General features: G+C 73.4%; 113 protein-coding genes (1 of these 113 only partly in view). 61 read left to right on the forward strand and 52 right to left on the reverse strand.

The window, feature by feature from the left end:
* Window positions 1-1213 (reverse strand): ATP-binding protein (locus amrb99_RS16815; RefSeq protein WP_190856918.1); only part of this gene is annotated, 1213 nt, incomplete at its 3' end.
* Window positions 1214-1455: 242 nt separating this feature from the next.
* Here amrb99_RS16815 and amrb99_RS16820 point away from each other — a divergent pair.
* Both amrb99_RS16820 and amrb99_RS16825 read left to right on the forward strand, forming a co-directional pair.
* The gene (locus amrb99_RS16820; RefSeq protein WP_347256715.1) at window positions 1456-2409 is read left to right on the forward strand and encodes a helix-turn-helix domain-containing protein; all 954 of its coding nucleotides are present in this window, start codon (window positions 1456-1458) and stop codon (window positions 2407-2409) included.
* A 114-nt stretch (window positions 2410-2523) separates the two neighbouring features.
* A complete protein-coding gene (locus amrb99_RS16825) occupies window positions 2524-3489 on the forward strand; it encodes a LysR family transcriptional regulator (RefSeq protein WP_190856920.1) in 966 nt (321 codons plus the stop codon).
* 99 nt (window positions 3490-3588) lie between these two features.
* Here the strand turns inward: amrb99_RS16825 and amrb99_RS16830 are convergent, their stop codons facing one another.
* The 4 genes from amrb99_RS16830 to amrb99_RS16845 all read right to left on the reverse strand — a co-directional run bounded on the left by amrb99_RS16830 (window position 3589) and on the right by amrb99_RS16845 (window position 7095).
* On the reverse strand, window positions 3589-4395 hold the full coding sequence (locus amrb99_RS16830) for a hypothetical protein (RefSeq protein ID WP_190856921.1): 807 nt from the start codon (window positions 4393-4395) through the stop codon (window positions 3589-3591).
* A 1-nt stretch (window position 4396) separates the two neighbouring features.
* Complete coding sequence (locus amrb99_RS16835; protein WP_190856922.1) at window positions 4397-4975, reverse strand: papain-like cysteine protease family protein; 579 nt, start codon at window positions 4973-4975, stop codon at window positions 4397-4399.
* A gap of 216 nt (window positions 4976-5191) precedes the next feature.
* Window positions 5192-6442: an ATP-binding protein gene (locus amrb99_RS16840; RefSeq protein ID WP_190856923.1), complete on the reverse strand. Its 1251-nt coding sequence runs from the start codon at window positions 6440-6442 to the stop codon at window positions 5192-5194.
* The gene (locus tag amrb99_RS16845) at window positions 6439-7095 is read right to left on the reverse strand and encodes a response regulator transcription factor (RefSeq protein ID WP_190856924.1); all 657 of its coding nucleotides are present in this window, start codon (window positions 7093-7095) and stop codon (window positions 6439-6441) included. Before amrb99_RS16845 ends, amrb99_RS16840 begins: the two co-directional genes overlap by 4 nt.
* Window positions 7096-7262: 167 nt before the next feature.
* Here amrb99_RS16845 and amrb99_RS16850 point away from each other — a divergent pair, with 167 nt between their 5' ends.
* The 7 genes from amrb99_RS16850 to amrb99_RS16880 all read left to right on the forward strand — a co-directional run bounded on the left by amrb99_RS16850 (window position 7263) and on the right by amrb99_RS16880 (window position 12421).
* Complete coding sequence (locus amrb99_RS16850) at window positions 7263-7775, forward strand: hypothetical protein (RefSeq protein WP_190856925.1); 513 nt, start codon at window positions 7263-7265, stop codon at window positions 7773-7775.
* Window positions 7772-8908 carry a peptidoglycan-binding protein gene (locus tag amrb99_RS16855; RefSeq protein ID WP_190856926.1) on the forward strand — a complete coding sequence of 379 codons (1137 nt, stop codon included), beginning with the start codon at window positions 7772-7774 and terminating at the stop codon, window positions 8906-8908. Before amrb99_RS16850 ends, amrb99_RS16855 begins: the two co-directional genes overlap by 4 nt.
* Window positions 8905-9603: an ABC transporter ATP-binding protein gene (locus amrb99_RS16860; RefSeq protein ID WP_190856927.1), complete on the forward strand. Its 699-nt coding sequence runs from the start codon at window positions 8905-8907 to the stop codon at window positions 9601-9603. The genes amrb99_RS16855 and amrb99_RS16860 overlap by 4 nt, the downstream gene beginning before the upstream one ends.
* Window positions 9600-10850 carry an ABC transporter permease gene (locus amrb99_RS16865; protein WP_190856928.1) on the forward strand — a complete coding sequence of 417 codons (1251 nt, stop codon included), beginning with the start codon at window positions 9600-9602 and terminating at the stop codon, window positions 10848-10850. The genes amrb99_RS16860 and amrb99_RS16865 overlap by 4 nt, the downstream gene beginning before the upstream one ends.
* Before the next feature lie 41 nt (window positions 10851-10891).
* Window positions 10892-11551, forward strand: coding sequence for a TetR/AcrR family transcriptional regulator (locus amrb99_RS16870; RefSeq protein ID WP_190856929.1), 660 nt, complete (start codon window positions 10892-10894; stop codon window positions 11549-11551).
* On the forward strand, window positions 11548-11955 hold the full coding sequence (locus amrb99_RS16875) for a hypothetical protein (RefSeq protein ID WP_190856930.1): 408 nt from the start codon (window positions 11548-11550) through the stop codon (window positions 11953-11955). The genes amrb99_RS16870 and amrb99_RS16875 overlap by 4 nt, the downstream gene beginning before the upstream one ends.
* A 97-nt stretch (window positions 11956-12052) precedes the next feature.
* Window positions 12053-12421 (forward strand): group 1 truncated hemoglobin, encoded by a 369-nt coding sequence (locus tag amrb99_RS16880; protein WP_190856931.1) that lies wholly within the window; start codon window positions 12053-12055, stop codon window positions 12419-12421.
* Between the two features lie 37 nt (window positions 12422-12458).
* Here the strand turns inward: amrb99_RS16880 and amrb99_RS16885 are convergent, their stop codons facing one another.
* Genes amrb99_RS16885 through amrb99_RS16895 form a run of 3 tightly spaced genes read right to left on the reverse strand, consistent with a single transcriptional unit; the run spans window position 12459 to window position 16060 of the window.
* Complete coding sequence (locus tag amrb99_RS16885) at window positions 12459-14261, reverse strand: choline/carnitine O-acyltransferase (RefSeq protein ID WP_190856932.1); 1803 nt, start codon at window positions 14259-14261, stop codon at window positions 12459-12461.
* A gap of 54 nt (window positions 14262-14315) precedes the next feature.
* Window positions 14316-15128: a class I SAM-dependent methyltransferase gene (locus amrb99_RS16890; RefSeq protein WP_190856933.1), complete on the reverse strand. Its 813-nt coding sequence runs from the start codon at window positions 15126-15128 to the stop codon at window positions 14316-14318.
* Window positions 15129-15175: 47 nt separating this feature from the next.
* Window positions 15176-16060 carry an arpA protein gene (locus amrb99_RS16895; RefSeq protein ID WP_190856934.1) on the reverse strand — a complete coding sequence of 295 codons (885 nt, stop codon included), beginning with the start codon at window positions 16058-16060 and terminating at the stop codon, window positions 15176-15178.
* A 264-nt stretch (window positions 16061-16324) separates the two neighbouring features.
* Between amrb99_RS16895 and amrb99_RS50095 the strand changes: the two genes are divergently transcribed.
* From amrb99_RS50095 to amrb99_RS16910, 3 genes are read left to right on the forward strand one after another with little or no spacing between them, the layout of a single operon-like run.
* Window positions 16325-18142: a serine/threonine-protein kinase gene (locus amrb99_RS50095; protein ID WP_206699973.1), complete on the forward strand. Its 1818-nt coding sequence runs from the start codon at window positions 16325-16327 to the stop codon at window positions 18140-18142.
* Window positions 18143-18170: 28 nt separating this feature from the next.
* Window positions 18171-18677, forward strand: a complete 507-nt coding sequence (locus amrb99_RS16905; protein WP_190856935.1) for an MSMEG_6728 family protein — start codon at window positions 18171-18173, stop codon at window positions 18675-18677.
* 50 nt (window positions 18678-18727) lie between these two features.
* Window positions 18728-19987 (forward strand): PP2C family protein-serine/threonine phosphatase, encoded by a 1260-nt coding sequence (locus amrb99_RS16910; RefSeq protein WP_190856936.1) that lies wholly within the window; start codon window positions 18728-18730, stop codon window positions 19985-19987.
* A 32-nt stretch (window positions 19988-20019) separates the two neighbouring features.
* Here amrb99_RS16910 and amrb99_RS16915 read toward each other — a convergent pair whose 3' ends face one another.
* Window positions 20020-21054, reverse strand: a complete 1035-nt coding sequence (locus amrb99_RS16915; RefSeq protein ID WP_190856937.1) for an alpha/beta hydrolase family protein — start codon at window positions 21052-21054, stop codon at window positions 20020-20022.
* 490 nt (window positions 21055-21544) lie between these two features.
* Here amrb99_RS16915 and amrb99_RS16920 point away from each other — a divergent pair, with 490 nt between their 5' ends.
* The gene (locus amrb99_RS16920) at window positions 21545-22393 is read left to right on the forward strand and encodes a BTAD domain-containing putative transcriptional regulator (protein WP_190856938.1); all 849 of its coding nucleotides are present in this window, start codon (window positions 21545-21547) and stop codon (window positions 22391-22393) included.
* 35 nt (window positions 22394-22428) lie between these two features.
* On the opposite strand, the gene amrb99_RS16925 is transcribed toward amrb99_RS16920, so the two are convergent.
* The 8 genes from amrb99_RS16925 to amrb99_RS16960 all read right to left on the reverse strand — a co-directional run bounded on the left by amrb99_RS16925 (window position 22429) and on the right by amrb99_RS16960 (window position 28498).
* Window positions 22429-22887, reverse strand: a complete 459-nt coding sequence (locus amrb99_RS16925; RefSeq protein WP_190856939.1) for a S26 family signal peptidase — start codon at window positions 22885-22887, stop codon at window positions 22429-22431.
* Window positions 22884-23411: a MauE/DoxX family redox-associated membrane protein gene (locus amrb99_RS16930; protein ID WP_190856940.1), complete on the reverse strand. Its 528-nt coding sequence runs from the start codon at window positions 23409-23411 to the stop codon at window positions 22884-22886. Before amrb99_RS16930 ends, amrb99_RS16925 begins: the two co-directional genes overlap by 4 nt.
* Window positions 23396-25276 carry an ABC transporter ATP-binding protein gene (locus tag amrb99_RS16935; RefSeq protein ID WP_190856941.1) on the reverse strand — a complete coding sequence of 627 codons (1881 nt, stop codon included), beginning with the start codon at window positions 25274-25276 and terminating at the stop codon, window positions 23396-23398. The genes amrb99_RS16930 and amrb99_RS16935 overlap by 16 nt, the downstream gene beginning before the upstream one ends.
* Window positions 25273-25818 carry a TlpA disulfide reductase family protein gene (locus amrb99_RS16940; RefSeq protein WP_190856942.1) on the reverse strand — a complete coding sequence of 182 codons (546 nt, stop codon included), beginning with the start codon at window positions 25816-25818 and terminating at the stop codon, window positions 25273-25275. Before amrb99_RS16940 ends, amrb99_RS16935 begins: the two co-directional genes overlap by 4 nt.
* Window positions 25819-25909: 91 nt before the next feature.
* Window positions 25910-26095: a hypothetical protein gene (locus tag amrb99_RS16945; protein WP_190856943.1), complete on the reverse strand. Its 186-nt coding sequence runs from the start codon at window positions 26093-26095 to the stop codon at window positions 25910-25912.
* Between the two features lie 212 nt (window positions 26096-26307).
* Window positions 26308-27633 carry a hypothetical protein gene (locus tag amrb99_RS16950; protein ID WP_190856944.1) on the reverse strand — a complete coding sequence of 442 codons (1326 nt, stop codon included), beginning with the start codon at window positions 27631-27633 and terminating at the stop codon, window positions 26308-26310.
* 170 nt (window positions 27634-27803) lie between these two features.
* Complete coding sequence (locus amrb99_RS16955; protein ID WP_190856945.1) at window positions 27804-28100, reverse strand: hypothetical protein; 297 nt, start codon at window positions 28098-28100, stop codon at window positions 27804-27806.
* A 110-nt stretch (window positions 28101-28210) separates the two neighbouring features.
* Complete coding sequence (locus amrb99_RS16960; RefSeq protein WP_190856946.1) at window positions 28211-28498, reverse strand: hypothetical protein; 288 nt, start codon at window positions 28496-28498, stop codon at window positions 28211-28213.
* Window positions 28499-28756: 258 nt separating this feature from the next.
* Here amrb99_RS16960 and amrb99_RS16965 point away from each other — a divergent pair, with 258 nt between their 5' ends.
* From amrb99_RS16965 to amrb99_RS17000, 8 genes are all read left to right on the forward strand, one after another.
* Window positions 28757-29293: a DUF892 family protein gene (locus tag amrb99_RS16965; RefSeq protein WP_190856947.1), complete on the forward strand. Its 537-nt coding sequence runs from the start codon at window positions 28757-28759 to the stop codon at window positions 29291-29293.
* A gap of 50 nt (window positions 29294-29343) precedes the next feature.
* The gene (locus tag amrb99_RS16970) at window positions 29344-30312 is read left to right on the forward strand and encodes a TIGR03557 family F420-dependent LLM class oxidoreductase (protein WP_190856948.1); all 969 of its coding nucleotides are present in this window, start codon (window positions 29344-29346) and stop codon (window positions 30310-30312) included.
* Between the two features lie 416 nt (window positions 30313-30728).
* Complete coding sequence (locus amrb99_RS16975) at window positions 30729-31211, forward strand: hypothetical protein (RefSeq protein ID WP_190856949.1); 483 nt, start codon at window positions 30729-30731, stop codon at window positions 31209-31211.
* Between the two features lie 293 nt (window positions 31212-31504).
* Complete coding sequence (locus amrb99_RS16980) at window positions 31505-32770, forward strand: alpha/beta hydrolase-fold protein (RefSeq protein ID WP_190856950.1); 1266 nt, start codon at window positions 31505-31507, stop codon at window positions 32768-32770.
* A gap of 64 nt (window positions 32771-32834) precedes the next feature.
* The gene (locus amrb99_RS16985; protein WP_190856951.1) at window positions 32835-33392 is read left to right on the forward strand and encodes a hypothetical protein; all 558 of its coding nucleotides are present in this window, start codon (window positions 32835-32837) and stop codon (window positions 33390-33392) included.
* Window positions 33393-33517: 125 nt separating this feature from the next.
* Window positions 33518-34312 (forward strand): VOC family protein, encoded by a 795-nt coding sequence (locus amrb99_RS16990; protein ID WP_190856952.1) that lies wholly within the window; start codon window positions 33518-33520, stop codon window positions 34310-34312.
* Window positions 34309-35109 carry a VOC family protein gene (locus tag amrb99_RS16995; RefSeq protein ID WP_190856953.1) on the forward strand — a complete coding sequence of 267 codons (801 nt, stop codon included), beginning with the start codon at window positions 34309-34311 and terminating at the stop codon, window positions 35107-35109. The genes amrb99_RS16990 and amrb99_RS16995 overlap by 4 nt, the downstream gene beginning before the upstream one ends.
* A 69-nt stretch (window positions 35110-35178) precedes the next feature.
* Window positions 35179-36258, forward strand: a complete 1080-nt coding sequence (locus amrb99_RS17000) for an FUSC family protein (protein ID WP_190856954.1) — start codon at window positions 35179-35181, stop codon at window positions 36256-36258.
* A 1-nt stretch (window position 36259) separates the two neighbouring features.
* Here the strand turns inward: amrb99_RS17000 and amrb99_RS53175 are convergent, their stop codons facing one another.
* Window positions 36260-37561: a phosphodiester glycosidase family protein gene (locus amrb99_RS53175; protein ID WP_206699974.1), complete on the reverse strand. Its 1302-nt coding sequence runs from the start codon at window positions 37559-37561 to the stop codon at window positions 36260-36262.
* Between the two features lie 192 nt (window positions 37562-37753).
* On the opposite strand from amrb99_RS53175, the gene amrb99_RS17010 reads away from it, so the two are divergent.
* Window positions 37754-38578: a hypothetical protein gene (locus tag amrb99_RS17010; protein ID WP_190856955.1), complete on the forward strand. Its 825-nt coding sequence runs from the start codon at window positions 37754-37756 to the stop codon at window positions 38576-38578.
* A gap of 125 nt (window positions 38579-38703) precedes the next feature.
* On the forward strand, window positions 38704-40734 hold the full coding sequence (gene fusA / locus amrb99_RS17015; protein WP_190856956.1) for an elongation factor G: 2031 nt from the start codon (window positions 38704-38706) through the stop codon (window positions 40732-40734).
* Between the two features lie 42 nt (window positions 40735-40776).
* On the opposite strand, the gene amrb99_RS17020 is transcribed toward fusA, so the two are convergent.
* Window positions 40777-40992 (reverse strand): hypothetical protein, encoded by a 216-nt coding sequence (locus tag amrb99_RS17020; RefSeq protein ID WP_190856957.1) that lies wholly within the window; start codon window positions 40990-40992, stop codon window positions 40777-40779.
* A complete protein-coding gene (locus tag amrb99_RS17025) occupies window positions 40973-41602 on the reverse strand; it encodes a hypothetical protein (RefSeq protein ID WP_190856958.1) in 630 nt (209 codons plus the stop codon). The genes amrb99_RS17020 and amrb99_RS17025 overlap by 20 nt, the downstream gene beginning before the upstream one ends.
* A 191-nt stretch (window positions 41603-41793) precedes the next feature.
* Between amrb99_RS17025 and amrb99_RS17030 the strand changes: the two genes are divergently transcribed.
* Window positions 41794-43563, forward strand: a complete 1770-nt coding sequence (locus amrb99_RS17030) for an FAD-dependent oxidoreductase (protein ID WP_190856959.1) — start codon at window positions 41794-41796, stop codon at window positions 43561-43563.
* Here the strand turns inward: amrb99_RS17030 and amrb99_RS17035 are convergent.
* Complete coding sequence (locus amrb99_RS17035) at window positions 43560-44846, reverse strand: helix-turn-helix domain-containing protein (protein ID WP_347256717.1); 1287 nt, start codon at window positions 44844-44846, stop codon at window positions 43560-43562. The genes amrb99_RS17030 and amrb99_RS17035 overlap by 4 nt on opposite strands.
* A 99-nt stretch (window positions 44847-44945) precedes the next feature.
* On the opposite strand from amrb99_RS17035, the gene amrb99_RS17040 reads away from it, so the two are divergent.
* From amrb99_RS17040 to amrb99_RS17060, 5 genes are all read left to right on the forward strand, one after another.
* Window positions 44946-45797 (forward strand): SGNH/GDSL hydrolase family protein, encoded by an 852-nt coding sequence (locus tag amrb99_RS17040; RefSeq protein WP_241755630.1) that lies wholly within the window; start codon window positions 44946-44948, stop codon window positions 45795-45797.
* Window positions 45798-45939: 142 nt separating this feature from the next.
* Window positions 45940-46743 carry a maleylpyruvate isomerase family mycothiol-dependent enzyme gene (locus tag amrb99_RS17045; RefSeq protein WP_190856961.1) on the forward strand — a complete coding sequence of 268 codons (804 nt, stop codon included), beginning with the start codon at window positions 45940-45942 and terminating at the stop codon, window positions 46741-46743.
* Between the two features lie 116 nt (window positions 46744-46859).
* A complete protein-coding gene (locus amrb99_RS17050) occupies window positions 46860-47951 on the forward strand; it encodes a hypothetical protein (RefSeq protein WP_190856962.1) in 1092 nt (363 codons plus the stop codon).
* A gap of 122 nt (window positions 47952-48073) precedes the next feature.
* The gene (locus amrb99_RS17055; RefSeq protein ID WP_190856963.1) at window positions 48074-49054 is read left to right on the forward strand and encodes a hypothetical protein; all 981 of its coding nucleotides are present in this window, start codon (window positions 48074-48076) and stop codon (window positions 49052-49054) included.
* Entirely contained in the window at window positions 49051-50106 is a 1056-nt protein-coding gene (locus amrb99_RS17060; RefSeq protein ID WP_190856964.1) for a phosphotransferase, read from the forward strand. The genes amrb99_RS17055 and amrb99_RS17060 overlap by 4 nt, the downstream gene beginning before the upstream one ends.
* 47 nt (window positions 50107-50153) lie before the next feature.
* Here amrb99_RS17060 and amrb99_RS17065 read toward each other — a convergent pair whose 3' ends face one another.
* Together amrb99_RS17065 and amrb99_RS17070 are read right to left on the reverse strand one after the other, a co-directional pair.
* Window positions 50154-50648: a nuclear transport factor 2 family protein gene (locus tag amrb99_RS17065; protein WP_190856965.1), complete on the reverse strand. Its 495-nt coding sequence runs from the start codon at window positions 50646-50648 to the stop codon at window positions 50154-50156.
* Between the two features lie 26 nt (window positions 50649-50674).
* A complete protein-coding gene (locus tag amrb99_RS17070) occupies window positions 50675-51550 on the reverse strand; it encodes an LLM class F420-dependent oxidoreductase (RefSeq protein ID WP_190856966.1) in 876 nt (291 codons plus the stop codon).
* Window positions 51551-51727: 177 nt separating this feature from the next.
* Here amrb99_RS17070 and amrb99_RS17075 point away from each other — a divergent pair, with 177 nt between their 5' ends.
* Window positions 51728-52624, forward strand: a complete 897-nt coding sequence (locus amrb99_RS17075) for an IclR family transcriptional regulator (RefSeq protein ID WP_190856967.1) — start codon at window positions 51728-51730, stop codon at window positions 52622-52624.
* Between the two features lie 19 nt (window positions 52625-52643).
* Here amrb99_RS17075 and amrb99_RS17080 read toward each other — a convergent pair whose 3' ends face one another.
* Entirely contained in the window at window positions 52644-53252 is a 609-nt protein-coding gene (locus tag amrb99_RS17080) for a flavin reductase family protein (RefSeq protein ID WP_190856968.1), read from the reverse strand.
* Between the two features lie 236 nt (window positions 53253-53488).
* Between amrb99_RS17080 and amrb99_RS17085 the strand changes: the two genes are divergently transcribed.
* The 4 genes from amrb99_RS17085 to amrb99_RS17100 are packed head-to-tail and all read left to right on the forward strand — an operon-like array spanning window position 53489 to window position 58282.
* Window positions 53489-54358 (forward strand): alpha/beta fold hydrolase, encoded by an 870-nt coding sequence (locus amrb99_RS17085; RefSeq protein ID WP_190856969.1) that lies wholly within the window; start codon window positions 53489-53491, stop codon window positions 54356-54358.
* Window positions 54355-56055 carry an FAD-binding protein gene (locus amrb99_RS17090; RefSeq protein ID WP_190856970.1) on the forward strand — a complete coding sequence of 567 codons (1701 nt, stop codon included), beginning with the start codon at window positions 54355-54357 and terminating at the stop codon, window positions 56053-56055. Before amrb99_RS17085 ends, amrb99_RS17090 begins: the two co-directional genes overlap by 4 nt.
* On the forward strand, window positions 56052-57077 hold the full coding sequence (locus tag amrb99_RS17095; protein ID WP_190856971.1) for a ferredoxin--NADP reductase: 1026 nt from the start codon (window positions 56052-56054) through the stop codon (window positions 57075-57077). Before amrb99_RS17090 ends, amrb99_RS17095 begins: the two co-directional genes overlap by 4 nt.
* 20 nt (window positions 57078-57097) lie before the next feature.
* Window positions 57098-58282: an acyl-CoA dehydrogenase family protein gene (locus tag amrb99_RS17100; RefSeq protein ID WP_190856972.1), complete on the forward strand. Its 1185-nt coding sequence runs from the start codon at window positions 57098-57100 to the stop codon at window positions 58280-58282.
* Window positions 58283-58357: 75 nt separating this feature from the next.
* Here amrb99_RS17100 and amrb99_RS17105 read toward each other — a convergent pair whose 3' ends face one another.
* Window positions 58358-59185 carry an SDR family oxidoreductase gene (locus amrb99_RS17105; RefSeq protein WP_190856973.1) on the reverse strand — a complete coding sequence of 276 codons (828 nt, stop codon included), beginning with the start codon at window positions 59183-59185 and terminating at the stop codon, window positions 58358-58360.
* Between the two features lie 146 nt (window positions 59186-59331).
* Here amrb99_RS17105 and amrb99_RS17110 point away from each other — a divergent pair, with 146 nt between their 5' ends.
* The 6 genes from amrb99_RS17110 to amrb99_RS17135 all read left to right on the forward strand — a co-directional run bounded on the left by amrb99_RS17110 (window position 59332) and on the right by amrb99_RS17135 (window position 65604).
* Complete coding sequence (locus tag amrb99_RS17110; protein ID WP_190856974.1) at window positions 59332-60237, forward strand: VOC family protein; 906 nt, start codon at window positions 59332-59334, stop codon at window positions 60235-60237.
* 4 nt (window positions 60238-60241) lie between these two features.
* The gene (locus amrb99_RS17115; RefSeq protein WP_190856975.1) at window positions 60242-61726 is read left to right on the forward strand and encodes an FAD-binding protein; all 1485 of its coding nucleotides are present in this window, start codon (window positions 60242-60244) and stop codon (window positions 61724-61726) included.
* Window positions 61723-62604, forward strand: coding sequence for an LLM class F420-dependent oxidoreductase (locus tag amrb99_RS17120; protein WP_190856976.1), 882 nt, complete (start codon window positions 61723-61725; stop codon window positions 62602-62604). The genes amrb99_RS17115 and amrb99_RS17120 overlap by 4 nt, the downstream gene beginning before the upstream one ends.
* Window positions 62601-63065 carry a nuclear transport factor 2 family protein gene (locus amrb99_RS17125; RefSeq protein WP_190856977.1) on the forward strand — a complete coding sequence of 155 codons (465 nt, stop codon included), beginning with the start codon at window positions 62601-62603 and terminating at the stop codon, window positions 63063-63065. Before amrb99_RS17120 ends, amrb99_RS17125 begins: the two co-directional genes overlap by 4 nt.
* Window positions 63058-63870, forward strand: coding sequence for an SDR family NAD(P)-dependent oxidoreductase (locus amrb99_RS17130; RefSeq protein ID WP_190856978.1), 813 nt, complete (start codon window positions 63058-63060; stop codon window positions 63868-63870). Before amrb99_RS17125 ends, amrb99_RS17130 begins: the two co-directional genes overlap by 8 nt.
* Window positions 63871-63957: 87 nt before the next feature.
* Entirely contained in the window at window positions 63958-65604 is a 1647-nt protein-coding gene (locus amrb99_RS17135; RefSeq protein WP_190856979.1) for an AMP-binding protein, read from the forward strand.
* On the opposite strand, the gene amrb99_RS17140 is transcribed toward amrb99_RS17135, so the two are convergent.
* The 4 genes from amrb99_RS17140 to amrb99_RS17155 all read right to left on the reverse strand — a co-directional run bounded on the left by amrb99_RS17140 (window position 65570) and on the right by amrb99_RS17155 (window position 68728).
* Window positions 65570-66406, reverse strand: a complete 837-nt coding sequence (locus tag amrb99_RS17140; RefSeq protein ID WP_190856980.1) for an oxidoreductase — start codon at window positions 66404-66406, stop codon at window positions 65570-65572. The two genes, amrb99_RS17135 and amrb99_RS17140, sit on opposite strands and share 35 nt — an antisense overlap.
* Window positions 66403-67278: a helix-turn-helix transcriptional regulator gene (locus amrb99_RS17145; protein WP_190856981.1), complete on the reverse strand. Its 876-nt coding sequence runs from the start codon at window positions 67276-67278 to the stop codon at window positions 66403-66405. The genes amrb99_RS17140 and amrb99_RS17145 overlap by 4 nt, the downstream gene beginning before the upstream one ends.
* Window positions 67279-67343: 65 nt before the next feature.
* Window positions 67344-67787, reverse strand: a complete 444-nt coding sequence (locus amrb99_RS17150; protein ID WP_190856982.1) for a MarR family winged helix-turn-helix transcriptional regulator — start codon at window positions 67785-67787, stop codon at window positions 67344-67346.
* A gap of 23 nt (window positions 67788-67810) precedes the next feature.
* Window positions 67811-68728, reverse strand: a complete 918-nt coding sequence (locus amrb99_RS17155; protein ID WP_190856983.1) for an MBL fold metallo-hydrolase — start codon at window positions 68726-68728, stop codon at window positions 67811-67813.
* Window positions 68729-68832: 104 nt separating this feature from the next.
* On the opposite strand from amrb99_RS17155, the gene amrb99_RS17160 reads away from it, so the two are divergent.
* Window positions 68833-69702: a LysR family transcriptional regulator gene (locus tag amrb99_RS17160; protein WP_190856984.1), complete on the forward strand. Its 870-nt coding sequence runs from the start codon at window positions 68833-68835 to the stop codon at window positions 69700-69702.
* Window positions 69703-69708: 6 nt separating this feature from the next.
* Here the strand turns inward: amrb99_RS17160 and amrb99_RS17165 are convergent, their stop codons facing one another.
* Window positions 69709-70143: a VOC family protein gene (locus amrb99_RS17165; RefSeq protein ID WP_190856985.1), complete on the reverse strand. Its 435-nt coding sequence runs from the start codon at window positions 70141-70143 to the stop codon at window positions 69709-69711.
* A complete protein-coding gene (locus amrb99_RS17170) occupies window positions 70133-71068 on the reverse strand; it encodes an NADP-dependent oxidoreductase (protein WP_190856986.1) in 936 nt (311 codons plus the stop codon). Before amrb99_RS17170 ends, amrb99_RS17165 begins: the two co-directional genes overlap by 11 nt.
* A 137-nt stretch (window positions 71069-71205) precedes the next feature.
* On the opposite strand from amrb99_RS17170, the gene amrb99_RS52455 reads away from it, so the two are divergent.
* The 3 genes from amrb99_RS52455 to amrb99_RS17185 all read left to right on the forward strand — a co-directional run bounded on the left by amrb99_RS52455 (window position 71206) and on the right by amrb99_RS17185 (window position 74418).
* Window positions 71206-72558 carry a hypothetical protein gene (locus amrb99_RS52455; protein WP_190856987.1) on the forward strand — a complete coding sequence of 451 codons (1353 nt, stop codon included), beginning with the start codon at window positions 71206-71208 and terminating at the stop codon, window positions 72556-72558.
* Between the two features lie 133 nt (window positions 72559-72691).
* Window positions 72692-73906: an MFS transporter gene (locus tag amrb99_RS17180; RefSeq protein ID WP_190856988.1), complete on the forward strand. Its 1215-nt coding sequence runs from the start codon at window positions 72692-72694 to the stop codon at window positions 73904-73906.
* A 104-nt stretch (window positions 73907-74010) separates the two neighbouring features.
* Window positions 74011-74418, forward strand: a complete 408-nt coding sequence (locus amrb99_RS17185; RefSeq protein ID WP_190856989.1) for a nitroreductase family deazaflavin-dependent oxidoreductase — start codon at window positions 74011-74013, stop codon at window positions 74416-74418.
* 26 nt (window positions 74419-74444) lie between these two features.
* Here amrb99_RS17185 and amrb99_RS17190 read toward each other — a convergent pair whose 3' ends face one another.
* Window positions 74445-74960 carry a DUF488 domain-containing protein gene (locus tag amrb99_RS17190; protein ID WP_206699975.1) on the reverse strand — a complete coding sequence of 172 codons (516 nt, stop codon included), beginning with the start codon at window positions 74958-74960 and terminating at the stop codon, window positions 74445-74447.
* A gap of 87 nt (window positions 74961-75047) precedes the next feature.
* Window positions 75048-77741, reverse strand: coding sequence for a DUF4132 domain-containing protein (locus amrb99_RS17195; protein WP_190856991.1), 2694 nt, complete (start codon window positions 77739-77741; stop codon window positions 75048-75050).
* A 423-nt stretch (window positions 77742-78164) separates the two neighbouring features.
* Between amrb99_RS17195 and amrb99_RS17200 the strand changes: the two genes are divergently transcribed.
* Window positions 78165-78704: a carbohydrate binding domain-containing protein gene (locus amrb99_RS17200; RefSeq protein WP_241755639.1), complete on the forward strand. Its 540-nt coding sequence runs from the start codon at window positions 78165-78167 to the stop codon at window positions 78702-78704.
* 227 nt (window positions 78705-78931) lie between these two features.
* Here the strand turns inward: amrb99_RS17200 and amrb99_RS17205 are convergent, their stop codons facing one another.
* The 3 genes from amrb99_RS17205 to amrb99_RS17215 are packed head-to-tail and all read right to left on the reverse strand — an operon-like array spanning window position 78932 to window position 80123.
* On the reverse strand, window positions 78932-79117 hold the full coding sequence (locus amrb99_RS17205; RefSeq protein WP_190856993.1) for a DUF397 domain-containing protein: 186 nt from the start codon (window positions 79115-79117) through the stop codon (window positions 78932-78934).
* A gap of 11 nt (window positions 79118-79128) precedes the next feature.
* Complete coding sequence (locus amrb99_RS17210; protein ID WP_190856994.1) at window positions 79129-79338, reverse strand: DUF397 domain-containing protein; 210 nt, start codon at window positions 79336-79338, stop codon at window positions 79129-79131.
* On the reverse strand, window positions 79314-80123 hold the full coding sequence (locus amrb99_RS17215; RefSeq protein ID WP_190856995.1) for a helix-turn-helix transcriptional regulator: 810 nt from the start codon (window positions 80121-80123) through the stop codon (window positions 79314-79316). The genes amrb99_RS17210 and amrb99_RS17215 overlap by 25 nt, the downstream gene beginning before the upstream one ends.
* A gap of 112 nt (window positions 80124-80235) precedes the next feature.
* On the opposite strand from amrb99_RS17215, the gene amrb99_RS17220 reads away from it, so the two are divergent.
* Window positions 80236-80682: an ATP-binding protein gene (locus amrb99_RS17220; RefSeq protein WP_190856996.1), complete on the forward strand. Its 447-nt coding sequence runs from the start codon at window positions 80236-80238 to the stop codon at window positions 80680-80682.
* A gap of 107 nt (window positions 80683-80789) precedes the next feature.
* Complete coding sequence (locus amrb99_RS17225) at window positions 80790-81032, forward strand: hypothetical protein (protein WP_190856997.1); 243 nt, start codon at window positions 80790-80792, stop codon at window positions 81030-81032.
* Between the two features lie 9 nt (window positions 81033-81041).
* Here the strand turns inward: amrb99_RS17225 and amrb99_RS17230 are convergent, their stop codons facing one another.
* From amrb99_RS17230 to amrb99_RS17240, 3 genes are all read right to left on the reverse strand, one after another.
* Complete coding sequence (locus tag amrb99_RS17230) at window positions 81042-81929, reverse strand: hypothetical protein (RefSeq protein WP_190856998.1); 888 nt, start codon at window positions 81927-81929, stop codon at window positions 81042-81044.
* A complete protein-coding gene (locus amrb99_RS17235) occupies window positions 81926-82447 on the reverse strand; it encodes a sigma-70 family RNA polymerase sigma factor (RefSeq protein WP_190856999.1) in 522 nt (173 codons plus the stop codon). Before amrb99_RS17235 ends, amrb99_RS17230 begins: the two co-directional genes overlap by 4 nt.
* 68 nt (window positions 82448-82515) lie before the next feature.
* The gene (locus amrb99_RS17240) at window positions 82516-83355 is read right to left on the reverse strand and encodes an alpha/beta hydrolase (protein WP_190857000.1); all 840 of its coding nucleotides are present in this window, start codon (window positions 83353-83355) and stop codon (window positions 82516-82518) included.
* Between the two features lie 52 nt (window positions 83356-83407).
* Here amrb99_RS17240 and amrb99_RS17245 point away from each other — a divergent pair, with 52 nt between their 5' ends.
* The gene (locus tag amrb99_RS17245; protein WP_190857001.1) at window positions 83408-83842 is read left to right on the forward strand and encodes a MarR family transcriptional regulator; all 435 of its coding nucleotides are present in this window, start codon (window positions 83408-83410) and stop codon (window positions 83840-83842) included.
* A gap of 100 nt (window positions 83843-83942) precedes the next feature.
* Here amrb99_RS17245 and amrb99_RS17250 read toward each other — a convergent pair whose 3' ends face one another.
* The 4 genes from amrb99_RS17250 to amrb99_RS17265 are packed head-to-tail and all read right to left on the reverse strand — an operon-like array spanning window position 83943 to window position 86920.
* Window positions 83943-84731: an SDR family NAD(P)-dependent oxidoreductase gene (locus amrb99_RS17250; protein WP_190857002.1), complete on the reverse strand. Its 789-nt coding sequence runs from the start codon at window positions 84729-84731 to the stop codon at window positions 83943-83945.
* Window positions 84728-85528, reverse strand: a complete 801-nt coding sequence (locus amrb99_RS17255; protein WP_190857003.1) for an SDR family oxidoreductase — start codon at window positions 85526-85528, stop codon at window positions 84728-84730. The genes amrb99_RS17250 and amrb99_RS17255 overlap by 4 nt, the downstream gene beginning before the upstream one ends.
* Window positions 85521-85763, reverse strand: coding sequence for a ferredoxin (locus amrb99_RS17260; protein ID WP_190857004.1), 243 nt, complete (start codon window positions 85761-85763; stop codon window positions 85521-85523). The genes amrb99_RS17255 and amrb99_RS17260 overlap by 8 nt, the downstream gene beginning before the upstream one ends.
* Window positions 85760-86920: a Rieske 2Fe-2S domain-containing protein gene (locus amrb99_RS17265; protein WP_190857005.1), complete on the reverse strand. Its 1161-nt coding sequence runs from the start codon at window positions 86918-86920 to the stop codon at window positions 85760-85762. The genes amrb99_RS17260 and amrb99_RS17265 overlap by 4 nt, the downstream gene beginning before the upstream one ends.
* 154 nt (window positions 86921-87074) lie before the next feature.
* On the opposite strand from amrb99_RS17265, the gene hsaA reads away from it, so the two are divergent.
* Window positions 87075-88241, forward strand: a complete 1167-nt coding sequence (hsaA, locus tag amrb99_RS17270) for a 3-hydroxy-9,10-secoandrosta-1,3,5(10)-triene-9,17-dione monooxygenase oxygenase subunit (RefSeq protein WP_190857006.1) — start codon at window positions 87075-87077, stop codon at window positions 88239-88241.
* Window positions 88242-88340: 99 nt separating this feature from the next.
* On the opposite strand, the gene amrb99_RS17275 is transcribed toward hsaA, so the two are convergent.
* Entirely contained in the window at window positions 88341-89507 is a 1167-nt protein-coding gene (locus tag amrb99_RS17275; protein ID WP_190857007.1) for an alpha/beta fold hydrolase, read from the reverse strand.
* Entirely contained in the window at window positions 89504-91030 is a 1527-nt protein-coding gene (locus amrb99_RS17280) for an FAD-dependent oxidoreductase (protein ID WP_190857008.1), read from the reverse strand. The genes amrb99_RS17275 and amrb99_RS17280 overlap by 4 nt, the downstream gene beginning before the upstream one ends.
* 161 nt (window positions 91031-91191) lie before the next feature.
* Between amrb99_RS17280 and amrb99_RS17285 the strand changes: the two genes are divergently transcribed.
* The 3 genes from amrb99_RS17285 to amrb99_RS17295 all read left to right on the forward strand — a co-directional run bounded on the left by amrb99_RS17285 (window position 91192) and on the right by amrb99_RS17295 (window position 93522).
* A complete protein-coding gene (locus tag amrb99_RS17285) occupies window positions 91192-91866 on the forward strand; it encodes a TetR family transcriptional regulator (RefSeq protein ID WP_190857009.1) in 675 nt (224 codons plus the stop codon).
* A 61-nt stretch (window positions 91867-91927) separates the two neighbouring features.
* A complete protein-coding gene (locus amrb99_RS17290) occupies window positions 91928-92674 on the forward strand; it encodes an SDR family oxidoreductase (protein ID WP_190857010.1) in 747 nt (248 codons plus the stop codon).
* A 71-nt stretch (window positions 92675-92745) separates the two neighbouring features.
* Entirely contained in the window at window positions 92746-93522 is a 777-nt protein-coding gene (locus amrb99_RS17295) for an SDR family oxidoreductase (protein ID WP_190857011.1), read from the forward strand.
* 108 nt (window positions 93523-93630) lie between these two features.
* Here the strand turns inward: amrb99_RS17295 and amrb99_RS17300 are convergent, their stop codons facing one another.
* Entirely contained in the window at window positions 93631-94551 is a 921-nt protein-coding gene (locus amrb99_RS17300) for an SDR family NAD(P)-dependent oxidoreductase (protein WP_190857012.1), read from the reverse strand.
* A gap of 302 nt (window positions 94552-94853) precedes the next feature.
* Between amrb99_RS17300 and amrb99_RS17305 the strand changes: the two genes are divergently transcribed.
* From amrb99_RS17305 to amrb99_RS17315, 3 genes are read left to right on the forward strand one after another with little or no spacing between them, the layout of a single operon-like run.
* A complete protein-coding gene (locus amrb99_RS17305; RefSeq protein WP_190857013.1) occupies window positions 94854-96014 on the forward strand; it encodes a steroid 3-ketoacyl-CoA thiolase in 1161 nt (386 codons plus the stop codon).
* Window positions 96015-96026: 12 nt separating this feature from the next.
* Complete coding sequence (locus tag amrb99_RS17310; RefSeq protein ID WP_190857014.1) at window positions 96027-98219, forward strand: acyl-CoA dehydrogenase; 2193 nt, start codon at window positions 96027-96029, stop codon at window positions 98217-98219.
* Complete coding sequence (locus amrb99_RS17315) at window positions 98219-98830, forward strand: PaaI family thioesterase (RefSeq protein WP_190857015.1); 612 nt, start codon at window positions 98219-98221, stop codon at window positions 98828-98830. The genes amrb99_RS17310 and amrb99_RS17315 overlap by 1 nt, the downstream gene beginning before the upstream one ends.
* Window positions 98831-98886: 56 nt before the next feature.
* On the opposite strand, the gene amrb99_RS17320 is transcribed toward amrb99_RS17315, so the two are convergent.
* From amrb99_RS17320 to amrb99_RS17340, 5 genes are all read right to left on the reverse strand, one after another.
* Window positions 98887-99261 carry a hypothetical protein gene (locus amrb99_RS17320; protein WP_190857016.1) on the reverse strand — a complete coding sequence of 125 codons (375 nt, stop codon included), beginning with the start codon at window positions 99259-99261 and terminating at the stop codon, window positions 98887-98889.
* Window positions 99262-99282: 21 nt separating this feature from the next.
* Window positions 99283-99873: a hypothetical protein gene (locus tag amrb99_RS17325; protein WP_190857017.1), complete on the reverse strand. Its 591-nt coding sequence runs from the start codon at window positions 99871-99873 to the stop codon at window positions 99283-99285.
* Complete coding sequence (locus amrb99_RS17330) at window positions 99870-100469, reverse strand: hypothetical protein (RefSeq protein WP_190857018.1); 600 nt, start codon at window positions 100467-100469, stop codon at window positions 99870-99872. The genes amrb99_RS17325 and amrb99_RS17330 overlap by 4 nt, the downstream gene beginning before the upstream one ends.
* A gap of 139 nt (window positions 100470-100608) precedes the next feature.
* A complete protein-coding gene (locus tag amrb99_RS17335; protein WP_190857019.1) occupies window positions 100609-100866 on the reverse strand; it encodes a hypothetical protein in 258 nt (85 codons plus the stop codon).
* 92 nt (window positions 100867-100958) lie between these two features.
* Complete coding sequence (locus amrb99_RS17340) at window positions 100959-101537, reverse strand: YbaB/EbfC family nucleoid-associated protein (protein ID WP_190857020.1); 579 nt, start codon at window positions 101535-101537, stop codon at window positions 100959-100961.
* A 618-nt stretch (window positions 101538-102155) separates the two neighbouring features.
* Here amrb99_RS17340 and amrb99_RS50100 point away from each other — a divergent pair.
* The gene (locus tag amrb99_RS50100) at window positions 102156-102338 is read left to right on the forward strand and encodes a hypothetical protein (RefSeq protein WP_206699976.1); all 183 of its coding nucleotides are present in this window, start codon (window positions 102156-102158) and stop codon (window positions 102336-102338) included.
* Between the two features lie 413 nt (window positions 102339-102751).
* Here amrb99_RS50100 and amrb99_RS17350 read toward each other — a convergent pair whose 3' ends face one another.
* Window positions 102752-104380 (reverse strand): class I adenylate-forming enzyme family protein, encoded by a 1629-nt coding sequence (locus tag amrb99_RS17350; protein ID WP_190857021.1) that lies wholly within the window; start codon window positions 104378-104380, stop codon window positions 102752-102754.
* 190 nt (window positions 104381-104570) lie between these two features.
* On the opposite strand from amrb99_RS17350, the gene amrb99_RS17355 reads away from it, so the two are divergent.
* The 5 genes from amrb99_RS17355 to amrb99_RS17375 all read left to right on the forward strand — a co-directional run.
* A complete protein-coding gene (locus amrb99_RS17355) occupies window positions 104571-105332 on the forward strand; it encodes an SDR family oxidoreductase (RefSeq protein WP_190857022.1) in 762 nt (253 codons plus the stop codon).
* Window positions 105333-105454: 122 nt separating this feature from the next.
* Window positions 105455-106876 carry an ABC transporter substrate-binding protein gene (locus amrb99_RS17360; RefSeq protein WP_190857023.1) on the forward strand — a complete coding sequence of 474 codons (1422 nt, stop codon included), beginning with the start codon at window positions 105455-105457 and terminating at the stop codon, window positions 106874-106876.
* 33 nt (window positions 106877-106909) lie between these two features.
* Window positions 106910-109162 (forward strand): ABC transporter permease, encoded by a 2253-nt coding sequence (locus tag amrb99_RS17365; RefSeq protein WP_190857024.1) that lies wholly within the window; start codon window positions 106910-106912, stop codon window positions 109160-109162.
* Window positions 109149-109886 carry an ABC transporter ATP-binding protein gene (locus tag amrb99_RS17370; RefSeq protein WP_190857025.1) on the forward strand — a complete coding sequence of 246 codons (738 nt, stop codon included), beginning with the start codon at window positions 109149-109151 and terminating at the stop codon, window positions 109884-109886. The genes amrb99_RS17365 and amrb99_RS17370 overlap by 14 nt, the downstream gene beginning before the upstream one ends.
* Window positions 109887-109936: 50 nt before the next feature.
* Window positions 109937-110157 carry the beginning of an ABC transporter ATP-binding protein gene (locus amrb99_RS17375; protein WP_190857026.1) on the forward strand. The gene runs 499 nt beyond the window's last position, so only the first 221 of its 720 coding nucleotides appear in the window; the start codon lies at window positions 109937-109939; its stop codon lies beyond the right edge, outside the window.

Genomic DNA, 110157 nt, shown 5'->3' on the forward strand with positions numbered 1-110157 from the left:
CGGCGGCGGTCTCTCGCGCCGTGCGCACCGGCGCGGCCCAGGCGGCCGGGGCGGGCGCGTCCGGCTCGTCCGGTTCGGGGGCGCGGTCGGCGACCGCGACGCGGCTGCGCTTGGGCAGCCCGTGCTCGGTGGACGGGACGTCCGGCGCGGCCGCCGCCTGCCCGCCCTCGGCGCCGCCGGACGCGGCGGGCCGCGTCCGAGGGCCGTCGGGCACCTCGGTGAGCAGCGAGCTCGGCACGAACACGACGGCGCGCACGCCGCCGTAGGGGGACCGCGAGTCGACCGACACCGAGAACCCGTACCGGGCGGCGAGCACCCCCGCGACGGCGAACCCGACGCGCGGCGGGTCGCCGAGCCGGTGCACGTCCACCGACGTCTCGCCGGACAGCAGCTCGGCGGCGCGCTGGAGCTCCTCGGCGTCCATCGCGACGCCCGCGTCGTCGATGGTGATGGCGACGCCGTTGTGCGCCGTGCGGAAGTTGACCTCGACGGCGGTGTCCGGGCGGGAGTGGCGGGCGGCGTTGTCGAGCAGCTCGGCGAGCGTCAGCACGACCGGCTCGACCGCCCGGCTGGTGATCGCGACGTTCACCGGTCCCTCCAGGTTGATCCGCAGGTAGTCGCGGATCCGGGAGGTCGCGCCGCGCACCACGTCGGTCATCGAGGACGCCGAGCGCTGCTGGCCCGGCCACGACCCGCACAGCACGGCGGTGGCCTGCGCGCGCCGGCCGAGCTGGGCGTTCATGTGGTCGATGCGGAGCAGGCCGTCGAGCACGTCGGGGTCGTCGTGCCGCTCCTGCATCGAGGAGATGGCGAGCTGCTGCTCGTTGGCGAGGCTCTGCACGGCGCGCATCATCGCGCGGAGGGTCGACTTGGCGGACTGGTCGGCCCGCGCCCTGACCCGGTCGGCGGACCCGGCGAACAGGTCCATCACCGTCTGCAGGGACTGGCCGAAGGCGGGCGCCTTGCGGGTGAGGTCGTGCAGGGGGCCGGCGACGCGCATGCCCGGGTTGTGGAGCGAGTCCATCAGCTCGGGCAGCCGGACATCGGCGAGGTGCCGCAGCTCCTTGTCGCGCAGTTCGACGCCGGCCGCGAGGGCGGCGTTCTGGTCGCGGAGCTCGGCGGTCAGCCGCCGCTGGCGCGCCAGCTGGACGGCGGCGGCGACGCCGGCGGCGGCCACGACGACGAGCGCCGCCGCCAACAGGGTTTGCTCCATCGGATCCTCGTGACGCAGGGGGTCGGGCGGGACGAGCCGGCGTCGGACCGTCTCGTGGCCGGTGGGACGGGTGCCGACGGCGCAGGTCGGGGAGGTGACGCGCCGCGGTTTCGTGACCGTAGGCCGGGGCGCGGCGGGCGCGCTTGTGCCCGCGCGCAGAGAACTTGCCGCGAGGCGCATGCCACGATCACCGGCAGTCCGATACGCGTTACTTTCCGGCGTGTTCGCCTGATTTGGCGGCGGTGATCGTACTACCCTCGCCTGCGGCGGGCCGCCCTGATCAGCGCGTCCCCGACGCCGGCTCGGCGGCGCCCGCCCGGGTGCGGCACGGCGGAAGGGCAGGGGTGGACGACGGCGCCTACCGGCTCGTCCTGTGCTGGTCGGAGCAGATCGACTGCGTCCGCACCGCCGGCCAGGCGCGCCGCGAGCGCGCCGACGGCTACCGCTTCCTGCTGCCGCTCGACGGCGAGCTGACCCTGGTCCAGGACGGCCGGGAGGCGCGGCTGCGCCCCGGCACCGGCGGCCTCGTCACGCTGGCCGAGCCGTTCCGGATCGGCATCGCGTCCGGGCACGGGCCGAGCGCCGTCCGCCCGCAGGACGGGGGCCGCCGCGACGGCTCCGCCAGGGCGTTCGTCATGACGATCCCGGCGCGCGAGATGGACCGCCGGCTGCGCCGCCCGTCGCCGGTCGCCACCGGCCTCGACCTGTCCGCCGGCCTCGGCCGCGTCGTCGCCGACATGGTGCGGGCCGTCGGCGAGGAGCGCCGCGCCCTCAGCGCCGCGCAGTTCGACGCCGCCTGCGACCGGATCACCGAGCTGCTCTGCGTCATCGTCGCCGAGCGGCAGCGGCCCGCCGCGCCCGGCCACCTCGCCGAGGTCGAGGCGGTGGTGCGCCGGTACGTGCGCGAGCACGCCACCGAGCCCGGCCTCACCGGCGCCGCCGTGGCCCAGGACCTCGGCTGGTCGCTGCGCCAGGTGCAGCTCGCCCTCCAGCACGCCGGGACGACGCCGCGCGAGCTGATCCGCGAGGAGCGGCTGCGGCTCGTCCGCGACCGGCTGCGCAACCCGCAGGACCGCGACGTCACCATCACCGACCTCGCGCACGCCGCCGGGTTCTCCTCGGCCAGCGCGCTCAGCACCGCGTTCCGCCGCCGGTTCGGGGTGAGCCCGCGCGAACTCCGCCACGCCGCGCACTGACCCCGTCCCAGGGCGGCCGGATTGGCACGCATTTCCATTCATCCGCGCGCCCCTCGGGGTTACCATTCCGCTGACTTCGTCGGACGGGGCAGACGCGGGTAGGAGCGTGCGCTCGTGGATCTCGGCCCCCACCACCTGAGGATGATCGAGGCCGTCGCGGCGACCGGCAGCATCAGCAAGGCCGCCGCCCGCCTCGGCGTCACCCAGCCCGCCGTCAGCACGATGCTGCGCCGCGTCGAGGGCCACCTCGGCGTGCAGCTGTTCGTCCGCTCCCCGGAGGGGGTCCTGCCGACGCCGGTCGGCGCGGAGGTCGCGACGCGGGCGCGCGCGGCGCTGGCCTGCATCGACGACCTGAACGCCGCGCTGGCGCACCGCCGCGACCCGGCGTCCGTGCCGTCGCTGCGGGTCGGGGTGCAGGCGTGCCCTGCGCTGACCCGGCTGAGCGACCACCTCGGCGAGCTGTCGGCGTCCGCGCGGCTGCACCTGCGCGTCGACCCGGGCGGCGGCCGCATCCCGGCGCTGCTGGCCTCCGGCGCCCTCGACATCGGGCTGTTCCAGGAGCCGGTCGGGCACGGCCGCCCGGTCAGGGAGGGGCTGCGGCGGCTGGTGCTGGTGGAGCGCGAGCCCGCGCTGGTCGGGATGTCGGCGGCGAGCCCGCTGGCCGCCGGACGCACCGTCGCCCTCGCCGAACTGGCCGAGCACGACTGGATCGACGACCCGCTGGACGACGGCCCCTGGCCGGCCTACTTCCGCGCCGCCTGCGCCGCCGCCGGGTTCCAGCCGCGCGTGCGGTTCTGGGCGACCGACTGGCAGATCTCCTCGTCGCTCATCCGGTCGGGGCGGGCGATCGGCATCTACCAGCCGACCGCGGGCCCCCGCGACGGCATGGCGTTCCGGAGGCTCACCGGCGACCCGCTCGCCCAGCGCGTCGTGCTGGTCTGGCGTCCCGAGGCCGAGGACGCCGCCCTGCGGCTGCGCGACGTCTTCGCCGACGTCTACATGGAGCTCGTCCGCGCCCAGCGCGTCTACGGCGAGTGGTGGGACGAGCACCCCGAAGCCCGCCCCTCCCTCCCCGCCTGACGCGGGTTCGCGGGGCGCGTCCCGCGGACCGCGCAGGACCCGCGGGACACGCCCCGAGGCGCGGGTTCCAGGAGGGGGACGGGAACCCGCGGACGGCGGCTACCGGGGGACGCGCCTGCGATGGGCCGCGACGATGCCGGCCGCCGCGGCCAGCGCGCCGCAGGCGCCGAGCGCCGGCAGGAGGAGGGTCGTGCCTCCGCCGCCGCTCCCCGTCCCCACGCCCGTGCGGGGCGTGTAGCCACCGAGCCTCCCGGACCGCTGGTAGGACGATCCCGGGAGCTTGTCGGCGTACCGGGCGCGAACCAGGTTCCGGTACGCCGCCACCGTCACGCCGCGTTTCCCTACAGACGTCGTGGCGGTGCGGTTCAGGCCGGTGACCCGGCCGTCCTTGAGCCGGTACCAGGCGTTGATCTGCGGCTCGGTGAACACCGTGCCGCCGCCGGCCCGCGCCGGGTAGGCGGCCTCGTCGGTGCCGGAGATCACGTTCATGACCTTCCAGCCCGTGCCCTGCTTGACCAGCCACATCGTGGCGTGCTGGCCGGTCGCCGAGTGCGCGCCGACCGCGAGGTAGGCGAACGCGGCGACGGACGCGTCCCGCCGTCCCTGCACGAACGCCGGGTTCAGCGTGTAGACGGGGCGGACCGCGCCGTCCAGCGCCGGCGCCTTCGCCGCCTTCGCGGCCTTGCTGACGGCCTGGTCCGTCAGTTCGCCCCGCTGGTGCTGGTCGAGGTGGACGAAGAAGGTCGCGAGCCGCTCCCTGGCGGCGGGCGAGGCGGCGACCTTGGCGGCGGCCGCCGTGTCGGCGGGGGACGGGCCGTCGGCCAGCGCCGTCCCGCTGCCCGCGACCATCGTGACGCCGAGGCCGGCGGTCACCGCTCCCGCGGCGAGCTTCGCTGAGGTGCGCATCTCAACCACCGATCCCCGACAGGGCCTGGGCCCATTGGAACTGGTAATTGCTGACGTAACTGCTGTAGGCCATTTCGGAGTACCGCGGGCTGGACGGCCACGGGTCGCCGTAGGAGATGGTCCGGCTGTACGGGTCGTAGCCGTAGATGACCTGCGAGTGCCCGCCGCCGGCGCTCCAGTAGATTCCGGTCTGGACGGGCCGCCGCCCGTCGATCTCGCTTTCCACGCCCTGGAACGAGAGGGGCCCGCTGACGTAGCCGGGGCTCAGGCCGAGCGCCTGGAACGCGCGCTGGTCCCATTGCAGCTGCCCGGCCTGGTTCGGGCAGTAACCGCCCCGCGGGTACCCCCGCGCGAGGTTGCAGAAGTCGTTCTGGCTGACGTTGCCGACGCCGAAGTACTTCGCGATCGTCAGCCCGCTGGCGGCCCAGCACCACTGGTCCTGCTGCTGCACCTGCTGGGTGATCGGGAGTTCGCCGGCCGCGGCGACTCCGGTGCCGGCCGCGGCGGTGAGGGCGCCCGCCGCCGCGGCCCCGCACGTGAGCCGCCACCGTGCCCGGGCGGACCGGGTACGCGTTCTCATTCGCTTCCGCCTTTTCTCCCGGCGTGCCGAAGAGCGCCTCGCGCACGGGGAGCCGTGCAATTCCCTCCGGTGCCGGGGGTGGATTCTCCGGACGGAAACTGCCGTGCGCGAGGCCGAAGCAACGCCATGACAGTCTCATCCACCCCAAAAAGCCGGGAAATGCCAACAGGTCATAACTTCCAGATATGACCCGGCGCCGGACGGTGAATTCCGGGGTCAGGGCGGGGTGGCGGGGAGGGTGACGGTCACGGTGAGGCCGCCTTCGGGGCGGGGGCGGGCGGTGACCTCGCCGTCGTGGGCGCGGACGATCGACTGCACGATGGACAGGCCGAGGCCCGCGCCCTTGGCGGTGATGACGCGGTCGGCGTCGAGGCGGCGGAACGGCTCGAACAGGCCCGGCACCTCGTAGGACGGGACGTGCGGGCCCGAGTTGGCGACCTCCAGGACGGCGCGTCCGCCCCGCGTGCCGGACGTGACGCTCACCCAGCCGCCGCCCTTGCCCGTGTTGTGGCGGATGCCGTTCTCGACGAGGTTCTCCACGACGCGTTCGAGGAGCAGCGCGTCGCCGCTGGTCATGGCCTCTTCGGGCGCGGCCGTGACGGTGACGCCGGCCTGCTCGGCCTCCGGCGCGGTCCGCGCCGCGACGTGCGGGACCACGTCCGCGAGGTCCACCGGGGCGCGGCCGGTGATCTCGTTCTCCGAGCGGGCGAGCAGCAGCAGCCCGCCGATCAGGCGTTCGTGCCGCGAGGTGATCTGCAGCAGGTCCTCGCCGAGGCGCAGCACGTCCGGGGACGCCGTCCTGCGGTGCATCGCGACCTCGACGAGCGCGCGGCCGAGCGTCAGCGGGGTGCGCAGCTCGTGCGAGGCGTTCGCCACGAAGCGGCGCTGCCCGTCGAACGACCGGTCGAGCCGCTCCACCATCGTGTCGAAGGTGTCGGCCAGCTCCTTGACCTCGTCGTGCGGCCCGTGCAGGGCGATCCGCTCGTGCAGGACGCGGTCGGCGGCGGGCGCGGCGGCGATCCGCCGCGCCGTCTCGGTCACCCGGTGCAGCGGGGTCAGGACGCGGCCGGCGATCAGCCAGCCGAACCCGGCGGCGACGCCGGCGACGATCAGCAGCGCGATCGACCCCTCGGTGACCAGGGACTTCGTCGCGGCGGCCTGGTACTCGTCGTGCTGCTTGCGCATCATGCGCTCGATGTCCGCGGTGGCCGCGTTGGCGTCGGGGAGGTTCCGGGAGGTCCCGTCCACGTTCACCAGCGTCCGGCCACCGCCGTTGGGCGCCCCGGACTGCTGCGTCGTGACGCGGGCGAGGACCCGCGTCCCGGACCGGTCGAGCTGCTGGGTGAACAGCGCGTACGTGACGCCGAGGAGCACCAGGCCGGCGGCGAGGAACAGGCCGCCGTAGGTCAGCGTGAGGCGGGCGCGCAGCGACACGCGGCGCGGCCGTCCGATCGCGGGGATCTTCACGGGATCCGGTACCCCGCTCCCTTGACGGTCTCGATGACGGGCGGCTCGGCGAGCTTGCGGCGCAGCTTCAGCACGGTCAGCCGGACCGCGCCGGTGAACGGGTCGGCGTGCTCATCCCACGCCTTCTCCAGCAGCTGCTCGGCGGACACGACCGCGCCGTCCGCGCGCAGCAGCTCGGCCAGGACGGCGAACTCCTTGCGCGCCAGCGGGACGTACCGGCCGTCGCGGAACACCTCGCGGCGCGCCGGGTCGAGGGTGATCCCGGCGCGGCACAGCGTCGGCGGCGCGGCGGGCCGGGACCGGCGGCCGAGGGCGAGGACGCGGGCGGCCAGCTCGGCGAACGCGAACGGCTTGGTCAGGTAGTCGTCGGCGCCGAGGCCGAGCCCGGCGACCCGGTCGGTGATCTCGGCGGCGGCGGTCAGCATCAGCACCCGCGCCGCCGCGCCCGCCGTGACCAGCTGCCGGCAGACGTCGTCGCCGTGCACGACGGGCAGGTCCCGGTCCAGCACGACGACGTCGTAGTCGTTGACGCCCGCGCGTTCGAGGGCGGACGCCCCGTCGTGCGCGAGGTCGACGGCGTGCGCCTCGTCCCGCAGCCATTCCGCGATCGCGTCCGCGAGGAGCCGCTCGTCCTCCACCACCAGCACCCGCATGCCGTTCCCTCCGCCAGGTCCAGACCGCCGATGGTGCCGGGCGGTGTGTTTCCTCGCCGTAAGGGCCGTGGCCGGGGCGGGCGGAAACGGTGGGGAAACGTGCGGCCGCGTTGCATCGCTCCTCGTCCGGCCGGAGCACGTCCGGCCGCCGAACGAGGGGACGAGACATGCGACTGCGCACCCAGGGCGCCCTTGCGGCGCTGCCGCTGGTGATGGCGCTCGCGCTGACCGGCTGCGGGTCGAAGGACGGCGGGGACGGCGGGGTGGCGTCGGCGGGCGGCGGCAAGCAGGCCACCGCGTCCAAGAGCGCCGACCCGCAGGGGATGGGGGTGAAGTACGCCCAGTGCATGCGCGAGCACGGCGTTCCGATGGACGACCCGCAGGGCGGGCGCGTGACGCTCAAGCTCGACGGCAGCACGCCGAAGGAGAAGGTCGACAAGGCGCAGGAGGCGTGCCGCCAGTACAACCCGATGGAGAACGGCGCCGCGAAGCCGGATCCGAAAATGCAGGAGCAGGTCGGGAAATTCGCCGAGTGCATGCGCAAGAACGGCGTCGAGGACTTCCCGGACCCGAAGCCGGGCCAGCAGGGGATCATCATGGACAAGAAGCTGTCCGAGGACCCCGATTTCAACAACGCCCAGCAGAAGTGCAAGGACATCATGGCGGGCGGCCCGAAGTGACGGCCCTCGGGGAGCGGGCGCCCGGGGAGCGGGCGCCCGAGGACGACAGGCGCCGCGCGCGGCGGCGCCGTCCCGGCCGGCGGGCCGTCCTCGCGGCGGCGGCCGCGGTGGCCGTCGCGGGCGGTGCGGCCGCCGTCGCGCTGAACACCGGAGGCGGTTCCGGCAAGGACCGGGCGACCGCCCTTCCGCCGAACACGACGCAGGTCACGCGGCAGACGCTGAAGGACGAGCAGACCGAGGACGGCTCGCTCGGCTACGGCCCCACCTACACCGCGACGAGCCGGCTCCAGGGCACGCTGACCAAGGTCCCCGAGAGCGGCGACGTCATCAAGCGGGGCCAGGCCCTGTACGAGGTGGACGGCGATCCGGTCGTCCTCATGTACGGGTCGAAACCGGCGTACCGTCCGCTGCGGATCGGCACCGAGGGGGCGGACGTCGAGCGTTTCGAGAAGAACCTGAAAGCGCTCGGCTATGACGGATTCACCGTCGACAAGGAGTACACCGCCGACACCGCCGACGCCGTCGAGAAATGGCAGGACGACCTCGGCCTCGACGAGACCGGAACGGTCGAGCTGGGCCGGGTGGTGTTCGCGCCGGAACCCGTCCGGATCGACAGTCTCCAGGCGAATGCCGGGGACCCGACCGGCCCCGGCCGGAAGGTGCTCACCTACACCGGCACCGACAAGGCCGTCACCGTCGAGCTGGACACGACCGACCAGCGGATGGCCCGCAAGGGCGCCGCGGTCGAGGTCACGCTCCCCGACGACACGACGGTGAGCGGGCGGATCGACGAGGTCTCCACGGTGATCAAGCCGGGCGACGGGCAGGGCGCCGACCCGTCCACGAAGGTCGAGGTGATGATCTGGCTGCGGTCGTCGAAGGCGCGCAAGGCCGCGGCGAGGTACGCGCTCGCCGCCGTCGACGTCACCTTCACCGCGGGCGCCCGCAAGGAGGTGCTGACGGTCCCGGTCACCGCGCTGGTCGCGCTGTCGGAGGGCGGGTTCGGCGTCGAGGTCGTGAAGGGCTCGACGTCGTCGTACGTCCCGGTGAAGACCGGGCTGTTCGCCGACGGGCGGGTCGAGGTGTCCGGCGCGGGCGTCGCCGAGGGCACCGTCGTGGGGGTGCCGAAATGATCGAGCTGCGCGAGGTGACCAAGGAGTACCCGGGCGGCGTCCGGGCGCTCGGCGGGGTGTCGCTGCACGTCGGCGCCGGGGAGCTGGTCGCGATCGTCGGGCCGTCGGGGTCGGGCAAGTCGACGATGCTGAACGTGCTCGGCACCCTGGACCGGCCGACGTCGGGGACCGTCCGCATCGACGGGCACGACGTCGGGCGGCTACCGGACGCGGCGCTGTCGGCGCTGCGGGCGAGCCGGATCGGGTTCGTGTTCCAGCAGTTCCATCTCGCCGCCGGGACCCGCGCGCTGGACAACGTCGCCGACGGGCTCCTGTACTCGGGGCTGCGGCCGGCCGCGCGGCGGCGGCGGGCGGCGGACGCGCTGGAACGGGTCGGGCTCGCGCACCGGATGCACCACGAGCCGCACGAGCTGTCCGGCGGCGAGCGGCAGCGCGTCGCGATCGCGCGGGCCGTCGCGGGGGAGCCCGCGCTGCTGCTGGCGGACGAGCCGACGGGCGCGCTGGACTCGGCGTCCGGCGACGGGGTGATGGCGCTGCTGCGCGGGCTGCACGCGGCCGGCACCACCGTCGTGATCATCACGCACGACCGGGAGATCGCGGCGGGGCTGCCGCGCCGGGTCCGGATGCGCGACGGCCTGGTGGTCGAGGACTCGGCGCTCCCGGCGCGGGCGGAGCCGGCGGAGGCGGCGCGATGACCGCGGGGACGCTGCGTCCCGAGCGGCCGGGTCCCGGGCGGCCGCGTCCGGCCCGGCCGCGTCCGGCCCGGCTCGGGCCGGGCGACGTGCTGAAGGTCGGCGCGGTGGGCCTGCGGACGCGGCCGATGCGGGCGTTCCTGTCCGCGCTCGGCATCGCGATCGGGATCGCCGCGATGGTCGCGGTCGTCGGGGTGTCGTCCTCGTCGCGCGCCGACCTCGACCGCGCGCTCGCGGCGCTCGGCACCAACCTGCTCACGGTCACGCCCGGGAACACGCTGACCGGCGGGCAGGCCCAGCTCCCGCTGGAGGCCGAGGAGATGGTCGGGCGGATCCGGCCGGTCGAGGAGGTGTCGGCGATCGGGCTGCTGGACGGGGCGAAGGTGTACCGGAACGGGAAGGTCCCGAAGGCGCAGACCAACGGGATCGCCGCCTACGCGGCCCGCACGGACCTGCGCGCCGCGACCGGCGCGCGGCTGCGCAGCGGGGTGTGGCTGACCGCGGCGACGCAGGACTTCCCGGCGGTGGTGCTCGGCTCGTCCGCCGCGGACCGGCTCGGCATCGGGCACGCCGGGACGGACGTCCAGGTGCTGGTCGGCGGCAAGTGGTTCACCGTGGTCGGCATCCTCGAACCGGCGCCGCTCGCGCCGGAGCTGGACGCGGCGGCGCTGGTCGGCTGGCCGGCGGCGCAGGCGCGGCTCGGGTTCGACGGCCACGCGACCACGATCTACACCCGGTCGCGGGACGCGAGCGTCGAGCAGGTCCGGGAGGTGCTCGGCGCGACCGCGAACCCGGAGGCGCCGAACGAGGTGCAGGTGTCGCGGCCGTCGGACGCGCTCGCCGCGAAGAAGGCGGCGGGGGAGGCGTTCACCGGGCTGCTGCTCGGCGTCGGCGCGGTGGCGCTGCTGGTCGGCGGGGTCGGGGTGGCCAACACGATGGTCATCTCGGTGCTGGAGCGCCGGGCGGAGATCGGGCTGCGCCGCTCGCTCGGCGCGACCCGCGGCCAGATCCGCACCCAGTTCCTCGCGGAGTCGCTGCTGCTGTCGGCGCTCGGCGGGCTCGGCGGCGCCGCGATCGGCGCGCTCGTCACCGGCGGCTACGCCGCGTACCAGGGGTGGCCGATCGTGATCCCGGCCTGGGCGGTGCTCGGCGGCGTCGCCGCGACGCTGGTCATCGGCGCGGTCGCGGGCCTCTACCCGGCGATCCGGGCGTCCCGCCTGTCGCCCACGGAGGCGCTGGCGGCGCCCTGAGCAATTGACATAGCGAGCACTATCTGAATATGGTCTGCTATGTGGATAGCGACAGTGATGAAAAACCGAGGCGGCTGACCCGCGCCGAGGCGAAGGCGCGCACCCGGCGGCGCTTGCTGGACGCGGCGGCGCGCACGTTCGCCCGCAAGGGGTACGCGGGGGCGTCGGTCGAGGAGATCGCCGAGGCGGCGGGCTACTCGATCGGCGCCCTGTATTCCAACTTCGGCGGCAAGGAGGAGCTGTTCCTCGAGCTGATGGCCGGCGGCGCCAGGGCGCGGGTCGAGCGGGGAAAGCAGACCGTCGAGGCCGTGCAGACCGGGACCGAGGACCCGGAGACGGCGCTCGGCCGGTTCTTCCTGGAGGCCGCCGACAAGGACGACGACCTGCCCCTCCTGCAGGCCGAGCTGTGGCTCTACGCCATGCGGAACCCGCAGATGAAGGAGGCGCTGGCCGCCGCGCAACGCGAGCCGCAGGCGGCCCTCGCGGAGCTCATGGAGCCGGTGCTCGCGCGCGTCGGCGCCTCCGGCCGGGTTCCCGCCGCCACCGTCGCCACGGTCGCGAGCGCGATGTTCCAGGGCCTGCTGCGGCAGCGCCGCCTCGACCCGGCGAGCGTGCCGGACGACCTGCTCCGCCAGGCGATGCGGTGGCTGTTCGTCGGCATCGCCAACACCCCCGACCCGTCGACCGAGGAGCGGCCGTGACCCGTCAGGACCTCCCCCTGCCCCGCCGCGCCGCCGCCCTGGCCGGCCCCCGATCGACCAAGCGGGTCTACCGGACGGCGGGCCTGATCATGGGCGCCGTCTGGGCCTGGAACGCGGGCCAGCCCTTGTGGGAGCACGCCCTCAAGTTCGGGCTGCTGCTCTTCGTCGGCGTGCCGCTGCTGCACCTCGTCCAGAAGCGCCGCACGGCGGGACGCCCGCAGGAGGGGCCGCGCCTGTCGCTCGCCCGCGCGGCCGCCGCCAAGGGCGTGCTGCTCGCCGCCGCGCTCCTCGCCTCGTACCTGCTGCGGTCGACGCCCCACGGCGACCTCTACGTCGCCGCCGGCCTGTTCGTCGTCATCGCCGGCCTCGGCCCCCTCGTGCACCGCCACCTCATGACGGGCTGACGCCCTCACCGCGCCCGTGACGCCTCGTGCGCGCTTCGTACCGCAGCGCTAACGGGCCCGCAACGGCGGCGAAAAGGCCGGACGCTGTCCTCGACGCATGAGCATCTACGACTCCATCGGAGGAGAGCCCGCGCTGACCGCCGTGGTCGACGACCTGTACGTCCGCATCCTCGCCGACGACGAGCTGAAGGGCTTCTTCGCCGGGACGAACCTCGCCCGGCTGAAGGGCCGCCAGGTCGAGTTCTTCGGGCAGGCGCTCGGCGGGCCGATGGTCTACGGCGGCGCCTCGATGAAGGACGTCCACCTCGGACGCGGCATCGAGCGCGCCCACTTCGACAAGGTGGCGGGCCACCTCGTGGCCGCGCTCGCCGCCGCGGGCGTCCCGGACGCCACCATCGCCGAGATCGTCGCGGTGGTGGCGCCGCTCGCGGACGACATCGCGAGCGGCGCCGTCCCCGCCGGGTGACCGCGCGCCGGGTGACCGCGCCCCCGGGCGGGGCGCGCTACCCGGCGAGCAGGTCCTGCAGCTCGCGGACGGCTTCGCGGAGCCGGTCGGCGAAGTCGTACATGGCGCCCGCGACCGGCTCCGGCGTGCTCAGGTACAGGTTGAACCGGTCGGGCAGCAGCACGTAGGCGACGCCGATGCACTGCTCGCTCGTCGACCCGAACCCGAAGTACCGGATGTTCACCGACGGCGCGGAGCTGGTGCTCAGGTAGTCGTCGCGCATCGTCACCCAGCCGGGCGAGTCGAACAGCGCGAGGTGCTCGGTGACGCCGAGCTCCGCGCCGCGCCGCTTCTGGATCAGCTGCAGCTCCCACAGGTGCTGCTCGGGCGCGCGGCCCGCCTGGCAGTCCTTGGCGCGCCGGACGTGCGCCTCGGCTGCGGCGCGGAACGCGGCGCGGCGGGCGTCGGCGCCCGCGCCCGGGTCGTCCATCGCCGCGACGAACCGCAGCACCTCCGGGGTGACGACCCGCATCGCCTCGGTGCGCCCGTTGCGGTACTGGCGGGTCGCGATCGACTCGTAGGTGGCGCCGGTGAGGCCCTTCGCCCGCTTGTGCGCGAGCTGGTACGCCATCTGGACGAACGCGTCGGGGGAGGTCTTCAGCGCCTTGGCGCGCTCGGAGCCGAAGTCGTCGAACGACACGCAGGTCGTGGCGGTCGCGGCGCCGTAGGCGGCGAACGCGGCGGCCGCGTCCCGGATGTCGGCGCGCAGCGCGTCGTCCAGCGCGAACTCGATCGCCTCGATCGCCGGCAGGCCCTGCGAGCGGGCGCCGGACCGCTGCGCGTGCGCCTCCGCGGACGCGCCGAGCAGCGCGTCCACGAAGCTGAGGATCGTGGTGCCGTCCAGCCCGCAGTGCTCCACGTTGATGCCGGCGGTGCCGTCGGCGAAGACGACCAGGGAGACGGCCTTGTCGAACCAGCGGTTGCCGCTGTCGCCGTGCAGGAGGTTGTCGCACGCCTCCAGGTCGTTCCTCGGCGCGACGTCCTCCAGGCAGACGCAGAACAGCGCGGTCTCGATGTCGTCCAGCGCCCGCGCGTTGGCGGGGCCGGCGGCGAGCAGCGCCTCCCGGCTCGCCGCCCACTCGGCGCGCGCCTTGGTGGTGAGGTGCCCGGCGGACGGCTCCGGCGCGGGCTCCGCCTTCATGATCGTGCCGAGGCCCGCGACCAGCTCGTCCAGCGTGTGCGGGACGCCGTCCGGGCCGATCACGTCCATCCGGACGATGTTGCCCCGGTAGAACACGACGATGTGCCTGGCCTGCGACGGCCCCGGCCACTCGGCGCTGTAGGGGGCGCGGACGGTGTCCTGCTCGGCGCCCGGGATGCGCGTGGTGGAGAACAGGAACTTGTTCTGCTCCATCGACAGCGGCGCGCCGCGCTGCAGGACCGGCGGGACCCGCTCGTCGTCCAGCAGCAGCTTGTAGTCCAGCGCGCCGGCGATCAGCCCGGCCGCGCGCTCCAGCTGCCGCTCCCCGGTGTCCTGGAACAGGAAGAAGAAGTTCGCGTTCAACGCGATCCGGTCGCGCCGCCCGAGGTAGCGGTACGGCCAGAACGTGTCCAGCCAGCTGCGCACGCCGGGCTCGGCGTCGTAGCGCTCCAGGGCGGCGTGCAGGGCGCGGCCCGGGCCGTCCGGCCGGGCGAACGCCTCCACCGCCGCGCGCGTCTCCGCCAGCTCCGCCTCGGTGAGCAGCGGCGCGCACCACTCCAGGAACCGCTCGCAGGTCTCGTCGAGCGCGGGGAGCGGCACCCGGGGCAGCGCGTCCTCGTTGCCGAAGGTGCGGGCCGACGGTTCAGGGGTGGGGTTCACTTCGTCCCTCGTTCTCCATGCCCGGGCGTTCCGCACGCCCGGGGCCGATGGTGGTCATTCCCCGCGCGGGCGCGACACGTACAGGCCCGCGTAGAGCCAGCCGCCGTCCTCCAGCCCGGACGGGTCGACGCCGGCGTCCGCCAGCGTGTCCAGCACGAGCGCCTGCTCCTCCTCCGTCGCGAACCGCCGCTGCCGGAACAGGCCGTCGCGGCGGACCGTCTCGTACCCCGCCGCCGCCAGCGTGTCGGCGACCGGGTCGAACGGGAACATGCGCAGGATGAAATGCGCCATCCACGGCCGGCGCCCGCCCGCCGCCTCGACGACGCGCGCGATCGTCCGCTCGGTGACGTAACCGAGGCAGCCGGTGGAAATGACGAGATCGGCGCCGGCCAGAAGCGCGGCCTGCTCGTCCGTCGGATCGCGGTCCTCGAGATCGGCGTGCACGGCGCCGTCCAGGAAACCGGCGTCGAGCGCATAGGAGAGCGCGTTCTCGGACGCGTCGAGACCGACGAAGCGGACGCGATTCGCAGCTTCACGGGAACGGACCAGCTCACGGTCGCGGGACAGGAGGGCGCCGCGGGTGAGCCGTTCGGCGTCGCGGCCGGCGTAGCGATCGTACAGCTCCGCCATGGTGGCGCCGTATTTCAGCAGCGCCGCGTTGATGCCGTACGAGCAGCCGATGTCCACGACCTTCGGGACCGGCACGCCGCGGGCCTCCCGGTATTCGGCGATGAGCCCGGAGAAGTGCGGCTTCGCCAGTTCGGGGATGTTGTAGTCGAGGCCCCGCAGGGTGCCGAAGTAGGCGCGCGGGTCGGGCTCGGTGTAGATGTGGTCCAGCGAGATCTTTCCGGTCGTGTCGACGCGCACGTCGCGGTCCTTCCTGGAGAAGGCGGATGGGCCGGGCGGTTCTCGCTTCAGTCGAGCAGCGCGTCCACCCGGACGGCGCGTCCCTCCGCCGCCAGGTGCTCGGGCAGCACCCGGCCGAACAGCTGCCGGGTCCGCGCGACGCTGCCGACCACGCCGGGCCGCTCGCTGTAGGCGAGGATCGCGGTGTGCCGCGCGACGTCCCCGCGCACCTCGCTGACCCGGTGCAGGGAGTAGCGCCCCTTGAAGAGCTGCAGGTCACCGGGGCGCAGCACCAGCCGCCGCACCAGGTGCGCGCCCCGGCCGGTGAGGACGTCGCGGACGTCGGCGAAGTTCTCGTCCGCCGCGGACCGGATGTTCGGGCAGTACTCGAAGACGCCGCCGTCCTCGGGAAGCTGCGTCAGCAGGCTCACCGTGAACTCGTTGGTGTCGAAATGCCACGGGTGCTCCATGCCGGGATTCACCACGTTCAGGCAGAGCCCGGACAGCGGGTCGCCCAGCTCGTGGACGCGCGGCAGCCCGAAGCAGGCGGCCACGAACCGCTGGAAAAGCGGGTCGGAATAGAGCCGGTGGACGATCAGGTCGCGCGGGATGAGGTCGCGGGCCACGAACGCGTTCCCGCGCTCGACGGTGATACGGCCGGGGTGGTCGCCGGGCAGCGGCGTGCCGATGTCGATGTTGTAGGCGTTCACCGTTTCGACGTCGTAATGAGCGTCTGGCGCGATGGCGGCGCATTCGGCCCGCAGCCGCTCCTGCAATGCGCCGCGAATGAAGTCCGGAAGCACGCAGCACCCGGAATTTGCCAGCTCCTCCCGGACCCGGGAAACGACGGCGGTCCAGCCCGCGCCGTCCGGTTCGTCCAGCGGATAGAGATCGGTGTCGACCAGTTCCGTTCCTGCCGCCCGGCCGGCGGCCCGAGCCTCCACTGCGCCCATCAAGATCCTTCCGCGTGGCGAACCCCATCCGGGTTTTAGCACATTCCCCGTGCACATTCATGGCCGTGTTTTCCCGGCGGCTTTGTCAGAATTCGATAAGCCCGGTCGGTGACCTGTGTCTTCGAACGGTCCACTGCCCGCGCCGGCACACTGTCCGGTGTGTCCCATATCACCCCCGGGTCGCGATCGGCGCGAACCTTCGCCCGGGTGACGGCGTCATCGACGGTTGGGACACTGGTCCACTACTTTTCCCCAGGAGGGCGCATGGCGGACTGGCGGCTGACGGGCTTCATCGAGGATCGCGAGCTAGGCCGCGGCGCGCAGGGCCGCGTCGTACTGGCCCGGCACGCCGAGACCGGCGCGCCCGTCGCGATCAAGTACCTGACCGGCGCGGACCCGGCGGCCGTCGCGGGGCTGCGCGCCGAGGCGCAGATGCTCGGCCGGCTGACCAGCCCGTACGTGGCGCGGCTCTTCCGCTTCGTGGAGAGCGGCGAGGGCGCCGCGATCGTGATGGAGGCGGTGAACGGCGCGTCGCTGAAGGCGGTGCTGGCCGAGCACGGGCGGCTCGCGCCGGAGGCGGCGCTGACCGTGCTGAAGGGCTCGCTGCTCGGGCTCGCCGCCGCGCACGCCGTCGGCGTCGTCCATCGCGACTACAAGCCCGCGAACGTGGTCGTCCGGCCGGACGGGCTGAGCAAGCTGGTCGACTTCGGCGTGGCCGTGCTGGCCGGGCAGGGTTCGGCCGCCGGGACGCCCGCCTACATGGCGCCCGAGCAGTGGCGCGGCGAGGCCGCCACCCCCGCGACCGACGTGTACGCCGCGACCTGCGTGTTCGTCGAGTGCGTGACCGGGCGGCGGCCGTTCGCGGCCGGCGAGCGCGTCGCGCTGATGAACCAGCACCTGACCGCCGCGGCGGACGTGGCGGACGTCCCCGAGGCGCTGCGCCCGCTCGTGCTGAAGGGGCTGGCGAAGCAGGCCGGGGACCGCCCGCCCGGCGCCGCCGCGTTCGTTGGCCAGCTCGAGTCGGCGGCGGTCGCCGCCTACGGGCCGGACTGGGAGCAGCGGGGCGTCCGGGCCCTCGCGGCGGCCGCCGTCGCGCTGGCGGCCCTGTTCCCGCTGGGCGCTCTCGCGGTCGCCCCGGGCGCCGCCGCCACCGGCGCGGGCGCCGCGGGGACGGCCGGGACGGCAGGGACGGCCGGTACGGCGGGCGCCGCCGGGACGGGCGGCGGCGCGTCCGCCGGAGCGGGATCCGCCGGGGCGGCCGCCGGCAAGGGCTTCCTCGCCACCGCCGCGGGCAAGGGCGCGCTGGCGGCGGCCGGCGCCGCCGTCGTCGCCGCTGCGGCCGGGGGCGCCGTCTACGCGACGAAGGACACGACCAAGAAACCCCCGAAGGACCATCCCGTCCTGACCCTCGCCGCCCAGAACGAGACGATCCCCGGCGCGTCCATCAAGGTGGACGGCGCGCGGTACGCGACCGTCACCGGACTGCACGACGCGGCCCTCCAGCGTCGCATCAACGCCGAGCTCCGCGCCCCGCTCGACGACCTGATCGCGCTGGCGAAGGAGAGCCGCAAGCAGGTCGCGTGCGGGAGCACCCCGACCACGGTGACCGTCCAGACGCGCCTGGGGCTCAACGGGCCGCGCCTGGTGTCCGTCCGGTACTTCCAGATGTCCGACTGGTGCCAGAAGGCCGACGGAGCGCCCGGCGGCGAGGTCGTCACCATCGACCTGCGCACCGGGCGGCGGCTCGCCGCGGCCGATGTCTTCCGCCCCGGCACGCTGACCGCGCCCGGGACGGGAACGCTCTACTCCCGGCTCGTCCAGCGGGACGGGCGCCCGTGGGCCGACTGCTCCGGGGGCAAGCCCTGGAAGCCCGGCGACTTCCAGCCCACCTCGCCCGAGGGCCTGTACCGGGGCGCTCCGCACACCCCGCCGCGCCTGAGCGCCTTCCTCACCCCGTCGGACTTCCAGGTGGCCTGGTTCGACTCCGGCAGCGACGGCTGCGGCAACCTCGACTTCGGCGCCCCCTACGCCAAGGTCCGCGACCTGCTGAAACCCGAGTTCGCCGCGCTCCTGCCGAAGTGACCGGGCGGGCACCGGGTACGGGAGGGAGGTGCAGACGTTCCTGCCGTACCCGGACTTCACCGCCACCGCCCGCGTCCTCGACCCGCGGCGGCTCGGCAAGCAGCGGGTCGAGGCGCTCCAGGTGTTCCGCGCCCTGACCGTCCCCGGATACGGCTGGCAGCGCCACCCCGCGGTGCTCATGTGGACCGGGTACGAGGAGGCCGTCGTCCGCTACGGCCTGGAGATCTGCGCGCGATGGTGCGCGCTCGGCCGCGCCGACACCTGCGCCGCGACGATGACCGCCGAGCTCGCCGCCGGAGGAGGCCCCACGCGGGCGCGCGACCAGGAGGCACTGCACCGCGCCGGCCAGCTGCCGCCCTGGCTCGGCGAGCCCGCGTTCCACCGCAGCCACCGCTCCGCGCTCGTCCGCAAGGACCCGGTCCACTACGGCCCGCTTTTCCCGGACGTTCCCGACGATCTCCCTTACCTCTGGCCGCGCTCGGACCGCCCGCGCCCGGAGCGTCCCGGGGGTCATACCGGCGCTGATGAGGGGTAGGGCCCTGGCTGGAGGCGGGCCCGGGCGGGGCCCCTAGCCGGAGGTGCGCGATGAACGCCGAAGGACGGCCGGACGGCCGCCCGCGCGGCGAGCGGCTGCTGTGCGACCTGGTGGCCGCCAGCCACGTGATCTCGCTGGAGCAGTTGCCCGGCGTGGTCGCCGAGCATGCCGCGCGCGCCGGCCTCCACGACGTGCGGATCTACGTGGTGGACCTCCAGCAGCAGGTGCTGCGGCTGCTCACCGGCCGGGGCGCCGACGCCGGCCGGGACTCCGGTCCCGAAACGGAGGAGATCCGCGTCGAGGGAACCCTCGCCGGCCGCGCGTACCAGAACGTCGCGAGCGTCGCGGGGCAGTCCGAGCACGACGGCGCCCACCACATCTGGGTACCGATCCTGGACGGCTCGGAACGGATCGGCGTGATGCGGGTGACGGTCGACCCCGGGGACGAGCAGGCCGAGGCCGACGCCGAGTACCTCGCCGGCCTGGTCGCGCTGCTGATCGTCAGCAAGGGACCGACCAGCGACTCGCTCGCCCGGCTGGTGCGCACCCGCGACATGACCGTCTCCGCGGAGATGCAGTGGCGGCTGCTCCCGCCCATGACGTTCGCCAACGACGCGATGGTGATCGGCGCGGCGCTGGAGCCCGCCTACAAGCTGGGCGGCGACACCTTCGACTACGGCATCGCGGGCGACACCGTCCACCTCGCCGTCTTCGACGCGATGGGACACGACACCTCGGCCGGCATCACCGCGACCCTCGCCGTCGGGGCGCACCGCAACAGCAGGCTGCAGGGCGCGAGCCTGGTGGAGAGCGGCCGCGCCATCGAGGAGGTGCTGATCGAGCAGGACGCGTCGGGCCGCTTCGTCACCGGGGTCCTCGCGGAGCTCGACACCCGCACCGGGATGCTCTCGTGGATCTCGCACGGCCACCCGCCGCCGGTCGTGATCCGCGGCGGCCGCTGGGTGACGACGCTGGCCTGCGAGCCCGGCCACCCGCTGGGCACCGACCTCGGCGTCGAGCCGGCGGTCTGCCGGGAGCAGCTCGAACCCGGCGACCGGCTGCTGCTCTACACCGACGGCATCGTGGAGGCCCGCGACCCGGACAAGGAGGAGTTCGGGCTCGTCCGGTTCGTCGACTTCATCATCCGCCGCAACGCCGACGGGCTGCCGGTCCCCGAGACGCTGCGCCGGCTCGTCCACAGCATCCTCGTGCACCACGAGGGCCGGCTCGACGACGACGCCACCGTCCTGCTGCTGGAGTGGCGCGGCTCGGGCGGCGGCGTGCGCCGTCCCGCCCCCGACGGGGCCTGACCCGCGCCGGGGACGGGGCGTCCGGTCACGGGTCACGACACGCCGAGGGCGCGCATCAGCATCGGGTAGGCGTCGTGGAGGTCCCGCTGCCAGTACGGCCAGGAGTGCTGGCCGTCGAAGAAGCGGGTGGTGACGGGGATGCCGAGGGCGTCCAGCCGGTCGACGAACGCGTGCGAGACGTCGTTCGCCGCCGCCTCGACGGGGTCGGTGAACGGGAGCCCGCCGAGCGATCCGGCCGTGCCGTTGCCGCTGGCCACGTAGAGGCGCACGCCCGCGAGCCGGCCGGCGAGGTCGGTCGGGTTGTGCGCGTGCCAGATCGCGGCCTGCGCGTCGGGCGCGCCCCAGACGCGCCGCCAGTCGGTGCCGGGGCAGGAGAAGGACGGGCCCCAGCCGATCGAGTCGTCGCCCGGCTCGTAGTCGTAGAGGGTGTCGACGTAGCCGCTGAAGGCGGCGGCCGCCGCGAACATTCCGGGGAAGCGGGCCGGGTACAGCATCGCGCCGAGACCGCCCATGGAATTGCCGGCGATGACGCGGCGCCCGTTCGCCCGGTAGCCGTTCTCCAGGATGGCGCGGAGCTCCTTCATGTGGAAGGTCTCCCATTCGGGCGGCCCGCCGTTTCCGTAGTTCCACCAGTCGGAGTAATTGCCGCAGCTTCCGCCTTCCGGCATGACGACGATGACGGGGGAATCGGCGGTGAGGGCGGCGACGTCGGTACCGCGCGTCCAGGCGGTGTAGTCGTCGACGCCGCCGTGCAGCAGCCAGAGGGTCGGCCAGGTGCGGGCGGCGTTCTTCGACCATCCGGAGGGGACGAGGAGGCGCACCTTCTCCTGCGCGCCCATCGCCGGGGACTGGACGGTGAGGTCGATGGTCCGCGGCGCGACGGTCGTCTCCGCGATCACCTTCGCGCCGGTCACGGCGCCGGTCGCGGAACTCGCCGCGGCGGCGGGACGGGCGGCGGGGACGGCCGCGGCGAGCGCGGCGGCCAGGACGAGGGGAAGCAGCAGGGCGAGGGACCCCGGCCCTGCGACGGGGGTGGAGCGTCGGAGCAATGCGGGCCTTCCGGGCATGCCGGCAGGGTGGGCCGGCCGGAAAAGGGGAGCGCCGTTGTACGGCGAATGCGCGCAGCGCGGCGAAGGGCGGGTCGCGCTCCCGCCTGCTGCCTTCGGGCCGTTAGGCGGCCCGGTACCGATGTGCGTTCCGAGATTGGTGGATTCTGCTACTTACTCCGAGTAGATTCCCGTTTCAGGTACGTTCTACGCGTTGCCGGGGAATCGCAGAGAAGATTGTTTTCCGAACCCGCGTCGTGGCGGACGCCCTTTCGGACGCCCGCCGCCTGCCCGGTGGCCGTCCGGTGACCCGCCAGGGGCGTCCCGGAGTCCCTGCGCGATGGCGGCGGGCGGAGGGCGACGCGCCGCCCGGCGTGCGATGTAACGATTGTGTTTCGGTCGATTGACAGTGAGATAGATCATGAACGTACGCTCATGGGAGCGCTCCCACGATTCTCCGTCGACATGTGGCGCCCGGCTCCCGCGGCGGCCGCGAGGCAAGGAGGGCACGATGGGCCTGCGGTTCGACCTGCTCGGACCCGTGCGGGTACGCCAGGGGGACCGGCTGCTCGCGCTCGGCTCCGCCAAGCAGCGCACGCTGCTGACCGCGTTGTTGCTCGAGCCCAACCGGACCGTCTCGCTCGACTTCCTGACCAGCGCGTTATGGGACGAGGCGCCGCCCAAGAGCGCGGTCTCCAACCTGCGCACCTACGCCAACCAGCTGCGGCGCGCGCTCGCCGACTCCGCGCCGCGGCTGATCGCCCGGCGCCCCGGCTACGCGCTGGCCGTCGAGCCGGGCGAGCTCGACAGCGCCCGGTTCCTCCACCTGCTGCGGCTCGGCCGCGCGGACCTGGCGGCCGGTGCGCCCCGCCGCGCCGCCCTCGGGCTGGAAGCGGCGCTCGCACTGTGGCGGGGCAGCGCGGCCGAGGACCTGCCCCGCACGCTCGCCCTCGCGCCCCGGCTGCAGGCGCTGGAGGACCTGCGCGGGTCGGCCGTCGACGCCTACGCCGCGGCCCGGCTCGCGCTCGGCGAGAACGACGCGGTGGCCGCCGAACTGCACGAGCACCTCGCCGCCAACCCCACCCGCGAACGGCTGTGGGCGCATCTGATGCTCGCGCTCTACCGCTGCGGTGACGCGGCCGGCGCGCTGGCCGCCTACGCCCGGGCGCGGGACGTCCTGGTGAACCAGCTCGGCGTCGATCCCGGTCCCCAGCTCGTCGCCCTCCAGCAGGCGGTGCTCAAGCGCGATCCGAAGCTGGACCGGGTCCCGGAGCCCCGGCTCAAGGTGCCCTCCCGATGGCGCACGCGGGGCGTCCACCGCGGCCTTCGCCCCCTGTACTGGCAGACCCGCCAGGCGTGAGACGGCGTGCCCCAGGGCAGGCTCAGGACCGCGCGTCACCGGAGGCGGCGGACGACCACGCCGAGCAGGGCGTCGGCGGGCAGCAGGCCGAAGTGCCGCGAGTCGATGCTCTGCGCGGGGTTGTCGCCCAGGACGGCGAGCCGCCCGTCCGGGACGGCCGCGCCCGCGCCCGCCGGGAGCGCCGGGCGCACCGGCGCGGGGACCGGCTCGCCCGGCACGGCGGCGGCGCGCTTGACGATCCAGCGTAGGTCGGCGGGAGCCCTCGGGCCGAACTCCTGCCAGTAGGGGCCCTCCACCACCACGAGCCGGTCCGTGGCGACGCGGGGGAGCCGGGTCCGGCGCACCAGGAGGCGGTCGCCGGGCGCGAGGGTGGGCACCATGCTCGTTCCGTACACCTCGACGACCGTGAAACGCCGCCGCAGGAGCAGCGCGAGCGCGCCTGCGGCGGCGACCACGCAGAGCACGGCGGCGGTGGACCAGCCGAGGGTGCTCATGGCCGGAACAGCTCGATAATGTCGTCGGCCGCCACGACCAGCAGCGCGGCGAAGCAGCCCGCCGCGACCGCGAACAGCGCGCCCGTCGCACCCGGAAGGTGGGATCCTCCGGACAGCGTGGCGCCGAGCCCCGCCAGCGCGGCGGTGGCCAGCGACAGGTTGCGCACGACCTGGCGCGGCCCCAGCGGAGTGTCGGCGTCGCCGAAGCAGGCGCAGGGCGCCCGGTCGCCGCGCGCGAGCGCGCGGACGATGGCCGCCGTGAACGCCGCCAGGAGCACCGCCGCCAGCGCGAAACCGGCCGCGGCGGTCACCGGGAGCACGAGCAGCACCACCACCGCGGCCTCGGCGCCGACCACCGCGGCGGCGATCCACCGCGTCGCGGTGGCGGCCACCGGGTGCGGTACGAGCCGTGCCGTCGCCGCCGTGAACCGCGCGTAGGCGCCCCTCCCGCGCAGCTTGCCGGCCGCCGACGCCACGAAGACGAGCGCGAGCAGCACCCGCACGGCGGTCACGACCTCGTCCATGACATCTCCTCCTCCTGCCGGTATCCGCCGGCCTGCAGCTCGAACAGCCGCGCGTACTCGCCGCCCTCGGCCATCAGCTCGGCGTGCGTTCCCCGCTCGACGATCCGCCCGTCGCGCAGGACGACCAGGGTGTCGGCGTCGCGCACCGCGCTCAGCCGGTGCGAGATGAGCAGGCTCGTCAGGCCCGCGCGGTGCTCGCGCAGCCGGACGTGGACGTGGTGCTCGGCCTCGGCGTCCAGGCCGGAGCTGGGCTCGTCGAGGATCAGCAGGTCGCGGCCGTCCCGCAGGAACGCGCGGGCCAGGGCGAGCCGCTGCCACTGCCCGCCGGACAGCGGCACCCCGGGTTCGGCGTCGCCGTCCGCGCCGCCGGTGAAGGCCCGCGTCAGCAGCGTGTCGTAGCCGCCCGGCAGTGCCTCGACGAAGGCGCCGGCCCCGGCCCGCTCGGCCGCCGCCCGGACGAGCGTCCGGTCGCCGCGCCGCTCCAGGTCGCCGAGCCCGATGTTGTCGGCGGCGGTGAGCTCGTACTCCATGTAGTCCTGGAACACCACGCCGATGCGGCGGCGCAGCTCGGCCGGGTCCAGGTCGCGCAGGTCCACGCCGTCCCACCGGATCGCGCCCCGTTCCGGGTCGTAGAACCGGCACAGCAGCTTCACCAGGGTGCTCTTGCCCGCGCCGTTCAGGCCGACGAGGGCCGTCGCGCGCCCGCACTCGATGGTGAAGCTCACGCCGCGCAGCGCCCACGGATGCTCGGGGGAGTACCGGAACCAGACCCCGTCGAACTCGATGCGGCCCGTCAGCGGCCCCGGGACGGCGGGCCGTTCGGCGACCGCCAGGTCCGGGCCGGCGGCGGTCACCGCGCGGTAGTGGCCGAACAGCAGCAGCTGCTGGTGGGCGACGGTGAGCTGGGTGACCAGCTGCGCCCCCGCCGCCTGCGCCCCCGCGAGGGCGGCGACCAGCAGGCTGACGTCGCCGACCGTGATACGGCCGCGCCACGCCTCGGCGAGCGCCCAGGCGAGCCCGGCCCCGGCGACGCCGGTGGACAGCACAGCGAGCCCCGCCTGCGTGGCCAGCTCGCGGCGGTCGACGCGGCGGCGCTCGGCGTCGGCGGCGCGCCGTTCGGCGTTCATCAGCGTCCGGAAATGCCCGCCCACACCGAACAGCCGCAGCTCCTTGGCCGCCTTGACCGTGGTGAGCAGCTCCCGGTAGAAGAACTCGCGCCGTTCGGCGGGGCCGATCGCCAGCATCATCGCCGCCCAGCGGCGCGACAGCCGGAACTCGGCGGCCAGGGCGGGGACGGTCGCCAGCACCACGGCCAGGGCGAGCCACGGGCCGACGGACAGCAGCGAGCCGAGGAACCCCGCGAGCGTGATCGTCCCGCTGACGGCGGTGAGCGCGCTGCCGACGACCTTGCCCGGCGCGCCGCCGCCCGCCTGCTGGGCGAGCCGCAGCCGGTCGAGGAAGGCGGGGTCCTCGAACGGGCCGAGGCCGACGAACCGCTCGGTCGCCCGGAAGACCCGGTCCTGGGCGAGGAACCCGACCCGCCGTTCGAGCTCCTGCCGCAGGTAGCGGGTGACGTGCTGGGTGAGGCCGGCGGCGGCCCCGGCGAGCACCAGGCCGGCGCCGGCGGCGGCGAGCCGGGCCCCGCCGCCCGCCCCGCCGCCCGGCCGCTCCGTCAGGACGTCGACGGCCAGCTTGGTGAACCAGGCGACGCACACCGGAGCGGCGGCCTGCGCCAGCGTCAGAGCGGTGAGCAGGAGCGTCAGCGTCCGGCCCGCCGACCAGGCCAGCGCGGTGGAGCCCGCGAGGCCGCCGAGCAGCTCCCGCACCCGGCCGGTGCGGGAGGCCGTGCCGCGGCGAGGGGTCATGCCGGGACCGGGGAGCGGTCGGACGGCAGGCCGGTCTCGACCACCCGGCCGGTCTCGTCCAGGACGCAGAACGTGGGGAGCCCGCGGACGGCCAGCGCCTTCGCGATCCCGGTGCGGTGCGGTTCGACGACCACGCGCGCGACGCCGCCGAGCCGGTCGCGGTAGGCGGACGGGTCCTCCCCCTCCCCGGCGGCGATGACGGCGAGGACCCGGTCCCGTCCGCCGGGGAAGGCGGCGGCGTCCGCCAGGAAACCGGGCATCCGCTCGGTGCAGGCGTCGCAGCTCGGGGTGAAGAACCCGACGAGGGTGCGGCCGGTCAGCGCGTCCCGGCTGACGGGCTCGCCGGCGGTGTCGACCGCGTCGAACGGCGCGGCGACCTCCCCGGCGGGGAGCATCGGCGGGCGTTCGGCTCCGCCGCCGGCGGACGGCCGGGAGATGAGGTCGGCGTGCTCGCGGAGCTTGCGGATCACGCCGAGGGTGAGCGCCAGGTCGAGCAGGCAGACGGCTCCGACCAGGGCGACGAGCGCGGTGAGGAAGGGCATGGGGGACCACCTTTCGCGAGGCGGCGGCCGGGACCGCTGCGGGAGCGCCTCCCGGCCGCCGCTCAACCGATGACGTGCCTGGCCGTGCGGGTCAGCAGACGTAGACGCAGCTGCAGGAGGTGCCGCTGCCGGACAGGTAGCAGCACCTCTTCACCAGGCACTCGATGCCGCAGGGCCCTTCGTTCCAGCACCAGTAGCCGGTGCTGGCCGCGGCGCGCGTCCGCGGGACCAGCCGGGTGAGCATCCGCTCGCCCAGCGCCTCGATCTTTCCGAGCATGGTCGGCTCCTTCCGTTTCGAGGGACGGAGGCGACGCTACGAGCGGGATCGACAAAGCCGATACAGGCTGGATACAGCCGCCGGGCGCGGCCGCGGGCGCGGGCGCGGCGTCCGGGGTGCCCGGCGGTCGGCGCGGCCCTGATCAACAGAAAAGGCGGAGCGGGCCGCCACATCGGCGGCCCGCTCCGCGCGGTCAGGGGCAGGGGCGGGCGTCAGGCCCCGGGCACCGGCTCGGCGGTCGGCCCGTTCACGTACTTGACGGCCATCCGCACCGCGCCGCGCAGCATCCGGAACAGGATGAGTGCGAGTCCCAGCAGCGGCAGCACCAGCAGTACGATCTGCAGCCCGGAGGCGATCAGCTGCAGCGCGCCGGCGCCGTGCGCCGCCTCGGCGGCCAGGCCCTGGATCTTCCGCCAGTCCATCCGGATCAGCCCGGGGACCTGCGTGGAGATCAGGCCGAGCTGGAACAGCATCACCGGGACGATGACCAGCACCCACATCGTGACGAAGATCTGCGGCCAGCGCTTCAGGTCGTTCAGCCGGGTGTCGGCGCGGCGCAGCAGCAGCGCGCGCCGCAGGATGGGCCCGATGTACTTGAACAGGTCGGGGACCCCGACGAGGTCCGACATGATGTAGTAGCCGTCAAATCGCAGCGTCGGCAGCAGCTGCTGCAGGATCTCGAGGTTGACGTACAGCACGGCGACGAGCAGCGGCTCGAAGCCCGTCTCCACATACAGCAGCGTCAGCGCGACGACGAAGATGCCGTTGAAGTAGACGCCGGCGAGGTCGGCGCGCAGCCGCCCGAGGCGGCCGAGCCGGTACGACTCGGTGATGTCGGTGTAGAACGCCGGCCAGACCAGGTAGATGCCGCAGCCCATCACGCCGGGGCGGACGCCCCCGTACCGGCAGGCGGCGGCGTGCCCGATCTCGTGGAACGCGCACGACGCCACCCCGAGCGCCATGATCAGCAGGATGCTCACCGGGGCGAGGATGGCGTGCTGCAGCGCCGTGCTCATCGACCGGGTGGCGAGCACCCATGTCTCGGCGGAGACGACGGCGATCAGCGTGAGCACGAGCACGACCGGTCGGAACAGCCAGGCGAACAGGCCAGCGACGAACCAGGTGACCGACTCGGGGAACACCGCGATCCGGAACCGGAGCCCGAGGAACGGGTCGGCCTTCACCACGGGCGGCGCGGTGCCGTCGCTGTAGGTGGTGACGCCGAGCGGCGCGAGCTTGCGGTCGGCGAGGTAGATGACCTGCTCGCCGGTGAGCCGGGCGCCCGCCTCGCGCGAGACGGCCTCGGCCACCCGGTCCAGCGCCGTCTCGATGTCCGCGGTGCGGGCGAGGTCGCGGTGCTCGTGCAGCGCCTTCGCGACCAGGAACAGCAGCGGCGGCAGCCGGACGAGCTGCCGGTTCGGCAGGCAGACGAGCTGCGGCGGTTCGCGGTAGCCGGAGTTCTTGAACTCGCCGACCAGCTCCACGCCCTCGGCCAGGACCGGCAGGGTGAGGAGCGCGGCGGGCCGCGCCGTCGCCACGGACGTCGCGCCTCCCGCCGCGGCCGGCCCCGCGTCGGCGGGACGAGCGGTGCCCGGCGGTTCCGCGTCCGCCGGGGGCTCCGTGCCCGGCGGGCGTTCCGTGCCCGCCGGGCGCGCGGGGGCGCTCGCGGCCGCTCGTGGCGGGGAGGCGGCCTTCCGGTGCGCTCCGCTCATGCGTTCTGGTGGCCGACCGCGACCGGGACGCAGGTCGTCGTCGTGTAGCCGGACTCGGCGAGCAGGCCGGTGCCGAGGAGGCCGGGCGTGCCGGTCGAGTGCGTGTACTGGCAGGCGTAGGTGACCTCGGAGTCGGCCGCGCCGGACCCGCCGTCGTTGAGGTTGAGGTTCTTGTTGCCGTTGTCGCCGCCGCCCGCGAGCAGGGTCGACAGCACGGCCCGCTCCGGTAGTACCTCGCCCGACAGCCGGTCGAGTTCCGCGTAGCTGAACGTCTGAGGGTTGGTCTGGCTCATCGGTCGCCTTACAGCTCGTCACAGATTTTCCGGAAAAAGGGGGGAAGGGCCGGCGGGAGAACGCCAGCCCTTCCCCTGCGGGCCGGAGCCCGCTAGTGCGTCGTTTCGGATCAGTGACCCGAGACCACCGTGCTGCTGGCGCAGGTGAACGACGAGTTGGGGTTCTCGGAGCTGAGACCCAGCGCGCCGATGAGCCCGCCCTGCGAGTGGGTGATGTTGCTCTGGCAGTTCGGGACGACCGCGGTCGTGCCGCCGTCGTGGCCGCCGCCGTGGTTGAAGTTGAGGTTCTCGTTGTCGTTGTCGCTGCCGCCACCGACGAGAAGGGTGGACAGCACCGCGCGCTCCGGCAGAACCTCGCCGGCCAGCTTGTCCAGCTCGGTGTAGCTGAAGGACTTCATGTGGTTCCTTTTCTTCCTTGTCACGCCCGGATCTCAAGGTGGAGCCCGGATGTCCCTTTCCCACCACAGGTCGTGGCGAGATAGCTCTACGTATAGCACGCGTGACAGAACGTGTCCAAGTAGGGGTGTCGTCACCGTGAGTGTCGCGCCGTTACGCGACCCTTCCATCACCTGGCCGTATGGCCGTCTCGCCTTGCAGGCATGGAGATCTGGGGCTGGGTAGGGGAACGGGAATCCGTGCTGACCAGGAGGAGAGGCATGACCGAGAGCAGCTTCAGCATCGACGTGGCGAGGATCCGGGAACGCGCCCGGCAGAAGATGGCCGACGGGCCGGTGACGACCGGCTACAAGCGCAGTCCCGACGAGGTCATCGGCGTCCTCAACGACGTGCTCGCCACCGAGATCGTCTGCTGGATGCGCTACTCGCGGCACGCGATCAGCGCCACCGGAATCGACCGCGCGCAGGTCGCCGCCGAGTTCACCGAGCACGCCGACGAGGAGCGCGACCACGCGATGCGCGCCGCGGAGCGGATCAGCCAGCTCGGCGGCGACCCCGACTTCAACCCCGAGACGCTGGCGAAGCGGTCGCACACCACGTACGAGACCTTCGATGACGGCGACCTCAAGGGCATGCTCGAGGAGAACCTGGTCGCCGAGCGGATCGTCATCGAGTCGTACCAGGAGATCATCCGGTGGCTCGGCGACGGGGACGTCACGACCCGCCGCCTCATGGAGGACATCCTCGCCGAGGAGGAGGAGCACGCCGACGACATCATGGACCTCCTCGGCAACTGAATCCGGCGCGTTCCGGCGATTGGGCGCGTTCCCTCGGGTACCGAGCCGTCATGGAATTCGGATACACGCTGCTCTGCGAGCAGACACCGCCCAAACAGCTCGTCACCGACCTCGTCGAGGCGGAGGACGCCGGCTTCGACTACTCCGTCATCTCCGACCACTACTTCCCGTGGCTGGAGGACCAGGGGCATTCGGCCTACGCGTGGTCGGTCCTCGGCGCCCTCGCCCAGGCGACCCACCGCATCCCGCTGATGACGTTCGTGACCTGCCCGATCATGCGGTACCACCCGGCGGTGGTGGCGCAGAAGGCCGCCACGATGGGGGTGCTGTCGGACGGGCGGTTCACCCTCGGCCTGGGCGCGGGCGAGAACCTGAACGAGCACGTCGTCGGGCGCGGCTGGCCGTCGGTGGACGTCCGGCACGAGATGTTCGCCGAGGCCGTCGAGATCATCCGGGCGCTGTTCTCCGGCGACTACGTCAACTACGAGGGGAAGCACTTCCGGGTCGACTCCACGAAGCTGTGGGACGTGCCGGACCGGCCCGTCCGGATCGGCATGGCCGCGTTCGGCCCGCGCGCCGGGCGGCTGGCCGCGCGGCACGCCGACCTGCTCATCTCCGACCAGCCCGTCGGCGACGTGGTGAGCCTCTTCCACCGCGAGGGCGGCGAGGGCAAGCCCGTATACGGGCAGATCCCCGTCGCCTACGGGCAGGACTATGAGGAGTGCAAGCAGCGGGCGCACCGCTACTGGAAGTTCTCGGCCCCGGCCTGGAGGGTGATGGCGGAACTTCCGGGCACGGTCAACTTCGAGGCGGCAGCGAAGACCGTCCGGCCGGACGACGTCGCCGAGTCCGTGCCGTGCGGCGACAACGTGGAGGACTACCTCCAGGCCGTCCAGCAGTGGAAGGACGCGGGGTTCACGCACATCGCGTTCTGCCAGAGCGGGCCCGACCACCAGAAGGACTTCCGCACCTGGGCGGAGGGCGACCTCCTCCCGGCACTGCGGGAACGCTTCGGCTGACCCGCCCGCGCCCGGGGGCCCCGGTGCGCGTCCGCTGGCGCGGCCGGGCCTCACGGCGCGGAATGCGATTTGGCTGCCCGAAGACCATCTCCCTGCCGTCCGAATTGCAGCAGGATTCGGTTCCAGTGCCTTTCTGACTCGGCAGGGTCCTGCGATGACAGGGGCTGTGGCCTGAGAATCCGAATCGGGGTATTGACGGATTCCCGGTCGCTGTCTACGTTCTCACTAGAACGCGTTCTACCAAGGTGTCCGGTCGCCGATGTCGAGTGGCGCGACGGTTTCCGGGCACCGGGTCCCGACGCCGGGACGCTCCTTTCGCCCACCCGACATGGGCGGAACGGACGTCCGGATCGCGGATCTCCCACCCCATTTCCGGGTGCAGGCGCGACGCCCGCCGTCCCGAAACGAGGACCGCCTTGTCCCGCATCAAGAAGATCGCCGCCATCGCCTCGACCTCCGCCGCCGCCACCGCGATCGCCGTCGCCGCGACCGCCGCCCCCGCCCTGGCGTGGACGGCCGGCCCCTTCACCGCGAACCTCTCCGGAACCATGACGATCAATGCGGGCGTCCCCGCGTCCTGCACCGGTTCCACCCTCGGCGGCACCATCACCACGGCGGGCGCGCTCTCCGTCACCTCCGCGACCATCACGGGCTGCGGCGTCACCGTGACGCCGCAGAACCTCCCGTGGAGCGGCAGCCTGAGCGGCGGCACCGCCACCCTCAGCGGCTTCTCGGTGAGCGCCGTCGGCTGCACCTACGGTGGCACCATCCACGGCACCTACAGCGGGAGCACGTTCCCGGTCACCGTGAGCTTCACCAACCAGACCGTCCAGAAGACGAGCGGCCTCCTGTGCCCGTCGTCCGCGACCCTCACCGCCAAGTACGTCTTCTCCCAGTGACCGGCTGAGAGCCGGCGCCTGACAGTGCGTGAGACCCGGGCGGCCCCGTGCCGCCCGGGTCCTCGGCCGTTCCGGTACTGCGGGAGCGGAGGGCGGCTGGGGGAGGAGCAAGCGGCCGGAAACAACGGACGGCTCGGACTCCGACATTCGGACGAGCCGGAATCCGAGAGAATTATTGTAATTTTTGTCAATACTTGCGGATGTGACTGCCGGGACAGTAGTTTCTTCGGGCGAGTGAGCACAAGGCCGGGACTGGCGCGCGGTCCGGATCGGCCTGATCGGCTGGGGAGTCCATGAAGAAGCGTACCGACAGGAAGATCGCCATCGCCGGGACGGCGGCGGCGGCAGTGATCCTCCCGGCCGTCATGGTCGGGCTGGCCCAGGCCGGGGTCGGGGTGCCGAAGGGCAAGCCGGAGGCCGCCGGCAACGCGCAGCCGATCCCCTCGTTCGGGCCGCCCACCCAGCCGACGCAGGTCACCGGCTCGCCCTCGCCGAGCGGCTCCCCCTCCGCGAGCAAGCCGATCAAGGTCCCGAACGTGCCGCTGACGCACGGCGGCAACCCGTTCGGCACCGGCGGCTCGCCCGCCTCGAACGACCCCGACAAGAACAAGGGCTCGCACGGCAAGAAGCCGCACCTGCCCCCGGGCGTCAGCGACGGCAAGTACCGCAAGGCCCCCGACGGCGCGACCATCACCGCGATCAAGAAGGTGAACGCGCAGGAGTTCGACGTCAGCATCGCCTCCCCGGCGCTCGGCGCGGTCGTGCAGACGCGGGTGTTCGTGCCCAAGGGCTGGAAGGCGAGCGACACCAAGACCTACCCGGTCGTGTACGCCTACCACGGCGGCAACAACAAGTACACGTCCTGGAGCCACGACGGCCACATCGAGAACGTCGCGAAGGCCTGGAACGCGATGGTCGTCATGCCCGAGGGCGGCTCGAACGGCTCGTACACCAACTGGTGGAACGGCGGCAAGGGCGGCATCCCCGAGTGGGAGAGCTTCCACATCTCCGAGGTCATCCCGCTGATGGAGAGCAACTTCCACGCCGGGCCGTCGCGCGCCGCGATGGGCCTGTCGTCCGGCGGGCAGGGCTCCATCACCTACGCCGAGCGCCACCGGGGGTACTTCAAGTACGCCGCCGCCTACAGCGGCCCCCTCAACATCACCGCGCCGGGCATGCCCGCGGTGCTGACCGTGATGAACAAGGAGGCGGGGACCTCGATCTGGGGCGACCCCATCTTCAACCGGTCGAACTGGGAGGCGCACGACGCGGCCGTCAACGTGCGCAACCTCAAGGGCATGGGCGTCTACATCTCGTCCGGCAACGGCAAGCCGGGCCCCTACGACGACCCGAACACCCCGCCCGGCGCCGCGGGACGCGTCGGCGAGGACCTCGCCGGGCAGATGACCGTCAACTTCGTGAACGCCGCCAAGCGCGCCGGCGTCCCCATCACCTCCCACCTGTACGGCCCGGGCATGCACAACTGGAAGTACTGGCGCCGCGAGGTCAACCTCAGCTGGCCGGCCATGATGGCCGCGATCGGCGCGAAGAAGGTCTGATCCCCGCGGAGCCGGCCGCCGGCGCCCCGTCGGGACGTCCCTGGCCGCGCGGTAGCGTGGCCGCGTGAAGGGGTTGGCGCGGCGCGAGTTCCAGCTCGTGCTGCTGCGCCGGATGGCGGACTACCAGCCCGGCCTCGTCGAGGACGCGGTGCGCGCGCTGGACTCCTCGCGCACCGAGATGCGCGAGGTCAACGCGCGCTGGCAGCGGATCCTGCGGTCCCGGACGTTCCCGCGCGGGCGCCGCCGCTACGAGGCGGTCCTCGGCCCGCCCGCGGACGCCGGCGAGCGGCGCGTCGGCGACGTCGTGTGCGAGGTGGCGTCGTGGCCGCCGTTCCCGCTGTGGCCCGGCCTGCGGTTCGAGGTCACGATGGCGCCGGACGGGTCGGTGGCGCGGGAGTGGCTCGTCCGGGAGCCGGGGTCGCCGGTGCCGGAGCTGCGGACCGTCGACGACCTCGCCCCGTGGACGTGCGTGGTCGGCGATCTGGCGGCCCGGTGGGACGGGCTGGCGCACCAGGACGGCGACGCGCCGAGCCGCTGGCACGTCGGCTTCGCCGGGCCGGACGGGTCGTCGTACGTGGCGCATTTCGTGTGGGGCCTGCTGCAGGACGTCGTGAGCGTCTAGACGCTCCCGTTTGGGGCAATTTTGGGCGGCTTTTGGGATATTCCGGAATCGCCGCGTCCGTGACGATGGCACATCCGCCCATAACGTGGTGGCATGTGCGCTCTGAAGGCTGGACTATGCCCGAAGTGAACGGACACGCCCCCGGACGACCGTCCTGGGCGGAACTCGCGAGCCCCGACGCGAAGGCGTCCCGCGAGTTCTACTGCAGCCTGTTCGGGTGGTACGTGTACACGCTGACCATCCCGGAGTACGACGACTACGACATCTTCACCCTGGGCGGCGTCCAGGGTCCCGAGGTCGCCGGGATGCAGCGGCTCGCCGACGACGCGCAGCCGCCGTCCTGGTCGGTGTACTTCCGCACCGACGACATCCTCGCCACGGTCGCCGCGGTCAAGGCCGCGGGCGGGCAGGAGCTGGTGCCGCCCATGCGCGTCTCCGACCTCGGCGAGATGGCGCTGTGCGCGGACCCGGAGGGCGCCGACTTCGCGCTCTGGGTGGCGGGCAACCTCAAGGGCGCCGGCGTCGTCGACGAGCCCGGCGCGATGTGCTGGGTGGAGCTGGCCTGCCACGACGTCGACGAGGCCCGCCGCTTCTACGGCGACGTCTTCGGCTGGGAGGCGGTCGAGCGCCGGTACCACGCCCCTTACACGAACCTGAAGCTGGACGGCTGGTCGTTCGGCGGCATCGTCGACATCGACGACCTGCGCAGGAACGGGTACGAGGCCGAGCCGCACTGGATCCCGTACATCTGGGTCGAGGACTGCGACGCGATCGCCGCCAGGGCCGGGGAGCTCGGCGGCCGCGTCCTGCTGCCGCCCACCGACATCACGCCGGGCCGCTACTCGGTCCTCGCCGATCCCGCCGGCGCGCGCCTGGCCGTGATCGCGCCCGGCGCCGGCGGCCTGGCGGAGGCCCGGTGACGCACGCGCCGGCGAGACCCGCTCCCGGCCGGCCGGGCTGGATCGACCTGGCGAGCCCGCACCCGGAGACCGCCAGGGCCTTCTACTCCGAGCTGTTCGGCTGGTACTCCTACACGCTGAGCGTCCCCGGCTACGGCGACTACACCGTCTTCACGCTCGGGGGCGTCCAGGGGCCGGAGGTCGCGGGGATGCAGCCGCTCGCCGACGACACGCAGCCGCCGTCGTGGACCTGCTACTTCGAGGTGGCGGACCTTCAGGCGGCCGTCGACGCGGTGAAGGCCGCGGGCGGGCGGGAGCTGACCCCGCCGCGGGACTACGCCGGGATCGGCTCGATGGCGCTGTGCATGGACCCGGAGGGGGCGGACTTCGGCGTCGCGACGCCCGGCAACCTCATCGAGTTCGGCGTCGTCGACCGGCCGCTCACCATGTGCTGGGCGGAGCTCGCGTCCCGCGACACCGGCAGGGCGCGGCGCTTCTACGGCGCGGTGTTCGGCTGGGAGGCGGTGGACCGCGAGTACCACGGCTCCGTCTACACGAACTGGAAGCTGGACGGCCGGTCCGTCGCCGGCATGGTCGCCATGGACCACGGGTGGCCGCCGCACTACCCGGCGCACTGGATCCCGTACTTCTGGGTGGACGACTGCGACGCGGCCGCCGCCCGCGCCGCCGAGCTCGGCGCGACGATCCGCGTGCCGCCCGCCGACGTCCAGCCGGGCCGCTATGCGGCGATGACCGACCCCACGGGCGCCCGCCTCGCCGTCATCACCCCAAGGACCGCCACCGGCCCCGGCTCCTGACCGCCGCGCGCCGCGCCGGTGGTTCGGGGGGCGATCGGTGGGAATCGGAGTGCGGTGCGGATCAGCGGGTTGGGGGGATATGTCCTGCCTTGGGCGGGGTGGCGGTACTGGCGGGAGCGGCTGAAGCTCATCGCGAAGGCGGTCCTCGCGGGGGTGGTCGCGTGGGCGGCGGCGCGGTACGCCGTCGGGCACTCCGAGCCGTACTTCGCGCCGCTCGCCGCGCTGCTCGGCGTGTACCCGTCGGTCGTGCGGTCCGTCCGGGAGAGCCTCGCGTACGGCGCCGGGTTCGTCATCGGCGCCGCGCTCGCGATCCCGGTCGGCCTCTGGATCGGCCCGAACATCGCCGGCATCGCCGTCGTGCCGTTCCTCGCCATGATGGCGTCGGGGTGGCGGCGGCTCGGCGGGCAGGCGTCGCAGGTCCCGTTCACCGCGCTGTTCGCGCTGCTGCTCGGCGGCCACGACGCCGTCGGGTACACGCTGCCGCGGCTCGGGGACGTCGCGCTCGGCCTCGCGGTGGGGCTGGCCGTGAACGCGCTGGTGTTCCCGCCGCTCCACCTGCGCCGCGCCGAGTACGCGGTGGAGCGGACGCGCGACGTCCTCGCCGAGGCGATGGACGCGCTCGCCGCCGCCGTCACCGACCCGGACGAGCGGCCGCGCTGGGACGAGGCGGACGAGCGGCTGCGGACCGTCCAGGAGCAGGCGCGGCACGCCTACGAGCAGGGCCGCGACAGCATGCGCGCGAACCCGCGGGCGAGGCTGCGCGGCTACCGGATGCGGTGGCGGGACGAGCCGGAGCGCTGGCCCGCGACCCGGCTGATGAACACGCTCGAGCAGGCGGCGACGTACGTGCGGTCGATCGCCGCCACCCACGCGGAGGCGATGGACGCGGAGAGCGAGGAGCTGCGGTTCTCCGAGGCGTTCCGGCACGACCACGCGCGGGTGATCGGGATGCTCGCCGGGCTCGTCCGGCGGCTGCCCGAGGCGCCCGGCGAGGAGGAGCTGGCGGACGCCGAGCGCCTGCAGCGCCATCTGGAGCGGCCGCACCACGGGGCGGGCACGGACGCGCCGGGCCTGTGGGACCCGCAGAAGGAGGTCCTCCGGCTCAGCCGCCTCATGCTGGACGACCTGCGCCCGCGCCCGCCCCGCTGACTCAGGAGAACACGCCGATCCCGTTCGCGACCGCCCGCTCGGCGCCGTCGGACGGGACGTTGCGGACGGTCGCCGACGCCTCGCCGGGCCCGCGCGCGACGAAGGCGGACGATCCGCCGCCGTCGAGGTTCACCGCGGCGGACGCGCCGGCCCGCGCGAGCAGCGACGCCAGCTCGGCGACGGTGACGCCGCCGCTGGTCTCCGACCGCCCGTCCACCACGGCGAGGTACAGGTGGCGGCCGTCGCGGCTCACGCCGGCGGCGGTGCGCGGCGCGGGGCCGGCGGTGTCCAGGCCGTCGAGGGGGCGGCCGCCGCGCAGGATCGGGAACCCGCCCACCGCGAACCGGAACCGCACCTTCCCGGTCAGCCGGTACCGGACCTTCACCCGGTCGCCCGTGCGCAGCTCGCGCAGTGCGGCGGCGCCCTCGTCGCGGCCGACGAGCACCGTCGTGTCCTTGGGGATCGCGCCGGCGCCGACCGTGTCCGAGACGGCCGTGACGACGCCGCGCCGCACCGCGACCTCGGCGGTGCCGGTGCTGCACGGGTCGTTGCGCGCGTCGTCGGTGCCGCAGACCGCGCGCTGCCGCGACACCGCGCCCCAGTCGCTCGTGAACGCGCCGACGCCGCCGACGGGCAGCGCGTACTGGTTGAGGCCGTCCAGCTCCATCGTCCCGAGCCGGGAGCGGACCGTCCCGGCCAGCCGCAGGCTCGCCACGTGCCCGCGCCGGTCGGTGCCGACGCCGATCACGTCGCGGGTGGACGTTCCGGGCGGCAGCGCGGGCCCGAACCGCTGGCCGTCCGGCACGGCCGCCTTCAGCGCGCGGCCGCCGTCCACCTCCGGCCCGGACGACGAGCCGGTGGGCGGCACGCCCGCGTGGGTCTCGCTGATGTTGAAGAAGTCGCCGTTGACGCCCGCGATCGCGTGCTGGGCGTTCGCCATGCCCGACACCGTCGCGCGCTGCGCGATCGCGTCGGGGTGCAGCAGGCCGACCCGGACGTGCGGGGCGCGCAGGTCGACGTCGAGCAGGTCGCCGACCGCCTTCCCGCCGATGCCGGACGTCTCGAAGGTCCGCGCGACGACGCCGGGCGAGAGCCGCAGCGCCGAGGTGTAGCGCAGGTCCGCGACCGCCGCCGCACCGGGCGCCGCGGGGGCGGCGCGGCGCTCGCCGGATCCGGCGCCGTCCGCCGCCGGGGGCGCCGGGGCGGCGCCCGCCGTGCCCATGGCCGCCGTGCTCAGGACCGCCGTGTTGACGACGGCCGCGCTCAGGGCCGCCGCGACGGCCACCGTCCGCTTCCTCACCACCGGTACCACCCTCCTCTGCGGTGACAGCCTGATGATCATGACGCGGGAAGGGTGAACCGCCGGTGCTGACGGTGCGAACTTTCGTCAACGATCTTCCTGGTCGCGGGGTGCGCCGGGGGACGCGGGGGATTGACGGGCGTCGGAAACTAGAATTACGTTCGAATTCCTACTGGTCGGTACGGAGGGCGGACGATGCGGGCAGCGCGTGAGGCTTGGCGCCGGCTGGAACCGGTGCACGGCATGATCTACTTCGTGCCGGAGGGACCCGAGCGCTACGCCGCGCTGGGCCTGGACGGCGCCGCCGGCTACTTCGCCTCCCGGTCCGCCGCCTTCGGCCGCGCGTCCGCCGAGGTCGTCATCGCGACCTTCTACAACTTCCACCCCGACCTGGTCCGCGCCGCCCTGCCCGCCGCCTGGGAGAAGGCGACCCCCGAGCAGGTGCTCGCCGCCCGGCTGGACGCGGCCGGCGCCGCCCTGCGCCGCGCCGGCATCCACCGCGTCGACGGCCTCGACGAGATCCTCGGCCTCGCCACCCGCGCCGCCGAGGCCGCCCGCGACCACCTGCACGGCCGCCCCCTGTTCGCCGCGCACGCCGCCCTGCCCTGGCCGGACGAGCCGATCGACCGGCTCTGGCACGCCCAGACCCTGCTCCGCGAGTTCCGCGGCGACGGGCACGTGGCCGCACTGACGGACGCGGGCGTCGCGCCGCTCGAAGCGCTCGTCCTGCACGCCGCCACCGGCACCATTCCGACGCCGTTCCTCAAGGCCACCCGCTCGTGGCCCGCCGACGAATGGGCCGCGACGGAGGAGGCGCTGCGCGCCCGCGGCCTCCTCGACGGCGACGAGCTCTCGGCCGAGGGGAAGGCGTTCCGGCAGCGGATCGAGGACCGCACCGACGAGCTCGCGCTGCCCGCCTACGCCGCCCTCGGCGAGGACGGCTGCGAACGCCTCGCCGACCTGGCCCGCCCCTTCGGCCGCGCCGTCGTCTCCGCGGGACTGCTCAACCCCGCGGGCTGACCGCTCCGGGCCCGGAGAACGCCGGAAAACCTTTGGCGCCGATTCCGGGCCCGCGGTTATCGTCGCGGGGCCGCGGAACATTTCCGCGGCCCCACCGGCGAGAGCCAGAAAAGGAGTGATTCCCGATGACCGCGACCTTCCTTGACCTGACGACCGTTCGCAACATCGGGATCATGGCGCACATCGACGCCGGCAAGACCACCACCGCCGAGCGGATCCTCTACTTCACCGGCGTCTCGCACCGCATCGGGGAAGTGCACGACGGGAATACCGCGCTCGATTGGACGGACCAGGAACGCGCGCGCGGAATCACCATCACGTCCGCCGCGACGACCTGCCATTGGCGCGGGCACACGATCAACCTGATCGACACGCCCGGCCACGTCGACTTCACCATCGAGGTCGAACGGTGCCTGCGCGTCCTCGACGGCGCCGTCGCCGTGTTCGACGGCGTCGCCGGCGTCGAGCCGCAGTCGGAGACCGTGTGGCGGCAGGCCGACCGGTACGGCGTCCCGCGCGTCTGCTTCGTCAACAAGCTCGACCGCGCGGGCGCCGACCTGCACCGCTGCGTCGACATGATCGCCGACCGGCTGGGCGCGGTGCCGCTCGTCCTGCAGCTGCCGATCGGCGCCGAGTCCGGCTTCACCGGCGTCGTCGACCTGGTGGAGGAGCGCGCGCTCGTCTGGTCCGGCGACGGCGAACCGGACGCCCGGCCCGTCCCGCCCGAGCTCGCGGCGGACGCGCGGCGCGCGCGGGCCCGGCTCGTCGAGACGCTCGCCGAGCACGACGAGACGATCATGGAGCTGTACGTGGCGGGCGCCGAACCGGCGGCCGAGCGGCTGCACGAGGCGATCCGGCGGCTGACCGTCGCGTCCGCCGCCACCCCGGTGCTGTGCGGCAGCGCGTACCGGAACAAGGGCGTCCAGCCGCTGCTGGACGCGATCGCGCGGTACCTGCCCTCGCCGCTGGACGTCGCGGGCGGCCCGCACGCCGCGTCCGACCGCGCACCGCTGTCCGCCCTCGCCTTCAAGATCATGACCGACCGGCACCTTGGCCGGCTCACCTTCGTCCGGATCTACTCCGGCCGCATGGAGGCCGGCACGCCGGTGCTGAACGCCGTCACCGGCGGAAGGGAGCGGATCGGCAAGATCTACCGCGTCCACGCGAACAGCCGCGAGGAGATCGGGTCGGCGGGCGCGGGCGACATCGTCGCGGTCATGGGCCTGAAGCGGACCACGACCGGCGAGACGCTCTGCGACCCGGCGCACCCCGTCGTGCTGGAGTCCATGGACTTCCCCGCACCGGTCATCGAGGTCGCCATCGAGCCCCGCGCGCGGGGCGACCACGAGCGGCTGGCCGCCGCCGTCCAGCGGCTCGCGGAGGAGGACCCGTCCTTCCAGGTGCACGCCGACGCCGAGACCGGCCAGACCGTCATCGGCGGGATGGGGGAGCTCCACCTCGAGGTCCTCGTCGCCCGCCTGCGGGACGAGCACGGTGTCGACGCCGCGGTCGGCCGGCCGCGCGTCGCCTACCGGGAGACGGTTCGCCGGGCCGCCTCGAAGGTCGAGGTGACCCACCGGAAGCAGAACGGCGGAAAGGGGCAGTTCGCGAAGGTCCAGCTCTCCATCGAGCCGATCGAGGGGCATTACGAGTTCGTCAACCGGGTGACCGGCGGGCGCGTTCCGCGGCATTTCGTGCCGTCCGTGGACGAGGGCTGCCAGGAGGCCATGCGGACCGGCCCGCTCGCCGGCTTCCCGATGACGGGCGTGCGCGTCACCCTGCTCGACGGCGACCACCACCCGGTCGACTCGTCGGAGCTCGCCTTCACGATCGCCGGTTCGCTGGCCTTCAAGGAGGCGGTCCGCCGCGCGTCGCCCGTGCTGCTCGAACCCGTGATGTCCGTCGAGGTCACCACGCCCGCCGAGCACATGGGCGCGGTCATCGGCGACCTCAACGCGCGCCGCGGCCGCGTCGAGGGCACCCGGTCGCGGGGCGGCGCCGAGGTCGTCCGCGCCCTCGTCCCGCTGGCGGAGATGTTCGGCTACGTCGGCCACCTGCGCGGCGCCACCTCGGGCCGCGCGGTCCACTCGATGCAGTTCGACTCGTACGCCGAGGTCCCGCACGCCGTGGCGGCCAAGGTGACCGCGACCGCCTGACCCACCCGGCCGCACGGGCCCAGCCCGTGCGGCCGGCCCTCATCACTCCACGCCGTCCACGACCCACTCGCCGCTGGTGCGCACGAGGAGGAGCCCGGGTCCCGGAATCTCCGCCGCCTTGGTGAACGAGCCCGAACCGGCGACCACCGACCCCGCGAGCGTGCACGCCCACGAGAACCGCAGCAGCGCGAACGCCCCCCGCCCCTTCTGCCGGACCCGTATCGGGAGCCGCCCGCCCTCATGGCGGAACGCGTACATGCCCCGCCCCGAGATCCCGTTCCGAGAGCTCGACGCGGGCGTTGCCCTTCCTGCGGACGATGCTCCCCGGCGCCGTTCCCGCGGGAGGCGCGTCGAACGGAGCCGCGCCGGCGGGCTCTTCGGGCCGCTCCCGCTCCCGCTTCCGGCGTCCGGACCCGGCGGCGCGGCCCGTCTCGATCGGCGGGAGGCCCTCTTCCAGCCGCACCGCGTCCGCCGCGCACACGGGCACCGGACGCGCGGTCCCGTCCGGCGGAGCCCACACCGCCCGCCGCACCGACGGGCCGTGACGGGCGTCGAAGAAGCACGGCGGACGGTGCTCCGGCGCCGGCCGGCCCGCCAGCCGTGCGTCCACGCAGGCCAGCGCGTGGCGTCCCGCGTCCAGGGCCCGGATCACGTCCTCGGCGTCGAGGAGGTCCCTGTCTCCGTCGAACGCGCGCTTCGCCCGCTCGTACGCGTCGAGGGCGCGGCCGTAGTCGGCCAGCAGATCCGCGTCGGCGGCGTGCTCGGCAGGCTCCAGGGGGTGCGCCGCCAGCGCCTCCCCGAACGCGGTGATGTCCGCCTCGACGGCGGTGAGCTCGGCTCCGCGCCGGCGCCTGAAGATCCGGAACACCTCTGCAACCTAGCGCCCCGTCCCGCCGCCCCGTTCCGCTCGGCCCGGCGGGGGTATTGGCGGACTTTCAGTCTCTATTGGCGGCGCGTTAATAGCGTGTTACAAGTAACTCAACACTTATGCAGCGCCCGGTCGGGGGCGCGGGGCGCCCTGCGGGCTCCGGACGAACCGGAGCGCCAGAGGAGGTCACCATGGGTGAGAGCACGCGCAGAAGGTTCCTGCGCGACGCCGGACTGGTGGGCGCGGCCACGGCCGGAGCGCTGGCGATGGGACCCGCGCCCGCGCGGGCCGCGGGCGGGAAGCGGGTCGCGGTGCTCGGCGGCGGCGTCGCCGGGCTGAGCGCGGCCCACGAACTGGCCGAACGGGGCTTCCAGGTCGACGTCTACGAGCGCACGGCCCTCGGCGGGAAGGCGCGCAGCATCTTCCCGCCCGGCACCGGGACGGGCGGGCGCCTCGACCTGCCGGGCGAGCACGGGTTCCGGTTCTTCCCCGGCTTCTACTTCAACCTGACCGACAACATGCGCCGGACGCCGTTCCCGGGCAACAGGAACGGATGCTGGGACAACCTCGTCCGCGCCGACGCGTACATGATGTCGCGGCAGGGGCGGCCCGACCTGACCATCCCGTTCCCGTTCCCGCTGCCGCCGGACTCCAGCATCTACGACAAGGCCAGCTTCCTGGCGACGATCCAGTCCGGGCTGCAGACCGTCGCGAAGCTGTCGCTCACCGAGGCGGCGTTCGCCGCGCAGAAACTGCTCGTCTACGTCACGAGCTGCGACGCGCGCAAGCTCGGGCAGTGGGAGAACATCACCTGGTCGGACTACATCCGCGCCGACCGGTTCTCCGACGAGTACAACAAGTTCATCACCGACGGGACGATCCGCAACCTGGCCGCGACCAAGTCCAGGGACGCCAGCACCCACTCGATCGCCAAGGTCGGCGAGGCGACGGTGTGGAGCATCCTCGACCTCGGCAACGAGCCCGGCGGGACCGTCGACCGGGTGCTGGACGGGTCGACGTCCGAGATGTGGCTCGACCCGTGGATCGCGTACCTGAAGAGCCTCGGCGTCACCTTCCACGTCGGCTGCAACGTCGACTCGCTGCAGATCTCCGGCGGCGCCGTCACCGGCGCCGGAGTGACCGCGAACGGGAATTCCAGCACGGTCGCGGCCGACTGGTACATCGTCTCGATGCCGTGCGAGCGGGCCGTGAAACTGCTGAGCGACGACGTCCTCAAGGCCGACCCCACCCTCGCCGGGATCAAGGGCCTGCGCACGGACTGGATGACCGGCCTGCAGTTCTTCCTGAAGAAGAAACTGCCGTTGGCGCCCGGCCACGTCAACTACGGCGACTCCGCGTGGGCGGTCACGTCCATCAGCCAGGAGCAGTTCTGGAAGCGGGACTTCTCCACCTACGGGGACGGCACCGTGCAGGACTGCCTGTCGTCCATCATCTCCGACTGGTTCACGCCCGGCACGTTCAACAAGAAGAAGGCGAGCGAGTGCACGCCCGCGGAGATCGCCGCGGAGGCGTGGGCGGAGATCAAGGCGCACCTCAACGACACCGGGACCGTCCTCACCGACGACATGCTGCACTCGTGGTTCCTGGACCCGGCGATCGTCCGCAGCGGCGGCGGCGTCACCAACGACACGCCGCTGTTCATCCAGCAGCCCGGCTCGTGGAAGCTCCGGCCCGACTCCAAGACGAAGATCCCGAACCTGTTCCTCGCCGGGGACTGGGTGAAGACGCCGATCAACGTGACGACGATGGAGGGCGCCAACCAGGGCGGGCGGCAGGCGGTCAACGCGCTGCTGGACGCGGCCGGGTCGAACGCCTCGCGCTGCTCGGTGCACGAACTGTACGAGTCGCCGCTGTGGACGCTGTTCAAGGCGAACGACAAGGTCCGCTACGCGCTGGGCCTGCCGCACGAGTTCGACGTCCTCGACCCGCGCTGGCCCTAGCCGAGTGACCGGCGCGCCACCAGCGCCGCGTTGAGCAGCTGCAGGTCGGTCGGGCGGGCCGGGTCGAGCCCGGTCAGCTCGCAGATCCGGCGGACGCGGTAGGCGACCGTGTTCGGGTGGACGTGCAGGGCCGCCGCGGTGGCGCGGCGGTCCAGGTTGTCCGCCAGGTAGCGGCGCAGCGTGTGCAGCAGCTCGGGCTTGCGGTCGAGCGGCTCCAGCAGCCCGGCGAGCAGGGCGAGCGCGCCGCTCGGCCGGCTGAGCTGGTAGTCGAGCAGGACGTCGGCGAGCCGGTACAGGCCGGGCGGCCGGCCCGTCCCGCGGACGAGGTCGATGATCTCGGCGGTCTGGGTGACGGCGGCGGGGATCCCGGACGGCCCGGTGATCTCCGCCGCCGCGGTGACGCGGGTGTCGGCGGCCTTCCCGGCCCGCGCGACGAGGTCGTGCACCAGGTCCCAGGACGGCGGCGCGGCGAACGGCAGCAGCGCCGTGCCGCCCGACGCGTCGAGCGCGGTGAGGGCGGGCTCGCCGGCGAACCGGTCCAGCACCGTCCGGACGCGGCGGATCTTGCGGCGGGCGGCGACCCGGGCGCGCTGGCCGGTGCCGCGCTCGTCGGGCGTCCGGGTGAACGCGAGCGTGAGGACCGCGTACCGGGCGGCGGGGCGCAGGCCGGTCCGGCGGACGATCAGGTCGAGCGGCTCCCCGGCGAGCAGCGCGGTCATCAGGGCGTGCCGCCCGCCCTGCTCCTGGCTGTCGAGGACCTGCCGGACCTCCAGGTAGGAGCCGCTGACGGCGGTGGTCAGCCGCGCCTGGAAGTCGACGAAGTAGCCGAGCGCCTCCTGCAGGTCGGGAAGGTCGGACGGCCGGGCGCCGGCGGCCAGCTCGTCCCAGGCCATCGCCGAGCCGATCCGGTAGGCGGTGAGGATCGCCTCCAGCGGGACGCCTTCCTCGGCGCGCAGCGCGGCCGAGTCGCGCTGCCGCCCGAACTCGCCGGCGGCGGCGGGGCGGCGGCGCTCCAGCACGTCGGCGAACTGGCGGAGGCTGTGCTGGACGATCCCGGCGATGTCCCCGGCGATCTCCTCCTGCGGCAGTTCGGCGTAGACGGGCAGCTCGTCCAGCAGCCGGGCCAGGACGCGGCGGGTCAGCTCCGGCGCGCGCGCCCGCAGATGGGCGGCCAGCGGCCGCCCGCCCATGCACAGCGCCCCCTCGGCCGTGCCCGAAGGCGGCCCGCCCAGGCCCGAAGGCGGCCCGGCCGTGCTCAGCGACCCCTTGTTGTCCTCCGGCACAACGGCTCCCGGGAAACTCTGCGCCCGCACCAATTGAACGGTGTGTCAAAAGTCTGGACGATCACGGCAACATCGTCCATGCGGCCAGGGAGCGAAGAGATGAAGCGTCTGTTCGGCGGCGTCGTCGGCTCGATCGTGGCGGCGGCCGCGGCCCTGGCGGTCGCCGGGCCCGCCCACGCGGCGGCGGGGCGGTACGTCGCGCTGGGCGACTCGATGGCGTCCGGGCCCCTCATCCCGGACATCACAGGCAACGTCGGCTGCGGCCGGTCCACCCATAACTACGCGCACGACCTGGCCTCCGCGATGGGCCTGAACCTGGCGGACGTGACGTGCAGCGGCGCGTCCACCAAGCACATGACGCAGTCGCAGGACACCAGCGTCGGGGGCGTCGACACCGGGACCGTCCCGCCGCAGTTCGACGCGCTGACCGCGGACACGTCGCTGGTCACGCTGACGATCGGCGGCAACGACGTCGGCCTCGTCGGCGTCGCGCAGAACTGCGCCACCCTCGACCCGACGGCGACGCCCTGCAAGGGGACGTACGAGGCGCAGGTCGCGCAGCGCACGGCGGAGTTCGAGCCGAAGCTGTCGGCGGTGCTCGACGGCATCCGGCAGCGGTCCCCGAACGCCCGGATCGTCGTCACCGGCTACGGCCTCTACATCAAGCCGAACGGCTGCTGGCCGGTGCAGCCCGTGCTGCCCACGGACGCGAACTTCCTGCAGGGCTCGGTCAACGCCATGAACGCGGTCATCAAGCGGCAGACCGAGGCGCACGGCGACACCTACATCGACCTCGTGACGCCGAGCGCCGGGCACGACTCGTGCCAGTCGGCGTCCAAGCGGTGGCTCGAAGGCTACGTCCCGGTGCACGCGGCCGCGCCGCTGCACCCGAACGCGTCCGGTGAGGCCGCCTACGCCTCCGTCATCCGCGGCGTGATCGACGCCTCCTGAAGACGGCAGGGCGCCGCGTTCGGCGATGCGGCGCCGCCTCCCGGCCCGGGCGCCGCCCCTCCTCAAGGGGGCGGCGCCCGGGCGCGTCCGGAGCGTCTCGTACATTGAGGGCGCCCTGTCCCCCTCGCCGAAGGACCCCGGGATGAACGACGAGATGCGCGCGAACGTCGCCGCGTTCGAGCAGACGGTCCGCTCCTCGCTCGCGCTGGCCGCGACGCTCGGCGCGGCGGAGTGGGAACGCCCGACCGACTGCCCGGGCTGGACGGTCAAGGACCAGTTCTCCCACTTGGTCTCGGTGGAGGCGTCGCTGCTGGGCGACCCGGTCCCCGAGGTCGAGGTCCCTGAGTTCGACCACATCCGCAACGACTTCGCGCGGTTCCTGGAGGCCGGCGTGCATGCGCGGCGGTCCGTTCCAGGGCCGCGGGTGGCGGCGGAGCTGGCGGACGTGCTGGAGCGCCGCCTCGCCCAGCTGCCGGGCCTGGACCCGGACGAGCCCACGACGCTCCCGAACGGGAAGCAGGGCACGTACGCGCTGTTCATGCGGTTCCGCGCGATGGACTGCTGGACGCACGAGCAGGACGTGCGCCGCGCGGTCGGCCGTCCGGGCAACCTGGACGCGCCGGCGGCGGGCTGCTTCTGGGACATCCTCGCCCAGGGCCTGCCGCTCGTCGTGGCGCGCAAGGCGGGGGCGGAGCCGGGGCAGTCGGTGCTGTTCCGGATCAGCGGGCCGGTCGAGCGCCGGGTGGCCGTCGTGGTGGACGGCGACGGGCGCGGCGCGTTCGCCGGCGAGGTGCCGGACGACGCGACGGCCGAGCTGGACATGGAGTGGGAGTGCTACGTGCGGCTCACCGCGGGACGGTGCGGGCCGGACGCGGTGGAGGTGCGGGCCAAGGGGGACACGGAGCTCGCCGGACGGGTGCTCGCCGGCATGGCCCTGACCCCGTGAGGCGCCCCGGCGGGCGGTAGCCGGATCCGGCCAGGGGCGGCCGGGGCGGCTTTACATCCCGATCGTGCCAGTGAATGCTGGCATGATCGTGTTCCCGTCCGGGAGGAGACCGCCCCGTGAGAACCGCGCTCGCCCGCCGCACCGCGCCGCTCGCGCTCGCCGCCGCCGCCGTCGTCACCGCCACGGCCGCCGGGACGTCCGGCACCGCGCTGGCCGACGCGCCGCCCGGCGCCTGGACCTCCACCGACGTCACCGGCCTGACGGCCCCCGCGCTCTACGGGGTCACGGCGCCCGACCGCGGGCACGCCTGGGCCGTCGGCACGCAGTCGTCCTCGTCCGCCCCGCTGATCCTGAGCTACCGGCACGGCGCCTGGACGCCGCAGGCCGCGCCCGCCGGCACGGCCCCCGAACTGGTGGACGTCGCGTCCGGCGGGCCGTCCAACGTGTGGGCCGTCGGGCAGGGCGGCGGCGCCGCCACGGCGAAGTCGCTGCACTGGAACGGCCGCGCCTGGAAGGCCGTCGACTACCCGCGTCCGCAGCCCATGGCCGTTTCGGTCGACTCCCGAGGCAAGGCGTGGTCGATCGGCTCCAACACCGACGGCAGCGGCGCCGCCGTCTTCCGCCGCAGCGGCGGAACCTGGGCGGACAAGGGGCTCTCGCTCGCGGGCGGGGGCATGCTGGACGCGCTGGCCGCGCGCACACCGAAGGACGTCTGGGCCGGCGGCCTGGGCCCGTCCGGCGACGGCCTGTGGCACTACGACGGGACCGGCTGGACGCAGATGGACATCCCCGGCGACTGGCCGCAGTGGGTATTGCAGATCGTCGCGCTGTCGCCGGACGACGTCTGGTTCTACACGATCCCGCAGGACCCGCTGTTCTCCGGCCCGGACCTCGTCCACTGGGACGGGACCGCGTTCACCGTGACGAAGACGCCGTCGCCGTACGAGCAGGTCCGCCCCTTCGCCCAGGATGTCGGGTTCCTCGGCGACATCGCGTCCGACGGGCGGGGCGGCGTGTGGCTGCAGGACAGCCGCACCGCCTACTACCGGCACTTCGACGGGACGGCCTGGACGAGCGTGCCGCGCCCCGCCAACGACCTCGGCGGCTGGCCGCCGGTCTACGACCTCGCGCAGGTCGGACGCACCGCGTCGGTGTGGGGGGTCGGGCCCGGCGCCGGGAACCGGCTGCTGATCGACCGGTTCCGCTGACCCGCGCGCCTTGCCTCGCGGCCGTGCCCTCGCTTCCGCGGGCCCCGGCTGGGAAGATCTCCACAAGCCGCCCGCGCGGCCTCGCCGCCCCCTGACCCCCGACCACCCCCGGAGGTTCGCCCATGGCGAAGATCATCGATCACGGCACCTGGCAGCTGACGCCGGCGGACGAGGGGCTGCACGAGCCCGGGTCCGAGGTGCTGTGGAACGAGTCCTACTACTTCGACTTCGCCGCCCCGGACGGGTCCGTCGCCGGGTACGTGCGGCTCGGCCTGTACCCGAACTGGGACCGCGCCTGGTACTGGGCGTGCGTGACCGGGAAGGACCGCCCGCTCGTCCTGGTCGCCGACAACGACGCGCCGCTGCCGAAGCCGGGCACCACCGACGTCCGCACCGGCGCGTACGAGGCGACGCAGACCATCGCCGAGCCGTTCGGCCCGGTGCGGATCGGGCTGGACGGCGAGGGCGCCGTCCTGCCCGACCCCACCGCCGCGTACGGCGGCACGTCCGGCGCGGAGACGACGCGCCTCCGGTTCGACCTGCGATGGGACACCGTCAGCGGCGTCTACCCCTACAAGGACATCCCGCGCTACGAGATCCCGTGCACGGTCTCCGGCACCGTCACGGTCGGGGACGAGACCCTCGCCGTCGACGCGCCCGGCGAGCGCGACCACAGCTGGGGCGAGCGCGACTGGTGGAAGACGTCGTGGCTCTGGTCGTCCGGGCGCCTCGGCGACGGCACGTTCTTCCACGGCATGCAGGCCAACATCGGGTTCGCGATCCCGTGGCCGTCGTTCCTGGTGCCGCCGGGCGGCGAGATCGCGCACCGCGACGGCTTCTCCGCCGAGACCCGCTTCGCGGCGGACGAGCTGCCGGAGTCGTCGCACCTGCGGGTGCCGGGCGTCCCGATGACCGCGACGCCGCTGGCGTTCGCGCCCGTCGCGGTCGTCTCGCCGGACGGCCGGACCGCGCGTTTCCCGCGCGCGCTCTGCCGCTTCGAGGCCGAGGACGGCCGCACCGGCCACGGCTGGACGGAATGGCACCAGCCGCCCGGCTGGCAGGACCACGGCTGGTCGTACCTCGCGGAAGGCGGCGCCCGATGACCGGGCCGGTCGCGGGCGGCGCCGGCCTGACCGCGTCCTGGCTGACCGAGGCGCTCGCGCGCGACCTGGACGGCGCGGCGGTCACCGCCGTCGCCGCCGAGCCGGTCGGCACCGGCCAGGTCTCCGACAGCCTGCGCCTGAGCCTCACCTACGACGGGCCCGTCGGGCTGCCCGCCACGATGATCGCGAAGGTCCCGGCGGCGGACGAGGCGAGCCGCGCGGCGGCCCGCGCGATCCGCACCTACGAGGTGGAGGCGAGCTTCTACGCGGGCGTCGCGGACGGCCTCGACGCCAGCGTGCCCGCCTGCTACTTCTCCGCCTACGAGCCGGAGAAGGACGAGTACGTCGTCCTCTTGCAGGACCTCGCGCCCGCGCGGGCGGGCGACCAGCTCGCGGGCGTCTCGCCGGACGAGGCGGCCGCCGCGGTCGACGAGATGGCCGCGCTCCACGCCGCCGGCTGGAACGATCCCGACCTCGCCGCGCTGCCCTGGCTGAACCGGCACGGCGCGGAGGCCGCCGAGTTCACCACCGCGTTGGTGACCGGGCTGTACCAGGGCTTCAAGGACCGGTACGCGGACCGGCTGGAACCCGAGGTCATCGGCCTGATCGAGGACTTCCTGCCGTCGCTGGGCGGGTACCTCGCCGCGCGGGACGGCGCGTCCACCCTCATGCACGGCGACTTCCGCGCCGACAACCTGCTGTTCGGCGGGCCGCGCCCGGTCGTGCTGGACTGGCAGACCTGCGCCTACGGGCCGGGCGCCGCCGACCTGGCGTACTTCCTCGGCTCCAGCCTGCCCGTCGAGGCCCGCCGCGCGCACGAGCGCGCGCTCGTTCGCCGCTACCACGCCGCCCTCACCGGGCGCGGCGTGGACCTGGCCTGGGACGACTGCTGGGACGGCTACCGCCGGCACGCGTTCCAGGGGATCGTCATGGCGATCGGCGCGTCGATGCTGGTCGAGCGCACCGACCGGGGCGACGAGATGTTCTGCACGATGACCACGAGGCACGCCCACCACGCCCTCGACCTCGACGCCGCGTCCCTGCTGCCGTGACCGCCGCCGTGGCGCCCCGCGTCCGGGGGCGCCACGGCGGTTCCGGCTCAGGTCCGTTCGGCGTGCGGGAAGTGGGAGGCGAGCAGGTCGGGGGACTCGGGGCGGCCGTCCAGCACCCGGTTCGTCCGGTTGGTGACGCTCCAGCCGTCCGGGGTGCGGCGCAGCGTCCAGTGGTTGGCGGTGGCGCGGCGCAGCGTGAAGCCGTCCTCCTGGTGCACGATCATCAGCGTGTAGCCGACGGCGGTGGCCTCGTCGCCGGTCACGGTGACGTGCGGCGGCCCGACGAAGTGCGCGCAGCCGCCCGCGATCCACCGCCGGTGATTGGTGGAGCGGACCATCGCGTCGATCGCGGGGCGGCCGTCCATCATCAGCTCGTCCACGTCGTACACGCCGTCCTCGTCCCACAGGGCGGCGACGGCCTCGGCGCAGCCGCTGTCGACCAGCGGCCCGTAGGACAGGATCAGCCGGGCGATCTCCCGCTCGTCCTCCAGCGCGCGCAGCCGGTCTTCGAGGGCGGCGAGCCGGGACTCGACATCGGTCACGGGGTGGTCCGTCACAGCGTGGTCCGTCACTGGGTGTCTCCAAAGGTCAGGGCGTAGGTGCCGGCGAGGTCGCGGAGGGCGGCGAGCTGCTCGCGGTAGTGCGCGGCCGACTCCGCCGCGATGCGGACGCCGGCGACGGTCGCGCCCGCCTCCCGCAGCCGGACGAGCGCCGTGCCCGCGCCCTCCGCGTCGCCGATCGGGTCCAGCGGGCGGGACGGGCCGAGCACCACGTCGAAGCCGTCCGGGACGTCGGCCTCGGCGAGCATCTCGGCGAGCCGGGACAGCGGCAGCCCGAACGGCACCCAGCCGTCGGCGGCGAGCGCGCGGCGCAGGGAGCGGGCCGTGCGGCCGCCGATCCAGAACGGGACGTGCTCCTGGACGGCGTGCGGCTCGACGACCATGCCCGAGAAGTCGTAGTGCTCGCCGTGGTACTCCGGCACCCGCTTCCCCAGGGACGCCCGTAGCGCGGCGATGGCGTCGTCCGCGCGCGCGCCGCGTCCGGCGAACGGCGCGCCGAGCAGGTCGAACTCCTCTTCCAGGCTGCCGACGCCGAGGCCGAGCGTGAGCCGGCCGCCGCTGACCCGGTCGAGGGTGCCGTACCGCTTGGCGATCGCGAGCGGGTGGTGGTAGCCGAGCACGAGCACCTGGGTGGCGAGCCGGATCCGGGTGGTGCGGGCGGCGAGGTAGCCGAACGTGGCGAGCGGGTCCCAGTAGACGCCGCCGCGCTGCTCGGCCGCCTCGGCCGGCACCGCGACGTGCTCGCTGCAGGTCAGATGGTGGTAGCCGAGCCGGTCGGCGGTCTCGGCGATCCGCCCCATCTCCTCGATGCCGGCGTCCCGCTCCCAGCCGCCGTGCCCGAGCGGCGGTTGCGCCACCACCGGCGTGACGATGCCGACATGCATCGCGTCCCCTCTCGACAGAAAAACGTTCTACTCGTGGCCCCGCCGTCGTCCGAGCTCCGGGCCGATGCCCGATGCTCCTGCGTGACCTGGCCTGACGCTACCCCTTTCGGTCCGCGCCAGGACTTGCTAGATTCCACTCAACAAGAATTCATTTCAGTCGTGTTCCCGGGAGGTGCGATGACCGAGACCATGGCCGCGCCCACGCGGCGCGATGCGCCGCCCTCGATGATCGAGCGGATGACGCTGATCCTCGACGCCTTCAACGGCCCGTCGGCCCGGCTCACGCTGGAGGACGTGGCCCGCCGCACCGGGCTGCCGCGCTCCACCGCGCACCGGATCCTCGACCAGCTCGTCCGGCAGCGGTGGCTCGCCCACCACTCCTTCGGCTACGGCCTCGGCCAGCGCGCGCTCGGCCTCGGCGGCCAGGACGGCGGGCACGGCAAGATCCGCGAGGCCGCCGCGCCGTACCTGCACGAGCTGCAGGTCACCACCGGCCTCGTCGCGCACCTCGCGGTGCTGGACGGCGCCGAGGTCTTCTACCTGGACAAGCTCGGCGGGCGGCTCGCCGCGTCCGTGCCGTCCCGGGTCGGCGGCCGCGCCCCCGCGCACTCCACCGCGCTCGGCAAGGCGATGCTCGCCTGGCTGGAGCCCGAGCAGGTGGACGCGCTGCTCGGCACTGGGATCACCCGGCTGACCAGCCGCACCATCGGCGAGCTCGGCACCCTGCACCAGGAGCTGCACCGCGTCCGGCAGCGCCGCGGGCTGGCGTTCGAGCGCGGCGAGTCGTTCCCCGGCATCGCCTGCGTGGCCGTCGCGATCCGCGGCGCGGACGGCCCCGTCGCGGGGATCTCGCTGGTCGGCGACATCCACACGCCGCTGGAGAACGTCGCGCCCCTCGTCGTCACCGCCGCCCGCGAGACCTCGCAGGTGCTGTTCCCCGGCTCCGCGGCGGCGGGACGGCCCGGCGGCCGGACCCGCCGCGCGCACACCGACCGCCCCGTCCCGGAGCACACCTGGTCCGCCGCGACCATGAACCGGCTGCTCGCGGTGGACGGCCGCGGCGACTGGATGTGACCCGCCCATCCATGTGAACTCAGCCCCAGCCCCAGCGGTCGCCCTCGCCCCACGGGTCCGGGGCGAACGGCACCTCGGGCGGGTGCACGCCGAACCGGCTGCGGAAGAACAGCATCGGCCGGCGCCACACCCCGCCCGGGGCCTCGTGCACGCGGACCGACAGCACCCGGCCGATCACCACGTCGTGGTCGCCGGCCTCGTGCACGGCGTGGACGGCGGCGTGCACGTTCAGCAGGACGTCCCGGAGCTGGGGGGTGCCGTGCGGGGACAGGTCCCAGTCGAGCCCCTCGTACTTCAGGCCGCGGCTCGACCCGAACCGCGCGCACAGGTCGGCCTGCTCCTCGCCGAGGACGTTCACGCAGAACCGGCCGGCGGAGCGGATCCGGGGCCACGAGCGGCCGCGCCGGTCCGCGCAGAACAGGATCAGCGGCGGTTCGAGCGACACCGACGCGAACGACTGGCAGGCGAACCCGACGGGTTCGTCCCCGTCGAGCGCGGTCACCACGGTGACGCCGGTGGCGAACTCCGCCATCGCCCGCCGGAACTCCAGGGGGTCGGGGGAGTCCGCGGGCTCGCCCGGCCCGGTGTTCCCTGCTGCTTCTGCGGTGAGCGCTGGCTCTGCTGGCATGAAGTCACCTCGCGGCTCTCGGACGCTGTCGCCGGTCTCGATGCACCGGAACGTAGGCACGCGCGGCGCCGCGCGCGCACCCTGATCCCAATGAGTGGAAGCCCGCGCCCGGCGAGCCGTCAAGAGGGCCCCCGGGCGGCCCCTCCGGCGAACGTCCCGCTGATCGGGAATCCACTGGACGGTCCTGACCAAACGCCCGTTAGGTTTCCGGCAAGCCACCCAGAAGGACTGAGAACATGCCCACGGAGCTGACCTACGAGTCGACATTGCGCGAACTCGCCACGGACCAGGGCGTCCTGCGCTATCACGAGGCGGGCGACGGCCCGCCGCTGCTGATGCTGCACGGCTCGGGCCCCGGCGTGACGGGCTGGCGCAACTTCCGCGGCAACCTGGCGCGGTTCGCCGAGCACTTCCGCTGCCTGGTGCTGGAGTTCCCCGGGTTCGGCGTGAGCGACCCGACCGACGAGCACCCGATGGCCGCCGCGTCCGGCGCCGCGATCCGCTTCCTGGACGGCCTCGGCCTCGAGCAGGTCGACGTGATCGGCAACTCGATGGGCGGCATCGTCGGCACCCAGATGGCCCTCGCGCACCCCGAGCGGGTGCGGCGCCTGGTCACCATCGGCGGGATCGGCCGCAACATCTTCAGCCCCGGCCCCGGCGAGGGCATCAAGCTGCTGATGGAGTTCACGGACAATCCGACCCGCGAGGGCCTCGTCCGGTGGCTGCACTCGATGGTCTTCAACCCGCGGATCGTCACCGAGGAGCTGATCGAGGAGCGCTGGCAGCAGGCCACCGACCCCGACACCCTCGCCGCCGCGCGGCGCATGTACTCCACGGCGGCGATGACCGCGAACTTCAAGATGCAGGCCCGCTCGCCCGAGCCGCCGTACTGGGCGATGCTCCACCGGCTCAAGGCCGAGACCCTCATCACCTGGGGGCGCGACGACCGGGTCAGCCCCGTCGACATGATGCTCGTCCCGATGCGGACGATCCCGAACGTGCAGGTCAACATCTTCCCGAACTGCGGGCACTGGGTGATGATCGAGCAGAAGGCCGCCTGGGAGAGCGCGGTGCTGGCCTTCCTGACCCGTAAGGACGAGTCATGAGCGCCGGCGAGGGTTCGGCCTGGGACGGGGAGTACGACCTCGTCATCGTCGGCAGCGGCGGGGGCGGCATGGCCGCCGCGCTCACCGCGCACGACGCCGGGCTGAAGCCGCTGATCATCGAGAAGGGCAAGAAGTTCGGCGGGTCCACCGCGCTGTCCGGCGGCGGCATCTGGATCCCGAACAACCCGACGCTGAAGGCGCGCGGGCACGACGACAGCCGCGAGTCGATCCGCCGCTACCTCGACCTGCTCACCCAGGGGAAGGTGCCCGCGGCCCGGCTCGACGCCTACGTCGACAACGGCCCCGCCGCCATGGAGCTCATCTGCCGCAGCAAGTGGATGAAGTTCTTCTGGACGAAGGGCTACGCCGACTACCACCCCGAGCTGGAGGGCGGGCGGCCGCTCGGCCGGTCCATCGAGGCCAAGCCGTTCGACACCCGCAAGCTCGGCGAGGACGAGCAGTACCAGCGGCCCAACAACATGAAGGGCCCGCTCGGGCTCTGGGTGACCGCGAAGGACTACCACGACCTCGCGATGGCCAAGCGGACGTGGGCGGGCCGCCGCGCCTCGCTGGTCGCGGCGTGGCGCGTGTCGTCCAACATGGTCCGCCGCCGGCACATGGCGACCGGCGGGCGCGCGCTCGTCGCGCGGATGCGGATGGCACTGAAGGACGCCGGGATCCCGCTGTGGCTGAAGACGGCGATGACCGAGCTGGTCACCGACGGCGACGGCCGCGTGATCGGGGTCGTCGCGCAGACCCGCGACGGGAAGACGCTGCGGATCCGCGGCACCAAGGGCGTCCTCCTGGCGACCGGTGGCTTCGACCACAACCAGGAGATGCGGGACAAGTACCTGCCCAAGGGCGGCCAAGAGGACTTCGCCATGGGCGCCCGCGAGAACACCGGCGACGGCATCCGGCTCGGCGAGGACCTCGGCGCCGCGATCGACCTGATGGACGACGCGTGGTGGATGCCGGCCGTCCGGCACCCGCTCGGCGCGGTGATCCCGCTGGTGTCCGAGCGCGCCATCCCCCGGCAGGTCATCGTGAACGCGGAGGGCAGGCGGTTCACCAACGAGGCCGCCCCGTACGTCAACTTCGTCCACGACCAGCTGGAGGGCGGGCACGTCCCCGCCTTCTTCGTGATGGACGCCAAGGCCCGCGCCCGCTACCCGTTCGCGCAGATCCTGCCGGGCGCGCCGATCCCGAAGGCGTTCTACGACAAGGGCATCGCGTTCAAGGCGGACTCGCTGAAGGAGCTGGCGGAGAAGATCGGCGTCCCGGCGGACGCGCTGGAGGAGACGGTCCGGACGTTCAACGGGTACGCCCGCGACGGCAAGGACCCCGACTTCGGCCGCGGCGACTCCGCCTACGACCACTACTACGGCGACCCGAACCTGAAGAACCCGAACCTCGACCCGCTGGAGACCGCGCCGTACTACGCGTTCCGGCTGGAGGTCGGCGACCTCGGCACCAAGGGCGGCCTCGTCTCCGACGAGCACGCCCGCGTCCTGCGCGAGGACGGGTCGGTGATCGACGGCCTCTACGTCACGGGCAACTCGTCGGCGTCGGTGATGGGCAACGAGTACGCCGGCCCCGGCGCGACCATCGGCCCGTCCATCGTGTTCGGCTACATCGCGGCACGGCACGCCGCCGGTCTCGGCACGGCGGGCGGGGACAAGGCTTCGGGACGGGCATGACCGCATCGCTCAAGGCGCGCGTCGTCGAGGTCGTCCGGGAGACGCCCGACGCGAACTCGCTCGTCCTGGAACCGGCGGAGGGCGAGGAGGGCCGGTTCGCCTACCGGCCCGGCCAGTTCCTCACGGTCCGGGTGCCCGCCGGGGACGGCTGGGTCGCGCGCTCGTACTCGCTGTGCAGCTCGCCGGTCTGCGACGAGCGGCTCAAGGTGACGGTGAAGCGCGTCGCCGAGGGGATCGGGTCCAACTGGATCTGCGACAACGTCGCCGCGGGCGACGTGCTGGAGGTGCTGCGGCCCGCCGGCGCGTTCACCCCGCACTCCCTGGACGAGGACCTGCTGCTCGTCGCGGGCGGCAGCGGCATCACCCCGGTGATGTCGATCCTCAAGTCGGTCCTGGCGGGCGGCACCGGCACCGTCACGCTGCTGTACGCCAACCGCGACGAACGCTCGGTGATCTTCGCGGAGGAGCTGCGCGCCCTCACCGAGGAGCACGGCGAGCGGCTGACGGTCGTGCACTGGCTGGAGTCGGTGCAGGGCCTGCCGACGCCCGCCGCGTTCCACTCGCTCGCCCGGCACTTCACCGGCCGGGAGGCGTTCGTGTGCGGGCCGGGCGTGTTCATGGACATGGCGGAGGCGGCGCTGACCGGCCTCGGCATGCGGGTGAACGTCGAGCGCTTCTTCTCGCTCACCGGCGACCCCTTCGAGGAGCCGGACGAGGAGCCGCCGACCGAGGCCGACGAGGCCGGCGTCGCCGAGATCGAGGTGGAGATCGACGGCGAGACGCAGACGGTGCCCTGGCCGAAGTCGCAGCTGCTGCTCGACGCGCTGCTGCGCGCCGGGGTCGACGCCCCGTTCTCGTGCCGGGAGGGCAACTGCTCCGCCTGCGCCTGCGTGGCCCTGGAAGGGGAGGTCGCGCTCGACGCCAACTCGGTCCTCGACGAGCAGGATCTCGCCGACGGCCTCATCCTCGCCTGCCAGGCGAGGCCGGTCAGCGACCGGCTCAGGATCAGCTACGACGGCTGACGGACACATCGGAGGACTTGATGACGAACCCCGTGCTCGACGCGATGATGGAGCGGGCCGAGGAGATCCGCGCGCTCGGCCCCGCGAACGAGTCGCTCGGCCGGCTCGACGACCAGGCCGCGAAGGCGCTGCGCGACGCCGGTGTGATCCGCCAGCTGCAGCCGCGCGCGCACGGCGGGCTGGAGGTGCACCCCCGCGAGTTCGCCGAGACGGTGATGGGGATCGCCTCCCTCGACGGCTCGACCGGCTGGGTCGCCGGGATCGTCGGCGTCCACCCGTGGGAGATGGCCTACGCCGACCCGAAGGTCCGCGAGGAGATCTGGGGCCAGGACCCCGACACGTGGATCGCGTCCCCGTACGCGCCGATGGGCATCGCCCGGCCGGTCGACGGCGGTTACGTCTTCAACGGCCGCTGGCAGTTCTCGTCCGGCACCGACCACTGCGACTGGATCTTCCTCGGCGGGATGCTCGGCGACGAGGACGGCAAGATGGCGCAGCCGCCGCGGTCGCTGCACCTGATCCTGCCGCGCTCGGACTACGAGATCGTCGCCGACTCCTGGGACGTCGCGGGGCTGAAGGGCACCGGCAGCAAGGACATCATCGTCAAGGACGCGTTCGTCCCGTCGTACCGGACGCTCTGGTACGACAAGGTCGTGGACGGGTCGGCGCCGCGCGAGGCGGGGCTGACCGACCCCGCCTACCTGATGCCGTTCTCCTGCGTGTTCCCGCTCGGCATCACCGCCGCCGTGATCGGCATCGCCGAGGGCGCGCTGCACCACCACCTGGCCTACCAGCGCAACCGCGTCCAGATCACCGGCACGAAGATCAAGGACGACCCGTACGTGCTGTACGCGATCAGCGAGGCGGCCGAGGAGATCAAGGCGTCCCGGACCGCGCTGCTGGACAACTGCTCGCGGATGTACGACCGGGTCGCGGCCGGCGAGGAGATCAGCTTCGCCGACCGGGCGGCGGGCCGCCGCACGCAGGTCCGCGCCGCGTGGCGCGCGGTGCACGCGATGAACGAGATCGTCGTGCGGTCGGGCGGCAACGCGATGCGCACCGACAACCCGATCCAGCGGTTCTGGCGGGACGCGCACGTCGGCCTCGCGCACGCCATCCACGTCCCGGGCTCGGTGTACCACGTCTCCGCGCTGACCGACCTGGACATCGAGCCCCCGCAGGGCCCGATGCGCTCCATGATCTGACGTGCGCCCGCGGCGGGCCGCCGCCATGGCGGCGACCCGCCGCACGTCAGCGCAGCAGGCCGGTCAGCAGGCCGGTCAGCGGAGCAGGCCGCGGTCGGCGACGAGCTTCGGGGTCCAGATCACCCGGCCGAGGAACGCGTCCGCGTCCGGCGCGGTGACGAGCCAGACGACGGCGGCGGCGGGCGCCTCCTCCGGCGTCGGTTCGAACCCCTCGTCCTGCAGCGTGGTGAGGCCGCCGCGCGCCGCGCCCGCGTCGGTGACCACGAAGCCGGGGTCGAGGTTGAACGCGCGGATCCCGCGGCCGAGGTACTCGGCGTTGACCGCGCCCGCGAGCCGGCCGAACGCCGCCTTGGACGCCGCGTACGCCACGCCCCAGCCGCCCTCGCCGGGCGGCCCCGGCGGGTCGCTGGTCGCCGAGCCGGAGCACAGGTTCACGATCGTCCCGCCGCCCCGTTCGAGCATCGCCGGCAGCACCGCCTGGATCAGCGCGATCTGGTTCAGGTAGTTGCCGGCCATGACGCGCTCCGCGACGCCGACGTCCAGGTCGAGGAACCGCTCGTGGGTGCCCGCGAGGTGCGCCACCGCGTTGTTGACCAGCACGTCCACGCGGCCCCAGGCGTCCAGGACCGCCGCGGCGGCCGCCGTCACGCTCGCCCGGTCCAGCAGGTCCATCGGGACGGGCAGCGCCCGCGCGCCGAGCGCCTCGATCTCCGCGCGCGTCCGCGCCAGGCTGCCCGGCACCGGGATCGCGTCGGCGTGCCCGTAGCGCGGCGGGATCCGCCCTTCCCCCTCCTCGACGGTCCGCGCGGTGAACGCGACGTCGTACCCGGCGCCCGCGAGCGCCAGCGCCGTCCGCCGCCCGATGCCCCGGCTGGCCCCCGTGACGAGCGCGACCTTCGCCATCCGACCTCCTCGTTGAGTCACGCCGAAAGACTCTCACTGAGCGGGAAGGCCGCCGCGACGCGGCGGCGGATTTGGCAGGTTGACGGGAACGGCCGCCGCGCCTGCCGTGGCGCCGTACGGGCCGCGACACGAAGGGACCGAGGACAGTGACGCACATCCGAGGGCTGGGCTATCTGAAGGTCCAGACCCAGCACATCGACCGCTGGCGCGAGTTCGCCCTCGAAGGGCTCGGGTTCGCCGAGGGCAGCGGCCCCGACCCGGACGGCCTGTACCTGCGCATGGACGAGCGCCGGTCGCGGCTTCAGTTGGTGCCCGGCGACACCGACAAGGTGCTGGCCGTCGGCTGGGAGGTCCGCGACCAGTACGCGCTCGCCGCCGTCCGCGAGGCCGTCGAGAAGTCCGGCACCGCCGTGACGGTGCTGACCGCGAAGGAGTCCGCCGAGCGCGACGCCGAGGAGGTCATCGCGTTCACCGACCCCGGCGGCACGCCCGTCGAGGTGTTCTTCGGCCCGGTCCTGGACCACAGCCCGCTGCGCACCGGGTTCGCGCAGAAGTTCGTCACCGGCGCGATGGGCATGGGCCACGTGGTGCTGCCCACCCCGAACTTCGCCGAGACCGTCACGTTCTACAACGAGGTGCTCGGTTTCCTGCCGCGCGGCGCGATGAAGGTCGGCGGCCCCGTGCGGATCCGCTTCATGGGCGTCAACCAGCGCCACCACAGCGCCGCGATCTGCCCCGCCCCGCACGACGGCGCCCCCGGCCTGGTGCACCTGATGGTGGAGGTCGACACCCTCGACGCGGTCGGCATGGCGCTCGACGCGGTGAAGGAGCGCGGCTTCTCGATCTCCTCCACGCTCGGCCGGCACACCAACGACAAGATGGTGTCGTTCTACGTGCGCGCCCCCGGCGGCTGGGACGTCGAGTACGGCTGCGAGGGCATGCTCGTCGACGAGACGTACTACACCGCCGAGGAGATCACCAAGGACAGCTACTGGGGCCACGACTGGTCGGGGTCCGAGCCGCTGGCCGCCTTCGCCCCCCAGGGGAAGTGAGCCGGTGACGCCACGGTCCTCGGTCGAGCCGGTCCCGGCCGGCGAGATCGGCGCGTTCGACCACGAGTGCGACGTGCTCGTGGTCGGGTTCGGCTGCGCGGGCGCGGCGGCGGCCTTCGAGGCGGCCCGCGCCGGCGCGGACGTCCTGGTGCTGGAGCGGGCGAGCGGGCCCGGCGGGTCGTCGGCGCAGTCCGGCGGCGAGCTGTACCTCGGCGGCGGCACCGAGGTGCAGAAGGCCTGCGGCTTCGACGACGACCCCGACAACATGTACGCCTACCTGGTGAAGGCGCTCGGCCCGAACGCCGACACCGCGAAGATCCGGCTGTACTGCGACGGGAGCGTCGAGCACTTCGAGTGGTTCCGCGAGTGCGGCGTCACGTTCAACCCCAGCTTCTACGACGCGCCGACGTGGATGCCGATGTCGGAGGACGGGCTGATGTGGCTGGGCGAGAACGCCTGGCCGTACAACACGGTCGCGCGGCCCGTCCCGCGCGGGCACCGCCCGGCGGCGAGCGGGTTCGGCGGCGCCGTGCTGATGGAGAAGCTGTCGGCGGCGGCGACCGCCGCCGGTGCGGTCACGCACGTCGACACCGTGGCGTCCAACCTCGTCCTGGACGGGGACGGACGCGTCGCCGGGCTCGTCGCGCGCAAGTACGGCGAGCGGGTCACCTACCGGGCGAGGCGCGCGGTGGTGCTCACCACCGGCGGGTTCGTCGACAACGAGGAGATGCTGGCCGACCACGCCCCGGTGCTGCTCGGGCACGGCAAGGTCAGCGACGGCCTCGACGACGGGTCCGGCATCCGGATGGCGGCGGCGGCCGGCGCCGCGACCCGGCGGATGGGCGTGGTCGAGATCGCGCTGACCGCGCTGCCCGCGATGGTGTGCCGCGGCATGCTCGTGGACGGTCTCGGCCGCCGGTTCCTCAACGAGGACGTCTACCCGGGCCACTGGAGCGTCCACGCGGTCCGCGACCAGCCCGGCCCCTACTGGACGATCATCGACGAGGAGGGGTACGAGTCCGTCCCGGAGGCGGACCGGTGGGGCGTCCTGCCGAAGTACGCCGCCGAGACCCTCGCCGAGCTGGAGGAGTCGCTCGGCATGCCGCCCGGCGCGCTGGAGGCGACGGTCGAGACGTACAACCGGCACGCCGCGAAGGGCGAGGACCCCTACTTCCACAAGGACCAGAAGTGGCTGCGGCCGCTGAAGCCCCCGTTCGCGGCGATCGACCCCGGCGCGGGCTTCTTCGGCGGCACCGGCGGGCCGGCGAGCGGCGCGTCCGGGTTCACGCTCGGCGGGCTGCACACCACCGCCGACGGCGAGGTCCTGAACAACTCGGGCGTCCCGGTGCCCGGCCTGTACGCGGCGGGCCGCGCCGCGTCCGGGATGCACGGCGAGGGGTACGTCAGCGGGACGTCCCTGGGCGACGGCACGTTCTTCGGCCGCCGCGCCGGGCGCGCCGCCGCCGCGACGAACGAGGAGAGCGCATGAAGTACGCCGTCCTGCTGCCGGTCGCGGCGGGCGTGACCGCCGATCCCGAGTGGATCGGGGAGTACGTCCGGCACGCCGAGGACTGCGGTTACGAGTCCGTCGGCGCGGTCGAGCACGCGGTGGTGGCGAGCGGCTACTCCTCCGTCTACCCCTACGACGGCTCCGGGAGGATGGAGCTGGCGGACGACCTGGACATCCCCGACCCGCTGGACCTGCTGGCGTTCCTCGCCGGGCGGACCGGCCGGATCGGGCTGGCGACGGGCGTGCTCGTCCTGCCGAACCACCATCCGGTGGTGCTCGCCAAGCGGCTCGCGACGGTCGACGCGCTGTCCGGCGGGCGGCTGCGGCTGGTCGTCGGCATGGGCTGGATGCGCGAGGAGATCGAGGCGTGCGGCGCCGACTTCGACTCGCGCGGCCGCCGCGGCGACGAGCAGCTCCAGGTGCTGCGGAAGCTGTGGGCGGAGACGGGCCCGGAGGGCGCGTCGCACGACGGCGAGTTCTTCCGGTTCGAGGGGGCGATGAGCTACCCGAAGCCGGTGCAGAAGGGCGGCGTGCCGATCCATGTCGGCGGCCACACGAAGGCGGCGGCGCGGCGCGCCGGCCGGTACGGCGACGGCCTCCAGCCGCTCGGCGTCGCCGGCGACGAGCTGCGCGGTCTCGTCGCGCTGATGCGCGAGGAGGCGGAGAGGAACGGCCGGGACCCGGACGCGCTGGAGCTCACGCTCGGCCATTCGCTGTCGGCGGTCACGCCGGAGAAGGCGGAGAGGCTGGCGGGCCTCGGTGCCGGGCGGCTCGTCCTGCGCGGGAACGTGACAACGGACCTGGACGAGGCGAAGGACGAGCTGTCGGCGTGCGCGCAGCGGCTCGGGCTGTCATGACGCTCCCGGCCGGCGACCGGGTCGAGCTCCTCGACCTGGTCGCCCGCTACGCCCTGTACGCCGACCGCCGCGAGATCGACGCGATGGCGGACCTGTTCACCGCCGACGCGGTGCTCGTCCTGCCGTCCGCCCCCGACGTGCTCGACCCGGTCCGCACCTTCACCGGGCGCGCGGAGATCGCCGCGACGCTCGCGGTGCTGGACGGCATCCCGGTCACGTTCCACGCCCTCGTCGGCCAGGTGTTCGACGCCGGGCCCGGACCCGGCACCGCCACCGGGGAGATCGCCTGCGTCGCGCACCACCTGACCGAACGCGGCGACGGCACGACGTCCGACCTGGTGTGGAACTGCCGCTACACCGACGCGTACCGGCGCGACGGCGGGACGTGGCGGATCGCCCGCCGCGAGCAGCGCATCGACTCGATCGAGACCCGGCCCGTCCGGAGGCGCCGCGATGCCTGACGGCACCCGGATCAGCGTGGTCACCGGCGGGGCGCTCGGCATCGGGGGAGCGGTCTCCCGCCGCCTCGCCGCCGGCGGCGACCTCGTCGTCCTCAACGACATCGACGCGGACGCCGCCGAGCGCGCGCGGCGCGACATCGAGGCGGCCGGCGGCCGGTGCGTCACCGTGATCGGCGACATCGTCGAGGACGCCACGGTCGCGGAGGTGACGGCCGCGGCGCTGGCGCACGGGCGCGTGGACGTGCTGGTCAACAACGTCGGCGACTTCCGGCCGGCCGCCCCGTCCTTCCAGGACAGCACGCCGGAGCAGTGGCAGCGGCTCTACGAGCTGAACCTGCTGCACGTCTTCAAGCTCACCCACGCGCTGCTGCCCGCGATGATCGAGCGGGGGGCGGGGAGCATCGTCAACAACTCGACCGTCGAGGCGTTCCGCGGCATCCCGCAGCACCCGGTGTACTCGGCGTTCAACGCGGGCGTGTCGGCGTTCACCCGCAGCCTCGCCGTCGCGGTCGGCCGGCACGGCGTCCGCGTCAACGCGATCGCGCCCGACCTCGCCGACACCGAGCAGACGCCGGTCGCGTGGATGCGGCGCGGCTACGACGAGGGCCTGGAGCACACCTGGGTGCCGCTCGCCCGGTTCGGCGAGCCGGACGACTACGCGGCCGTCGTCGCGTTCCTCGCCTCCGACGACGCCCGCTTCGTCACCGGCCACACGGTCCCGGTCGACGGCGGCACGCTCGCCGCGTCCGGCTGGTTCGTCCGCGCCGACGACCAGGGCTGGACGAACCGCCCCCACCGCGCCTGACCCTTCGGGCGGTACGGGTCCCGGTGAGTGGGACGGGGGGCGAGGGCGGGGCCCGGGGTGGTCGAGCTTGGGGAACGGGAGGGACAGATGGCAGAGGTGCTGGGGGACGACCGGCCGCCCGAGGCGATCACGTTCGCCGAGCTGGTCGCCGCGCGCGCGGACGACGACCGGACGGGCCTGTGGTTCGAGGACCGCTCGTGGACGTGGCGCGAGGTCGTCGCGGAGGCCCGGCTCCGCGCCGGACTCGCGGCGGGCGACGGCAGCGGCGGGCGCGGCGGGCGCGCCGCCGGGCGGGGCGGGCCCCGGCATGTCGGGCTGTTCCTGGAGAACGGGCCCGAGCACCTGTTCTGGCTGCTCGGCGCGGCTCTCGCGGGCCTCCCGGTGGTCGAGCTGAATCCGACGCGGCGCGGCGCCGAGCTGGCCCGCGACATCACGCACACCGACTGCGCGCTGCTGGTCACCGAGACGTCCCGGGCCCCGCTGATCGAGGGCCTCGTCCCGGACCTGCCGGTGCTGACCGTGGACGGCGGCGCCTACACCGAGGCGCTCGCCGCCGCACGTCCCGCCCCGATCGGGCCGGTCGCCCCGGAGACGATCTTCTCGCTGGTGTTCACGTCCGGGACGACGTCCGCGCCGAAGGCGGTGGTCTGCACGCAGGGCCGGCTCGGCCGGATCGCGGTCCAGCAGCGCGACCGGCGCGGGCTCACCCGCGACGACGTGTTCTACGTCGTGATGCCGATGTTCCACTCCAACGCGCTGATGGCCGGGATCGCCCCGGCGGTCGCGACCGGCGGGTGCGTGGCGCTGCGCCGCAGGTTCTCCGCGTCGGGGTTCCTGCCGGACGTCCGCCGCTACGGCGTCACGTTCTTCAACTACGTCGGCAAGCCGCTGAACTACATCCTCGCCGTCCCCGAGAAGCCGGACGACGCGGACAACCCGCTGCGGATCGCGTTCGGCAACGAGGCGGCGCAGCGCGACATCGAGGAGTTCGCGCGCCGCTTCGGCTGCACCGTCATCGACTCCTACGGGTCGAGCGAAGGCGAGATCCGGCTCACCCGCGTCCCGGGCACGCCGCCCGGCTCGCTGGGCGTCGCGGAGGCGGGCACCGTGGTGATGGACCCGGACACGCTGCGCGAATGCCCGCCCGCGAAGTTCGGCCCGCACGGCGAGCTGCTGAACGCCGACGAGGCGATCGGCGAGATCGTCGACATGAAGGGCGCCGGCAAGTTCGAGGGCTACTACAACAACCCCGAGGCGACGGCGAAGCGCGTCCGCAACGGCTGGACCTGGTCGGGCGACCTCGCCTACCGCGACGCCGACGGCTACTGGTACTTCGCCGGCCGCGACAGCGACTGGCTGCGGGTGGACGGCGAGAACTTCGCCGCCGCGCCCGTCGAGCGGCTGCTCGCCCGGTTCGACGCGTTCGCGGACGTCGCCGTCTACGCGGTGCCGGACGAGCACGTGGGCGACCAGGTGATGGCGGCGGTCGCGATGGCGCCGGGGCGCGCGTTCGACCCCGGCGCCTTCGCCGCGTTCCTGGCCGCCCAGCCCGACCTCGGGACGAAGTGGGCGCCGCGCTACGTCCGGATCGTCGCGGAGCTCCCGCGCACCCCGACGAACAAGGTGATCAAGCGTGCGCTGCGGGACGAGGCGTGGGACACCGCCGACCCCGTCTACGAGCGCCGCGACGGCTCCTACGTCAGGCGGTCTCCGGGTAGTCCGCGCCGAGGGTGACGTCGCGCCAGTCCGCGAACTCCGTGCGGAGCCGGTCGAGGCGCGCGTTGGCGACGTCGAACGCGACCCGGCCGAGGAGCAGCCGCAGCGGCGGCTCGTCCGCCTCGACCGCGCCGATGATCGCCCGCGCGGCGCGCACCGGGTCGCCCGGCTGGCTGCCGTAGGTCGCGAGGGTGGAGGTCCGGCGCGCCCCGGCGGTGCCGGCGTAGTCGTCGATCGAGACGGACGACTGCTTCATCGACGGTCCCGACCAGTTCGTCCGGAAGGCTCCCGGTTCGACGATCGTGACGTGGATGCCGAGCGGCCCGACCTCGGCGGCGAGGGACTCCGAGAGCCCCTCGATCGCGAACTTCGTCGCGTGGTAGTAGCCGGTCGCGCCGAACGCGGCGAGCCCGCCGAGCGAGGAGACGTTGACGATGTTGCCGGAGCGGCGCGCGCGCATCCCGGGCAGGACGGCCTTGGTGACGTCCGCGAGCCCGAAGACGTTCGTGTCGAACAGCGCGCGGACCTCGGCGTCCTCGCCCTCCTCGACGGCGGCGAGGTAGCCGTACCCGGCGTTGTTGACGAGCACGTCGATGCGGCCGAACGCGTCCTCCGCGCGCTTGACCGCGGCGGCGATCTGCTCCTTGTCGGTGACGTCGAGGGGGAGCGCGAGCGCGCGGTCCCCGTGGCCCTCGACGATGTCGGCCACGGCCCGCGGGTCGCGGGCGGTGACGGCGGCGCTGTCGCCGCGTTCCAGGACGGTCTCGGCGAGGGCCCGTCCGAGCCCGGTCGAGCAGCCGGTGATGAACCAGACGGTCATTTCTGTACGTCCTTCTTATGCGTGGCTTCCGGCGCTTCCGTTCCGTCCGAGGCGCTGCCGGCGGCGAGGCTGCCGAGCAGGGCCAGCGCCTCCTCGGACGCGCTGCCCGGTGCGGCCTGGTAGACGACGAGCTGCTGCCCCGGGGCGCTGTTCACGGTCAGCGACTCGTAGGTCAGCGTCAGCTCGCCGACGAGCGGATGCTGGAAGCGCTTCGTCTCGTGCGTCTTCTGGCGGATGTCGTGGCGGGCCCACAGCCGGCGGAACTCGGCGCTCTTCACCGACAGCTCGCCGACCGTCTCGACCAATGCGGGGTCGTCCGGGTCGAGCCCGGCGGACGCCCGCAGCCCGGCGACGGTGTTGACGGCGACCCGGTCCCACTCGGGGTAGAAGTCCCGCCCGCCGGGGTCGAGGAACACCAGCCGGACCAGGTCGCCGCTGTACGCGTGGCCGTCGAACAGGGCCTTGCCGAGCGGGTTGTGGGCGAGGACGGTGAGCGTGCGGCCGAGCACGACCGCCGGGGTGTTCGGCCAGGCGTGCAGCATCTGCAGCAGGTTCGGGCTGACCCGCTCCCTGCGCGGCGCGCGGCGTCCCCTGGTCTGCGGTCGCGCGAGCTCGTGCAGGTGCGCGGCCGCGTCCTCCTCCAGGTTCAGCGCGCGCGCCAGCGCCTCGACGACCTGCGCCGACGGGTTCCGCTCGCGGCCCTGTTCGAGCCGCACGTAGTAGTCGGCGCTGACCCCGGCCAGCTGCGCGACCTCCTCGCGCCGCAGCCCAGCGACCCGCCGCCGCGGCCCCGGCTCGATGCCCGCGTCCTCCGGCGGGACGAGCCCGCGCCGCGCCCGCAGGAACTCGCCGAGTGCGTTCTCCCTGTCCATGCCTTCGAGGCTAGGCGCGGCGGGGCGGGCCCGGGCCCGTCAAGGTGGCCCCGCCGCACCCACCCTCACGCGGTCGGCAGGCCCTCCCGCTCGGCGATCACGCCGAGCGCCTCGTGCAGGGCGGCGCGCCGGTCCCCGCCGAGGTCGGCGGCGATCTCCTCGTCCACCTCCCGCGCCGCCTCCGCGCACCTGCGCAGCAGCTCGCGGCCGTGGCCGGTCAGCGTGAGGAGCTGCCGCCGCCGGTCGGCGGGGTCGCGGCGCCGCTCGATCGCGCCCAGCCCCACCAGGTGGTCGGCCAGCGCGACGACCAGGCTCGGCGCGACGCGCATCCGGGCGGCGAGGTCCTGCTGCGACGCGGCGACGCCGGCCTCCAGCGCCGCCATCAGGCCGGCGTGCTTCGGCTTCAGGTCGTGGGCGGCGATCCGCGCGGCGAACCGGTCGCCGTAGATCGCGCCGAGCGTCGCGAGCCGGAACGCCACCGTCGAGGGCAGGCCGCCGGCATCGCTCATGCCCCGATGCTACTCGCCGTGAATCATTCTCCGGCTGAACCGTCCGGGTGCTCGGCGCAGAGGCAGCCGACGCCCCTCTCGATCCACTCCCGGCCGGCCCATTCGGGGTGCCGCTCGATCATCAGCGCCCGGACCTCCTCGGCGATCTCCTCCTCGCCCGCCGCGGAGTCCCGGCGGGCCCAGGTCTCGTCGCGCAGCAGTTCCAGGTAGTCGCGGACGTCCGCGAGCAGCCCCGGGCCGCCGATGTCCCCGTGCCCGGGGACCACCACGCGCGGCGCCCGCTCCGCCAGCCGCCGCATCACCGCGATCCAGCGGGTCCCGGAGACGTCGGTGTCGTGCGGCGGGAACCACGGGAAGATCGCGAACTGGCCGGCCTCGGCGAGGTCCCCGGTGAACATCACGCCGGCGTCCGGGACCGTCACCACCTGGTCGCCCCGACTGTGCGCCCGGCCCGTCGCCCGCAGCCGCACCACCCGCCCGCCGAGGTCGAGATCGTGCGCCTCGCCGTAGACGGTGTCGGGCGCGCGAAGCTCGACGCCTTCGAGCTGCCGGGCGACCGGCGCGCCGAGCCCGCGGAACATGTGCAGGTAGCCGTCGCCCTTGGCGGCGAGATCCTCCGCCTGCGCGGCGTTGACCAGGTACGTCGCCTCCTCGGCGAACGCCTGCGCGCCGAACGCGTGCTCGGGGTGGAAATGCGTCGTCGTCAGGTACAGCCTGCGGCCCTTGGCGTACTCGTCGGCGAACCTCAGCACCGCCTCGGCGTTGCGCGGCCCCATCCCCGTCTCGACGACCAGCACGGAATGCGCGCCGCCGATGACGCCGACGTTCGGCACCAGCTCCACGCCGCGGTTCGGGATCACCACGAGGTCGTCGGCGACCTCCAGCGCTCCGGCGACGTCCACGATCGGGTCGGGCCCCGTGTACTCCAGTGCTTCAGGCATGGCGTCACTCCTCGTCTCAGGAGCCTCCAGTGCATCGCCGGGGCGTCGCGGGCGTCCAACACCGGTTCCGTTCGCCCGATACCGTCCGGATATCGTCGCCGGTGATGGACCTACGCTCGCTGCGCTACTTCGTGGCCGTCGCCGAGGAACGCCACTTCGGGCGCGCCGCCGCGCGGCTGCACATGACGCAGCCGCCGCTGAGCCGGGCCATCAGGCGGCTGGAGACCGACCTCGGGGCCGTCCTGCTGGAGCGCTCGCCGTCCGGGGTCGCGCTGACCGCCGCCGGGACGGTCCTCTACGACGAGGCGCGCCTGCTGTTGGAGCAGGCCGGCCACCTGCGCGCCCGCGTCGCCGCCGCGACCGGCGCCGCCACGCTGACGATCGGCACGCTCGCCGACAGCGCGCAGCAGGCGGGCACCCGGCTCGCCGCCGCGTTCCGCCGCCGCCACCCCGGCGTCGACGTCCGCGTCCGCGAGGCCGACCTCACCGACCCCACCACCGGCCTGCGGGCCGGGCTCGTCGACGTCGCGCTCACCCGGACGCCCTTCGACACCACTGGCATCACCGTCCACGAGCTGCGCGCCGACCCCGTCGGGGTGGTGCTGCGCGCGGACGATCCGCTCGCGGGCCGCGGCACCCTGCGGCTGGACGACCTCGCCGGCCGCCGATGGTTCCGGTTCCCGGACGGGACCGACCCGTTGTGGGCCGCCTACTGGACCGGCCCATCCGATGGTCCGGCGGTGGACGGCCCCGTGGTGCGGACCGTCAACGAGTGCCTGCAGGCCGTCCTGTGGAGCGGGACGATCGGGCTGGGCCCGCTCGCCGACGAGCTGCCCGAGGGCCTCGTCTCCGTCCCCGTGACCGACATGCCGCTGAGCCGGCTGGTCGTCGCCTGGGCGGGGGAGAACCCCGGCCCCCTCATTCGCTCTTTCGCGCAGATCGCCGTCGCCCTCCTCCGCTCCGACGCCTCGTAGCGCCCATCAGGGCCGGCGGCCCGGCGGCGGCTCCGCGCCGAACACCCAGGGCGCGAGGACGACCTGCCACCCGTCCGGATCCTGGAACACGACCGCCCCGTGCTCCGACCAGTACGGGTTCTCCGGCGCGACCGGCCGGTGCCCGTGCCCGGTCAGGCGGGCCGCCGCCGCGTCCCGCGCCCCGGCGCCCCGGAGATAGAGGACGAGCTGGTTCTCCGGGTGCGGCTCCGGGATCCGGGGCGGCGCGCCGCTCTGCGTGATCTCCATGTGCACGGGCGTCCCCGGCAGGCCGAACACCGCCCCGTCGTACCCGGCGTGGTCCCGCCATTCGGCCAGCACCGGCAGGCCCAGCACGTCCCGGTAGAACGCGAGGACCTCCTCGAAGCGCGCCGTCGGCCGCGCGAACCGCACGGCCCCGACGTCCAGGTGCTCAGGCCACATCGTCCAGGCCCTCGTCCGATACCAAGAGGACGACCTTGCCCCGGCCGTGGCCGGTGGCGACCTCGCGGTGCGCGTCCGCCGCGCGGTCGAGGGGGAACGCCGCGCGCAGGTGCAGGCGCAGCCGCCCCTCCGCGTAGAAGCGCGCGGCCTCCGCGACGCGCGCCGACGACCGCTTGTCCGGGGTGACGCGCACGCCGAGCTCGGCGGCCCGCGCGTGCTCGACCAGCGTGATGATCCGGTTCCGGTCCCGGACGAGCTTCAGCGACACCTCCAGCGCGCCGCCGCCCGCCCCGTCGAGCGCGGCGTCCACCCCGCCGGGCGCCGCCTCCCGGACGCGCTCCTCCAGGCCGTCCCCGTAGGCGACCGGGACGGCGCCGAGCGAGCGCAGGTAGTCGTGGTTGGCCTCGCTCGCCGTGCCGACGACGGTCGCGCCGGCGATCCGCGCGAGCTGGACGGCGACCGCCCCGACCCCGCCCGCCGCCGCGTGGACGAGCAGGGTGTCGCCGGCGCCGACGCCCATCTCCTCCAGCGCGATGTGCGGCGTCATCACCGCCGCCGGGAACGCGCCCGCCACCTCCCACGGCATGCTCGCGGGCTTGGCCGTCACCGCCGCGGCCGGGACGACGACGTACTCCGCGTAGGCGTTGAGCCGGCAGTTGCCCATCACCTCGTCGCCCGGTTGAAAGCCCGCGACCCCGTCGCCGACCTGGTCGACCGTGCCCGCGAACTCGTTGCCCGGCACGCGCGGGAACCCCTCCGGCGTCCCCGGCGGCGTCCATCCCTCCCGGACGGCCAGGTCGAACGGCTGCACTCCCGCGGCCCGGACCCGGACCCGGACCTCGCCGGGCCCCGCCTCGGGCGCCGCGATCTCCATCGGCCTCAGCACGTCCGGTCCGCCCGGCTCGCTGAACCCCGCGACCCGCATGATTCCTCCCCAGAGTCGATCACGCAGCACGCTAGGACCTCGACCAAGGTCGAGGTCAACTCCGCCGCCCCGCCGAAAAGTGATGCCCGATTCGCTCGGTCACGTACGGATTTGTCATATCTCACTAGGATGCTGGCGTGCACGACGATCAAGACGGCCTTCCGGCCGCCGGCACCGAGGCCCTCGACCTGGCGACCGCGCCGCTGCGGCCGCTGCCCGACGACCCCGCGGGCGGCGACGAACCGGAACCGGAGGCGCCCGCCGGAGCGGCCGCCGAGGAGGCCGGGCCCGGGATCTGCCAGCACTGCGCGCGCCCGCTCCCGCCCGGCGCGTCCCGGTTCTGCAGCGACGCGCACCGCGAGGCGCACGCGCGGGAGGCCGAGCGGCGCGACGCCGCCGGGACCGCGGCCCTGCGCACCTTCGGCGACGACGTCGAACGGCTCGGCGACATGGTCGTCGAGCTGGTCAAGGCCGCCGCCGCGCTCGGCGAACGGCTCGACGGGGAGGTCCGCGGCGCGATCGACGGCGCCGAGGAGGCGCTCGCCGAGGCGCGCGCCGAGCGCACCGCCGCCGCGGCGGCCGACGCCCGCACCCGCGAGGCCGAGGCCCGTGCCGAGGCCGCACGCGCGGAGGCCGCCGCCGCGATCGAGGAACTCCAGAAGGGCATGGCCGCCGCGAAGGCCAGCGTCGCCGCCGCGCAGGAGAGCGAGGCCGGCGCCTGGAAGGAGGCCGGCGCCGCCCAGCAGGCCCGCGCCACCGCCGCCAACGAGGCCGCCCAGGCCGACGGGCTCCGCAAGCACGCCGAGGCCGCGTGGAGGACCGAGCACCAGGCCCGCACCGACGCCGAGAACGAGCGCGACGCCCTCGCCGGCCGCCTCGCGGGCGAGCAGACCGCGCTCGCCACCGCGCACGCCGAGCTGAAGGAGGCCCGCGCCGAGCTCGACGAGGCGCGCTCCCGGCTCGACGCCGCCGCCGAGACCGAGCGGCGGCTGCGCGAGGAGCTGACCGCCGCGCAGGCCGAGGCCGCCCGCCTCACCGCCGAGCGCGAGTCCGCGACGGCCCGCGCCGACGAGCAGGCCGCGCGCGCCGACCGCGCCGAGAGGCTCGCCGACGAGACCGCCGCCCGCGCGGAGGGCGCCGACGCCCGCATCGAGCGGGCCGAGCGGCGCGCCGAGATCGCCGCCGAACGCGCGGACCGGGACGCCGCCACCGTCCGCTCCCTCCAGGGCACGCTGCGCGCGGCCCTCGACCTCCCGGCCGTCGAGGAGCTCGGCGAGGGCCAGGGGGTCAAGGTCGGCGAGGCCGGCGCGGTCATCGCCAGGCCCGGCGGGCTGATCGGCGTCGAGCAGGTCCCGGACGTCCTCGACAGCGAGCTCGCCGCCCGGTTCGCGCGCGCCGTGCTGGCCGTCCGCGTCCACCAGGCCACCCAGCGGGCCCTGCAGGACACCGCCGCCGAGCCCTCTGAGGCGGACGACGGCGACGGGCCGTAGCGCGCCGTCCCCCGAAGGCCCGGTCGCGGGAAACCGACGTCACCCATGTCGGCGTCGGGAACCCGCCAGCCCGGCTCCGGCGCCGCCTGTTGGCTGTGACGCGTCCCGCGCTCCCGACCCCAGGACGGCACCGATGCGCACGGCCACTCCTCCGGCCACCGGCCGGATCGCCCCTCCCTCGTCCGGCTGGCCCGCGGTCCTCGCGGTCACGACCGGCATCTTCGCCATCGTCACCACCGAGATCCTGCCGATCGGCCTGCTGACCCCGATCGGGAGGGACTTCACCGTCTCCGACGGCACGGCCGGGCTGATGATGGCGATGCCCGGCTATGTCGCGGCCGCCGCCGCACCCGCCGTCACCGTCGCGACCGCGGGCGTCGACCGCCGCCGGATGCTGTGCGCCTTCATGTTCCTGCTGGCGTCCGCGAACGCCATCGCCGCCGCGGCACCCGCGTACTGGGCGGTGCTGCTGTCCAGGGTCCTCGTCGGGATCGTCATCGGCGGCTTCTGGTCGATCGGCGCCGGACTGGCCGGCCGGCTCGCCCGGTCGGCGCGCAGGGCCACCGCGGTCGTGTTCTCGGCCGTCCCGTTGGGGTCGGTCGTCGGCGTGCCGCTGGGCACGCTGATCGGTGACCTCGCCGGATGGCGGGCCGGGTTCCTCATGCCGGGCCTGCTGTCGGCCGGGGTGCTGGTCGCGCTCGTCCTGCTGCTGCCGCCGCTGCCCGCCGAACGGGCCGCGCGCCTCGGCGTGCTGCGCGGCATGCTCCGCGGCACCGGAACCCGGTCCGCCCTGCTGCTGACCTTCCTCATCGTCCTCGCGCACTTCGGCGCCTACACCTATGTGACGCCGTTCCTGGAAGGCGTCACGGACGTGCCGCCGGCGCGGATCACGCTCTTCCTGCTCGCGTACGGCGCCGCCGGGGTCGCGGGCACCTTCCTCGCGGGCACGGCCGCCGCCCGCCGCCCGCACGCCGCGTTCGGGGCCGCCGGAGCCCTGATCGCCGTCGCCGTCCTGGCGCTGCCGTTCCTGGGGCGCGCGGAACCGGGCGCCCTCGCGCTGCTCGTCGTCTGGGGGATCGGCTACGGCGCCGTCCCGGTCTGCTCGCAGGCGTGCTTCGCCCGATCGGCCCCGGAGAGTCCGGAGGCGGCCTCGGTCCTGTTCACGGCGTCGTTCCAGGCGACCCTGTCGAGCGGCGCCCTGGTCGGAGGCGCCGTCCTGGACCACACGTCCGCGCGGACGGTCATGCTGCTCGGCGGCGCGACCGCCGCCGTCATGGCCGCGACCACCGTCCTGCTCGGGCGCCTGACCGGCGGCGAGGAGAAAAGCGGGGAAATATCCCCCGCTTAGGGTTGCCGGGCGGTGGGATGCGTGCCACGCTCAAGTGGGGAACGATTCCCCGGTTCGGCGCGGCGCGGCTGCGGCGCCCGATCCCTTGCAGCGAAGGAGCGGTGATGGCCTCCGTCGAACTCCCGCCGAAGCTGGCACGGATGAGCCGCGGCCCGCTCCGGTTGCTCGGATGGGGCGTCCCGATGGGGCCGCTGGTCCTGCTATGCACCCGCGGCAGGCGCAGCGGCCTGCCCCGCACCGCGCCGGTCGCGCTGCTGAAGTTCGAAGGGCGGCAGTGGCTCGTCTCGCCGTTCGGCGACACCCACTGGGTCCGCAACGCGCGCGCGGACGGCCGGGCGCGCCTCGGCCGCGGGCGGCGGCTCCGGCCGGTGCGCCTCACCGAGGTCGACGACGACCGCGCGCCCCGCGTGCTGCGCGCCTACCGGCGCAAGTTCCGGATCGTCCCGTTCGTGCGGGACGCCTTCGAGAGGCGGGAGGACCACCCGGTGTTCCTCGTCGAACCGGAGCCCTGATCAGCCGCCGTCCTGCCGCGCCCCCGCTACTCGCCGTCGTAGACGAGGAGGCCGTCGGGGCGGAGGCGGGCGCCGGACGTCGGCGGATGCCCGGTGAGCCGGCCGTCGTGGGCGAGGTGCAGCACCGGCCGGTCGCGGGCCAGGACGGCGAAGTCGGCGATGAGCCGCCGGTGGCAGCGCCACCAGACCGACTCGCTGCACATCACGGCCGTGGACGTCTCGTCGGCCTCCGGCAGCAGCTCGTCCATGGCGGCCACGAACTCCGGGTCGCGGGTGTGCCCCGCGTAGCCGCGGAACGAGTCGTTCCGCCAGAACGTGTCGGGCGAGTCCGGCGCGGCCTTCCGGAAGCCGCCGAGCCGCTTCTCCCACCGGTAGCCGATCCCCTCCGCGGGCAGCCACTCACGCAGCGCGTCGCGCTGCACGTCCGGGTTGCGGCGGCTGCCGGGCGCGGTCCGGACGTCCACCACGGACCGCACCCCGGCGCCGTGCAGCAGGCGCGCCAGCTCCTCCCGCCCCGCCGTCCCGTGCCCGAACGTCAGCAATGGCCGCTTCTCATCCACACTCCAGGATGAGCACATGCCGCGAAGCCCCCGGCACAGGGGCCCTGATCAGAGGGGCGGAGGCGAAGGTCACGTGTGGTTCGCGACGGTCTTCAGGGCGTAGAGGAGTTCGGACGCCGTGACGTCGTCCAGCTCGGCGAACGTGGCCTCCGACTTGTCGCCGCCATAGTCGAAGGCGTCGTGGTCGGTGATCCAGACCCCTTCCAGCGTCTGCTCCTCCAGGCCCGCCGGGGACGTGGCGAGGAATCCCGGGTAGACGTCCAGGACGACCGTGTGCCCGGTCGGCGAGTCGAGGCGCATCGTGCTCTGCACGCCCCCGTCCCCGGACGGGCCGCGGCGCCAGCCCTCGCGTTCCAGCCTCAGCAGCGCGCCGACGCCGACCCGCGTCCCGGTGAAGCGCTCGATGCGGTCGCTCGCGCGCTCCCGCTCGGTGAGCGCGCCGACCGGCCTGCCGAGCTGCGGGAACGGCTGGAGGATCTCGTAGTCGGCGAACAGCTCGCTCCACGCGGCGACGGTCTCGCCGAGCCGCAGCGGGTGCGCGACGAGGACGGCCCCCGAGTCGGGCAGGGCGAGGGCCTCGTCGTCCACGCCGGCGAAGGAGCGGTCCTCGGCGACACGGAACGCGGTGGCCGCGCCGTCCTCGTCCTCGGACAGCCAGACCAGGCGCCGGGCGAGGTGGCACGCGAGCGGATGCTCGGCGAAGAACCGGCGGAAGTCGGGGACGCTCCACCGGCGCTGCCGCGCCATCGCCCGCTCCATCCGCCGGACCAGGTCGGACGCGGCGCTCCGGACGTCCTTCTTCAGCCCGGCGAACGCCCGCCCGGCGGCCTCCGCGAGCTCGGGGTCGTCCTTCGCGCCCGGCTTCGGCAGCGACTTGCGCAGCCTGCCGGTGTCGTCGAACACGACGGGACGGAGCTGCTCGTCGAAGCCCACCCGGAAGGAGCGCGGCCCGAAGTCGAGCGTCATGCCGCCCGAGGCGTCCAGCCCGAAGTCGGGGACCATCCGGTCGGCGAGCTGGTCCAGGGTGAGGCCGCGCGCCTCCGCGACCTGGGTGAGCAGCTTGCCCGCCTTGTTCTTCAGCCGCTTGGGCCGGGCCTTGTCGGCGACGAGGTGGAGTTGCAGGAGGGCGACGTCCGAACCGGAGGCGGCGAGCACGTCGAGACCGTTCAGCGGCATCCTGATGTGGGACTGGCCGGTGGCGGCGCGCGCCAGCGCGCCGAGACGGCGCATCGTCTCGTCGTCGCCGGTCCAGCAGAGCTGCGCCCAGACCGCCCGCGACTCCTCCCCGATGGAGCGGCCGAGTTCGAACAGCGCCCATCCGAACCGCGCGAGGGACACCGGGTCGAGCGCGTCCATCGCCTCCCGCAGCGGCGCGGTCGGAGGACGCTTCGGGGTCGCCTTGCCGAGCGCCGCGAGCAGGTTCGCGGTCGCCGCCTCCGGCAGCGCGTCCTCGCGGCCCCGCATGAGGATCTGCGGGAGCAGGGCGGTCGGGGCCCAGGGCAGGGCGCCGTCCTTCGCGGGCTTCCGGAGCGCCTTCGGGACGGCGCTCTCGGGCGCCTCCGGCAGCCGCGCCGCCTCGACGGCCTCGACCGCCGCACGGGCGCGGGCGTCCGGTGCCCGCGCCTCCAGCCCGGGATGAGCCCGTAGGTGCGCGCTGAGCAGCCGTCTCGCCTGGTCGGACTCCCCGGCGCGCTCCGCGAGGAGGCGGACCGCCCGGACCGGGAAGCGCTCGATCATCGCCGTCAGGGCGGCCAGCCCGCCCGGCCGGGCGGTGTCGCCCGCCACGAGCGCGAACGCCTCGTCGCTCGGCAGCAGCGACAGCACCTGGAAGATCGCCTTGCGCGCGCGGGCGTTGAACCCCGACCCGTGGATGATGTCGCGCACCTCCCAGTCGGTGTCCTTGAGCGCGGTGGCCAGGTGCCGGGCGAGCGTCGGCCCGACCCCCTCCGCCGCCGTGAGCAGGACGTCCAGGCCGACCTCGTTGTCGCCGAACCTCACCCGGTTCGCGCCGTGCAGCCGGGCGAGTTGCCGCGCCGACCCGAGCGAGCACCAGAGCAGCTTCGACGCGTCGGTCTCCGGCTCGGGCCGTTCCCGGACGCATTCGTCCACCCATTCCTCCTGGTCGGGAACCAGGAAGGCGACCACCAGGCGCTGCGGCCGCGCGGCGCGGTGCCCGGCGAGCGCCGCGACGGCGGCGGCGTGGTCGGCCTCGTCCGCGACCGCCAGCAGCGCGCGCGTCCGCCGCCCGGCCGGGCCCGTCGCCCACGGCAGCCGGTGCTCCGACCAGCCGCGGGCCTCCAGGACGTGGTCGCCGCTCAGCTCGTCCCGGCCGATGGCGAGGCCGTCCGCCTCCGCGCCGGCGCGGGCCGCGAAGGCGAGCCCGTGCGCGACCGCCCACGCGTCGACCCAGGGCACGGCGTTCTCGACGGACCACGCGGCGATCCAGTGGTCGTGGTCCTCGCCCCGGGACACGTGCGTCTCGACGAGGGCGACGGCGGCGGCGCCGCGCGGGTCCGGCTCGCCGTCCAGGTACGCCCGCGCCGCCCGGGCCGCGCCGGGGTCGCTGCCCAGGTGGCCCAGCATCCGGTCGACGGCGGCGCGGTTCCCGGCCAGCCGGTCGGCGATCCGTCCCGCGGCGGCCGGATCGACCGCCGGCGGCGGGCTCGGCACCGCCCCGCCGCGCCTGATCAGCAGTTCCGTGCGCAGCGCCGCGGGGATGGTGAGGACGTCCTCGTCGCCGGCCTCGGGGGGATGATCATTCATGCGGCCACGCTAGACGCCCCCGCCGACACCCAGGACCGCCTTCCCCTACCTCGTTGACCCCTTGTGGGACGCCCCATAAGGGCGCCCCCGCCCGCGCCAGAGCGCGAACGAGATCTTGTGAGCGGCTGTCCGGCTGTGGGCCAGACAGCCGCTCGGGTGTGCAGCCAGGCGTCGCCTGCGATGGCGCCGCGGTGGCGGAGGCGGCGGTTCGCGCGGTGGACGAGCCAGGCGACGCGTTCGACCGGAGGTCTCCACCGGCGATGATCGACTGGCCAGTCCGGGTCACAGCCTGTACCAGTGTGTGATCAATTCACAAGTCTGCGCATTTCATTCAACGAGAGAGTTGTTAACCAGATTCACACATGATCTAATCGGCCCTGATCGGCTTCCCCCCGACGAAAGGTGGAACCTTCCGTGAAATCGATGCGTCACTTCGTCGCTGCGCTGAGCGTGGCCGTCCTAGCGGTCGCCGGCAGCGGTGGTACCGCCCTGGCTGACACGGCACCCGGCGAGATGCTCGGCGACTCGACCTTCACCAACAACACCGGCCAGTGGTGGGGCAACGACGTTGATATCCGCGCGACGAACGGAGAGCTCGAGGCCGACGTCCCGTCCGGCGGCTTCGGCGATCTCCCGGGTGGCATCGTCAACCCGTGGGACCGCTCGATCGGGTACTCGCCCCTGTCCTTTACGGGCCAGCAGCTCTACACGCTGTCCTTCGACGCCCGGGCCACCCGGGACGTGACCCTCGACGTGAGCGTCTACACCTACAACACCGGCCAGTACATCCCCTACTGGGACCGCCCAGTCGCGCTCACCACGACCACGCAGCACTTCGAAGTACCGGTCGCCATGTACTCCACCGCGTCCGAACGCAGCCTCGGCTTCCAAGTCGGTACGTACGGCCCCGCCTACCACCTCTACCTCGACAACATTTCGCTCGTCCCCGCCCAGGACGGCTGAGGCGACGTATGGACGCCGGGCATCCGGTTGCATCGCAGCTGAACCCGGAGCCCGGCGTCCCACCAAGCAGAAGACGCGCGGACGTCGCTAGAGATGCCGCCGATGTTCGCCCCTCATGCGGAAGACTGCACCCCTCGCGGACGCTCCCTACGCAGACTCGACAGATGAGCCTGTTACTCGGAGGGCTCTGTGGCTGGACTTCCGCCAGGTTGTCACGCTGCGCTCCGTCAGCTGGAGAGACGCTCACGCCTCAGGTGGTCGAGCAGCGCGGCGAAGGTTCGGTGGGGGAGTTCGAGATGGTCTGCCGCAGGGTTCTTGCTGTCACGAACGCCGATCCCGGGCGAAAGGCGAGCCAGCTCGACGCAGGCGCCCCCAGTCTCGTCGCTGTAGCTGGACTTCCGCCAGGTTGTCACGCTGCGCTCCGTCAGTTGGAGGGACGCTCGCGCCTCAAGTGGTCGAGCAGCGCGGCGAAGGTCCGGTGGGGGAGTTCGAGATGGCCCGCCGCAGGGTTCTTGCTGTCACGGACGCCGACGCCGTGGGAAAGGCGAGCCAATTCCACGCACTCGCCAGTGCCGCCTTGGCCACTGTGACTGGACTTTCGCCAAGTCGTCATGTGCGCATCCTCGCTATCCATTCGAGTGACTGGGTCTCGTTCCAGGCCCGCGCTGCGATCCCCTCGAAGCGTACAGCCACACCGGCCGCCTCGCCTTGGCCCTCTATGACTCGCCCGACGTCGAGATTCGTTCCAGCGAACGCGACCTGGACGTTCTTGGGGAGCTCGAAGCAGCAGAAGGAGCCGTCCAATCCGATATGGGGCGCTGCACTCTCTGGCAGGACGCGGATTGAGATGTGGTGAAGCTCTGCGAGCTTGAGGAGCAGGTCACGCTGTTCCTCCATGACCGAGGTGCCTCCCATAGGACGCAGGGCGACCTCGTCGAGCACGGCCCAGATTCTGGGATCGTCGGCGAGTATGGCGGCTTGGTGTTCCATGCGCCTTGCGACTGCGGCGTCGAGGTCGTCCACGAGCCCGGCGGCGTGACCCGCGCTCAGCAGGGCTCTGGCGTACCCCTCCACTTGGAATGGGAGCGGGATGATGTTCTCGCTGTAGATGCGGAGGACGGACGCGTCGCGCTGGTACCTGCGCAGCTTCTCGGACCAGTTGGGGTCCACGCCCAGTTTGGCGTAGCGCAGGAGGATCGTGAGGATGCCGCCCGTGTCCCATAGTTGGTCCAGGATGTCGGCCTCGCGTTCGTCGAGTTGGCGGGTGCCGCCCTCGTACTTGGAAACTTGGCTCTTGGTGCAGCCGATGATCTTTCCGACCTCCTCCTGGGTCATCCGGTGCTTCTGGCGGAGGAAGCGCAGGTAGTAGGCAATGAGGGCGTAGAGCGAGACGTCCGGGTCGGGGGACTTCCTGACCATGATCGACCGCCTTCCGGGGGAGCGGTAGTTGCCAACCTGTCCGGCAATGGTGACAACGTAACCAGGCCCTCTCATTCTTGTCCTTGAAATCGCGGGAGAGAAGGGGGAGGTCATGGGGATTAAAGCCGCTAATTCGGGCGAACTGGATGTGGTCTGTCTGGCGGCGGCCACGGTGCCGGGGATGGTGCGGGCGCTGGTCGAGTTCCGGCTTGCCGAATGGGGGCTGCGGGCTCTGGCGGGGGACGTTCAGCTCATCGCCGGGGAACTGGTCGCGAATGCGATACAAAGTACGCCGGATCGGGAGATCCGGGTCAGGTTCGTGCGGGAGGTGCGGGCCGTCATGCTCCAGGTGTGGGACGCCTCGGACGCCATGCCGGTCGCCAGGCCGGTGGCGGAGATGACGCTGGACGACATCGTCCCCGACCCGTGTGCGCTGGACGCGGGGCACGACGACGGGACGGGCGGGTGGGGCCTGCCGATCGTCCAGGCCCTCGCGAGCCGGTGCGGTGTGGAGCGGACGAGCCCCGGCAAATGGGTCTGGGCGGAGGTCGTGTTCTGATGCCCCGCCGGGTTCTCATGGGGCGGTGGAGGTGTCGGCGGCGTGAATGCGCCATCCGGTATCTGGATCACCTGTCGGTCGCCGTGCGAATGGACGGCTGGCGATGCGTGAAGTTCTACCAGGACGACCGTTTTCCATTCCCGGAGCCGTTGTTGTGGATTTACGCGAGCGGCGTCGCCGAGGACGTGGGGGTTGTTGTGGGCGTGCGTCCTGTGGCCGGGGGCGGGTTGGGCTATTGGGAGGCGCTGCGGCGTCGGAGCCGCTTCCTTTTCCCGTGCGGAGATGCCGAAGCGGCGGCCGAAAGGGTCGGCCGCCTGCTCAGGCACCGCATGTTCCCCGCGACGTGGTGAGAGGGCGCGTCAGTTGTCCGGGACGGGTTCGGGGTCACCCTTCTCCGGGGTGACGAGGAGCCCGACCGAGTCCGAGCTGCGCATCCAGGCGCCGGTGATCCGGCGGTCGCCGGAAGGGCGCCAGTTCGCGGGCGGGTCCCAGCCGCCGCCGGAGAGGTCGGGCTTGAACTCGCCGAGGAAGAAGGCCCAGGTCAGGCCGCGGCGGTCGAGGTCGGGGAGGGCTTGGCGGACGGTGCGTCCGGTGAGGTGCAGGCTCTTCGGGCGGTCGCCGGGCGCGGCGTAGGCGTCCTGGTAGACCTCGCCGGGACGCGCCTTGCGGCCGAGGACGATGTCGGCGCCCTCCAGATGGAACATCGCGCCGCCGAGCTTGACGCGGAGCGGGCAGGTGCCCTGGTCGGCCGCGCATTTCAGGTCGGTGTCGGACGTGCCGGTCACGCCGCCCGGTGGCAGGTCGCCGCTCGGGGCGTGCAGCGAGCCGACGCGGATGATCCGGCGTTCCTCGCCCGGGGAGACCGGCACGATCCGCAGCCGGACGTCCAGCCCGAACCTCGCGAACGCCTCGCGGAACTCGCGCTGGTCGGCGTAGGCGTCCTTGACCTCGACCTCGTACTCGTCGTCGCCCGTCACGTCGATCCGCACGGCGGCGTTGGCGTAGCTGCGCAGCGGGCCGGCGTCGCGGGCCGGAAGGATGATGAGCGCCGCGGCGGCGGCGACGGCCATGGCGGCGGCGACCGCGAAGCGCAGTCGCAGGCGGGGGCGGAAGCGGCGGCGCGGGGCCGGGGCGGTCTCCGCGGTGATGGCGGCCAGCAGGGCGCGGGAACCCTTGTCCTGCGTGGGGATGTCGTCTTCGCGGACGGGGTTCAGGGACGCCACGAGGTCGTCGACCGGGTACGTCATGCCAGTTCGCTCCTCAGGACGGGCCTGCCCGGCCCCGGTTGGTCGACGCCGGCGGCGCGCAGAGCGCGCGCGAAGCGTTTGCGGGCGCGGTGGAGGCGGATGCTCACGGCGTTGCGGGAGCAGCCGAGCACCGCCGCGATCTCGGGGACGGTCAGGCCCTCCCACGCGACGAGGGTGAGCAGCTCGCGGTCCCGTTCGGGGAGGGTGGCGAACACCTCGGCCACGGGGGAGTCGTCGTCGTGGACGGGCGTGGCCAGGCCCGCGCGCAGCGCCGCCGTCTTGTGCGCGTGGCGCTGGACGCCGCGCCGGTGGTTGGCGAGGACGCGGCGCGCCACCCCGTACAGCCACAGGCGGGCCCCGTCGCCGGGCGGGATGTCGGCGGCGCGCCGCCAGGCGATCGTGAAGGTCTCGGCGACGACGTCGGCGGCGTCCTCGGGGGTGTCGCAGCGGCGCAGCGCGTACCCGAGCAGCCCTCGGTAGGTCGTGGCGTAGACGGCCGCGAACTCCTCTTTATCCATGAGCGGGGATCCTCCGCATGTGGCCTCCTCGGGGGTCACCTGCACATGTCATGAGATCCCCGGATCTTTCACCCCGCGAAGGACGCGATGCGGGACCACACCTGGGACGGCTGCTCCTCCTGGGCGAAGTGCCCGGCGTCCTCGATGGTCGCCGTCGTGAGGTCGCGGACGCCGGCGGCGCGGAAGCCGCGCGCGTAGGCGTCGGTGCCGCCGCCCTCGCGGTCGCCGCGCAGGTAGAGCAGCGGGGTGGAGATAGGGCCGGTGCGGGCGGTGTTGTCCTCGGCGTCCTGGGCGAGCGCGCGGTAGAGGTCGAAGCCGGCGGTGAGCGCGGCACCGGTGCCGTAGGCGGCGGCGTGCGCGGCCCTCGATTCCGGCGTGATCCTGGACGGGTCGGCGGACAGCACGTCGTAGAAGTAGTCGAAGTACTCGCGCTCGCGGCCCCGGACGAGTGCCTCGGGCAGCGCCGGGACGGCGTGCAGGCCGAAGTGCCAGACGCGGGGGTCGCGCAGGACGTCGTCCCACGGGTCCAGGCCGGGGATCACCGTGTTCATGATGACGACGCGGGCGGCGGCGTAGTGGCGCAGGTACGCGTAGGCGATCATGCCTCCGGCGTCGTGGCCGACGAGGGTGAGGTCGGCGAGGCCGAGGCGCTCGACCAGGCCGTGGACGAGCGAGGCGAGCGCGCGTTTCGAGCCGCCGTCGACGGCCCCGGTGGACGCGCCGACGCCGGGGAGGTCGATGGCGATCAGCCGGGCGTCGGAGGGCGCGGCCGCCATGACGCCCGTCCACGTCCGCCACGACTCGGGCCAGCCGTGCAGGAACAGGAACGGCCGGCCGCGCGGGTCGCCGGACTCGGCGACGTGCAGGCAGTGGCCGTCGATCGGGACGCGGGCATGGCGGATTGACATGTTCCATGTCTACCAAACGACATGAGGCATGTCCACTAACTAGGATGGGGCCGTGAACGCGTACGAGCGGGGAACCGGCTTCCTCCTGGCCCGGCTGGGCTCGCTGACGGCGCGGTCGTGGACGGCGTTCCTCGCCGCGCACGACCTGACGCAGGGGCAGTACGCGGTGCTGGTGATGCTCGACGAGCACGGACCGCAGGGGCAACGGCGGCTCGCCGGGCTCGTCGCCGTGGACGCCCGCAACATCGTCGCGGTGCTCGACTCGCTGGCCCGGCGCGGGCTCGTGGAGCGGCGCCCGGACGAGGCGGACAGGCGCCGCCGCACCGTCGCGCTCACCGACCGGGGCAAGGCGCTCGTCACGGCGATCGCCGACGCGGCGGCCGAGGAGCAGGACGGGTTCCTCAGCGCCCTCGACCCGGCGGAACGCGCCCAGCTCAACCAGCTTCTCAGGCGCCTCTACGCGTCGCACGTCGACGGCCCGGCATGACGGCGGCCGCCCGCGAAGCGGCCCCGCCCGACGGCCCGATGGCCAGAGATGACGGCGGCCGCCCCGGGAGAAGCGGGGCGGCCGGAAGGAAGGGGACGGGTCAGGACGGCTCGGGGAGCATCCGCTTCATGGCCTCGTGGGCGCCCGCGACCAGCTCGTTGCGGGGGAAGCCGTTGCGCTTCTGGGCGGCCCTGTAGTTGCCGCCGGCGACCCAGACCGGCCCGTCGGGCAGGTGCTCCAGGCCCTCGCGGGCGATGTCGTCGGGTTCGGCGACGTTCAGGCCCGGGATGTCCATGTTGAGGCCGGCGCGTTCCATCGCCGGGGTGCGGGTGACGCCGAGGACGAGCTCCAGCACGTCCACGCCGTGCTCGCGCAGCTCCAGCCACAGCCCCTCGGCGAACACGCGGCCGAACGCCTTCACCGCCGAGTAGATGCTGATCTGCGGCTGCCCCATGTAGCCGGCGAGCGAGCCGACCAGCAGGATCCCGCCGCGCCCGCGCTCCTTCATCAGCGCGCCGAAGTGGTGCGTCAGCGACAGCTGCGCGGTGATGTTCAGGTCGATGACGCCCTGGAAGCGGTCCAGGTCGCCGGACACGAACTCGTGGCCGTAGCTGTTGGCGCCCGCGTTGAAGACCAGGAGGCCGACGTCCAGGCCGTCGGTGACCTCGCGGATCCGCTTCAGCGGGTCCGGGGCGACGAGGTCCAGCTCGAGGGTGCGGACCTCCACGCCCTTGGCGCGGACCTCCTCGGCGGTGCGCTCCAGCGGCCCGGGCTTGCGGGCGATCAGCACGAGGTTCAGCCCCGCGTCGGCCAGCCGGTGGGCGAAGGCGGAGCCGACGCCCTCGGAGCCGCCGGCGATGACGGCCCACGGGCCATAGCGGTCGATCATTGTTCTCCGTCCAGGTCCGGGGTCCAGGCGACGCCGTTGATGTGCGAACCGCCGTCCACGAACAGGGTGTTTCCGGTCAGGTAGCGGGCGCCGTCGGAGGCCAGGAACAGCACGACCGGCGCGATGTCGGTCTCGGGGTCCCCGAGGCGGCCCATGGGGTTGGCCCGGTCCGCGGCGGCCTCGATCTCGGGATGCTCCGCCGCCATCCGGCGGAACGCGGCGCTCTTCGCGCCCGGGCAGACGGCGTTGACGACGACGCCCGTCGGCGCCCACTCGCGGGCGGCCGTGCGGGTCAGCGCGCGCAGCGCCTCCTTCGCCGAGTTGTACTCCAGGGTGCCCATGTGCGCGTTGACGCCGTTCAGCGAGCACATGTTGACGACGCGGCCCCAGCCCTGCCTCTTCATGTGCGGGAACGCGGCGCGCATCGCCCAGAACGGGCCGTAGTAGCCCATCGCGAAGCCGCGGGCGAGGTTCTCGTCGGTCTTGGTCTCGACGCGGCTGACGGTCCCGGCGCCCCACGCGTTGTTGACCAGGACGTCCACGCCGCCCCACAGGTCGGCGCAGAAGGCCACCATCGCCTCGACCTGGTCGCGGTCGGTCACGTCGGTCGGGACGAACCGGGCGTCCGCCCCGAACTCCTCGGCCAGCTCCCGCGCGACCCGCTCGCCCGTCTCGGCGTTCAGCTCGGCGACCAGGACGCGGGCGCCCTCCGCGGCGAACCGGCGGGCGATGCCGCGCCCGATGCCGTCGCCGGCGCCCGTCACGATCGCGGACCGGCCGGCCAGCGCGTCACTCATCGATCACCGTGATCGATCCGGTCAGCGCGGCCTCCTGGATCGCCGAGCGCAGCGCCGGGCAGGTCTCGTGCGGGTCCGCGGCGAGCTCGGGGCACGCGGCGCGGGCCTGCGCGGTCCACTGGATGCTCGTCTGCTCCCAGCTCGACTTGCGCACCAGCACCTCGGCGGCGCACCGGCGGCAGCGGACGGGCAGCAGCGGCCCGTCCACCAGCCGCTCGTCCTGGCGGATCGTCACGCCGAGGCCCCTTCGGCGGCCCGCCGCGCGAGGTTCTCCTCGACCTCCTTCTCCCACGACTCGACCGGCCGCGTCGTGTCGATCTCGAACTCGAACCGGTCGGTCATCTCCGGCCGCACGTCGGCGACGTCCACGTAGAACTGCTGGTACCAGCGGCGCAGCTGGTAGACCGGGCCGTCCTCCTCGCACAGCAGCGGGTTGTCGATCCGGGCCTTGCGCTTCCAGATCGCGACGTCCTGCTCGAAGCCGGTGAGGATGAAGTTCGACAGCTTCTCGGCGGTGGTCTCGGCGACCTCCGGCGGCAGCTTGTCGCTGTGCTGGACGATGATCCCCGAGTGCAGCGAGAACGAGTTCTCGTCGATCGGGTAGTGGCAGTTGATCAGCACGGAGTGCAGGTCGTAGCCCTCGTAGTGGTACGTCAGCTCGTCGATCATGAAGGACGGCCCGTGGTAGGACGCGACGGAGCTGTTGCCGAGCATCCGCGGCCCGCCCCGGCCGCTCGCCTCGCGGCGGGCGTCCGGCCGGCTCTTGCCCTTCATGATCTGCGTCGCGACCTGGCCCTCGAAGATGTTCTTGAAGTACGTCGGGAACGAGTTGTGGATGTAGAAGAAGTGCGCCATGTCGACGACGTTGTCGATGATCTCGCGGCAGTTGGTGTGGACGACCTGCTCCGTCCAGCGCCAGTCCGTCCAGTCGTCGCGCGTGGCGCCCTCGATCTCCGGGATCGTCACGTCGTCCGGCGGCTGCTTGCCCTCAGGGTCGTTCCAGACGAACAGGAGCAGGTTCTTCTCCATCGTCGGCCACGACGCCGTGCGCGCGCGCAGCGGCACGCGACGCGCGTACGGGATCTTCTTGCAGCGCCCGTCGCCGCCCCAGCGCCAGTCGTGGAACGGGCAGGCGATCTCGTTGCCCTTCACGGTGCCGTCCGACAGGTCGCCGCCCATGTGCCGGCAGTAGCCGTCCAGGACGTTGGTCTTGCCGTCCTCGCCGGTGAAGACCACGAGCTTCTGCCCGAACGCGTTGACCGTGTGGGGCTTGCCGTCCTTGAACTTCTCGGCCGGCCCGAGGCAGTGCCATCCCCGGGCGAAACGGGAGGAGATGGCCTCCGCCTCGATCTTGCGGACGGCGTCCGACTCGGTTGCTGTCACGTGGATCATCCCTTCAGCGATGGACGGGTGATTCGAACGGTAGGTCGCGGGCCGCGGTCCGGTCCCGGAAGTCTCGGTGGCCGGGACGCGCGTCCCCGCGGCGGCACGGTGACATGGTGTCCTGCGAGGGCCGGACCAGAAAAGACGGGAGCGAGGAGCGGGCATGAGCAACGAGGTCCTGGAAGCCGTGCGGGAGCTGCTGCCGGGCATCGCCGAGCGGGCCCGGTCCGTGGACGAGAAGGGCCGCATCCCGGCCGAGACGATGAAGGAGCTGACCGCCGCCGGGGTGTTCCGGATGCTGCAGCCGACCCGCTACGGCGGCGCGGAGGACGACCCGGTCGCCTTCTACGAGGTGGTCAGGGCCGTCTCCGGGGCGTGCGGCTCGACCGGCTGGGTGACCGCCGTCCTCGGCGTCCACTCCTGGCATCTCGGGCTGTTCCCGGACGAGGCCCAGCAGGAGGTGTGGGAGCCGGGGCCGGACGTGCTGGTCGCCTCGTCGTACGCGCCGATCGGCCGGCTCACCCCCGTGGACGGCGGGTTCGAGGTGTCGGGGCGGTGGGCGTTCTCGTCCGGCTGCGAGTTCGCGGACTGGGCGCTGCTCGGCGGCCTCGTCGTCGGCGCGGAGGGCCGCCCGGTCGACTTCATGACCGTGCTGGTCCCGCGGACGGACTACGAGATCCGCCGGGTGTGGGACTCGATGGGGCTGCGCGGCACCGCCAGCGACGACATCGTGGTGGAGCGGGCGTTCGTGCCCGCGCACCGCGCGATGCGCAACTTCGACCAGGCGCAGCTGCGCACCGCGGGCCGGAAGGTCAACACCGGGCCGCTGTACCGGCTGCCGTTCGGCACGATCTTCACCACGACGGTCGCGGCGAGCGTGATCGGCATGGCGGCGGGCTGCCACGACCTGTACGTGCAGCGGATGCGGGACCGGATCCGGCTGAGCCTCGGCGGCGGCCGGTTCGTCGAGGACCAGTTCGCGCAGGTGGCGGTGGCGCGGGCGGCGTCGGAGATCGACGCGGCGATCCTGCAGACCGACCGGAACGTCCGGGAGATCTACGCGTACGCGGTCCGCAACGAGAAGATCCCGATGGAGCTGCGGCTGCGCGCGCGCCGCGACCAGGTGCGCGGCACCGAGCGGGCCATCGAGGCGATCGACATCCTGTTCAAGACGGCGGGCGGCAACTCGCTGCACCGCGGCAACGTGATCGAGCGGGCCTGGCGGGACGCGCACGCGGGCAGCGTGCACGTGGCGAACGACGTCGAGCACGCCCTGTCGATGTACGGCCGCGGCGAGTTCGGCCTGGCCGTCGAGGACAACCTCGTCTGACGCCCCGGGAGGCCGGCGCGCCGGGCCGCGAGCACGGCCGGCGCCCTGGACAGGCGAACCGGCGTGCCGCCCCGGCGAGGGGACGGCACGCCGGATCCGTCAGCAGGCGCCGGACGGTGTGCGGCCCGACTGCACCGCCTGGACGAACTTCAGGGCGTCGTCGAAGGACGCCTCGATGCTGGCGCGGTGGTCGGCGCCCTGGTACTCACGGTAGGAGATGTCCGGGTACCGCTTGCACAGGTCGGCGATGAGGCCCTTCGTCGCGGCGGGCGAGACCGACGTGTCGGCCGTCCCCTGCGCGACGAGGGTCGGGACGCGCAGGTCGAGGCGGCTGGGCTCCTGCGTGTCGAAGTACGTCTCGAACGCGGTCAGGTCGGCGTCCGGCCGGAAGACCCCGCTCAGCGGGAGCGCCGACCCGGCCTCCCTCAGCTGGGCGAGGCACGCGTCGCGCTGCCCGGATTCCAGGACCTTCGCGGCCGCCGGGGTCAGCAGGTCCTCCGGGTGGAACGACGGGTTCGCCGCCTTAGCCCCGTTCAGCAGGACGAACAGGAACGGCAGCGCCAGTTCGGCACCGGGGTACTGCGCCTGGACGTACTGCGCCGTCTCGGCCATGTGCGACCCGGGCGCGATCGACACGGCGCCCTTCAGCCGCACGTCGCCGGCCTTCTTCGCGGCGGCGGTGAACAGCGCGGCCTGGCCGCCCTGGCTGTGGCCCGCGACGTAGAAGTTCCGTCCGATGTGCGGGTCGACGCGGTGCGCGGCCCGGACGATGTCGAGGACGGTGTTCGCCTCGCTGGCCCCGTTCATGTACGGGTGCCCGCCCGGCGTGCCGAGGCCCTCGTAGTCGGTCTGGACGACGGCGAACCCGCGCGCCGCCCACTTGTCGAGGTAGCCCTCGGTGATCGACAGGTAGTCGTGCGCCGGGCCGGTGGCGGTGTCTCGGGACGGCGCGCAGGCGTCGGCGGTGCCGGTGGTGCCGTGCGCCCAGCTGATCACGGGCCAGCCGCCGCGCGGCGCCTTGCCCTTCGGCACGGCGACGGTGCCCGTCACCGTGATCCGCTTGCCGCCGACGCCCTCCGAGACGTAGGAGATCGCGCGGGTGAAGGACGCGGACGGCAGGGCCGCCGCGGTGTGCAGCGGCCGGCTCGAAAGCAGCGTCCCGCGCCGCCCGGGGTCGGCGTGGGCGGGGACGGCGGTGGCGGCGAGGCCCGCCGCGGCCACGGCGGCGGCCGCGATCGCGGCCGCGCGCCCTCTGGCGGAAGTCACGTGCGGTTCCTCCTCATGTCCTGGACGGCGCGGTAGGCGAAGGCCATCGCCGATCCGATCGGGACGCCCGGCCCTGGGTAGACGGGGCCGGTGAACGATGCGCTGGTGTTGCCCGCGGCGTAGAGGCCGGGGGTGGGGCGGTCGGAGCCGTCGAGGACGCGGCCGTCGGGGTCGGTGCGCAGCCCGCCCTTCGTCCCGAGGTCGCTGAGCACGATCTCCGCGGCGTAGTACGGCGGCTCGTCGACCGGGACGAGGCCGGGCTTCCCGCCCGTGAAGAACAGGTCGTAGGGGTCCTCGCCGCGGTGGAAGTCCTCGTCCACGCCCTTCGCGGCGAGGCCGTTGAAGCGTTCCACGGTGGCGGTGAGGGCGTCGGCGGGCAGGCCGGTCCTCGCGGCGAGGTCCGCGAGCGAACCCGCCTCGACCCACCTGCCCGACGCCACCTGCTCCTCCAGCGTCACCGGCGGGACGGAGATCGCCGGCAGGCCCTTCGAGCGGGCGTCGAAGATCAGGTGGAAGGGGCCCTCGGCGGCCGCGAGCCGCCGCCCCATCTGGTCGTACGGCAGCGACTCGTTGGCGAACCGGCGGCCCGAGCCGTCCACGATGAGCCCGCCGCGGAAGCCGAGCGTGAAGGCGGGCAGGCCGTCCGGCGTCAGCACGCCGGGGCAGAACCACGCCTGGTCGAGCAGGCCGGTGGACGCGCCCGCCGCGACGGCCGCGGTGATCGCGTCGCCGGTGTTGGCGCCGTCCGGGGCCATCGTCCGGCCGGCGCCGCCGGGGACGCCGCGCTCGCCGCGCAGCGCCGCCGACGACTCGAAGCCCCCGGCCGCGAGCAGCACGCCGCGCCGGGCGCGGAACCGGCGCGGGCCGTCCGCCGTCGCCGCGAGGACGCCGGTGACCCGGCCGTCCCGCGTGATCAGGCCCGTCAGCGCGGTACCGGTGCGGACATCGCCGTTGCCCGTCGCGGTGATCGCCAGCAGCAGCCGGCCGATCAGCGCCCGGCCCTGCACCAGCGGCCTGGACGCCGAGTGTCCGCGGCCCGCCCGGTCCCGGTCGACCGGCGGCCGGACGAGCCCGGCGAGGTCGCCGAGCCGCTCGGCGGGCAGCGGCAGCGGGACGAACGACCGGCCCATGGCCATCCGGCCGGGCGCGTCGAAGTAGTCGGGGAACGGCTGGAACTCGAACTCGATCGCCGGGTCGCGCTCCAGGAAGTCCACCAGCTCGGGCGCCGTCTCCAGGAACGCCTCCCGGTGCGCGGCGGTGCCGTCGCCGATCAGCGCCCGCAGGTAGGTGCGCGCCGACTCGGCCGAGTCGCCGATCCCGGCCCGCTCCTGCACCTTCGTCCCGGGCAGCCAGATCGCCGACCCCGAGTACGCGGACGTCCCGCCGAGGACCCGCGTCTTCTCCAGGACCGCCGTCCGCAGCCCGCCGGACGCCGCCGCGAGCGCCCCCGCCATCGCGCCGGCCCCCGAACCGGCCACCACGACGTCGTATTCGTCGTCCCACGATTCCCCGGCGTTTCCCACGTGACGTCCCCTTCGAGCCTCGGGTGCTGGCGCGGCCACAACGTAGGCGGGGCCGCGGCGCGCGAGGCCGCCCGGTCCCACTGACCGGTATCGACGATCGCGGGGCGTGCCGGGACTCCGGATATTGTTCCTTGTCAGCACCGGAAAGGACGTGGAGGATCGTGGCGAGGATCGCGTCGGCGCGGCTGTCCGCCGAGCCGAGCTCACCCGAGCAGCACGACCGCCGCCAGCGCATACTCCGCGCGGCGGCGCGCATCGGCGCGGAGAAGTCCCTCGAGCGCGTCCAGATGCACGAGGTCGCGAAGGCCGCCGGGGTGGCGATCGGCACCCTGTACCGGTACTTCCCGTCGAAGGTGCACCTGTTCACCGGCGTGATGGCGGCGCAGGTCGACCGGCTCCGCGACCAGGTCACCGAGCCCACCCCCGGCACCGCCCCCGAGGAGGCGGTCGCCGACATGCTGGTGCAGGCCAGCCGGTACCTGATGGCGCAGCCGGTGCTGTCGGCGTCGATGCTGCACGCGTCCAACACCGCGCACGTCGCGACGGTCGCCGACACCGTCCACATCGACAACACCTTCCGCGAGATCCTGCTGCGCGCCGTGGGCATCGAGGTGCCGACCGCGCAGGACGTCACGCTCGTCCGGCTGCTGATGCAGTGCTGGTACGGCGTGCTCCAGTCGAGCCTGAACGGGCGCGCGTCGATGGCGGACGTGGAGACCGACATCCGGCTCGCCTGCAAGCTGCTCCTCGCGCCCCGCTCGAACGCGCCCGGCAACGCGCCCGGCAACATCCCCGGAAGCGCCTCCCGGAACGCCTCCGGGGACGCCCCCGAGTAGGCGCTCCCGTTCATCGGGATCGTCCCGGCGGGGCGCGCCGGGCCGCGGTTAGCGTTCCGGCATGAATCGCTATGACGGCGTGAAAGTGCTGCTCACCGGGGCCGGGTCGGGCATCGGGCGGGCCACCGCGCACCGGCTCGCCGCCGAGGGCGCCGCGGTCTTCGCCGTGGACCTGTCCGAGGACGGGCTCGCCGAGACCGCCGCCGGAGCCCCCGGCCCCGGGACGGTCGCCACGCGCGTCGCCGACGTCGCCGACGAGCCCGCCGTGATCGCGGCGGTCGCGGCCGCGGCGGAGACGCTCGGCGGCATCGACGTGCTGGTCAACGTCGCGGGCGTGCACAGGACCACCCCGATCGAGACGCTGTCGGTCGCGGACCTGACGTGGATCTTCAACGTCAACCTGGTCGGCACCGCGCTGTTCTGCCGCGAGGCCCTCAAGCACCTCCCGGACGGCACCGGGGTCATCATCAACACCTCGTCGCTGTCGGCCACGCAGGGCAACCCGTACATGACGGCCTACTCGGCGTCCAAGGGCGCCGTGCTGGCGTTCTCGCTGAGCCTCGCGGCAGAGCTGACCGCGCGCCGCATCCGCGTCGTGCCGATCTCACCCGGCACCGTGAACACCCCGCTGACCAGGGCGGACATGTTCCCCAAGGGGATCGACCTCAGCTACTTCACGCGGATCGTGTCGCCGTTCGGGGTCGCCGACCCCGAGCAGATCGCGTCCGTCATCGCGTTCGCCGGGTCGCCGGACGCCGCCTACCTGACCGGAGCCGAGCTGCGCGTCGACGGCGGCTCGCACCTCTAGTCCTCCGGCACGCCGTCCGGCGGCCCACCGGCACGCCCGGACTCGTCCGGGACATCGAAAGGAAGTCGTACATGGGACGCGTCATCGCCGTGAGCGGGTCCGCCTCCGGCATCGGGAAGACGCTGGCGGAGCTGCTCCGCGAGCAGGGCGACGAGGTCATCGGGGTCGATCTGCGCGACGCCGAGGTGCGTGCCGACCTGAGCACCGCCGAGGGCCGGATCGAGGCCGTCGCCGAGGTGCTGGAACGCTCCGGCGGCACGCTCGACGGCGCCGTCGCCTGCGCCGGGGTGACCGGGCCGACGCCGCTGACCGTCCAGGTCAACTACTTCGGCGCGGTCGCGCTGCTGGACGGCCTGCGCCCGGCGCTCGCCGGGGCGCGGGCGCCGCGCGCCGCCGTGGTCGGCTCGATCTCCGGGACGCAGCCGGTGGACGACGCGGTGCTGCGCGCGTGCCTGGAGGGCGACGAGCCCGCCGCGCTCGCGGCGGCGGACCGGGTGCTGGCGGCGGAGCAGGGCAACCGGCTCTACCCGTCGTCGAAGTCGGCGCTCGCGCAGTGGCTGCGGCGCGTGTCGGTCGCCCCGGAGTGGGCGGGCGCCGGCATTCCGCTGAACGCGGTCGCGCCCGGCGTCGTCCGGACGCCGATGAGCGCGCCGCTGTTCGAGGACGAGCGGATGTTCAAGATCATGAACGAGGCGGTGCCGATGCCGCTGAACGGGTACGCGGACCCCATCGTGATCGCCGAGGCGCTCGCCTGGCTGGTGTCGCCCGCGAACTCGCACATGGCGGGCCAGGTGATCTACGTGGACGGCGGCGCCGAGGCCACCCTCCGGGGCCCGGCCGTCTTCTGACCTGTACCTCTTCTGACCTATACCGTCTTCTGAGCTGTACGGTCGTGTCACCGGAAGACGCCGAAGGCCGCCCCTCCGCGCCGGGGGCGGCCTTCGGACATTCCGAGATCAGCGGGCGTTGGTGCCGGTGGTGTCGAGCGCGGCCACGCTGTAGGCGGCGTACGTCCGGTGGGCGTCGCGGTCCGCGAAGTACGGCGTGATCTGCTCGCCGAACTCCTCGACGGAGAACACGCCGTCCGCCGCGGTGAACTTCTGCTCGACGACGGGCGCCGCCATCAGCGCGACCATGTCGCCGTACACGATGAAGACCTGGCCGCTGATCTTCTCCGCGGCGGGCGAGGCGAGGTAGCCGACGAACGTGCCGACGCGCTCGGGCGCCATCGCGTCCAGGCCGCCGGGGGAGGTGCCCTCGCCGAACGTCGCCTCGGTCATGGAGGTGCGGGCGCGCGGGCAGATCGCGTTGGCGCGGACCCCGTACCGGGCGAGCCCGGCGGACGTGGACAGCGTGAGCGCGACGATGCCGGCCTTGGCGGCGGAGTAGTTCGGCTGGCCCGGCGACCCGAACAGGAACGCCTCGGACGCGGTGTTGACCACGCGGCCGTAGACCGGCCCGCCGGCGGCCTTGCTCGCCGCCCGCCAGTGCACCGCCGCGGCGCGCGACACCGACGCGTGCCCCTTCAGGTGGACGTGGATCACGTCGTCCCAGTCCGACTCGGAGAGGTTGAACAGCATCTTGTCGCGCAGCACGCCGGCGTTGTTGACCAGTACGTCCAGCGAGCCGTAGGTGTCGACGGCGGCGGAGACGAGGGTGTCGCCCATGGACCAGTCGCCGACGTCCCCGGTGACCGCGATCGCGCTGCCGCCCGCCCCGGTGATCTCGGCGACGACCTTCTCGGCGGCCGGCCCCATGTCGTTGACGACGACGTTGGCGCCCTGCGCGGCCAGCGCGAGGGCCTCGGCGCGGCCGAGCCCGGCGCCCGCGCCGGTGACGATGGCGGTGCGGCCCGCCAGGGAGAGGTCAGCGTTCATCAATGCTCCCGGTATGTCCGTGCGTGTCGGCCGGACCGGAGACTAGTACGTATTCTAGTTGCCCCGCGGCGACCGTCCCGCTGAGCGGGCCCGGTACACCCGCGTGGTCAGCGCGGACCGGTGAGTGGGACCGCGTTTGCCAGTATCGAGAACGAATTCTAGTCTCGCCGCCATGAAGGCCGACGACCGCTGCGCCGAGCGCGTCCTCACCGACCCCGCCCGTTGAGCCGCGGCGAGCCGTCGCCATGAGCGCCTCCCGACGGCGCCTCGCCGCTGGTCGGCGAAGAGAGAAGGAGATCCCCATGGCCGAGGCCGTGATCGTCGACGCCGTCCGGACACCGGTCGGCAAGCGCTACGGCGCGCTGTCCGGGCTGCACCCGGCGCAGCTGCTCGGGCTGACGCAGAAGGGGCTGCTGGAGCACGCGGGCGTCGACCCCGCCGCGATCGGGCAGGTCGTCGGCGGCTGCGTCACCCAGGTCGGCGAGCAGTCCAACAACGTCACCCGCAACGCCTGGCTGTACGCCGGCCTGCCGTACCGGACGGCCTGCACCACGATCGACTGCGCGTGCGGGTCGTCGCAGCAGGCGGTGCACCTGATCGCGGGGCTGATCGCGTCCGGCGCCATCGACGCCGGCATCGGCTGCGGCGTCGAGGCGATGAGCCGGGTGTTCCTCGGGCAGGCGCTCGCCCCCGGCACCGGCAGCCCGGCGCCCGACGGCTGGGAGATCGACTACCCCGACCAGTTCACCGCCGCCGAGCGGATCGCGGAGAAGCGCGGCATCACCCGGGCGGACGCCGACGCGCTCGGCGTCGCGTCGCAGGCCAAGGCGCGGCGCGCGTGGGACGAGGACCGGTTCGCCGGGCAGATCGTCGAGATCGAGGCGCCCGTCATGACCAGGGAGGGCCCGACCGGCGAGACCGCCGTCGTGTCCCGCGACCAGGGCCTGCGCGACACCACCGCCGAGGCGCTCGCCGGGCTGAAGCCGGTCGTCCCCGGCGGCGTCCACACCGCCGGCAACTCCTCGCAGATCAGCGACGGCGCCGCCGCGGTGCTGCTGATGTCCGCCGAGAAGGCCGCCGCGCTCGGGCTGCGGCCGCGCGCCCGGATCGTCGCGTCCGGCATGGTCGGCTCCGACCCGTACTACCACCTGGACGGCCCCGTCGAGGCGACCTCGCACGTGCTGGACCGCGCCGGGATGGCGCTCTCCGACATCGACCTCGTCGAGATCAACGAGGCGTTCGCGTCGGTCGTGCTGTCGTGGGCGTCGGTGCACGAGCCCGACATGGACCGGGTCAACGTCAACGGCGGCGCCATCGCCCTCGGCCACGCGGTCGGCTCCACCGGCGCCCGCCTGATCACCCAGGCCGTGAACGAGCTGGAGCGGGCGGACAAGTCCACCGCGCTCGTCACGATGTGCGCCGGCGGCGCGCACTCCACGGCCACCATCATCGAACGGATCTGAGGACTCACACCTATGACCATCGGGCTGACCGAGGAGCACCGCGACCTGCGCGACGCGGTGCGGGCCTTCACGTCCCGGCAGGTGACGCAGGCGGCCGTCCGCGCCGCCGTCGACGCCGGAACCGAGCAGGCGCCCGCGTTCTGGGACGATCTCGCCGGGCAGGGCCTGCTCGGCCTGCACCTGCCGGAGGACGCGGGCGGCGCCGGGTACGGGCTGGTCGAGCTGGCCGTCGTGGCGGAGGAGCTCGGCCGGGCGATGACGCCTGGACCGTTCCTGCCGACCGTCCTCGCGAGCGCGGTGCTGCACCGGGCCGGGCACGCCGCGCACCTGCCCGGACTGGCGTCGGGCACGACGCTCGGCGCCGTCGGGCTGGACGCGGGCGGCGTGACGCTGTCGCGCACCGGCGGCGGCATCGCGCTGACCGGCGTCTCGGCGCCGGTGCTCGGCGGGTGGCTCGCCGACGTGCTCGTCCTGCCCGCCGCCGACGGCGACGCGACGGCGTGGGTCGTCCTGCCGCGCGACGCCGTCACCGTGGAGGCGCTGCCCAGCCACGACCTCACCCGCCGCCTGGCCAGGATCAGGTTGGAGAACACGACCGTCCCCGCGGAGTCGGTCGTGGATCTGGACTCGCAGGACGTGCGGGACCTCGCCGCGACGCTGTTCGCCGCCGAGTCGTCCGGCCTCGCCGACTGGGCGACCACCATCGCCGCCGAGTACGCCAAGGTCCGCGAGCAGTTCGGCCGCCCCATCGGCCAGTTCCAGGGCGTCAAGCACCGCTGCGCCCGGATGCTCGCCCACGCCGAGCAGGCCCGCGCCTGCGCGTGGGACGCCGCCCGCGCCCAGGACGACCCCGCCGCGAAGCCCGGCGAGGCGTCCCTCGCCGCCGCCGTCGCCGGGGCCACCAGCGTCCAGGCCGCGTTCCAGACCGCCAAGGACTGCATCCAGACCCTCGGCGGCATCGGCTTCACCTGGGAGCACGACGCGAGCCTCTACCTGCGCCGCACCCAGACCCTGCGCGTCCTGCTCGGCTCCACCGCCTCCTGGCGGCGCCGCGTCGCGTCCCTCACCCTCGCCGGCGTCCGCCGCGAGCTCGGCGTCGACCTCCCCGAGGAGGCCGAGGCGATCCGCGCGGAGATCCGCGCCGAACTCGCACCCGCCAAGGCCCTCACCGGCGAGGAGCGCACCCGCTACCTCGCCGACCGCGGCTACACCGCCCCGCACCTCCCCGCCCCCTGGGGCAAGGGCGCCGACGCCGTCACCCAGCTCGTCATCTCCGAGGAGATGCGCGCCGCGGACCTGCGCGCCCACGACATGATCATCGGCAACTGGGTCGTCCCGACGCTGATCGCGCACGGCTCGCCCGCCCAGCACGAGCGGTTCCTGCCCGCCTCGCTGCGCGGCGACGTCCGCTGGTGCCAGCTGTTCTCCGAACCCGGCGCCGGCTCCGACCTCGCCGCCCTGTCCACCCGCGCCGAGAAGGTCGACGGCGGCTGGCGGATCACCGGGCAGAAGGTCTGGACGTCCATGGCCCGCCAGGCCGACTGGGGCATCCTGCTCGCCCGCACCGACCCGTCCGTCCCCAAGCACAAGGGCCTGTCGTACTTCCTGCTCGACATGCGGTCGCCGGGCATCGACATCCGCCCGCTGCGCGAGCTCACCGGCGACGAGCTGTTCAACGAGGTCTTCCTCGACGGCGTCTTCGTCCCCGACGACCTGCTCGTCGCCCGGCCCGGCGACGGCTGGCGGCTCGCCCGCACCACCCTCGCCAACGAGCGCGTCTCGCTGTCGAACGACTCCTCGCTCGGCAGCGGCGGCGAGGCCCTCCTCGAACTCGCCGCCGAGGGCGCCGACGACGAGCGCCTCACCACCCTCGGCGGCATCCTCTGCGACGCCCAGTCCAGCAGCCTGTTCGGCCTGCGCACCACGCTGCGCTCGCTCGCCGGCGGCCAGCCCGGCGCCGAGTCCAGCATCGGCAAGCTGATCGGCGTCGAGCACATCCAGCAGGTGTGGGAGACCGCCGTCGACTGGATCGGCGCGGACGCGCTGACCGGCGAGGGCGCCGGCGGCATGCAGGACCCGACGTGGATGTTCCTCAACTCCCGCAACATGTCGATCGCGGGCGGCACCACCGACGTCCAGCTCAACATCATCGGGGAACGGCTCCTCGGCCTGCCCCGCGACCCGCAGCCCGCCGGGAGGGCCTGATGCCGATGGACCTGCAGGCCGAACGCGGCGCGTGCGGCGTGGACGGCGCCGCCGCCGCGGCCCGCCGGGTGATCGGCGCGCTCGTCCGGGCCGGCGACATCTCCGGCGCCGACATGGCCGACATCGCCGACCGGCTCAACGCCGTCGCAGACGACCTGGAGGCGCAGGCCCCGCCGCTGCGCGACCGCCTGGTGAACATGTGGCGCGGCGACGGCAACACCCGCCACGACCCGGCGACCGGCCCGGAGAACCCGATCGCCCCGCCGCTCGCCTACGTGGGCCGCCCGGACGGCTCCATCGAGAGCACCGTCACGCTGGACCTGCCCTATCAGGGCCCGCCGTCCAGCGTCCACGGCGGCGTCTCCGCCCTCCTGCTCGACCACACCCTCGGCGTCGCGAACGGCTGGGCCGGCACGTCCGGCATGACGGCGGAGCTGACCCTCCGCTACCACCACCTGACGCCGCTGTTCGAGCCCCTGACGGTCACCGCCCGCCAGGTCTCCGTCGACGGCCGCAAGATCCGCACCACCGGCGCCATCAGCGCCGGCGGCCGCACCTGCGTCACCGCCGAGGGCCTCTTCATAGCCAAACACCCACCCCGCCCCCGCTGACCGCACGACCCGGTCCGTGCCTCGCCCCGCACGGACCGGGGTCCACCGCCGGGTGCTCAGGTATCCCGGGCCCACCCGTATTTGGCTTCGTAACCGTCTCGCTCGTCGGCGAGGTCCCTCCGGTGCCGCCGCACGACGTGGACGGTCTTCTTCTCGGCTCCTTCATAGCGGTCCGCGGTGGTGTACACGGCCTCGCGATTCTGGATCAGAATGTTCGTGCCGTCGTTCAGATTTGTGATCGCGCGGGCGCGCGTCTTCTCGTACTCGTCGCGCAGCCCCAGTTCTTCGCCTATCTTCCCGAAGCAGTTCACCGGCAGTGACGCGCTGTCCAGGATGAGCGGCGCATCGGACCAGAAATTGACGGCATCGTTGACGAGGTCGCCGCTCTTCCTGATCGTGCTCGCCCTGTACTCGACCTCTTTGGGGGGCATGGGGTCTCCTCTTTCTGTCGCTCAACGGGAGATGGCGGTGAGTATCTGATCGCTCAACTCCTGATTGATCTCATCCTCCTTGCGTCTTCTGGAGGCCTCCGGCTTGGTGCGGTTCACTGCTCTGTCGGACCATATGGCCGTCACGTAGATGTTGCGCTTTCCGACTTGCATTCCCTGTCGGGACCTGCTGAGGCAGAGATCTCCCCGTGGGGAGGTCTTTCTTGTGCCGGTGCAGCCGTCGATGAGGTCGGACGTGATGCTGTCGGGGTTGAACCGGCTACCCGAATAGTCGGTGATAGTCGTCTCCAGCCTGGAGATGACCAGTTGTCCCTCGTCAATCTCCCAGACACATTTCCTGGTCTTGGCGCCCGACTCTTTCGTCGGACTCTGTGCACCCAGCCGACGCAGCCACCGGATTTTCGCCGGCTTGACCAGGTCACACGGATCCGGTGCGGCCAACGGCGCGGGCGTTGAGACGGTGCGATGAGTCGGTGAAGGCTCATCCGGAGTGGAGGAAACGGGATGCTCAGTGTCGCAGCCCGCAGCGGTCAGTGCGAAGGCGACCGCCAGAGCCGCGACCCGCCGGATCGCGTCCGCCCTTCCCGGACTCATGCCCCGGAGATCCAGACTTTGGGGTTCGTGGCGTTCTTCGGTAGGATGCTCGGCTCGTTCAGCTTGGACAGAGACGATGCGAATTTGGCCAGTCCCACCTTCTGGCCGGCAACGGCCGTCCGGAGGTCGTTGTCGAGTTTGTTGACGGCCTCAACGTAGTCGATCAATGCATTGGTGATGGTGGGCTTGTCGTCCTTCTTGTTGGACGTCCAGCCCATTCCACCCAGTGCGGGCTCGATGCGGCCGGCCGCGAGTGTGGTGAGATCGACCGCCGCATTGTAGGCGCTGACCACTTGCAGGGCGAGGTCGAGGAGCGCCTCACCGGCCGCGAGCAGTGCGTCGCTGTTCGCTTCGGCGATCCTCGCGTTCCGGGTCATGTGCCACCGGTAGGCGTTGTATCCGCCGCCGCTCCAGTCGGGGCTGAGAGAGTTCCATGACTCGCTCAGCGAATTCTCTGCCCTACGGATCCGTTCGGCCGCACGGCGCCATTTGTCGGCGACCGCGATGACGGCGCTCTCGTCCCCTTTCATTTTCTTGGCCGTGTCCAGTGCCTGTTTGGCCGCCCAGAGTTCCACCGCGCCTATGCCGGCGTTCATGATCCCGGATGCTCTCGAAGGCCATGCCTTCGCCTTCAGGATCTTCGACTTTCCCGAAGGCGTTGCCCGATGACGGCCGGGTGGTTTGGGACTGCCCAAGGAATCGCTCCATCTGAAAGTATCGGGCCGCAGCCCTTGGCTAGTCGGTGCGGCCATGCGCTGCGGCCGAACGCATCTCCCGCTCGGCTTCCGCCAATGCCGCGAGGATTCGTGCGCCCAACCGGGCTACATCGGAGGTCGCTGCCTCGGGGTGCTTCAGGTCGATGCTGAGTTCGCCGGCACCTGTGACCGTGACGGAACCAAGCCCAGGGCGGATCGGTGCGGTGAACGACCACTCCCGGAACTGCTCCCGAAAACGCATTCGGGCATGCAGGAGCTCCTCGCTCGCTTCCACCATCCGCTCCGTCCGCGAGGCCGCGGCTATGAGTTCGGAGCGAAGGCTGTCGTAGTGCCTGTACGCGGGGTCGGCGTCGCGTGGAGAGCGCATCCTCATCGGCTGCTCTCGGGAGCCGCGGCTGCGCGGGAAATGATTTCCGCCTCCAGTTCTGCGCGCCGAATATCAGCCTGTTGCCGCGCGGTGAGAATGAGCTCCGCGATGTGCGCACCCAGTCGGCGGCCGTCGTGGCCGCGTAGCGCGGCCGGGGACACATCCAAAGAGATGGGCGTTCCCGCGCCTGTCACGACCACCTGGAGTCGGCCGTCGAGGGCACCCACGGTGATCCGTTCGGCGGCCAGGGACGCCTCGGCTTCTTCGTACAGCCTCGCTCGCTCGGCGAGTTCTGCTGCGACCTCGCCGAGCGAGGGAGAGCCCTCAGCCTCGAGGCCTTCGCTGAGGGGGGAAGGCATGGATGGCGATGCGTCGTCTTCCAGGAGTGGTGTCTCGGTGGGCGGCGGCTGTCGGCGGACGGCCTCGGTGACGCTCGGCGACGGGGCCTGCCCGGGAGGTGTGATGCCGCACTGCCGTGCCGTTGACGAGTCCAGTCTCTGCCTGATCTCTTCTGACGTCGTCGGCGCCTGCTCCACGCTGGTGTTGAGCAACTGCCTGAGGGGATTCTCCCGTGCGCCCATGTCCTGGTCGTCGCCCTTCGCTCCTGCGGTGCGGGGAGGTCGGCCATTCGTGCGTAGTCCGGACTATCTTGACCGTGATCAACAAAAGCTGCAAGCGGAATCAAAGGGCGCCTCCGCTTCGCCTGCAGTCGTTGTGCTAATCCACGTAGCTCCGATCTACGTAGATCGGAGCTACCTTGGTGGGATTCAGTGGGCGGGAGGCGGAGCTCGCAGTTCTGCGCAAGCGGCTGGACCGCGTTGCCAGGACCAGGACGGGAACGGCGCCCGCGCTGCGCGGACGGCGGCAGGTGGGCAAGTCGCGCCTCGTCCAGGAGTTCTGCGGCCGCGCCGGCGTGCCGTACGTGTTCTCCACGGCCACCAAGGGCGCCTCGCCGATCGAGGCGGTGGACGCTTTCCTGCGGGACGTCCGGGAGCCGGCGCTTCCGGCCGACCCCGAAGTCGTGCCTGCGCTGCAGAACGGCAGCTGGCCGGATGCCTTCTGGGTGTTGGCCTCGGTGCTGCCGGACGCGCCGTCCGTCCTCGTCCTGGACGAGCTGCCCTGGCTGGCCGAGCAGGACGCGCTGTTCGACGGCGCCCGCAGACGGGCTGGGGGCGGCGGACGCCATCGACGCGCACCTGGTGACGGGCGGCCTGCCCGGGATCGTCCGCACCTGGCCGCACGGGACGCCCGCGCTGGAGTTCCTGGAGGAGGAGTGCGCCGACCCCGCCGCGGCGCTGTTCGGCGTCCCGGAGGCGTCGCCGCTCGCCGAGTTCCCCAAACCCGACGTCTCCCGGCGTCATCGAGACGGTCGGGTCCGGTGACCGCACGCACGCCAATATCGCCGCGTCCGCGGGCAGCCGCGCCGGCCTCCCCTCGGGGACGCTCTCGCTGGGCGAACCCGCCCTCTACCGCATCGCCGACAGCAACCTTCGCCTGTATCTGGCGGCGGTGTGGGCGGCGCATGAGCAGGCGCGGCGGGGCCCGCCCCGAGGCGGGCTTCCGGATCGTCCGGCGGCGCTGGACCTCGTGGCGCGGGCGTGCCGTCGAGCCGCTGGTGAGGCAGGCCCTGGAGCGCGCGGACCTGCCCTGGCCGGGCTGCGCCGTGCGGCCGGCCGGGTCCCGGGGCTCGACCCGGCCGCGGCCGGGCCACTGTCCGGCGTCCAGGCGCGCGGCGGCGTCGACCTCGTCTGGACGCCGGAGGACGTGGTGGCCGCCTGGCGTTCGTGACCCGGCCTCAGCCGAGCGAGTCCTCGACCTGGCGGCGGATGACCTTGCCGGTGGCGTTGCGGGGCAGGGGCGAGGTGGTGATCTTCCAGCGGGACGGGACCTTGAAGTAGGCGAGGCGCTCGCGGGCGAACGCGGTCAGGTCCGCCTCGGAGGCGGGATCGGCGCCGAAGACGACCACGGCGAGGACCTCCTGGCCGAGGTCGGGGTGCGGGACGCCGAGGACGATGCACTCGCGGACGCCCGGGTACTCGGCGAGGGCGTTCTCGATCTCGGCCGGGTAGACGTTCTCGCCGCCGCGGATGATCAGGTCGGAGCGGCGGGCGGTGAGGCGGAGGCGGCCCTGCTCGACCGTGCCGATGTCGCCGGTGCGCAGCCAGCGGTCAGGGCCGATGGCGCGGGCGGTGGCCTCCTCGTCGCGCCAGTAGCCGAGCATGTTGTAGGCGCTGCGGACGCAGACCTCGCCCTCCTCTCCCTCCGGCAGCGGCTTGCCGTCGGGGTCGCGGATCTCCAGCGCGACGCCCGCGACGGGGCGGCCGAGCGTGCCCGGCGCCTCGGCCAGGTCCATGGGGGACGCGACGGCGACGCCGGTGCACGTCTCGGTGAGCCCGTAGCTGTCGACGAGGGCGTTCGCGGCCGGCGGGAACGCGGCGCGCAGCTTCTCCTTGAACGCCGGGGAGGACGGCGCGGACGCCAGCGCGAACCCGGTGAGCGAGGACGTGTCGTAGCGGGACAGGTCGCCGTGCTCGATCATCCGGTTCGCCATCGTGGGCACGGCGCCCCAGTTCGTGACGCGCTCCTTCTCGATCAGCCGCAGGACCTTGTCGACGTCGAACGCGCCCTCGTGCATGACCACGGCGGTGCCGGTGGCGAGGCGGGGGACGGCGAGGTTGTGCAGGCTGGCGATATGGAACAGCGGCAGCGCGAGCAGGTAGCGGCGCGACGCGGGGTCGGAGGGGTCGCCGAAGGCCCGCAGCAGCGCGTCGTTCAGCCGGTGGTACTCGATCACCGAGGTCAGGTTGCGGTGCGAGTGCACCGCCCCCTTCGGGCGGCCTGACGTGCCGCTGGTGTAGAGGATGACCGCCGGGTCGTCCTCGGCGGCGTCCGGGACGTCCAGGGCGGCGGACGGGTACCGGGTCGCGAGCGCCGGGACGTCCTCCTCGATCGTGAGGACGCGGGTGCCCGCGGGCATCTGGGCGGCGCGCTTGGCGTCCGCGACGACGAGCACCGGCTCGGTGTGGCCGAGGGCGTACTCGACCTCGCGGGGCGCCCACCAGGCGTTGTACCCGACGGGAATGGCGCCCGCCGCGATCGCCCCCCAGAACGCGACGATCCATTCGGGGGTGTTGGCGGCGTCGATGGCGACGCGGTCGCCGGGCCGCACGCCGTGCTCCTCGCGCAGCGCCTTCGCCAGCGACGCGGCCTGCGCGGCGTGCGCGGCGAAGCTCAGCCGGCGGGTCGCGGTGACGATGTAGTCGCGGTCGCCGTACCCGGCGGAGCGGGCGAGCACCTCGCCCAGGCTCCGGGCCCGCCCGGCGAACACCGGGAGGCGGGCGCCGAGGACGTCCTCCTCGCGCAGTTCGAACTCGCCGCCGGGCCCCGTCAGCCGCTGCATGATCTCCATCGCCGTCGTGGGCATGTGGCCTCCTCCTCGCGTGGCCGAAGGCTCTCACCTCGGCCGCGGGATCCAGCGGCTCTTTCCGCTGAGCGAGACCGAGCCGCAGGGTACCCGCCCGACTTGGAGCGTTCCCGGTCAGCGGGACTGCGACGAACGCGTGGGGCGCGTCACATCACCATGACCGCACCAGGACGGATGCAGGGGGGATGACATGGGAAGCCTCGACGGGAAGGTCGCGATCGTCACCGGTGCGGGCCAGGGCGTCGGCCAGGGGATCGCGCTGGCGCTGGCGTCCGAGGGCGCGGCGATCGCCGTGCTCGGCCGGACGCCGGCGAAGCTGGAGACGACGTGCGGCCTCGTCCGGGAGCGGGGCGCGGAGGCCGAGCCGTTCGCCTGCGACGTGGCGGACACCGAAGCGATCCCGGGCGTGGTGGACGCGGTCGCCGCCCGGTTCGGGGGTGTCGACGTCCTCGTCAACAACGCCTACTCGGGCGCCTACGGGCCGCTGCTGACGATGAGCGACGCCAAGTTCCAGAAGGGCTTCATGACCGGCCCGTTCGCGGCGTTCGCGTTCATGAGGGCGTGCCACCCGCACATGAAGGCGCGGGGCGGCGGCAGCATCGTCAACCTCGTCACGTCCGCGATGGTCCGCTGGGACCCGGCGACGTACGGCGCGTACGCGGCGGCCAAGCAGGCGCTGCGGTCGCTGACCCGGACGGCCGCCGCCGAGTGGGGCCCGGACGGGATCCGCGCCAACTCCATCGCCCCGCACGCCCTCTCACCCGGGCTGAAGCAGTGGGCGGAGGCGAACCCGGAGGCCGCGGAGGAGTTCCGCAAGACCATCCCGCTCGGCTACATCGGCGACTGCGAGGCCGACATCGGCAACGCCGTCGTCGCCCTCGTCCAGCCCGCCATGCGCTACCTGACCGGCGCCACCATCCCGCTGGACGGCGGCCAGGCCTACTTCGGCTGACCGCTCCGGACCCCACCGGCCGACCGGGCACGCCCGAGCCGAGGGCAGAGACCAACGCCCCCCGCCGCACCTCACCCACCCCACCGCCGCTTCGCCGCGGCCGGTGAAAGGAGAACGGCCTAATGAAGGTCGAGAAGATCGGACGCCTCGCAGCGGGCGCCCTCGCGGTGACGCTGCTGGCGTCCTGCGCCAGCTCGCGCTCCGGCTCGGACGCGACGTCCGGCGGCGGCGGGACGCGGGACGGCGGTTCCACCGGCGCCGGCGCGAGCGCCACCTCGTTCGGGACGCTGCCGTCCCCGTGCGGCAAGGGCGACGCGAAGGGCTCCACCGACCAGGGCGTCACCGACGGCGAGATCCGCATCGGGTTCGGCGACGACCGCGGTTCGACCACCGCGCCGGGCCTGTCCAAGGAGATGGGCGACGCGGTCAGCGCCATGATCGACTGGTGCAACCAGCAGGGCGGCATCAACGGCCGCACGATCAAGGGCGACCAGTACGATGCCGCCTACACCCAGTCCGTGAAGGTGATGCAGCAGGCCTGCAAGCAGGACTTCATGCTGGTCGGGCAGGGCTTCGCGATGGACGACGCCGCGGAGCAGTACCGGGTCGGCTGCAAGCTGCCGACGGTCGCCGGCTACACCGTCGGCCCGAACGCGGCGATGGGCCCGATGAAGTACGAGGCCGTCCCGTACCCGGTCGACCTGTACAACATCGGGGCGCTGCGGATCGCGGAGAAGGAGTTCCCGGACTTCAAGGACAAGACGGACCTGCTGCACACGACCTCCCCCGCGGTGGAGACCGGCAACGCCAAGGTCGAGGCCGCGATGAAGCAGATCGGCGTCAAGCCGCTGGACTGCGGCGTCAAGACCAACAACGCCGGTGAGAGCAGCTACACGCCGTTCGCGCTGAAGATCAAGGACTGCGGCGCGAAGACCCTATGGACGTCCGGCTCGCCGACCCCGGCCGCGTTCGGCCTGCTGGAGGCGGACGACCGGGCCGGCCTCAAGCCGACGTACCTGTTCGAGGCGACCTGGTACAGCTCGCTCGTCTCGCAGTGGAACAAGTCCGGCATCGGCGACGACATCAACATCGGCATGATCTTCCAGCCGTTCGAGAACGCCGCCAAGGTGCCCGCGGTCAAGCAGTACATGGACATCGTCAACGCCCACAAGGGCAAGATCGCGCTGCTGGGCATGCAGGCGACGTCTGCGTTCCTGCTGTGGGCGCAGTCGGCCAAGGCGTGCGGGTCGGAACTGACCCGCCAGTGCATGGTCAACGAGCTGGCGAAGGTCCACGAGTGGACGGGCGGCGGGCTGCACGCGCCGACCGACCCGGGCGCCAACAAGCCCGCGTCGTGCGCGCTGATGGTGCGGCTGCACGGCGACAAGTACGAGCAGGTCTTCCCGAAGAACGTCGGCGAGTTCGAGTGCGGCGGCGACTTCGTCATCAAGACCGACCCGAAGACCTGGGGCACCACGCTCGACGGCGACCGCAAGTCGACCAAGTTCCTGACCGGCGACGTCATCAAGCCCCAGTCCTCCTGACCCGCCGGAGGCGCGACACATGGCGGTGAACCAATGACGACGTTCCTGACCTACACCATCCTGGGCCTCGTCCTCGGCGCGGTGTACTCCATCGCGGCGTCCGGGCTGGTGCTGACGTACAACACCTCGGGGATCTTCAACTTCGCGCACGGCGCGCAGGCCATGTTCGGCACGTTCCTCTACTGGCAGTTCCAGCAGTGGGGGTGGCCGGTGTGGCTGGCGCTGGTCGCGGTGATCGGGGTGGTCGGCCCGGTGATGGGCGCGGCCCTGCACGCGGTGATCATGAAGGGCCTGCGCGGCACCGCGGACGTCACGAAGATCATCGTGACGGTCTCGGTGCTGCTCGGCACGGTGTACCTCGCCCAGTGGGTGTGGGACCCCGACCAGGCCCGCACCGTGGACATGTTCTTCGGCACCGGCGCGAAGGTCTCCGTCGGCGGGGTGGAGGTCCGGTACCACGAGATCGTCTGCCTGGTCGCCGCCGTGGCCATCGCCGCCGGGCTGCGGGTGCTGTTCACCCGCAGCCGGGCGGGCGTGGTGATGCGCGGTTCGGTCGACGACCCGGACCTGCTGCGCCTCACCGGGCACGACCCCGAACGCGCCGCGATGCTGTCGTGGGCGCTCGGCTCCACCCTCGCGGTGACCGCGGGCGTCCTGATCGTGCCGATCAGCGGCGGCGCGCTGGACGCCGACCACCTCACCCTGCTGGTGATCGACGCGTTCGCCGCGGCGATGTTCGGCCGGCTGCGCAGCATCCCCCGCACCTTCGCGGGCGCGATGGTGCTGGGGCTCGCGGCGAACTACGTGCTGGCCTACCTGCCGTCCGCCGGCACCTTCACCGGCAACCTGCGCGTCTCGCTGCCGATGATCATCCTGTTCACGGTGCTGGTGGTGCTGCCGCAGGACCGGCTGCGCGGCGCCGCCGTCCGTACCCGCGAGCGGTACCGGCCGCCGACCGTGCGGTCCGCGGCGGTGTGGGGCGCGGTCCTGGTCGCCGGCGTGTACCTCTACAGCCTGCTGCTGTCGGACGCGGGCATCACCACGCTCGCGCTCGGCATGACGTTCGCGATCATCGCGCTGTCGCTGACCGTCCTCACCGGCTACGCCGGCGAGCTGAACCTCGCGCCGCTGGCGTTCGGGGCCGTCGCGACGGTCGTGGCGTTCCATTTCGGGGTGCGGGGCACCGGCCTGGACGCGCGGCTGAACGTGCAGGGCGTGCTGCTGGCCGTCGTCGCGGCGGCGCTGGTCGGCGGGCTCGTCGCGCTTCCGGCGCTGCGGCTGCGCGGCCTCTACCTCGCGCTCGCCACGCTGGCGTTCGGGGAGTTCCTGTCGAACATGGTCCTGCGCGACACCACCGAGCACAAGCTGCTCGGAGTGAGGTTCACCCTGTTCCCCGACGGGTCGCTGGTCGTCCCGCCGCTGCGGGCGGGCCCGCTCGACCTGCGGAACGGGACGTCCTCGCTGCTGACCGCGACGGTGCTGTTCGCGCTCATCGGCATCGGGCTCGCCGCGCTGCGGGGCAGCGGGTACGGGCGCCGACTCGCGGCGATGAAGGACAGCCCGGCCGCGACGGCGATGCTCGGCCAGGACCTCGTCCGGCTGAAGCTGAGCGTCTTCATGATCTCGGCGGCGATCGCCGGGCTCGGCGGGGTGCTGATGGCGTCGGCCACCGGCACCGTCTCGCAGGAGAACTTCACCTTCGTCGGCAGCCTCGGCCTGCTGATGCTCGTCGTGGTCGCCGGGATCGGCTACATCAGCGGCGCGCTGGTCGGCGGGCTCATGGCCGGGGTCGGGTCCGCGGTGCTGGTCGCCACGTTCAACGACCTCGCCCTGGGACACGAGGGGATGGCGAACGTCTACACCCTGCTCGGCCACCTCGTCCTGGTCCTGACCGCGCTCGTCGGGATGGGCGTCGGACGCAACCCGAGCGGGTTCGTGCACGACATCGCCGACGGCTACCGGCGGACGCGCGACGGCGCCAGGCCCGTCCTGTACGCGTCCGGCGCGGCGGGCGCGGTGCTGTACGTCCTGGCCCTCACCGGCGTGATCGGCGCCTGGACGTTCGGGATCGCCGCGCTGTGCGCGGCGATGTTCCTGCCGCTCGTCGGCGACATGTACCAGGCGGAGGGGCGCGCCGCGCGGACGCCGCCGGAGCTCGCCGGCGTGGACGAGCCGTACACCGACGAGCTGCGGGCCGAGCTCGACCGGGCGCTCGGGCTGCCGGCCGCGCACCGGCCGGCCCGTCCCGCGCCCGCCCTGAGGGGAGAAGCGAATGCCCCTGCTTGAGACACGGGACATCACCGTGCGGTTCGGCGGCAACACCGCGGTGGACGGCGTCGGGCTCACCATGGACGAAGGGCGGATCACCGGGCTGATCGGCCCGAACGGCGCCGGCAAGACCACGATGTTCAACACCATCACCGGGCTCCAGAAGCCCGCGTCCGGTCAGGTGCTGCTGGACGGCGCCGACATCACCGGGCTGTCCCCGGCCAAGCGCGCGCGGCGCGGCATGGCGCGCACCTTCCAGCGGCTGGAGCTGTTCCTGTCGCTGTCGGTGCGCGACAACGTCCGCGTCGCGGGGGACGTCCTGCGCAGCCGCGGCCGCCGCGGGCGGTTCGACCTGAACGAGGCCACCGACCGGGTCCTCGAACGGACGGGGCTGACCGACATCGCCGACCGCGACGTGTCGGACATCCCGATCGGGCGGGCCCGCGTCGTCGAGGTGGCGCGGGCGCTGATGACCTCGCCGCGCGTCCTGCTGCTCGACGAGCCCGCGTCTGGGCAGACCGAGCGGGAGACCGAGGCGTTCGCGGAGATGCTCACCGGCCTGGCCGGGGAGGGCCTCGCGATCTGCCTGGTCGAGCACGACCTGCCGCTGGTCATGCGGCTGTGCTCGACCATCCACGTGCTGGACTACGGCGAGCTGATCGCGTCCGGCACGCCGCAGGAGGTCCGCGAGTCGCCGAAGGTCGTCGCCGCCTACATCGGCACCGAGGAGGCTCTCAAATGAGCGAAGCGAACCGGGGGGCGTGGGGGGGCGTCCCCCCGCAGGGCACACGCATGACCGGGACGGAGACCGGGGCGGAGCCGCTGCTGGAGCTGGCCGGCGTCCGCGCCGGGTACGGCGCGATCGAGGTGCTGCACGGCGTCGACCTCGCGCTCAGGCCGGGCTCGCTGCTGGCGCTGCTCGGCCCGAACGGCGGCGGCAAGTCCACCACCATGCGTGTGTGCGCGGGCCTGCACCCGGCGACGGGCGGGGAACTGCGGTTCGCCGGGCGGAA

Origin of the sequence: Actinomadura sp. RB99, from assembly GCF_014706005.1 — a bacterium.
Classification (GTDB): domain Bacteria; phylum Actinomycetota; class Actinomycetes; order Streptosporangiales; family Streptosporangiaceae; genus Spirillospora.

What these genes read in the sequence shown, in the direction of transcription:
- amrb99_RS16920 (WP_190856938.1), top strand. Translation starts at nt 21,545, where the DNA reads ATGGGCCTGCGGTTCGACCTGCTCGGACCCGTGCGGGTACGCCAGGGG.
- amrb99_RS17130 (WP_190856978.1), top strand. Translation starts at nt 63,058, where the DNA reads ATGCCTGACGGCACCCGGATCAGCGTGGTCACCGGCGGGGCGCTCGGC.
- amrb99_RS17155 (WP_190856983.1), bottom strand. Translation starts at nt 68,728, where the DNA reads ATGCCTGAAGCACTGGAGTACACGGGGCCCGACCCGATCGTGGACGTC.
- amrb99_RS17045 (WP_190856961.1), top strand. Translation starts at nt 45,940, where the DNA reads ATGAACGACGAGATGCGCGCGAACGTCGCCGCGTTCGAGCAGACGGTC.
- amrb99_RS16910 (WP_190856936.1), top strand. Translation starts at nt 18,728, where the DNA reads ATGAACGCCGAAGGACGGCCGGACGGCCGCCCGCGCGGCGAGCGGCTG.
- amrb99_RS16925 (WP_190856939.1), bottom strand. Translation starts at nt 22,887, where the DNA reads ATGAGCACCCTCGGCTGGTCCACCGCCGCCGTGCTCTGCGTGGTCGCC.
- amrb99_RS16865 (WP_190856928.1), top strand. Translation starts at nt 9,600, where the DNA reads ATGACCGCGGGGACGCTGCGTCCCGAGCGGCCGGGTCCCGGGCGGCCG.
- amrb99_RS17300 (WP_190857012.1), bottom strand. Translation starts at nt 94,551, where the DNA reads ATGAACGCTGACCTCTCCCTGGCGGGCCGCACCGCCATCGTCACCGGC.
- amrb99_RS17100 (WP_190856972.1), top strand. Translation starts at nt 57,098, where the DNA reads ATGACGAACCCCGTGCTCGACGCGATGATGGAGCGGGCCGAGGAGATC.
- amrb99_RS17150 (WP_190856982.1), bottom strand. Translation starts at nt 67,787, where the DNA reads ATGAGCGATGCCGGCGGCCTGCCCTCGACGGTGGCGTTCCGGCTCGCG.
- amrb99_RS16940 (WP_190856942.1), bottom strand. Translation starts at nt 25,818, where the DNA reads ATGCCCTTCCTCACCGCGCTCGTCGCCCTGGTCGGAGCCGTCTGCCTG.
- amrb99_RS17370 (WP_190857025.1), top strand. Translation starts at nt 109,149, where the DNA reads ATGCCCCTGCTTGAGACACGGGACATCACCGTGCGGTTCGGCGGCAAC.
- amrb99_RS17330 (WP_190857018.1), bottom strand. Translation starts at nt 100,469, where the DNA reads ATGAACGCCGGCATAGGCGCGGTGGAACTCTGGGCGGCCAAACAGGCA.
- amrb99_RS17350 (WP_190857021.1), bottom strand. Translation starts at nt 104,380, where the DNA reads ATGCCCACGACGGCGATGGAGATCATGCAGCGGCTGACGGGGCCCGGC.
- amrb99_RS17020 (WP_190856957.1), bottom strand. Translation starts at nt 40,992, where the DNA reads ATGTACGCGTTCCGCCATGAGGGCGGGCGGCTCCCGATACGGGTCCGG.
- fusA (WP_190856956.1), top strand. Translation starts at nt 38,704, where the DNA reads ATGACCGCGACCTTCCTTGACCTGACGACCGTTCGCAACATCGGGATC.
- amrb99_RS16945 (WP_190856943.1), bottom strand. Translation starts at nt 26,095, where the DNA reads ATGCTCGGAAAGATCGAGGCGCTGGGCGAGCGGATGCTCACCCGGCTG.
- amrb99_RS17165 (WP_190856985.1), bottom strand. Translation starts at nt 70,143, where the DNA reads ATGTGGCCTGAGCACCTGGACGTCGGGGCCGTGCGGTTCGCGCGGCCG.
- amrb99_RS16970 (WP_190856948.1), top strand. Translation starts at nt 29,344, where the DNA reads ATGGAATTCGGATACACGCTGCTCTGCGAGCAGACACCGCCCAAACAG.
- amrb99_RS16830 (WP_190856921.1), bottom strand. Translation starts at nt 4,395, where the DNA reads ATGCGCACCTCAGCGAAGCTCGCCGCGGGAGCGGTGACCGCCGGCCTC.
- amrb99_RS17145 (WP_190856981.1), bottom strand. Translation starts at nt 67,278, where the DNA reads ATGGACAGGGAGAACGCACTCGGCGAGTTCCTGCGGGCGCGGCGCGGG.
- amrb99_RS16935 (WP_190856941.1), bottom strand. Translation starts at nt 25,276, where the DNA reads ATGACCCCTCGCCGCGGCACGGCCTCCCGCACCGGCCGGGTGCGGGAG.
- amrb99_RS17125 (WP_190856977.1), top strand. Translation starts at nt 62,601, where the DNA reads ATGACGCTCCCGGCCGGCGACCGGGTCGAGCTCCTCGACCTGGTCGCC.
- amrb99_RS17070 (WP_190856966.1), bottom strand. Translation starts at nt 51,550, where the DNA reads ATGCATGTCGGCATCGTCACGCCGGTGGTGGCGCAACCGCCGCTCGGG.
- amrb99_RS17315 (WP_190857015.1), top strand. Translation starts at nt 98,219, where the DNA reads ATGCCGATGGACCTGCAGGCCGAACGCGGCGCGTGCGGCGTGGACGGC.
- amrb99_RS17140 (WP_190856980.1), bottom strand. Translation starts at nt 66,406, where the DNA reads ATGACCGTCTGGTTCATCACCGGCTGCTCGACCGGGCTCGGACGGGCC.
- amrb99_RS17040 (WP_241755630.1), top strand. Translation starts at nt 44,946, where the DNA reads ATGAAGCGTCTGTTCGGCGGCGTCGTCGGCTCGATCGTGGCGGCGGCC.
- amrb99_RS17200 (WP_241755639.1), top strand. Translation starts at nt 78,165, where the DNA reads ATGCGTCACTTCGTCGCTGCGCTGAGCGTGGCCGTCCTAGCGGTCGCC.
- amrb99_RS16915 (WP_190856937.1), bottom strand. Translation starts at nt 21,054, where the DNA reads ATGCCCGGAAGGCCCGCATTGCTCCGACGCTCCACCCCCGTCGCAGGG.
- amrb99_RS17240 (WP_190857000.1), bottom strand. Translation starts at nt 83,355, where the DNA reads ATGTCAATCCGCCATGCCCGCGTCCCGATCGACGGCCACTGCCTGCAC.
- amrb99_RS17195 (WP_190856991.1), bottom strand. Translation starts at nt 77,741, where the DNA reads ATGAATGATCATCCCCCCGAGGCCGGCGACGAGGACGTCCTCACCATC.
- amrb99_RS50095 (WP_206699973.1), top strand. Translation starts at nt 16,325, where the DNA reads ATGGCGGACTGGCGGCTGACGGGCTTCATCGAGGATCGCGAGCTAGGC.
- amrb99_RS16880 (WP_190856931.1), top strand. Translation starts at nt 12,053, where the DNA reads ATGAGCATCTACGACTCCATCGGAGGAGAGCCCGCGCTGACCGCCGTG.
- amrb99_RS17080 (WP_190856968.1), bottom strand. Translation starts at nt 53,252, where the DNA reads ATGCCAGCAGAGCCAGCGCTCACCGCAGAAGCAGCAGGGAACACCGGG.
- amrb99_RS16960 (WP_190856946.1), bottom strand. Translation starts at nt 28,498, where the DNA reads ATGAAGTCCTTCAGCTACACCGAGCTGGACAAGCTGGCCGGCGAGGTT.
- amrb99_RS17360 (WP_190857023.1), top strand. Translation starts at nt 105,455, where the DNA reads ATGAAGGTCGAGAAGATCGGACGCCTCGCAGCGGGCGCCCTCGCGGTG.
- amrb99_RS16930 (WP_190856940.1), bottom strand. Translation starts at nt 23,411, where the DNA reads ATGGACGAGGTCGTGACCGCCGTGCGGGTGCTGCTCGCGCTCGTCTTC.
- amrb99_RS17010 (WP_190856955.1), top strand. Translation starts at nt 37,754, where the DNA reads ATGCGGGCAGCGCGTGAGGCTTGGCGCCGGCTGGAACCGGTGCACGGC.
- amrb99_RS17305 (WP_190857013.1), top strand. Translation starts at nt 94,854, where the DNA reads ATGGCCGAGGCCGTGATCGTCGACGCCGTCCGGACACCGGTCGGCAAG.
- amrb99_RS17340 (WP_190857020.1), bottom strand. Translation starts at nt 101,537, where the DNA reads ATGGGCGCACGGGAGAATCCCCTCAGGCAGTTGCTCAACACCAGCGTG.
- amrb99_RS17095 (WP_190856971.1), top strand. Translation starts at nt 56,052, where the DNA reads ATGACCGCATCGCTCAAGGCGCGCGTCGTCGAGGTCGTCCGGGAGACG.
- amrb99_RS17160 (WP_190856984.1), top strand. Translation starts at nt 68,833, where the DNA reads ATGGACCTACGCTCGCTGCGCTACTTCGTGGCCGTCGCCGAGGAACGC.
- amrb99_RS17265 (WP_190857005.1), bottom strand. Translation starts at nt 86,920, where the DNA reads ATGATCCACGTGACAGCAACCGAGTCGGACGCCGTCCGCAAGATCGAG.
- amrb99_RS17085 (WP_190856969.1), top strand. Translation starts at nt 53,489, where the DNA reads ATGCCCACGGAGCTGACCTACGAGTCGACATTGCGCGAACTCGCCACG.
- amrb99_RS16860 (WP_190856927.1), top strand. Translation starts at nt 8,905, where the DNA reads ATGATCGAGCTGCGCGAGGTGACCAAGGAGTACCCGGGCGGCGTCCGG.
- amrb99_RS17180 (WP_190856988.1), top strand. Translation starts at nt 72,692, where the DNA reads ATGCGCACGGCCACTCCTCCGGCCACCGGCCGGATCGCCCCTCCCTCG.
- amrb99_RS17220 (WP_190856996.1), top strand. Translation starts at nt 80,236, where the DNA reads ATGGGGATTAAAGCCGCTAATTCGGGCGAACTGGATGTGGTCTGTCTG.
- amrb99_RS17215 (WP_190856995.1), bottom strand. Translation starts at nt 80,123, where the DNA reads ATGGTCAGGAAGTCCCCCGACCCGGACGTCTCGCTCTACGCCCTCATT.
- amrb99_RS17135 (WP_190856979.1), top strand. Translation starts at nt 63,958, where the DNA reads ATGGCAGAGGTGCTGGGGGACGACCGGCCGCCCGAGGCGATCACGTTC.
- amrb99_RS17295 (WP_190857011.1), top strand. Translation starts at nt 92,746, where the DNA reads ATGGGACGCGTCATCGCCGTGAGCGGGTCCGCCTCCGGCATCGGGAAG.
- amrb99_RS17185 (WP_190856989.1), top strand. Translation starts at nt 74,011, where the DNA reads ATGGCCTCCGTCGAACTCCCGCCGAAGCTGGCACGGATGAGCCGCGGC.
- amrb99_RS16965 (WP_190856947.1), top strand. Translation starts at nt 28,757, where the DNA reads ATGACCGAGAGCAGCTTCAGCATCGACGTGGCGAGGATCCGGGAACGC.
- amrb99_RS17235 (WP_190856999.1), bottom strand. Translation starts at nt 82,447, where the DNA reads ATGGATAAAGAGGAGTTCGCGGCCGTCTACGCCACGACCTACCGAGGG.
- amrb99_RS17325 (WP_190857017.1), bottom strand. Translation starts at nt 99,873, where the DNA reads ATGAGTCCGGGAAGGGCGGACGCGATCCGGCGGGTCGCGGCTCTGGCG.
- amrb99_RS17310 (WP_190857014.1), top strand. Translation starts at nt 96,027, where the DNA reads ATGACCATCGGGCTGACCGAGGAGCACCGCGACCTGCGCGACGCGGTG.
- amrb99_RS17250 (WP_190857002.1), bottom strand. Translation starts at nt 84,731, where the DNA reads ATGATCGACCGCTATGGCCCGTGGGCCGTCATCGCCGGCGGCTCCGAG.
- amrb99_RS17290 (WP_190857010.1), top strand. Translation starts at nt 91,928, where the DNA reads ATGAATCGCTATGACGGCGTGAAAGTGCTGCTCACCGGGGCCGGGTCG.
- amrb99_RS17320 (WP_190857016.1), bottom strand. Translation starts at nt 99,261, where the DNA reads ATGCCCCCCAAAGAGGTCGAGTACAGGGCGAGCACGATCAGGAAGAGC.
- amrb99_RS16835 (WP_190856922.1), bottom strand. Translation starts at nt 4,975, where the DNA reads ATGAGAACGCGTACCCGGTCCGCCCGGGCACGGTGGCGGCTCACGTGC.
- amrb99_RS17120 (WP_190856976.1), top strand. Translation starts at nt 61,723, where the DNA reads ATGAAGTACGCCGTCCTGCTGCCGGTCGCGGCGGGCGTGACCGCCGAT.
- amrb99_RS17335 (WP_190857019.1), bottom strand. Translation starts at nt 100,866, where the DNA reads ATGGTGGAAGCGAGCGAGGAGCTCCTGCATGCCCGAATGCGTTTTCGG.
- amrb99_RS17105 (WP_190856973.1), bottom strand. Translation starts at nt 59,185, where the DNA reads ATGGCGAAGGTCGCGCTCGTCACGGGGGCCAGCCGGGGCATCGGGCGG.
- amrb99_RS16845 (WP_190856924.1), bottom strand. Translation starts at nt 7,095, where the DNA reads ATGCGGGTGCTGGTGGTGGAGGACGAGCGGCTCCTCGCGGACGCGATC.
- amrb99_RS16980 (WP_190856950.1), top strand. Translation starts at nt 31,505, where the DNA reads ATGAAGAAGCGTACCGACAGGAAGATCGCCATCGCCGGGACGGCGGCG.
- amrb99_RS17170 (WP_190856986.1), bottom strand. Translation starts at nt 71,068, where the DNA reads ATGCGGGTCGCGGGGTTCAGCGAGCCGGGCGGACCGGACGTGCTGAGG.
- amrb99_RS17090 (WP_190856970.1), top strand. Translation starts at nt 54,355, where the DNA reads ATGAGCGCCGGCGAGGGTTCGGCCTGGGACGGGGAGTACGACCTCGTC.
- amrb99_RS17075 (WP_190856967.1), top strand. Translation starts at nt 51,728, where the DNA reads ATGACCGAGACCATGGCCGCGCCCACGCGGCGCGATGCGCCGCCCTCG.
- amrb99_RS17030 (WP_190856959.1), top strand. Translation starts at nt 41,794, where the DNA reads ATGGGTGAGAGCACGCGCAGAAGGTTCCTGCGCGACGCCGGACTGGTG.
- amrb99_RS17210 (WP_190856994.1), bottom strand. Translation starts at nt 79,338, where the DNA reads ATGGATAGCGAGGATGCGCACATGACGACTTGGCGAAAGTCCAGTCAC.
- amrb99_RS16850 (WP_190856925.1), top strand. Translation starts at nt 7,263, where the DNA reads ATGCGACTGCGCACCCAGGGCGCCCTTGCGGCGCTGCCGCTGGTGATG.
- amrb99_RS17355 (WP_190857022.1), top strand. Translation starts at nt 104,571, where the DNA reads ATGGGAAGCCTCGACGGGAAGGTCGCGATCGTCACCGGTGCGGGCCAG.
- amrb99_RS17060 (WP_190856964.1), top strand. Translation starts at nt 49,051, where the DNA reads ATGACCGGGCCGGTCGCGGGCGGCGCCGGCCTGACCGCGTCCTGGCTG.
- amrb99_RS17255 (WP_190857003.1), bottom strand. Translation starts at nt 85,528, where the DNA reads ATGAGTGACGCGCTGGCCGGCCGGTCCGCGATCGTGACGGGCGCCGGC.
- amrb99_RS16955 (WP_190856945.1), bottom strand. Translation starts at nt 28,100, where the DNA reads ATGAGCCAGACCAACCCTCAGACGTTCAGCTACGCGGAACTCGACCGG.
- hsaA (WP_190857006.1), top strand. Translation starts at nt 87,075, where the DNA reads ATGAGCAACGAGGTCCTGGAAGCCGTGCGGGAGCTGCTGCCGGGCATC.
- amrb99_RS16895 (WP_190856934.1), bottom strand. Translation starts at nt 16,060, where the DNA reads ATGGGCGCAGTGGAGGCTCGGGCCGCCGGCCGGGCGGCAGGAACGGAA.
- amrb99_RS17230 (WP_190856998.1), bottom strand. Translation starts at nt 81,929, where the DNA reads ATGACGTACCCGGTCGACGACCTCGTGGCGTCCCTGAACCCCGTCCGC.
- amrb99_RS17365 (WP_190857024.1), top strand. Translation starts at nt 106,910, where the DNA reads ATGACGACGTTCCTGACCTACACCATCCTGGGCCTCGTCCTCGGCGCG.
- amrb99_RS17055 (WP_190856963.1), top strand. Translation starts at nt 48,074, where the DNA reads ATGGCGAAGATCATCGATCACGGCACCTGGCAGCTGACGCCGGCGGAC.